Source organism: Microbispora amethystogenes, from assembly GCF_016863015.1.
Taxonomy (GTDB): Bacteria; Actinomycetota; Actinomycetes; order Streptosporangiales; family Streptosporangiaceae; genus Microbispora; species Microbispora amethystogenes.
Map to the genome: position 1 here is coordinate 54,972 of NZ_BOOB01000013.1, position 111,749 is coordinate 166,720.

The 111,749-nt window shown below is 70.6% G+C and carries 110 protein-coding genes and 1 tRNA gene (2 of these 111 cut by a window edge); 65 read left to right on the top strand and 46 right to left on the bottom strand.

Going from position 1 to position 111,749, the window contains the following annotated elements:
* Both Mam01_RS08935 and Mam01_RS08940 read right to left on the bottom strand, forming a co-directional pair.
* A protein-coding gene (locus tag Mam01_RS08935) for a nucleoside deaminase (RefSeq protein ID WP_204284910.1) crosses the window boundary here: on the bottom strand, positions 1–119 show its beginning. The gene continues 307 nt to the left of window position 1, outside the view; the window shows 119 of its 426 coding nt (coding positions 1–119); it begins with the start codon at positions 117–119; its stop codon lies off the left edge, out of view.
* On the bottom strand, positions 116–967 hold the full coding sequence (locus Mam01_RS08940) for an LLM class flavin-dependent oxidoreductase (protein ID WP_204284911.1): 852 nt from the start codon (positions 965–967) through the stop codon (positions 116–118). The genes Mam01_RS08935 and Mam01_RS08940 overlap by 4 nt, the downstream gene beginning before the upstream one ends.
* Positions 968–1,059: 92 nt before the next feature.
* On the opposite strand from Mam01_RS08940, the gene Mam01_RS08945 reads away from it, so the two are divergent.
* Entirely contained in the window at positions 1,060–1,506 is a 447-nt protein-coding gene (locus Mam01_RS08945) for an Lrp/AsnC family transcriptional regulator (RefSeq protein ID WP_204284912.1), read from the top strand.
* Between the two features lie 120 nt (positions 1,507–1,626).
* Here Mam01_RS08945 and Mam01_RS08950 read toward each other — a convergent pair whose 3' ends face one another.
* Together Mam01_RS08950 and Mam01_RS08955 are read right to left on the bottom strand one after the other, a co-directional pair.
* On the bottom strand, positions 1,627–2,175 hold the full coding sequence (locus Mam01_RS08950) for a dihydrofolate reductase family protein (RefSeq protein ID WP_204284913.1): 549 nt from the start codon (positions 2,173–2,175) through the stop codon (positions 1,627–1,629).
* Positions 2,176–2,265: 90 nt separating this feature from the next.
* Complete coding sequence (locus Mam01_RS08955; RefSeq protein ID WP_204284914.1) at positions 2,266–2,967, bottom strand: helix-turn-helix domain-containing protein; 702 nt, start codon at positions 2,965–2,967, stop codon at positions 2,266–2,268.
* A 335-nt stretch (positions 2,968–3,302) separates the two neighbouring features.
* Between Mam01_RS08955 and Mam01_RS08960 the strand changes: the two genes are divergently transcribed.
* Together Mam01_RS08960 and Mam01_RS37265 are read left to right on the top strand one after the other, a co-directional pair.
* The gene (locus Mam01_RS08960) at positions 3,303–5,087 is read left to right on the top strand and encodes a glycoside hydrolase family 27 protein (protein WP_204284915.1); all 1,785 of its coding nucleotides are present in this window, start codon (positions 3,303–3,305) and stop codon (positions 5,085–5,087) included.
* 304 nt (positions 5,088–5,391) lie between these two features.
* On the top strand, positions 5,392–5,517 hold the full coding sequence (locus tag Mam01_RS37265; protein WP_275408928.1) for a hypothetical protein: 126 nt from the start codon (positions 5,392–5,394) through the stop codon (positions 5,515–5,517).
* Between the two features lie 21 nt (positions 5,518–5,538).
* Here the strand turns inward: Mam01_RS37265 and Mam01_RS08965 are convergent, their stop codons facing one another.
* Positions 5,539–6,768, bottom strand: coding sequence for a cytochrome P450 family protein (locus Mam01_RS08965; protein ID WP_204284916.1), 1,230 nt, complete (start codon positions 6,766–6,768; stop codon positions 5,539–5,541).
* A 174-nt stretch (positions 6,769–6,942) separates the two neighbouring features.
* Here Mam01_RS08965 and Mam01_RS08970 point away from each other — a divergent pair, with 174 nt between their 5' ends.
* From Mam01_RS08970 to Mam01_RS08980, 3 genes are all read left to right on the top strand, one after another.
* Positions 6,943–7,782, top strand: coding sequence for an SMP-30/gluconolactonase/LRE family protein (locus Mam01_RS08970; RefSeq protein ID WP_204284917.1), 840 nt, complete (start codon positions 6,943–6,945; stop codon positions 7,780–7,782).
* Positions 7,783–7,920: 138 nt separating this feature from the next.
* Positions 7,921–8,832: a helix-turn-helix domain-containing protein gene (locus Mam01_RS08975; RefSeq protein ID WP_204284918.1), complete on the top strand. Its 912-nt coding sequence runs from the start codon at positions 7,921–7,923 to the stop codon at positions 8,830–8,832.
* A gap of 106 nt (positions 8,833–8,938) precedes the next feature.
* The gene (locus Mam01_RS08980; RefSeq protein WP_204284919.1) at positions 8,939–9,469 is read left to right on the top strand and encodes a ricin-type beta-trefoil lectin domain protein; all 531 of its coding nucleotides are present in this window, start codon (positions 8,939–8,941) and stop codon (positions 9,467–9,469) included.
* A 152-nt stretch (positions 9,470–9,621) separates the two neighbouring features.
* Here the strand turns inward: Mam01_RS08980 and Mam01_RS08985 are convergent, their stop codons facing one another.
* Positions 9,622–10,449, bottom strand: a complete 828-nt coding sequence (locus Mam01_RS08985; protein ID WP_204284920.1) for a helix-turn-helix domain-containing protein — start codon at positions 10,447–10,449, stop codon at positions 9,622–9,624.
* On the opposite strand from Mam01_RS08985, the gene Mam01_RS08990 reads away from it, so the two are divergent.
* Positions 10,448–10,990 carry a TIGR03086 family metal-binding protein gene (locus Mam01_RS08990; RefSeq protein ID WP_204284921.1) on the top strand — a complete coding sequence of 181 codons (543 nt, stop codon included), beginning with the start codon at positions 10,448–10,450 and terminating at the stop codon, positions 10,988–10,990. The two genes, Mam01_RS08985 and Mam01_RS08990, sit on opposite strands and share 2 nt — an antisense overlap.
* A gap of 30 nt (positions 10,991–11,020) precedes the next feature.
* Here the strand turns inward: Mam01_RS08990 and Mam01_RS08995 are convergent, their stop codons facing one another.
* The 3 genes from Mam01_RS08995 to Mam01_RS09005 form a co-directional block, all read right to left on the bottom strand.
* Positions 11,021–11,863, bottom strand: coding sequence for a carbohydrate ABC transporter permease (locus Mam01_RS08995; protein ID WP_239101156.1), 843 nt, complete (start codon positions 11,861–11,863; stop codon positions 11,021–11,023).
* A gap of 10 nt (positions 11,864–11,873) precedes the next feature.
* Entirely contained in the window at positions 11,874–12,830 is a 957-nt protein-coding gene (locus Mam01_RS09000; protein ID WP_204284922.1) for a carbohydrate ABC transporter permease, read from the bottom strand.
* A gap of 73 nt (positions 12,831–12,903) precedes the next feature.
* Positions 12,904–14,181: an ABC transporter substrate-binding protein gene (locus tag Mam01_RS09005; RefSeq protein WP_204284923.1), complete on the bottom strand. Its 1,278-nt coding sequence runs from the start codon at positions 14,179–14,181 to the stop codon at positions 12,904–12,906.
* Between the two features lie 802 nt (positions 14,182–14,983).
* Here Mam01_RS09005 and Mam01_RS09010 point away from each other — a divergent pair.
* Positions 14,984–15,397, top strand: a complete 414-nt coding sequence (locus Mam01_RS09010) for a hypothetical protein (protein WP_204284924.1) — start codon at positions 14,984–14,986, stop codon at positions 15,395–15,397.
* 213 nt (positions 15,398–15,610) lie between these two features.
* Here the strand turns inward: Mam01_RS09010 and Mam01_RS09015 are convergent, their stop codons facing one another.
* Positions 15,611–15,916: a hypothetical protein gene (locus tag Mam01_RS09015; protein ID WP_204284925.1), complete on the bottom strand. Its 306-nt coding sequence runs from the start codon at positions 15,914–15,916 to the stop codon at positions 15,611–15,613.
* Between the two features lie 428 nt (positions 15,917–16,344).
* On the opposite strand from Mam01_RS09015, the gene Mam01_RS09020 reads away from it, so the two are divergent.
* Positions 16,345–16,773, top strand: a complete 429-nt coding sequence (locus tag Mam01_RS09020; RefSeq protein ID WP_204284926.1) for a hypothetical protein — start codon at positions 16,345–16,347, stop codon at positions 16,771–16,773.
* A gap of 111 nt (positions 16,774–16,884) precedes the next feature.
* Here the strand turns inward: Mam01_RS09020 and Mam01_RS09025 are convergent, their stop codons facing one another.
* On the bottom strand, positions 16,885–17,379 hold the full coding sequence (locus Mam01_RS09025) for a hypothetical protein (protein ID WP_204284927.1): 495 nt from the start codon (positions 17,377–17,379) through the stop codon (positions 16,885–16,887).
* A gap of 95 nt (positions 17,380–17,474) precedes the next feature.
* A complete protein-coding gene (locus tag Mam01_RS09030; RefSeq protein WP_204284928.1) occupies positions 17,475–18,731 on the bottom strand; it encodes an MFS transporter in 1,257 nt (418 codons plus the stop codon).
* An 84-nt stretch (positions 18,732–18,815) separates the two neighbouring features.
* Between Mam01_RS09030 and Mam01_RS09035 the strand changes: the two genes are divergently transcribed.
* Positions 18,816–19,454 (top strand): FadR/GntR family transcriptional regulator, encoded by a 639-nt coding sequence (locus Mam01_RS09035; protein ID WP_275408930.1) that lies wholly within the window; start codon positions 18,816–18,818, stop codon positions 19,452–19,454.
* A 637-nt stretch (positions 19,455–20,091) separates the two neighbouring features.
* Positions 20,092–20,451, top strand: coding sequence for an Arc family DNA-binding protein (locus Mam01_RS09040; RefSeq protein WP_204284930.1), 360 nt, complete (start codon positions 20,092–20,094; stop codon positions 20,449–20,451).
* 646 nt (positions 20,452–21,097) lie between these two features.
* Here Mam01_RS09040 and Mam01_RS09045 read toward each other — a convergent pair.
* Positions 21,098–21,856 carry a hypothetical protein gene (locus tag Mam01_RS09045; protein WP_204284931.1) on the bottom strand — a complete coding sequence of 253 codons (759 nt, stop codon included), beginning with the start codon at positions 21,854–21,856 and terminating at the stop codon, positions 21,098–21,100.
* Positions 21,857–22,251: 395 nt separating this feature from the next.
* Between Mam01_RS09045 and Mam01_RS09050 the strand changes: the two genes are divergently transcribed.
* The 5 genes from Mam01_RS09050 to Mam01_RS09070 all read left to right on the top strand — a co-directional run bounded on the left by Mam01_RS09050 (position 22,252) and on the right by Mam01_RS09070 (position 26,317).
* On the top strand, positions 22,252–22,488 hold the full coding sequence (locus Mam01_RS09050; protein ID WP_204284932.1) for a hypothetical protein: 237 nt from the start codon (positions 22,252–22,254) through the stop codon (positions 22,486–22,488).
* Positions 22,485–22,907, top strand: a complete 423-nt coding sequence (locus Mam01_RS09055) for a type II toxin-antitoxin system VapC family toxin (protein WP_204284933.1) — start codon at positions 22,485–22,487, stop codon at positions 22,905–22,907. Before Mam01_RS09050 ends, Mam01_RS09055 begins: the two co-directional genes overlap by 4 nt.
* 123 nt (positions 22,908–23,030) lie before the next feature.
* Positions 23,031–23,555 carry a hypothetical protein gene (locus Mam01_RS09060; RefSeq protein ID WP_204284934.1) on the top strand — a complete coding sequence of 175 codons (525 nt, stop codon included), beginning with the start codon at positions 23,031–23,033 and terminating at the stop codon, positions 23,553–23,555.
* A 326-nt stretch (positions 23,556–23,881) separates the two neighbouring features.
* Positions 23,882–24,424, top strand: coding sequence for a hypothetical protein (locus Mam01_RS09065; RefSeq protein WP_204284935.1), 543 nt, complete (start codon positions 23,882–23,884; stop codon positions 24,422–24,424).
* Positions 24,425–25,297: 873 nt separating this feature from the next.
* Positions 25,298–26,317, top strand: a complete 1,020-nt coding sequence (locus Mam01_RS09070) for a cellulose binding domain-containing protein (RefSeq protein ID WP_204284936.1) — start codon at positions 25,298–25,300, stop codon at positions 26,315–26,317.
* Between the two features lie 317 nt (positions 26,318–26,634).
* Here the strand turns inward: Mam01_RS09070 and Mam01_RS09075 are convergent, their stop codons facing one another.
* The 3 genes from Mam01_RS09075 to Mam01_RS09085 all read right to left on the bottom strand — a co-directional run bounded on the left by Mam01_RS09075 (position 26,635) and on the right by Mam01_RS09085 (position 30,738).
* Complete coding sequence (locus Mam01_RS09075) at positions 26,635–27,003, bottom strand: DUF5615 family PIN-like protein (RefSeq protein WP_204284937.1); 369 nt, start codon at positions 27,001–27,003, stop codon at positions 26,635–26,637.
* A complete protein-coding gene (locus Mam01_RS09080; protein ID WP_169983933.1) occupies positions 27,000–27,230 on the bottom strand; it encodes a DUF433 domain-containing protein in 231 nt (76 codons plus the stop codon). Before Mam01_RS09080 ends, Mam01_RS09075 begins: the two co-directional genes overlap by 4 nt.
* Before the next feature lie 751 nt (positions 27,231–27,981).
* Positions 27,982–30,738: a tetratricopeptide repeat protein gene (locus Mam01_RS09085; RefSeq protein WP_204284938.1), complete on the bottom strand. Its 2,757-nt coding sequence runs from the start codon at positions 30,736–30,738 to the stop codon at positions 27,982–27,984.
* 412 nt (positions 30,739–31,150) lie between these two features.
* On the opposite strand from Mam01_RS09085, the gene Mam01_RS09090 reads away from it, so the two are divergent.
* The 5 genes from Mam01_RS09090 to Mam01_RS09110 all read left to right on the top strand — a co-directional run bounded on the left by Mam01_RS09090 (position 31,151) and on the right by Mam01_RS09110 (position 34,602).
* Complete coding sequence (locus Mam01_RS09090) at positions 31,151–31,993, top strand: helix-turn-helix domain-containing protein (RefSeq protein WP_204284939.1); 843 nt, start codon at positions 31,151–31,153, stop codon at positions 31,991–31,993.
* 97 nt (positions 31,994–32,090) lie between these two features.
* Complete coding sequence (locus Mam01_RS09095; protein WP_204284940.1) at positions 32,091–32,504, top strand: ATP-binding protein; 414 nt, start codon at positions 32,091–32,093, stop codon at positions 32,502–32,504.
* The gene (locus tag Mam01_RS09100; protein WP_204284941.1) at positions 32,504–32,779 is read left to right on the top strand and encodes a hypothetical protein; all 276 of its coding nucleotides are present in this window, start codon (positions 32,504–32,506) and stop codon (positions 32,777–32,779) included. The genes Mam01_RS09095 and Mam01_RS09100 overlap by 1 nt, the downstream gene beginning before the upstream one ends.
* 146 nt (positions 32,780–32,925) lie before the next feature.
* The gene (locus tag Mam01_RS09105; RefSeq protein ID WP_239101157.1) at positions 32,926–33,765 is read left to right on the top strand and encodes a sigma factor-like helix-turn-helix DNA-binding protein; all 840 of its coding nucleotides are present in this window, start codon (positions 32,926–32,928) and stop codon (positions 33,763–33,765) included.
* Between the two features lie 18 nt (positions 33,766–33,783).
* Positions 33,784–34,602, top strand: a complete 819-nt coding sequence (locus tag Mam01_RS09110) for a protein phosphatase 2C domain-containing protein (protein ID WP_204284942.1) — start codon at positions 33,784–33,786, stop codon at positions 34,600–34,602.
* Here the strand turns inward: Mam01_RS09110 and Mam01_RS09115 are convergent.
* A complete protein-coding gene (locus Mam01_RS09115) occupies positions 34,587–34,817 on the bottom strand; it encodes a hypothetical protein (protein ID WP_204284943.1) in 231 nt (76 codons plus the stop codon). The two genes, Mam01_RS09110 and Mam01_RS09115, sit on opposite strands and share 16 nt — an antisense overlap.
* Positions 34,818–34,994: 177 nt before the next feature.
* Here Mam01_RS09115 and Mam01_RS09120 point away from each other — a divergent pair, with 177 nt between their 5' ends.
* From Mam01_RS09120 to Mam01_RS09155, 8 genes are all read left to right on the top strand, one after another.
* A complete protein-coding gene (locus Mam01_RS09120; protein WP_204284944.1) occupies positions 34,995–35,408 on the top strand; it encodes a plasmid replication, integration and excision activator in 414 nt (137 codons plus the stop codon).
* Entirely contained in the window at positions 35,408–35,677 is a 270-nt protein-coding gene (locus tag Mam01_RS09125; RefSeq protein WP_204284945.1) for a hypothetical protein, read from the top strand. The genes Mam01_RS09120 and Mam01_RS09125 overlap by 1 nt, the downstream gene beginning before the upstream one ends.
* A complete protein-coding gene (locus Mam01_RS09130) occupies positions 35,677–36,006 on the top strand; it encodes a hypothetical protein (protein WP_204284946.1) in 330 nt (109 codons plus the stop codon). Before Mam01_RS09125 ends, Mam01_RS09130 begins: the two co-directional genes overlap by 1 nt.
* An 87-nt stretch (positions 36,007–36,093) precedes the next feature.
* Positions 36,094–37,521, top strand: coding sequence for an FtsK/SpoIIIE domain-containing protein (locus Mam01_RS09135; protein WP_204284947.1), 1,428 nt, complete (start codon positions 36,094–36,096; stop codon positions 37,519–37,521).
* A complete protein-coding gene (locus Mam01_RS09140) occupies positions 37,518–37,673 on the top strand; it encodes a hypothetical protein (RefSeq protein ID WP_204284948.1) in 156 nt (51 codons plus the stop codon). The genes Mam01_RS09135 and Mam01_RS09140 overlap by 4 nt, the downstream gene beginning before the upstream one ends.
* 89 nt (positions 37,674–37,762) lie before the next feature.
* The gene (locus tag Mam01_RS09145; RefSeq protein WP_204285038.1) at positions 37,763–39,337 is read left to right on the top strand and encodes a replication initiator; all 1,575 of its coding nucleotides are present in this window, start codon (positions 37,763–37,765) and stop codon (positions 39,335–39,337) included.
* Positions 39,334–39,579: a helix-turn-helix domain-containing protein gene (locus tag Mam01_RS09150; RefSeq protein WP_204284949.1), complete on the top strand. Its 246-nt coding sequence runs from the start codon at positions 39,334–39,336 to the stop codon at positions 39,577–39,579. The genes Mam01_RS09145 and Mam01_RS09150 overlap by 4 nt, the downstream gene beginning before the upstream one ends.
* Positions 39,579–40,739 carry a tyrosine-type recombinase/integrase gene (locus Mam01_RS09155; protein ID WP_204284950.1) on the top strand — a complete coding sequence of 387 codons (1,161 nt, stop codon included), beginning with the start codon at positions 39,579–39,581 and terminating at the stop codon, positions 40,737–40,739. The genes Mam01_RS09150 and Mam01_RS09155 overlap by 1 nt, the downstream gene beginning before the upstream one ends.
* Positions 40,740–40,798: 59 nt before the next feature.
* Here the strand turns inward: Mam01_RS09155 and Mam01_RS09160 are convergent.
* The 6 genes from Mam01_RS09160 to Mam01_RS09180 form a co-directional block, all read right to left on the bottom strand.
* Positions 40,799–40,871: transfer RNA gene (locus tag Mam01_RS09160), tRNA-Ala, on the bottom strand.
* A 128-nt stretch (positions 40,872–40,999) separates the two neighbouring features.
* Positions 41,000–41,716 (bottom strand): HAD-IA family hydrolase, encoded by a 717-nt coding sequence (locus Mam01_RS09165; RefSeq protein WP_239101158.1) that lies wholly within the window; start codon positions 41,714–41,716, stop codon positions 41,000–41,002.
* A gap of 39 nt (positions 41,717–41,755) precedes the next feature.
* Entirely contained in the window at positions 41,756–41,875 is a 120-nt protein-coding gene (locus Mam01_RS36490; RefSeq protein WP_208802288.1) for a DLW-39 family protein, read from the bottom strand.
* A gap of 305 nt (positions 41,876–42,180) precedes the next feature.
* Positions 42,181–42,576, bottom strand: coding sequence for an ATP-binding protein (locus Mam01_RS09170; RefSeq protein ID WP_204284952.1), 396 nt, complete (start codon positions 42,574–42,576; stop codon positions 42,181–42,183).
* 136 nt (positions 42,577–42,712) lie between these two features.
* Positions 42,713–43,618 carry a Sco1979 family transcriptional regulator gene (locus Mam01_RS09175; RefSeq protein WP_150933687.1) on the bottom strand — a complete coding sequence of 302 codons (906 nt, stop codon included), beginning with the start codon at positions 43,616–43,618 and terminating at the stop codon, positions 42,713–42,715.
* Between the two features lie 77 nt (positions 43,619–43,695).
* Positions 43,696–43,935, bottom strand: a complete 240-nt coding sequence (locus Mam01_RS09180; RefSeq protein WP_150933686.1) for a DUF397 domain-containing protein — start codon at positions 43,933–43,935, stop codon at positions 43,696–43,698.
* Between the two features lie 296 nt (positions 43,936–44,231).
* Here Mam01_RS09180 and Mam01_RS09185 point away from each other — a divergent pair, with 296 nt between their 5' ends.
* The 3 genes from Mam01_RS09185 to Mam01_RS09195 all read left to right on the top strand — a co-directional run bounded on the left by Mam01_RS09185 (position 44,232) and on the right by Mam01_RS09195 (position 46,087).
* Entirely contained in the window at positions 44,232–44,639 is a 408-nt protein-coding gene (locus Mam01_RS09185; RefSeq protein WP_239101159.1) for an ATP-binding protein, read from the top strand.
* A gap of 105 nt (positions 44,640–44,744) precedes the next feature.
* Positions 44,745–45,566, top strand: coding sequence for an SAM-dependent methyltransferase (locus tag Mam01_RS09190; protein ID WP_204284954.1), 822 nt, complete (start codon positions 44,745–44,747; stop codon positions 45,564–45,566).
* A 206-nt stretch (positions 45,567–45,772) separates the two neighbouring features.
* Positions 45,773–46,087: an STAS domain-containing protein gene (locus Mam01_RS09195; protein ID WP_507762924.1), complete on the top strand. Its 315-nt coding sequence runs from the start codon at positions 45,773–45,775 to the stop codon at positions 46,085–46,087.
* Positions 46,088–46,119: 32 nt separating this feature from the next.
* On the opposite strand, the gene Mam01_RS09200 is transcribed toward Mam01_RS09195, so the two are convergent.
* Genes Mam01_RS09200 through Mam01_RS09210 form a run of 3 tightly spaced genes read right to left on the bottom strand, consistent with a single transcriptional unit; the run spans position 46,120 to position 48,379 of the window.
* Positions 46,120–47,061: an SRPBCC family protein gene (locus Mam01_RS09200; RefSeq protein ID WP_239101160.1), complete on the bottom strand. Its 942-nt coding sequence runs from the start codon at positions 47,059–47,061 to the stop codon at positions 46,120–46,122.
* Entirely contained in the window at positions 47,058–47,387 is a 330-nt protein-coding gene (locus Mam01_RS09205; RefSeq protein ID WP_204284956.1) for an ArsR/SmtB family transcription factor, read from the bottom strand. The genes Mam01_RS09200 and Mam01_RS09205 overlap by 4 nt, the downstream gene beginning before the upstream one ends.
* A 50-nt stretch (positions 47,388–47,437) precedes the next feature.
* A complete protein-coding gene (locus Mam01_RS09210; protein ID WP_204284957.1) occupies positions 47,438–48,379 on the bottom strand; it encodes an aldo/keto reductase in 942 nt (313 codons plus the stop codon).
* 108 nt (positions 48,380–48,487) lie between these two features.
* Here Mam01_RS09210 and Mam01_RS09215 point away from each other — a divergent pair, with 108 nt between their 5' ends.
* From Mam01_RS09215 to Mam01_RS09240, 6 genes are all read left to right on the top strand, one after another.
* The gene (locus tag Mam01_RS09215; RefSeq protein WP_204284958.1) at positions 48,488–49,813 is read left to right on the top strand and encodes an NUDIX domain-containing protein; all 1,326 of its coding nucleotides are present in this window, start codon (positions 48,488–48,490) and stop codon (positions 49,811–49,813) included.
* A 119-nt stretch (positions 49,814–49,932) separates the two neighbouring features.
* The gene (locus Mam01_RS09220; protein ID WP_204284959.1) at positions 49,933–50,370 is read left to right on the top strand and encodes a CBS domain-containing protein; all 438 of its coding nucleotides are present in this window, start codon (positions 49,933–49,935) and stop codon (positions 50,368–50,370) included.
* Positions 50,367–51,653 carry an ArsB/NhaD family transporter gene (locus Mam01_RS09225; RefSeq protein WP_204284960.1) on the top strand — a complete coding sequence of 429 codons (1,287 nt, stop codon included), beginning with the start codon at positions 50,367–50,369 and terminating at the stop codon, positions 51,651–51,653. Before Mam01_RS09220 ends, Mam01_RS09225 begins: the two co-directional genes overlap by 4 nt.
* Positions 51,654–51,926: 273 nt before the next feature.
* The gene (locus Mam01_RS09230; RefSeq protein WP_204284961.1) at positions 51,927–52,991 is read left to right on the top strand and encodes a PASTA domain-containing protein; all 1,065 of its coding nucleotides are present in this window, start codon (positions 51,927–51,929) and stop codon (positions 52,989–52,991) included.
* Positions 52,988–53,587: a hypothetical protein gene (locus tag Mam01_RS09235; RefSeq protein WP_204284962.1), complete on the top strand. Its 600-nt coding sequence runs from the start codon at positions 52,988–52,990 to the stop codon at positions 53,585–53,587. Before Mam01_RS09230 ends, Mam01_RS09235 begins: the two co-directional genes overlap by 4 nt.
* 130 nt (positions 53,588–53,717) lie before the next feature.
* The gene (locus tag Mam01_RS09240) at positions 53,718–55,145 is read left to right on the top strand and encodes an alkaline phosphatase PhoX (RefSeq protein ID WP_239101161.1); all 1,428 of its coding nucleotides are present in this window, start codon (positions 53,718–53,720) and stop codon (positions 55,143–55,145) included.
* A 106-nt stretch (positions 55,146–55,251) separates the two neighbouring features.
* Here Mam01_RS09240 and crcB (Mam01_RS09245) read toward each other — a convergent pair whose 3' ends face one another.
* From crcB (Mam01_RS09245) to crcB (Mam01_RS09255), 3 genes are read right to left on the bottom strand one after another with little or no spacing between them, the layout of a single operon-like run.
* Complete coding sequence (gene crcB / locus Mam01_RS09245) at positions 55,252–55,623, bottom strand: fluoride efflux transporter CrcB (RefSeq protein WP_150933677.1); 372 nt, start codon at positions 55,621–55,623, stop codon at positions 55,252–55,254.
* Complete coding sequence (locus Mam01_RS09250) at positions 55,620–55,961, bottom strand: DUF190 domain-containing protein (protein WP_150933676.1); 342 nt, start codon at positions 55,959–55,961, stop codon at positions 55,620–55,622. Before Mam01_RS09250 ends, crcB (Mam01_RS09245) begins: the two co-directional genes overlap by 4 nt.
* On the bottom strand, positions 55,958–56,485 hold the full coding sequence (gene crcB, locus Mam01_RS09255) for a fluoride efflux transporter CrcB (RefSeq protein WP_239101162.1): 528 nt from the start codon (positions 56,483–56,485) through the stop codon (positions 55,958–55,960). The genes Mam01_RS09250 and crcB (Mam01_RS09255) overlap by 4 nt, the downstream gene beginning before the upstream one ends.
* A gap of 470 nt (positions 56,486–56,955) precedes the next feature.
* Here crcB (Mam01_RS09255) and Mam01_RS09260 point away from each other — a divergent pair, with 470 nt between their 5' ends.
* From Mam01_RS09260 to Mam01_RS09285, 6 genes are all read left to right on the top strand, one after another.
* A complete protein-coding gene (locus Mam01_RS09260) occupies positions 56,956–58,125 on the top strand; it encodes an ATP-grasp domain-containing protein (protein WP_204284963.1) in 1,170 nt (389 codons plus the stop codon).
* A gap of 38 nt (positions 58,126–58,163) precedes the next feature.
* A complete protein-coding gene (locus Mam01_RS09265; RefSeq protein ID WP_204284964.1) occupies positions 58,164–59,987 on the top strand; it encodes an AfsR/SARP family transcriptional regulator in 1,824 nt (607 codons plus the stop codon).
* A 124-nt stretch (positions 59,988–60,111) separates the two neighbouring features.
* A complete protein-coding gene (locus Mam01_RS09270; RefSeq protein WP_191910116.1) occupies positions 60,112–60,324 on the top strand; it encodes an aroma-sacti cluster domain-containing protein in 213 nt (70 codons plus the stop codon).
* Positions 60,321–63,410 (top strand): AAA family ATPase, encoded by a 3,090-nt coding sequence (locus tag Mam01_RS09275; RefSeq protein ID WP_204284965.1) that lies wholly within the window; start codon positions 60,321–60,323, stop codon positions 63,408–63,410. The genes Mam01_RS09270 and Mam01_RS09275 overlap by 4 nt, the downstream gene beginning before the upstream one ends.
* The gene (locus Mam01_RS09280) at positions 63,407–64,294 is read left to right on the top strand and encodes a S8 family peptidase (RefSeq protein WP_239101163.1); all 888 of its coding nucleotides are present in this window, start codon (positions 63,407–63,409) and stop codon (positions 64,292–64,294) included. The genes Mam01_RS09275 and Mam01_RS09280 overlap by 4 nt, the downstream gene beginning before the upstream one ends.
* Positions 64,281–64,907, top strand: coding sequence for a GAF domain-containing protein (locus Mam01_RS09285; RefSeq protein ID WP_204284966.1), 627 nt, complete (start codon positions 64,281–64,283; stop codon positions 64,905–64,907). Before Mam01_RS09280 ends, Mam01_RS09285 begins: the two co-directional genes overlap by 14 nt.
* A gap of 105 nt (positions 64,908–65,012) precedes the next feature.
* On the opposite strand, the gene Mam01_RS09290 is transcribed toward Mam01_RS09285, so the two are convergent.
* Positions 65,013–65,669, bottom strand: coding sequence for a TetR/AcrR family transcriptional regulator (locus Mam01_RS09290; protein WP_204284967.1), 657 nt, complete (start codon positions 65,667–65,669; stop codon positions 65,013–65,015).
* 58 nt (positions 65,670–65,727) lie between these two features.
* On the opposite strand from Mam01_RS09290, the gene Mam01_RS09295 reads away from it, so the two are divergent.
* The 3 genes from Mam01_RS09295 to Mam01_RS09305 all read left to right on the top strand — a co-directional run bounded on the left by Mam01_RS09295 (position 65,728) and on the right by Mam01_RS09305 (position 67,536).
* Entirely contained in the window at positions 65,728–66,558 is an 831-nt protein-coding gene (locus Mam01_RS09295) for an SDR family NAD(P)-dependent oxidoreductase (protein WP_204284968.1), read from the top strand.
* A gap of 116 nt (positions 66,559–66,674) precedes the next feature.
* The gene (locus Mam01_RS09300) at positions 66,675–66,998 is read left to right on the top strand and encodes a nuclear transport factor 2 family protein (RefSeq protein ID WP_204284969.1); all 324 of its coding nucleotides are present in this window, start codon (positions 66,675–66,677) and stop codon (positions 66,996–66,998) included.
* 253 nt (positions 66,999–67,251) lie between these two features.
* On the top strand, positions 67,252–67,536 hold the full coding sequence (locus tag Mam01_RS09305) for a DUF1540 domain-containing protein (RefSeq protein ID WP_150933667.1): 285 nt from the start codon (positions 67,252–67,254) through the stop codon (positions 67,534–67,536).
* 41 nt (positions 67,537–67,577) lie between these two features.
* On the opposite strand, the gene Mam01_RS09310 is transcribed toward Mam01_RS09305, so the two are convergent.
* From Mam01_RS09310 to Mam01_RS09330, 5 genes are all read right to left on the bottom strand, one after another.
* Positions 67,578–69,458, bottom strand: coding sequence for an IucA/IucC family protein (locus Mam01_RS09310; protein ID WP_204284970.1), 1,881 nt, complete (start codon positions 69,456–69,458; stop codon positions 67,578–67,580).
* Complete coding sequence (locus Mam01_RS09315) at positions 69,455–70,057, bottom strand: GNAT family N-acetyltransferase (protein WP_204284971.1); 603 nt, start codon at positions 70,055–70,057, stop codon at positions 69,455–69,457. Before Mam01_RS09315 ends, Mam01_RS09310 begins: the two co-directional genes overlap by 4 nt.
* A complete protein-coding gene (locus Mam01_RS09320; RefSeq protein ID WP_204284972.1) occupies positions 70,054–71,349 on the bottom strand; it encodes a lysine N(6)-hydroxylase/L-ornithine N(5)-oxygenase family protein in 1,296 nt (431 codons plus the stop codon). The genes Mam01_RS09315 and Mam01_RS09320 overlap by 4 nt, the downstream gene beginning before the upstream one ends.
* The gene (locus Mam01_RS09325; protein ID WP_204284973.1) at positions 71,336–72,835 is read right to left on the bottom strand and encodes a pyridoxal phosphate-dependent decarboxylase family protein; all 1,500 of its coding nucleotides are present in this window, start codon (positions 72,833–72,835) and stop codon (positions 71,336–71,338) included. Before Mam01_RS09325 ends, Mam01_RS09320 begins: the two co-directional genes overlap by 14 nt.
* An 83-nt stretch (positions 72,836–72,918) precedes the next feature.
* On the bottom strand, positions 72,919–73,965 hold the full coding sequence (locus tag Mam01_RS09330) for an ABC transporter substrate-binding protein (protein ID WP_239101164.1): 1,047 nt from the start codon (positions 73,963–73,965) through the stop codon (positions 72,919–72,921).
* 120 nt (positions 73,966–74,085) lie between these two features.
* Between Mam01_RS09330 and Mam01_RS09335 the strand changes: the two genes are divergently transcribed.
* The 8 genes from Mam01_RS09335 to Mam01_RS09370 all read left to right on the top strand — a co-directional run bounded on the left by Mam01_RS09335 (position 74,086) and on the right by Mam01_RS09370 (position 83,147).
* Positions 74,086–75,138, top strand: coding sequence for a FecCD family ABC transporter permease (locus tag Mam01_RS09335; RefSeq protein ID WP_239101165.1), 1,053 nt, complete (start codon positions 74,086–74,088; stop codon positions 75,136–75,138).
* A 13-nt stretch (positions 75,139–75,151) separates the two neighbouring features.
* Positions 75,152–76,288, top strand: coding sequence for a FecCD family ABC transporter permease (locus Mam01_RS09340; protein WP_239101166.1), 1,137 nt, complete (start codon positions 75,152–75,154; stop codon positions 76,286–76,288).
* Between the two features lie 128 nt (positions 76,289–76,416).
* Positions 76,417–77,232, top strand: coding sequence for an ABC transporter ATP-binding protein (locus Mam01_RS09345; RefSeq protein ID WP_204285045.1), 816 nt, complete (start codon positions 76,417–76,419; stop codon positions 77,230–77,232).
* Entirely contained in the window at positions 77,229–79,940 is a 2,712-nt protein-coding gene (locus tag Mam01_RS09350) for a penicillin acylase family protein (protein WP_204284975.1), read from the top strand. Before Mam01_RS09345 ends, Mam01_RS09350 begins: the two co-directional genes overlap by 4 nt.
* Positions 79,930–80,502 (top strand): GNAT family N-acetyltransferase, encoded by a 573-nt coding sequence (locus Mam01_RS09355; RefSeq protein ID WP_204284976.1) that lies wholly within the window; start codon positions 79,930–79,932, stop codon positions 80,500–80,502. Before Mam01_RS09350 ends, Mam01_RS09355 begins: the two co-directional genes overlap by 11 nt.
* 17 nt (positions 80,503–80,519) lie before the next feature.
* Complete coding sequence (locus Mam01_RS09360; protein WP_204284977.1) at positions 80,520–81,410, top strand: (2Fe-2S)-binding protein; 891 nt, start codon at positions 80,520–80,522, stop codon at positions 81,408–81,410.
* Between the two features lie 112 nt (positions 81,411–81,522).
* Positions 81,523–81,870, top strand: a complete 348-nt coding sequence (locus Mam01_RS09365; protein WP_204284978.1) for a YciI family protein — start codon at positions 81,523–81,525, stop codon at positions 81,868–81,870.
* A gap of 32 nt (positions 81,871–81,902) precedes the next feature.
* Positions 81,903–83,147 carry an RNA polymerase sigma factor gene (locus tag Mam01_RS09370; RefSeq protein WP_204284979.1) on the top strand — a complete coding sequence of 415 codons (1,245 nt, stop codon included), beginning with the start codon at positions 81,903–81,905 and terminating at the stop codon, positions 83,145–83,147.
* 52 nt (positions 83,148–83,199) lie between these two features.
* Here the strand turns inward: Mam01_RS09370 and Mam01_RS09375 are convergent, their stop codons facing one another.
* Positions 83,200–83,802, bottom strand: coding sequence for a dihydrofolate reductase family protein (locus Mam01_RS09375; protein ID WP_204284980.1), 603 nt, complete (start codon positions 83,800–83,802; stop codon positions 83,200–83,202).
* Positions 83,803–84,197: 395 nt separating this feature from the next.
* Here Mam01_RS09375 and Mam01_RS09380 point away from each other — a divergent pair, with 395 nt between their 5' ends.
* A complete protein-coding gene (locus Mam01_RS09380) occupies positions 84,198–85,478 on the top strand; it encodes an RICIN domain-containing protein (RefSeq protein WP_204284981.1) in 1,281 nt (426 codons plus the stop codon).
* A 153-nt stretch (positions 85,479–85,631) separates the two neighbouring features.
* Positions 85,632–86,417, top strand: a complete 786-nt coding sequence (locus tag Mam01_RS09385) for an ArsR/SmtB family transcription factor (protein WP_204284982.1) — start codon at positions 85,632–85,634, stop codon at positions 86,415–86,417.
* Between the two features lie 34 nt (positions 86,418–86,451).
* On the opposite strand, the gene Mam01_RS09390 is transcribed toward Mam01_RS09385, so the two are convergent.
* The 4 genes from Mam01_RS09390 to Mam01_RS09405 form a co-directional block, all read right to left on the bottom strand.
* Positions 86,452–87,516, bottom strand: a complete 1,065-nt coding sequence (locus Mam01_RS09390; RefSeq protein ID WP_204284983.1) for a glucose 1-dehydrogenase — start codon at positions 87,514–87,516, stop codon at positions 86,452–86,454.
* Positions 87,516–89,312: a glycoside hydrolase family 15 protein gene (locus Mam01_RS09395; RefSeq protein ID WP_204284984.1), complete on the bottom strand. Its 1,797-nt coding sequence runs from the start codon at positions 89,310–89,312 to the stop codon at positions 87,516–87,518. The genes Mam01_RS09390 and Mam01_RS09395 overlap by 1 nt, the downstream gene beginning before the upstream one ends.
* 161 nt (positions 89,313–89,473) lie before the next feature.
* Positions 89,474–90,037 carry a dihydrofolate reductase family protein gene (locus Mam01_RS09400; RefSeq protein WP_204284985.1) on the bottom strand — a complete coding sequence of 188 codons (564 nt, stop codon included), beginning with the start codon at positions 90,035–90,037 and terminating at the stop codon, positions 89,474–89,476.
* Positions 90,038–90,087: 50 nt separating this feature from the next.
* Positions 90,088–90,675 carry an NADPH-dependent FMN reductase gene (locus tag Mam01_RS09405; protein WP_204284986.1) on the bottom strand — a complete coding sequence of 196 codons (588 nt, stop codon included), beginning with the start codon at positions 90,673–90,675 and terminating at the stop codon, positions 90,088–90,090.
* A gap of 109 nt (positions 90,676–90,784) precedes the next feature.
* Here Mam01_RS09405 and Mam01_RS09410 point away from each other — a divergent pair, with 109 nt between their 5' ends.
* The 7 genes from Mam01_RS09410 (at position 90,785) to Mam01_RS09440 (ending at position 102,431) form a co-directional block, all read left to right on the top strand.
* Positions 90,785–94,225 (top strand): ATP-binding protein, encoded by a 3,441-nt coding sequence (locus Mam01_RS09410; RefSeq protein WP_204284987.1) that lies wholly within the window; start codon positions 90,785–90,787, stop codon positions 94,223–94,225.
* A 210-nt stretch (positions 94,226–94,435) separates the two neighbouring features.
* Positions 94,436–94,525, top strand: a complete 90-nt coding sequence (locus Mam01_RS09415; protein WP_204284988.1) for a potassium-transporting ATPase subunit F — start codon at positions 94,436–94,438, stop codon at positions 94,523–94,525.
* A complete protein-coding gene (kdpA, locus tag Mam01_RS09420) occupies positions 94,525–96,225 on the top strand; it encodes a potassium-transporting ATPase subunit KdpA (RefSeq protein WP_204284989.1) in 1,701 nt (566 codons plus the stop codon). The genes Mam01_RS09415 and kdpA overlap by 1 nt, the downstream gene beginning before the upstream one ends.
* Positions 96,222–98,345 (top strand): potassium-transporting ATPase subunit KdpB, encoded by a 2,124-nt coding sequence (gene kdpB, locus Mam01_RS09425; RefSeq protein ID WP_204284990.1) that lies wholly within the window; start codon positions 96,222–96,224, stop codon positions 98,343–98,345. The genes kdpA and kdpB overlap by 4 nt, the downstream gene beginning before the upstream one ends.
* A gap of 1 nt (position 98,346) precedes the next feature.
* Positions 98,347–99,198 carry a potassium-transporting ATPase subunit C gene (locus Mam01_RS09430; RefSeq protein WP_204284991.1) on the top strand — a complete coding sequence of 284 codons (852 nt, stop codon included), beginning with the start codon at positions 98,347–98,349 and terminating at the stop codon, positions 99,196–99,198.
* 9 nt (positions 99,199–99,207) lie between these two features.
* Entirely contained in the window at positions 99,208–101,766 is a 2,559-nt protein-coding gene (locus tag Mam01_RS09435) for a DUF4118 domain-containing protein (RefSeq protein WP_204284992.1), read from the top strand.
* Complete coding sequence (locus Mam01_RS09440; protein WP_204284993.1) at positions 101,763–102,431, top strand: response regulator; 669 nt, start codon at positions 101,763–101,765, stop codon at positions 102,429–102,431. The genes Mam01_RS09435 and Mam01_RS09440 overlap by 4 nt, the downstream gene beginning before the upstream one ends.
* Positions 102,432–102,439: 8 nt before the next feature.
* Here Mam01_RS09440 and Mam01_RS09445 read toward each other — a convergent pair whose 3' ends face one another.
* Positions 102,440–103,054: a TetR/AcrR family transcriptional regulator gene (locus Mam01_RS09445; protein WP_204284994.1), complete on the bottom strand. Its 615-nt coding sequence runs from the start codon at positions 103,052–103,054 to the stop codon at positions 102,440–102,442.
* Positions 103,055–103,138: 84 nt separating this feature from the next.
* Here Mam01_RS09445 and Mam01_RS09450 point away from each other — a divergent pair, with 84 nt between their 5' ends.
* Complete coding sequence (locus Mam01_RS09450) at positions 103,139–104,080, top strand: alpha/beta fold hydrolase (RefSeq protein ID WP_204284995.1); 942 nt, start codon at positions 103,139–103,141, stop codon at positions 104,078–104,080.
* A gap of 29 nt (positions 104,081–104,109) precedes the next feature.
* Here the strand turns inward: Mam01_RS09450 and Mam01_RS09455 are convergent, their stop codons facing one another.
* The 5 genes from Mam01_RS09455 to Mam01_RS09475 all read right to left on the bottom strand — a co-directional run.
* The gene (locus Mam01_RS09455) at positions 104,110–104,271 is read right to left on the bottom strand and encodes a hypothetical protein (protein WP_204284996.1); all 162 of its coding nucleotides are present in this window, start codon (positions 104,269–104,271) and stop codon (positions 104,110–104,112) included.
* Positions 104,272–104,407: 136 nt separating this feature from the next.
* Positions 104,408–105,154 carry an ABC transporter ATP-binding protein gene (locus Mam01_RS09460; protein ID WP_239101167.1) on the bottom strand — a complete coding sequence of 249 codons (747 nt, stop codon included), beginning with the start codon at positions 105,152–105,154 and terminating at the stop codon, positions 104,408–104,410.
* Entirely contained in the window at positions 105,151–106,104 is a 954-nt protein-coding gene (locus Mam01_RS09465) for an ABC transporter ATP-binding protein (RefSeq protein WP_204284998.1), read from the bottom strand. The genes Mam01_RS09460 and Mam01_RS09465 overlap by 4 nt, the downstream gene beginning before the upstream one ends.
* Positions 106,105–106,132: 28 nt before the next feature.
* Complete coding sequence (locus Mam01_RS09470) at positions 106,133–108,907, bottom strand: FtsX-like permease family protein (RefSeq protein ID WP_204284999.1); 2,775 nt, start codon at positions 108,905–108,907, stop codon at positions 106,133–106,135.
* On the bottom strand, positions 108,904–111,749 hold the 3' portion of the coding sequence (locus Mam01_RS09475; RefSeq protein ID WP_204285000.1) for an FtsX-like permease family protein. Its footprint extends 460 nt past the window's final position; the window shows 2,846 of its 3,306 coding nt (coding positions 461–3,306); its start codon lies beyond the right edge, outside the window; its stop codon occupies positions 108,904–108,906. The genes Mam01_RS09470 and Mam01_RS09475 overlap by 4 nt, the downstream gene beginning before the upstream one ends.

Below are 111,749 nucleotides of genomic sequence, written 5' to 3' on the forward strand. Positions count from 1 at the left end.
GCGAGGACGCCGCCGTCCGGGCCCACGAGCAGCGAGCCGAACGGCGGGTTCCCATCCTCCCGGGCCGCCGCGGCCAACTCGATCGCCCTGCGGAGGAGGTTTTCTTCGTCCGGTGTCACGGGTGCTCCGTTCTCGTACGGGCGGCGGCCACCGTCGCGAGCATGCGCCAAGCCGCCTCCGGATGGTTTGTCTCATCGGGGTCCCCGCGGAAGGGATCGAGCAGGACAGTCTCGGCGCCGAGGAGGCGCAGCCGTTCCAGGTCGTCGAGGACCTGGCCGACGGTACCCTCGCCGGCCCGGCGTTCCGCGCCCGTCACGGGGGTGTCGGTGAGCCGCAGCAGGATGCGCGGGGCGAACGCGGGGGCGGGACGCCCCAGGCCCGCCGCGATGGCGGCCAGCCGGTCCATCCGCTCGTCCAGCCACGGGAGGGTGAAGCGCAGCGGGTGCCACGCGTCGCCGAGGAGCACCGCCCTGCGGAGGGCGGCGTCGCTGCCGCCGCCGATCCAGATCGGGATGTGCCCGGCCCGGTAGTCCTCCTCGTTCCGCCACGCCCGGCGGATCACCCGCAGGTGCTCGTCGGTCAGCGCGCCGCGCCGCTCGTACGGCACGCCGAGCGCCTCGAACTCCTGCCGCGCCCAGCCCACGCCCACCCCGAGGGTCAGGCGGCCTCCGCTGAGCTGCTGGAGGTTGGCCGCAATCCGGGCCGTGAGCAGCGGGTGCCGGTAGGGCACGATGAGCACGGTGGTGCCGAGCCCGATCCTCGTGGTGATCCCGGCCAGCCAGGACAGCGTGGTGAACGGCTCGTAGAACGGCGCCGGATACTGCCCGGCGACATCGGGGGTCACGACGACGTGATCGGAGACCATGAGCAGGTCGAACCCGAGATCCTCCGCCGTCTCCGCCCAGCCGCGCAGCACGTCCGGCCGGGTGCCCGGCCCGAAGTTCGGGACGTTGACACCTAGTTTCACCGGTCCAGGCTATTGTGCGGCCACGCCATCGGGAAGGAAGAATTCCCTGCTTGACGGTGGTTCCGCCGTGGATTCCCCGGTAGATTCGGCGAATGGCCGAGAGTCTTGACTCGACGGACTGGTCCATCCTCGCCGAGCTGCAACGCGACGGCCGCGTACCGCTCACCGAGCTGGCCCGGCGGGTGAGCCTGAGCGCCTCCGCGACGACCGAGCGTGTGCGCCGGCTGGAGGCGGTCGGCGTCATCAGGGGTTACCGTGCCGTCGTCGATCTGGGAAAGGCCGGATACGCCGTGCTCGCCGTGGTGCGGCTCAAGTATCCGGGCAGCAGGCACGAGCCGCTGCACCGGCTGCTGGGCGAGCGCATGGAGATCCTGGAGTGCCTGCGCACCACCGGCGATGACTGCTACACGCTCAAGGTCGCGGCCACCTCCATGGCCCACCTGGAGAAGGTCGTGGACGAGCTGGCGCGGTTCGGCAGCACCACCACCAACATCGTCTACAGCGAGACGCTCCAGTACCGCGGCCCGCACGCCACCTGAAAACGGCACAGCGGCGGGCGAGTCCGGCGCGACGGACACCCCGGGCCGTCTGCGGCGCGCCGCCCTGATCAAAAGATCCGCTCCACGGCGGCGCGTGCGGCGGGCACCGGTGGGCGCCGGTCAGCCGGCGTCGGGGACGAAGGACAGGTGCAGCACCCCGGTCTTGAACGTCTCGGACCTGACCAGCTTCAGCTTGTGCGTCGGGCTGTCCTCGAACAGCCGCCGGCCGCGGCCGACGACGATCGGGTGGACGAGCAGGTTCAACTCGTCGAGCAGCCCCTCGGCCAGCAGCCATCGCACGGTCGTCGCGCTGCCGGACATCTGGATGTCGCCTTCGGTGATCTGTTCCTTGAGTTCGCGCAGCCTGCCCGCGACGTCACCGGAGACGAGGGTGGTGTTGGACCAGTCGGCCCTCTCCAGAGTGTTCGACACGACCCACTTGCGGGCGTTGTTGAAAGCCGCCGCCACCTCGGGGTCCTGGTCGGTCGTCGTCCAGTAGGCGGACCACTCGTCGTACAGCGTGCGGCCCATCAGGAAGCCCGCGGCGTTCTGCATGCCCGCCTGGACGACGGCGCCCATCTCGTCGCTCCAGTACGGGAAGTGCCACTGGTCCGGCGACTCGACCACGCCGTCCAGCGAGATGAAGAAACTCGAAACGATCTTCGCCATTGCTCCGTTCCCCTTTTACTCGGCGGCACCCGGTTCGTGCCGCTCGCCGTATCGACGGCGGCGAAGGGAAGACTAGGAGGACGGCGGCGCTCAGGTCTTGTACAGAAGCGACACCGGATCCGCCGGATCCCGCTCGCTCAACCGCGTGGCGGTCTGCCCGACGTAACGGGCCAGCGACCTCGCCAGATGCGGCTGGTCGAAGTAACCGAGCCGGTGGACCACCTCGACGGCGGACACGCCGTCCCGGATCAGCACGGCCGCCCGCCGGGCACGGTCGATCTGCCGGACGGCGCCGCGGGTGAGGCCGGTCGCCGCGAGGAAGCGCCGCTGGAGGGTGCGCTCCGACAGGTCCGGGGACGCGCCGTCGAGCACCGCGGCGACGACCGGGTCACGGACCAGGACGTCCTCGCGCACCATGCGGCGGACGAACATCTCGGCGTTGTCGTAGCTCGGAAGACACCAGGCGGACCCCTTGAGGTGGAACGTCCTGCGAGTCGCGTCGGGTATCTCCGCCATGGCGTCGACGAGGCGGTTCGCCGGAAGATGCGGCATCGAGGTGCCGAGCGCGAAGACGATCCCGAAGAACGTCGCGTCCTCGGGCACGGAGGCCTGTGCCGCCCTCGTCTCCGGGCCCTGGACGGACACGCTGACCTGCCCGCGGTGTTCCCAGAAGACCAGATCCCAGTTCGCCGTCGCCACGGACGTCATCCGGCTGACGTCCTGGCTGGTGCTCCGCCACACCCGCTCGATGTACGGCGAGTCGGACGGCCGGCTCTCGATCTCCAGAGCCATCCTGCCTGACCCCCTTGTCCTGTCGGTGGCCGTGCCCGGGAGCGTACCGCAGATGAACGTTTCACCCCCGGCGGGACGGCGGGGACGCCGCAGCAGGGAGCCGGGCGGGGCGGGTGGCCGGAGACTTGACGGTGCCCGAGATGTTGTATTCGCTCCCCTTCGGCGCCACCACCACCTGCCTCTCCACGGGGAGGGTGCCGACACTGCGGGAATGTTAACGCTAACAGCAGGCCGTGCTCCAGCTCGGCCGGTCACCCGCGCAGTGCGTGGAACGCCGCGCTTTCTCCACTCGGTGAACCCCACCGACACGAGCACCTCAGAGACGAGGAGGCACGATGCGACTACGCGGACCCGTACGGCGACGCCGTTCCGACGACGCCGGGAGTGGCCATCCGGCCCCGGCGCCATCTCTCACCCGGCCCCTGTCGCGACTGTTCGTCGCCGTACAGGTCGTGGTCCTCGCCCTGGCGTCGGTGGCGTGGGCCGTCCCGGCCGGCGCGGCGCGAACGGTCGCCATGCCGGCCGCGGCCGTCGCGGCCGTGGCGACGCCTCCCATGGGCTGGGCCTCCTGGAACACCTTCGCCGCCCAGATCAACTACAACGTGATCAAGAACCAGGTGGACGCGATCGTGTCCTCGGGGATGAAGGACGCCGGCTACGAATACGTCAACATCGACGAGGGCTGGTGGCAGGGCACGCGGGACTCCTCCGGCAACATCACGGTCGACACCGCCGAATGGCCCGGCGGGATGAAGGCCATCGCCGACTACATCCACAGCAAGGGCCTCAAGGCGGGCATCTACACCGACGCCGGACGCAACGGCTGCGGCTACTACTACCCGACCGGCCGGCCGGCCGCCCCGAACAGCGGCAGCGAGGGCCACTACGACCAGGACTTCCTGCAGTTCTCCCGCTGGGGCTTCGACTTCGTGAAGGTCGACTGGTGCGGCGGCCAGGCCGAGGGGCTCAACGCCCGCACCGCCTACCAGGCGATCAGCGCCGCGATCGACCGCGCCACCGCGCAGACCGGACGGCCGATGGTGCTGTCGGTCTGCAACTGGGGCGCCCAGAGCCCGTGGGACTGGGCGCCGGCCATCTCCACCATGTGGCGCACCAGCGGGGACATCATCTACTGGGGCGAGAACGCCTCGATGGACCGGGTGCTGGCCAACTTCGACTCCGCCCAGCACCCGAACGCGCAGACCCCCGGCCACTACAACGACCCCGACATGCTCGTCGTCGGCATGAACGGCTTCTCCGCCGCGCAGAACCGTACGCACATGGGCCTGTGGGCGATCTCCGGGGCGCCGTTGCTGGCCGGGAACAACATCGCCACGATGAGCGCGGAGACCCGGGCGATCCTGACCAACCGGGAGGTGCTGGCGGTCGACCAGGACCCGCTCGGACGGCAGGGCGTGAAGGTCGCCGAGGACCAGACCGGACGCCAGGTCTACAGCAAGGTGCTCTCCGGCACCGGCCGCCGGGCCGTGCTCCTGCTCAACCGGACCACCTCGTCCGCGTCGATGACCGTCCGCTGGTCGGACCTCGGCCTGAGCGGGGCGGCCACCGTACGGAACCTGTGGACGGGGACCGACGCCGGGACCTTCACCAACAGCTACGCCACCACCGTGCCGGCCCGCGAGGCGGTCCTGCTCACCGTCACCGGGACCACCGCCTCACCCACGGCGACGCCCACGACCACCCCCACATCCACTCCCACTGCCACTCCTCCGGCCACGGGCTCGATCAGAGGGGTCGCCTCGGGCCGGTGCCTCGACGTCAACGGCGCCTCCCAGTCCAACGGCGCGACGGTGCTGATCTGGGACTGCAACGGCCAGAACAACCAGAAGTGGGCCACGACCAGCGCCGGTGAGCTGCGCGTCTACGGCAACAAGTGCCTGGACGTCAACAACGCCGGCACCGCCGACGGCACCTCGGTGATCATCTGGGACTGCAACGGGCAGAACAACCAGAAGTGGCGCTTCAACTCCGACGGCACGATCACGGCGGTCGGCGCGAACAAGTGCCTGGACGTGTCCGGTAGCGGCACCGCCAACGGCACGAAGGTGCAGATCTGGTCGTGCAACGGCCAGAACAACCAGAAGTGGACCCGCGTCTGAGCGACGCAGCCGACGCGCCCGTACGCCTTCGCCGGAGACGACCACGTCCCGGTGAGGGCGTACGGGGGCCCGCGGCCCGCTCCGTGAGAGCGGCGCGGGTCATCGCCGTCGACCTTCCCGGCATCGGCGGGTCCACCGGAGCCGTCCCCGGCGGCTCCAAGCGCCTGATCGCGGCGGCCGTCCACGATCTGGTCGGGGCGCTCGGGCTCACCGGCCTCACGCTGGTGCGGGGCCCGTCGACACGCCCCTGCTCTACGTACGCGGCGACGGCGAGGGCGGCGACATCACCGCGTACGCGGCGGGGTTGCGGGAGGCCGGCGTCCGGAATCTCACGACCGCCCTGATCCCCGGCGCCGGCCATTTCGCACAGGAGGAGGCGCCCGGCGACGTGTGGGACCTCATCCACTCCTTCGCCGCCGCCACGACGTGACCGCACGTCTCCTCCGCCGTGCTACCCGGCGGCGCTCAGCCGTACGGGGAGCTCCTTGTGCCCGTTGCTGATGAGGGTGGGCAGCGGCCGCAACTCGGCGGCGGGCACCGCGAGTGACATCTCGGGGAAACGCTCGAAGAGCTGCCGCAGGGCTTCCGCGACCTCGAGGCGGGCCAGGGGAGCGCCCAGGCAGAAGTGCACGCCGTAGCCGAAGGCCAGGTGGTCCTTGACCCGGCGGGTGACGTCGAAGGCGTCCGCGTCCGGCCCGTGCCACTCCGGGTGCCGGTTGGCGGCCCCGTACGCCGCGAGGATCGGCTCTCCCGCGGAGATGACCTGGCCGTCCGGCAGCGGGAGGTCGGTGACGGCGAAGCGCATCGGGAGGTACTTGACGGCGGGCTCGTGGCGAAGGGTCTCCTCCACCACGTCCTCCCAGGAGGCCTCGCCGGTCCGGACGAGACGAAGCTGGTCAGGTGACGTCAGCATCGCGAAGACGGCCTGGTCGATGACGTTGACGGTCGTCTCGTACCCCGCGTTGATCATCAGGCCCAGCGTGTCGCGCAACTCCTGGCCGGTGAAGCCGGCGCCGCCCGACTCCTCGTCACGTGCGGCGATGAGGAAGGAGGTCAGGTCGTCGCCGGGGTCGGCGCGCCTGGTCGCGATCAACTGGTCGATGTGCTCGTAGAGACGCACGACGTTGGCCTGGGCCTGCTCGGGGGTGAGCGTGCTGTCGAAGACACCGTCGACGATCTGCCGGAACCCGTCGCGCTGGTCTTCCGGCACGCCCATCAGGTGGCCGATCACCGCGATGGGCAGCGGGAGGGCCAGCCGCTCCCGCAGGTCCACCACCTGCCCGGCGGGCAGCGCGGCGAGGTCGTCGACCAGCCCGGTGACGATGGACCGGACGATCGGGCTCAGCTCGGCGATGCGGCGTGCGCTGAACGCGGGCGAGATCATCCTGCGTAACCTGCGGTGATCCGCGCCGTACGCGGTGAACATGTTCTCCACCAGGATCCACAGGGCGAGCGGCCATGTGCCGGCCGTCTCCTGGAAGGCCGGGTAGTGCGCGCGGCCGTCCTTGGAGACATCGGGGCTGGTGAGAAGAGTCCGGAGAACGGTGGGGTCGGTGACCGCCCAGGCGCGCAGGCCGAGGATGTCCACCGGAGTGGCCGGGCCGCGAGCCCGCAGGGCCCGGTATTCGGCGTGCCGGTCGGCGCCGGCGGGATCGATGACGAACGGGAGGAGCTCGGGCATGTGACTTCTCCTTGTCGCTCTGTGGATACATCTTCGACCGAGCATCCCGGCGATGTGTGACATCCGCGGGTAGCGGTCGCTCCCTACTCGGAGCCGGCGTGTCCGGAAACTGTCGTAGGGGTTGCGTACTGTCGTCTCCCAGTGGCGGAGTGGCCGTCGCGGAGGGAGGCGTCGATGCCGGAACTGCGTACGTGGCTGACGGGTCTCGGGCTGGTCGAGTCGCCCCGTTGGCACGACGGCCGCCTCTACTTCTCCGACTGGACCGCCGGTGAGGTGATCGCGCTCGACCTGGACGGCACGCACGAAGTGGTGGCCCGGGTGCACTCGCTCCCGCTCTGCACGGACTGGCGCGCGGGCGGACGGATGGTGATCCTCGACTCCGCGCGGGGGCTGCTGCTGCGACGGGAACCCGACGGCTCCCTGGTGACCGAGACGGACCTCACCGGTCTCGGCCGCGGCTGGAACGAGATCGTCGTCGACGGCCGCGGCAACACCTATGTCAACCGGATCGGCTTCGACATGGCCGGCGGCGGGGAGTTCGCCCCGGGATCCGTCGTACACGTCGGCCCGGACGGCTCGGCCCGCCAGGTGGCCGGCGACATCGCCTTCCCCAACGGCATGGCCGTGACGCGGGACGACTCGACGCTGATCGTCGCCGACTCGTACGGCAACCGGCTCACCGCCTTCGACATCGAGCCCGACGGCGGCCTGGCGGGCCGCCGGGTCTGGGCCGACACCGGCGAGGACCACCCCGACGGCATCTGCGTCGACGCCGAGGGCGCCGTCTGGTACGCCGACGTCGGCAACAGGCGCTGCGTCCGGATCCGGGAGGGCGGAGAGGTCCTGCAGGCCGTCGACGTCGACCGGGGATGCTTCGCCTGCACACTCGGCGGCGCCGACGGAAGGACCCTGTTCATCCTGGCGGCCGAATGGCGCATGCCGGAGATGGTGCCACCCGGAACCGGCCAGGTGCTCTCAACCCAGGTCGAAGTCCCCGGCGCAGCCTGGCGATGAACACCCTCGGCAGCGCATGGTGCTCCCTTGAGGAAAGAGGCCATGCGACTCGCCGCGGTAGAGCGCAGATCACTTGGGCGCGGCGAAGACGACCTTCAGCTTGAGTCTCGAGTGGCTCGAAGGTGCAGGCTCGTCCTTGTGAGTGACGGAACGGAGCTGTACACGGTAGGCCAAATCGCTCGGCGTACCGGTCTATCGGTGCACACCATCCGATTCTGGTCCGACTGCGGCCTGATAGCGCCCACCGATCGCTCCGCCGGCGGGTACCGCCTCTACTCCGCCACCGCCATGGGGCTATTCGACCTGGTCCGCACCCTTCGCGAACTCGGTATCGGGCTGGAGGACGTCCGGAAGATCCTCGCGCAACAGGCCACGGTGGCCGAGGTGGCCGAGGTGCACGCCCGAGCGCTGGACGCGGAGATCAGGGCCCTGAAGCTTCGCCGCGCCGTACTCCGCACGATCGCCGTGCGTGGCGGCACGACCGAGGAGACGATGATGACGCACAAACTCGCCCAGCTGTCCGCCGCGCAACGGCGGCAGGTCATCGACGAGTTCATCGAGAACACGTTCTCGGGGATCACGCTCGACGACGACGCCAAGGTGGTCGCGGACTGGATGCGGGAGCTGCCCGACGAGCTGCCGGACGATCCGACGCCAGGTCAGGTCGACGCCTGGATCGAGCTGGCCGACCTGGTCGCCGGCGAGGACTTCCGGCAGCGGCTCCGGCGGATCGCACTGACCGATGCCTCACCGGTGGTATCGCGTTACAGCCACGAGCTCCGGTCGCCGGCCCTTGAACACGCCGGCCTGGCGGTAGCCGAATCGATCGCGCCGGATTCGGCCGAAGGCCGGTCGGTTCTCCATCGCATCGTCGAACCCGACATGCCGGCCGGTGAACGCGGCGAACTGGTTCGGTGGCTGGAGACCGTCGCCGACGCCCAGGTCGAGCGCTATTGGCAGCTATTAGCCGTACTCAACGGCCATGAGCCCTCTCCGTCGGCCATGCCTGCTTTCACCTGGCTGATCTCCGCTCTGCGCGCTCACGGCTGAGCCGCCCGCCCACGCCGCGGAAGACACGCGCGCTATGTAATTGATCAATTACGGTGAGTAGTGGGATGGTGCTTGCGACCCGATCAACCCTCTCAGGGAGACACCCATGCTCGCTCGCCGTCTGCTGGCCGTCGCCGTCATCTCCACCGCGGTGGGCGCGGTCACCACCCTGCCCGCCATGGCCTCTGACCATCCGCACGACGGCCGCACGGCCCGGGTCGGCACCCCGGCGTGCGTCGACGTCAGCAACAACCGTGGCAACGGTACGCAGATGTACCTCTGGCAGTGTCAGGACAACAACTCCAACCAGAAGTTCGTCTTCCAGGACGGCCTCATCAAGGTGGAGGACACCATCGGCACGGGGCGGGAGATGTGCCTCGACGCCTCCAACAACCGCGCCAACGGAACCCGGGTGTACCAGTGGCAGTGCCTGGGGAACGCCAACCAGCTCTGGGTCGTCCAGAAGGGCCTGATCATCCTCAAGTCCACCCTCAACTCGGGCAACCGCATCTGCCTGGACGTCACCAACGGCCGCGCCAACGGCGCGCCGGTCTACCTGTGGCAGTGCGTGCCCAACGCCAACCAGACGTTCGTGATCGACAACGGCCAGATCGCGGTCAAGGACACCCTCCTCTGAGCGCGAAGTCCCGGACCGCCGATTGTGACGATCCCGGGTGCCCTCCTGCCCACAGCAGGGCCTGAGCAGCGTGGCAGCAGTGTGGCGGCGCGCGGCGCCGCCACACTGTCCGCTCCCGCGCGAATCGGAGCGCCCCGCCGGGACCGCAGGGATCAGGCCTGGCTTCTGAGCCGGGCGTAGGCCGCGGGAGGCATGCCGACAGCGGCGGTGAAGTCCCGGGTCAGGTGAGCCTGATCGGTGTAGCCGAGCTCGGCGGCCAGCGTGGCGAGGTCGAGGCCCTCGTAGACACGCTCCGCGGCCTCGTGGAGCCGGAATCGGCGGATCACCCACTTGGGGCCGATGCCGACATAGTCCCGGAACAGCCTCTGCAGCGAGCGCACCGATCGCCCCGATCTGGCGGCCAACTCGTCGACCCTGGTCACGGACACGTCGTTCTCCACCATCGCCACCAGTGCCGCCGCCTCCTCCGACAGCGGATCCCTGTTCGGTCCCAGACTCAGGAGAAACGCCTCGGCGAGCGCGATGGCGGCCTGGGCGTCAGGCTCGGCCAGGACCTGCTCGACCAGAGTCGCGCCGGCCGCGCCGTACATCTCGCCGATCTCCACGAACCGGCCGGTCAGCTGGGACACCGAACCACCGAGGAACGGCCGGAAGCCACCCGGGCGGAAGCGCGTGCCGAGCACACGGCCGCTGCCCCGCATCGTGTAGGAGAACCCGCCTCTGATCACTCCCGCGACCCGGCGGAAGTTCTGGGCGATCGTCATGTTCACCGTGGGGTGCGAGACGATGCGCTGCTCGTACGGCTCGGCGAGGTCGGTCCACGTCACGACCCAGAAGTGGTCCACATACGGCGCGATCCCGGGCGATGGCGACTGCCGGACGAAGTCGAAGGCGTCGAGCCCCGCGTACGGGTCGACCCAGCCGCGCTGTCGCGTTTCTACAAGCCGCCCTGCGGGCAGGCGGGGCAGGGTGGTCGCCATGGAAGACATGATGCCGCTGATGGCGCGGGCCACCGAACGGACCGCGGAGCTGGTGCGCGCGGTGCGGCAGGACCAGCTCGGGTTGCCCACGCCCTGCGCGGAGTTCGACGTCAAGGGCCTGATCACGCACCTCGAGTGGGTGGCCGCGTTGTTCGAGTCGCTAGGTCATAGCGGGCCGAGAGTGGAGCAGGGGCCCTACGCGGGCGACTTCCCCGAGAGGGCGAAGGCCACGCTGGCCGCCTGGTCGCGGCCCGAAGCGTGGGAGGGAACCAGCCCCGCCATGGGCCTGCCGATGACCACCCTGGGCCACATGTACCTCGTCGACATGGTCGTGCACGGCTGGGACCTGGCCAGAGCGATCGACCGGGAGTACGAGCCGGACCCCGAAGCCGTATCGCGGGCGCTGCACTTCACTGACCGGATGGCGGAGATGGGCAGGCAACGCGGTGCCTTCGGGCCGCCGGTGCCCGTGCCGGACGACGCCCCGCCGTTCGACCGCCTGCTCGGAGTCATCGGCCGGGATCCGGCCTGGACTGCGTGAGCCGCCGGAGCCCGGTGAGCGGCGGCGTCCTCAGCCCTTGAAGGCGCCGTCCATGATCCCGGCCACCATGCGCCGCCCGACGAAGACGAACAGGACGAGCAGCGGGAGGGTGACGAGGAAGGAGCCGGACATGGCGAGCCCGAGGTCGATGTTGAAGCTGTTCTGCAGCGCCTTGATCGCGATCTGAACGGTGTACATCTCCGGCGACTTCAGCACCACGAACGGCCACAGGAAGTCGTTCCACGCGGTGACGAAGCCCAGCAGGCCGAGCACGAAGGCGGCGGGACGTACTAGCGGGAACGCGACGCGCCAGAAGATCTGCCAGGTCGACGCCCCGTCGATCCGAGCCGCCTGGAGGATCTCGTCGCTGATGGCGGACGATATGTGCTGGCGCATCCAGAAGATGCCGAAGGCGTTGGCCAGACCGGGGACGATCAGCGCCTGGAGCGTGTCCACCCAGCCCAGCAACGATGTGATCATGTACTGGGGGACGATGGCGAGTTGGGTCGGCACGGTCATCGTCAGGACGACGAGCAGGAACAACGCGTCGCGGCCACGGAAACGCAGTTTGGCGAACGCGAAGCCCGCCAGCGCGCACAGCACCGCCTGGCCCACGCCGATCGTCCCGGCCACGACCAGGCTGTTGACGATCGACCGGACGAACGGCACGGTCGAGAACACCAGACCGGCGAGATGGAAGAAGTTGCCGCCCGGCACGATCTCGGGCGGCAGCGTCGTCGCCGTCGCCGTGTCGGTGGTGGCGACGATGAACATCCAGTACAGAGGGAACAGGCAGGCGAAGGCGGCGAGCGCGAGCAGCGCGTAGGTCCACCATCGGACCCGATCGCCGGAGCGTGGTCTCGTCATGCTCATGATCGCCCCCTCAGCCCTTGACCGGGCGGATCCGGGTGGACAGGAAGTAGTTGAGGCCGGCGAGCCCGACGACCATCACGAAGAGCGCTACGCCGATCGCCGCGGCGTAACCGAACTTGAACTGGATGAACCCCTGCTCGAACAGGAAGAGGGTGAGCGTCTGGCACTGACGGATCGGCCCGCAGGTGTTGGCCGCGCCGCGGTTCACGAGCAGGGCCTCGGTGAAGATCTGCAACCCGCCGATCGTCGAGGTCACGATCGTGAACACGATGACCGGCCGCAACGCGGGGAGGGAGATGTGCAGGAACTGCCGCACATCTCCGGCCCCGTCGACGGCGGCCGCCTCGTAGATCGCCCGGGGAACGGCCTGCAGGGAAGCCAGGTAGAGGAGCGTCGTGTAGCCGAACCACCGCCAGGTCACCATGACCGCGATCAGCACATGGCTGCCCGCCACCGACTGGGTGAAGTCGATGTGCTCGACGCCCACCAGGCCGAGCAACCAGTTCAGCAGCCCGTAGTCGCGGTCGAACATCTGGACGAACACGATGGCCGTGGCGGCCACCGAGGTGATGTACGGCACGAGCATCGTCATGCGGAAGAACACCGCGAGGCGCAACCGCGCGTGGTTGAGCAGGTGCGCGAGCAGCAGCGCGACCAGCAACTGCGGCACGGTGGACAGCAGCCAGATGCTCACGGTGTTGCGGGCCGCGTTCCAGAACCGCACGTCCCCGAGCAGCCGGTCGAAGTTGTCCAGGCCGACGAACACGTGCTCGCCGATCGGGTTCCAGTCGAACAACGCCACGTAGAAGGTGAACAGCAGCGGGATGAGGCCGAACACCGCGAAGAGCAGGAAGAACGGGGCGATGTAGGCGTAGGGGGCGATGATCTCGGTGAAACCGCGCCGCGCCGCCTCCACCGGCGGGGCGGGGGGCAGGCCCGCCTTGGTGGGGGTGATGCTCGTCGTCACGGTCTGCTCGCTTCCCCGCCGCCGGCGCCGTACCGTGAGGACGGCCCGCGCCGGCGGCGCTCGTGAAGGGTCCCTAGCCGCCGATCGCGTTCTTGATGTTGGTCACCGCCGCGTCCCACGCCTTCGCGGGATCACCCTTGCCCTGCTCGACGTTGGTGATGGCGTTCGTGAACTCCACACCGATCGTGGTGCTGTCCGGCCCGATGAGGAACGGCTTCAGGCCGAGCAGAGAGTCGGTGTAGATCGTGCCGATCGGCGCGCCGGAGAAGAACTCGTCCTTGGCGGAGGTGAGCTTCGGGTCCTTGTAGACCGACGGGGTCGCGGGCAGCGACCTGGCCTTCGAGAAGTGGTCGAGCTGGCCCTGCGGCGACTGTGTGGCGGCGATGTAGTCCCAGGCGGCCTTCGGGTTCTTGGCGCCCTTGGGGATGGCGAGGAAGCTGCCGCCCCAGTTGCCCGAGCCGCCGGGGATGGTGGCGATGTCCCACTCGCCCTTGGTGTCGGGGGCGTTGTCGCGAATGGAGCCGAGCATCCAGACCGGTGCGGCGATGACGGCGAAGTCCCCCTTCTTCATCGCGGCGCTCCAGCCCTCGGTGAAGGTGCTCTGCTTGGCGGTGATCCCGGCGGCCACGGCCTTGAGTGCCAGGTCGAAGGCGGACTTGACCTGAGGGCTCCGTTCGTACACCAGATTGCCTGCGGGGTCGTAGTACTTCTCCTGCCCCTGGTTGACCACCTGCGAGTAGACGCTCCCGCCGGCGTTGTCGACGAACGCCTTGCCGGTCGCCGCCGTGTATTTCTTGCCGGTCTCGATGAAGGCGTCCCAGGTGGGCCAGAGCTTGCTGACCTCCTCGCGGTCCGTCGGCAGCCCGGCCTTCTTGAACAGGTCGGCGCGGTAGGCGATGGCCATGCCGCCGACGTCGGTCGGGATGCCGATGATCGAACCGTCCTTGGCCGTGGGCTGGCTGATCACCCAGTCGAGGTAGTCACCCTTGATCTTGTCGGCGCCCATCGTGCGCAGGTCGACGAAGTTCTGCGGCTGCTGGACGAACTTGGGCAGGTCGTCGCCCTGGATCAGCACCAGGTCGGGCACCTTGCCGCCGGCCAGCGCCGTCGTGAGCGCCTGCGCCGTCTCCTGCGCGTTCCCCACCTCGGTCAGCTTGATCTGGATGTCCGGCCTCTTCGCCTTGTACTCGGCGGCGGACCCCTTCGCGTCGATCCCGGTGAACGACCAGAACTCGAACGACGATCCGTCCGAACCGCCGGAGGAAGTCCCGGGCGACGAGCTTGAGCACGCTGCCATGCTGAGGGCCGCGGTGGCGGCGAACACGACCGCTGAGACCTTGCGGAACTTCACGGCGACCTCTTTTCGCTTGCTGTGGTCAGGGATGTGATGTGCGGCCCGGCACGAGGGGATGAACCGCCTCGCCGGGCACCCCTCACGTTTCGGTCCCGGTGCTTTCCCGAAACACAGGACGGCGACGGTGCCGTGCTGCTCCAGCTCCGGACCGCGAGCGCCGGACAGGTTCGGCACCGTCATGCCGACCTGGTGTTTCCTCTGCAGAGCCTTCTGACCTCACTCGTTGGCGGCCTGAAACTTTCGGCGACGCTACGTCGATCGTTTCTCCGGGACAGTAGGCCCCTGCCAACCTGACCGTCAATATTCTGACGGTCAGATGTCTGAAAGTATCGGCCTGTCTGTTTTATGTTTCGGTGACGCATCCCAGCGAGGTGCCGCCGCCGCTGTACGCGCATGGTCCGCCCTCGGGGGAGTCACGGCGGCGCTGGGCCGGTCCATCGGTTCGCCGGCGGACCCGTCGCCCACTGTGATCATCAGCCGTCTCCGGCGCCGGAGTCGACCATGCCTGGGTGGAATGAAACTCTCACCCGCCACACCGGTATTACGGCTCTACAGGACTGATCGCCGACCTGGTGGCATGCCCGGCCCACCCTCACGAGAGCCGCAATGGCAACAGGTTAACGCCGGGCCGAATCAGTGGCTCTCAATCGTCTGTCTGGACGCCTGGAGGCCCCGACAATAACGTCCAGTGTGCTCCGCCGACATCATGAAGAGGGTGAAGTTGGAAGTGACACGTTCCAAAGCACGTAATGCGGTCAGCTCTTTCGCCGTCGTCATCGCAACGCTCATGGCGATCCTGATGCCAGTCACTCCCGCGCACGCCACCTACGGCCCAGACCAGACCGTATACCTCGCGGTGACCTCAAATGCCGGCCCCTCGATCATGCTCGCCCAGGTGACCGGCACGCTGGCCTTCGACAGCGGAAACACGAAGTTCAAGTACTCCCTCCGGCTGTGCTGGGGAAGCGGGTCCTACCCCCAGCCGAACTTCTACATCGCCGTCAACGGCAGTACCTACCTCTATCCGTCCCAGACAGGCACGGCGACCGCTCCCTCCGGCTGCCAGCTGTACCTGTTCCTCTACGACGGTGAATACACCCACTCCACCACCCTCGCGAACGTCACCTTGTACGTGACGGGCGGCTGGTTCTATCCCGGCAACACCTACAACAGCCGCACCAAGTCAGTGACCTACGACAACCCCTACAACTGAGCCGTCCGGAAAGCCGCGGGCACACCGCCACTCCGCGTACGCGACTGGGACACAACCCCGTCCGCGCACACGGTCCTGCACCCTGATGGCTTGCCGGACCTGTTTCGCGTAGATGCCGTGGCCGTCCTCCCTACCGCGGAACGGCCTCCGCCGCGGGCAGCCGGGCTATCCTGCCCCGGCGGCCCCGGCGGAGGCCGATCTGCTGAAACTTGATCAGTCGACGCACATCGCCTCGTGGGTGGACCGGTAGGCCCACGTGCCGCCACCCGGGGAGATATAGATCGAATACGTGTGATACCTCCCAGCGTCGCAGTCGTGGCCGACCGCGAGGACGGCCTGCCGGGCCCGCTGTTCGGCGGATGCGATCCCGGCTGCTTGGGTGTTGCCTGCTCCGTCGGCGGTGGCGCTGCGGGGAGTGTCATAGCCGTCGGCGTGCGCGGCCACGGACGTGGTTGCCAGGCCGACCGCCACCACCGCTGAGACGAGGCCGAACCGGCGGAGCCGAGTTGCTTTTCGCATGCTTCTCCTTACGAGGGACGGGCATTTGCTCGATCGACATACATTTATCGCAGATTGATATAGCGGCGATATTGACCTCATGGTCACAAAAATCTGGCGGTCGTTGTCCTTGGTGGAGCATATGGTCAAGGACATTCCGGGAATCGAAGAACAGCTTCGGACCCGTACACGGCCCATGACAGTACAAGCCTTTTCCAAATTGAAATTTCAGTACGGCGATTGGCCACGATGAGGCGATCGTGAGGGCGGCTGGGGTGCAGCACGCGCCGTGCCGCCTTCGCCCCGAGGCCCGGAGACACCGCCGAGCACTCCTTGACTTGGACATGCGTAGGGGTTTGCCCGGGCTTGTCGAAGCATCGCAACCGAGTCAGAATCAGTTCAGCCTTCAACTACTTGGTCGAAGGGTCACTGCACGGATGAGGAGAGGCATGAAACGCACGATCTCCGCTCTCGCCGTCACCACCGCCGTCCTCGACGCCACGCTCACCGGCATCAGCCCCGCGTCCGCCTCCGCAATCGACTGCTCCACAGGCGGCTACACCTGGGTCCGGAACAGCTACGTCCCCACCAACGACCAGCGGCTTGGGGTGGATGGTCGTAGCTACAATCTCTCCGGTTCGACGGCATACACGTACGAGGTCTGCCTCGACATCCCGGACACTGAGACGTTCACGATCGAGGTGCGGGTCTATCACCCCGGCGGGCCCACGGACGTGTTCGTGGACGACCGGCCCGGGGACAAGATCTTCCGCTACTCGCCCGGCGCCAACGTTTTCTGGCAGGTCTACGGCACCATGACCGGACCCGGCAGCACCTACCTTTACTACACCTGGTACGAGAAGCAGATCCCGGCCTGACGTGAAACGGGCCGGCCGCCTCGCCCGGCGAAGCGGCCGGCCCCACCCGCTCAAGCGCCCCACGATGACATGCCTCGGTTCCGTGGAGCCGGCCTGGTCGGGCCGTCATGCTCAGCGATGCCCGCCGTACAAGGAGACTCGTTCATCCTTTTCGTAAGCGATCTCTTCTCTCAAGAACAACTCGCGGTGCCACGGCCCGTGGGCGATGTTGACGGTCCATTGCTCGTAGTACCACTCGGTGCTGTAGCCGCTGAAACGGAAGTTGGCCCGGTAACGGGCATTCTCTCCGAATTGAAGAAGGAACACCTGGCCGGGGAAGCGGTTGGTCGGGTATGCGGCGAGCGTTGGAGTTCGCACCACTTCAACCGCTGCCCCGGACAACCTGAACCGCAGTCCACTGAGCTGCGCTGGAAGGGTGTGGCTGCTGACGGCACTGCTCGGCGCGTATCCGGTCTGTTCCTCGGCAAGGACATCGTGGATGACGAGCGGCGCGTCGGGGATTGGCGGCAACTCGAACGCCGCGGGAATCTCGCGCCGACGCGTAGCCTCCGCGGCGCCGCGCGCCTGCTTGGCCCACCGGATCACGACCCGCTGCACGATCACCATGCCGTCCTCCTCCCGCTGATGGCCCGACGGTCAGCCCGCCGCCTGAGTGGCGTGTGGTGGCTGACACGAGTTCGGCTCTGTTCGACACATGACTCTTATCGTCGCGACTGCTGGTCAGCGTCGCGCTTCACCGGCTGCGGCGCAGAGTCCTCCACGAAGCGAGGACGGCAGGCGAACCAGCCGGCGATCACCCCTGGGATGGCGGTGGCAGCGAGCACCAGGAGCGAGATCGACCATGATCCGGTCGCCTCGCGCAGAAGGCCCAAACCGATCGGGCCGAAGCACGCCAGCCCGTAGCCGATGCCTTGCACGAAGCCCGACACGGCAGAGGCTGTCTGCGGGCTCCTGGTTCGACGGTTGATGAGTGTCATGCAGAGCGGGAAGGTGCTCACCCCGATGCCCAGCGCGCACATCCAGATCAGCGTGCCGTCGAGCGGGGACAGGAGCAGGCCCAGGTATCCCGCTACCAGGGAGATCGCGCACCCGACGACCACGACGAACGGGTTCGTCATGCGCGTGGCCAGGTGGGGAACCACCAAGGCCGCGAGCATGCCCCATGCCGAGTAGAGCGCGACCATGGAGCCGCCCAGGGCCGCGCTGCCTCCTGCGTCGGTGAGCACTGCCGGGACCCAGGTGATGATCCCGTAGTTGGACAGCGAGATCATCGCGAAGAGGATCACCAGGCCCCAGACGGTTGACGACCGGCTGATCCTCGGTCTCGCCTCGGTCGCCGTCACGGCCGCGGGCGCGTGGTGATCGGCAGGCAGCCTGACCGCCAGCACGAGCCAGACCACAGCAGCCACGGCAGCCGGTCCCGCCCAGATACCCACCGAGAACCGCCACGTCGCCGCTTCTGCTACCGGGACCGCGAGGAGCGGTGCGATGAACTGGCCCGCCTGCATGAGGATCAGGTAAAGCGAGGTCCCCAGGGCCAGCCGATCGGCGAACCAGGCCTTCACCAACGGAACGATCACGACGTTCGCGGCGCCGATTCCGGCCAGGGCCAGCACGGTCGAAAGCACCAGCAACGAGGGCGCTGGGGAGAAGGCGCGCATCAGGAGCGACAGAGCCGTCAGACCCAGCGCCACAGTGGCCGTGCGCTCAAGTCCGAACTTCCTCGTCACCGCTGGGGCCAGAAACCCGAAGATGCCGAAGGACACCGCCGGCACAGTGCCGAGCAGGCCGGACAGCGTCACCCCGAAGCCGAGATCGGATCCGATGATCTCCAGGAGAGGAGTGAACCCCGTCACGGCCGTTCGCAGGTTGACCGCTGTCAGGGCGATGGCGATCCAGGCCCACAAGGTCAGGCGCCCACGGTTCAACGGAACACCCGATGAGGAGAGCGATGCCACGTTATACTCCATTGTAATGTTAACAGATGATGGGATTATGGGATGAGTTCCAAAGAGTCTGGCATGCGACAGCCCATGCGTCGAGTGGGACTCATCGACCAGGCCGCCGAGCGCTTCCGCGAGGAGGTGGTCTCTGGACGCTGGCCGGTCGGTGAGCAGATACCGACCGAGGCCGCACTGGTGTCGGAGTTCGGGATCGGTCGGAACACGGTGCGCGAGGCGCTGCAGTCGCTGGTGCACGCAGGTCTGCTGCGCCGTGAGCAGGGCCGCGGCACCTTCGTCATCTCCAGCTCCGAGCTGACCGGCACTCTTGAACGTCAGCTCGCCGGTGGCACTCGTCGCCACTACCTGGAATTACGCCGCGCCCTTGACAGCGCTGCAGCGTCACTGGCCGCATTGAACCGCTCAGATGCCGACGTCGAGCTGCTGCGCGAGCTGCGCGACCGTCGAGAAGCGAGCTGGTCGACCGATGATCTCGACCTACGAGCGAGCGCGGACCTCGCCCTGCACCGCGCGATCGTGGCAGCGACGCACAACCCTCTCTACGTCAAGCTCTACTCCAGCATGCTCGACATCTTCGCTGCCCACATGCGCGACGAGAAGAGCGAGGACGAGGACGCGGCACACCGCCACCACCACGAGCTGGTCGAGGCGATCGCGGACGGGGACGCCGACCGTGCTGCCACGAAGGTGGCTTCCATCTTCGAACCCTTCATGCACTGAACCACGCAATCGCCTCCCCGCTCGGGCGAGGCGTCTCTGCCGATGCCCCGCAACGCGAAGCGCTGCCGGTCGATGATCGTGCCCGCGTAGCCGAGGTGGTCGGGCTTGTGCGCCGTGCCCTTGCACCGCCCAGGGGCTATCCCCGGCTTGACGCCCTTGGGCTGCACGCCGTACCGCAGCCAGTTCGGGCAGGTCGGCGAGCGCGGCTCGAACCGCAGCGCCTCCAGCAGTCGGCGCTGCCGACGATCACGCCCGCACCTGCCCCCGAACCTATGCCGGCCCGGCCCGTCTCCTGGTCCGCCCCCGTCCTCCTCGTAGCGCCGAGACCCAGGACGCAACCCGCTCCAACGGTCGGCTCGCTGTAGACCGGAACCCCCTACAGAGGTTGTGTCCGACATAATATGGGCATGAAAAAGTTGCGCTTCTACCGGTCGGCGCGAAAGCACCGCATCGGACGGCGCATGCCTTGTATGTCGTCCGATCTGGGCCACCAGCAATCGTGCCGGCCACCGACAGATCGATGGGTCTGGGTCGGGCCTGATGATCGGGGCGTTGAGCTGGAGGTGATCGGCATCCTCACCGACAAAGCTCTCGTGATCACCCACGTGATGCCGACCGCGCTACGGAGAAGGACGCCATGACTGAGCACCAGGCAGCCTGGCCACCCGAAGACATCGAACTGGCCCTGGACCACGACTCCGATATCGACAGCGACTCCGAAGAGATCCACGACGCCAAAGGCAACCTCATCACCGACGAGTACGTACGGGACGCGATCAGCGACGTTCATCGCGCGATCGACGAGGGCCGCGTATCCGTGCCTACCGGTCGCCCGGGGCGCCCATCGCTTACGGGCGAGAGCAAGCATTCCCCGAGGGTCTCCTTCAGAGTCCCTGAGGAGTTGCGTGAACGCGCGAAGGCCCGCGCCGAGCAAGAAGGGAAGAGTGTGTCAGCGCTGGCGCGGGAAGCCTTTGAGCAATTCCTTAGGGCGGGGTGAGCACCCGCGACGAGCGACGGCACCAGGTTGCCAAGCAGCTCGACAGCCTCGCGAGAGGACAACTCGGGAGTGGTCAGGCAGGCAGGAGCGCGAAGGCCGATCAGCGATCAAAGCCCAGGTGGGGAAAAGGATTCCTGACCTGGGCTTCTGATTGGGTGGAGCCTAGGGGATTCGAACCCCTGACTTCCTGCTTGCAAATCGGCCTGATCACCAGGGACAACGGCCCCGACCTGGGCGAGGAGCCGCCCCCTGGTGACCGCCCTTGATGGCCCGCTAATGGCCCGGCGATCACATTATCCACCTGCCCAGACAGGGGCCGGCGCGGCCCGGCCTCCTGGTCTGCCCCGTCCTCCTCGTAGCTGCCGACCTCCAGGACGTGACCGCCGTGTCAAGGGTCAGCGAAGCTGATCGCGAAGCGACGCCGCAGGCGCCCTTGACTCGGCGGTCACGCCGAGACACTCAGACAGCGAGGAGGACGAAGGGCCATCGGATTAGAAGTGGATCGCCCTTTCGTGGACCAAGGACGCGCTGACCTGCGTATGATCGCTCGGTCCCTCTCAGCCGCGGCAAGGCCATTCCGCGCATTTTCCGGATCTTGTTCTGCATGACGACCAGGATGGGTGACCGATTTGTGGTGGGCGTTGACTTAGTAGCGGTGGCCAGGCCAGTGGGGGTCCTCCCAGCGGGCGGGGCCGGCAAGGCTGAGCAGTCGTATCCGGTGGAGCAGCTCTACGGGAGCGTTCCCGGCGTGGAGCCGGGCGGGGGCGTGACGAATCAGCCAGGCCGTCAGCTCGGTACGGATCTCTTCCTCGTTGTCCCAGCTTCTCCAGGGGAGCTGGTCTCCCAGCAAGTCGTATTCCCAGTGCACGACCGCTTCGGTCAGGTGCTGGTCGGCCACGCCGCACGTCTGTGCCTCCCAGACGTGCAGCCATGGGCTGAGCGTCGCGGAGGCTTCGGCACACAGAGCGAGGACTTCGTGCGCGGGCACAGCAGGATCCGCGTCGATGAGGGTGGAGGCCCACCAGCCGTTCAGGAATTCCCGTACCGCTGCGGCCTGCTCGGCAGGCCACTGCTGCCACTGGCCGAGAGCGAATGCACGTCCGACCTCCTCCATGCCGAAGAGAGGTTCGACGAGGCCGCTGACCAGGGCCCTCGACAACTGGGGCAGAATGCGGCGCAACACCGATGCATGGTCATTCCAGTCGGTAGCCTGCCACGTGCGGCGCAGCAGATCGAGGTCCAGCTCCGCGTCTGGCAGCTTCAACTGCGCGAGCTCTTCTGCGCTGCCCCAGTGGCACTCACAGTTGTGCTCGTCAGGATGGGCGGTCATGCCCTGGAAGGTGACGGCCATGCGGTTCAACGCGGCGTCGAGACGGAACAGTGCAGCCGTCTGGTTGAGGTTCATCGGGGGGCGTTCACCTTCGAGGACTCCGGAAGGTTGTGCCATCCGAAGGTTGCCACCTTAGCGAAATCCGTCTCCCCTGGTCGGGTGACGGAGATGGAAGCTTGGGAATTGCATGGATCACGGCCGTTAGGGGCGCTGACCTGCGAGTGGTGCCGGTCATGAGTGACCGTGATTGTCCCCTCATTACCCTGCCTAATGGCCCGCTAATGGCACGACGATCACGCTCGCGGGCTGCCGACGTAGTGACCTGCGCCGACCCGGCCCGTCCAAAATGTAAGCGGGTCGCCGACAAGCTGTGGCGCAGCCGTACCGTGGGTGGCTGAGCCGGCGAAGATCGCTGCGGACATGGCTGCACGGTGCGGAAACGATCAAATTCGACACGTACACTCGGAGACATGACGGCCCCACTGGAAGAGTACGAAGATCTTCACCGGCTGATCGACCAGCTCCGGCCGGATCAGGTGCGTGAGGAGCGTGCGCGACTCCTTCAACTGGTTCACTCACGTGCGGAAGAGCCGGAACTCGGCCCTGATGGTCTACCCACGCTCTTCGGAGCCTTCCGCGCCGGCAGGGGCGACGCATCCGAGCAGGTGGAAGAGATCCTCGCCGACAGCTACGGGCGCGAGGCGTGATCGTCGTCGACACCGGGCCGATCGTGGCCGCTACTTTCCAGGACGACAAGAACCACGAACGCTGCATACAGGAGTTCATCCGGATCCGGAACGCCAACCGGCCACTGCTCGTCTCCAGCTTCGTCGCCGGTGAGAGCTGCTACATGCTCGGCAAGCTCGGGGGTGCCAAGGCAGAGGCCGCCTTCCTCCGGCTACTTGAGTCCGGCTGGTTTCAACTCGTCGATCTGACCGAGTCCGACCTTTCAAGAATCGCAGTCCTCATCGAGCGCTACCACGATCTTCCGTTGGGTGCCGCCGACGCCTCAGTAGTTGCCGTGGCCGAGCGTATGCGGGTCACTGAAGTGATGACCGTGGACGTCCGCGACTTCTCCGTGGTCCGCCCCGTACACGTGCCCGCGTTCACCTTGCTTCCCAGGTAGGACCAACTCGGAACATCTATCGCGAGATAGGCCACACCGCGATCAGGAAGACGGTCATTGAAATGAGTGGAGCCTAAAGGATTCGAACCCCTGACTTCCTGCTTGCAAAGACGGATACCGATCTTGCTCGACCTGCTCGGAATTCCGGGCTACCGGCCAGTGTGGCTGAGCAGACGCAAAGAGATCATGACCGCTCACGGGCTGAAACTGGCCCACCTTGCCAGCCGGCGGCTGACCCGCGCGCTGGTCGTATGGGATCTTGACGAGGACAAGTGGTTCGCCGACTGCCCGGTCCTCCTGGACTTCGAGGGCGAACAAATCGAGATCACCCATTGGAAGTTCGACGAGGTCTCCATCACCTGGAACACCATCGATCCGGCACGCGCGCTGGACTGGCCGGACTTCCGCCTGGCATGGCGAGATGACATACCGGATGAACTCACTGCACTGATCGGGCAGCCATGTTCGGCAGTGGAACTGCTGATGTGGAGAGACAGGGATCTCGTGGAGGGGACGATCGTGTCTCTGGGGTTCGGCTTCTCGAACGGCCAGGTGACGATCTACAACGCGCTTGATGAGAACGGCATGGAGTTCGCCCCGCCTGGCGACCGTCACACGCGATACAGGCTCGAAACATCTAATCCGTAGGCTCCAAACGATCTTCGTGGACGTTCGCAGGCGTTCGCCACCTCGACCATCGGTATCCTTCCCGTTCATCTCCGTTCGCCACAGTCCAAGATCGTCCGTCCGGGCGGCTCCCAAGGTGGCTCCCAGAAGCCCGACAGCTCGCCTGATTGCCGCCCGGTGCGGCGGCATGCTTGATCACAGGCTCCTCGTGTGCCACAGCAACCGACAACCTTCCGGTGCCAGTCCCCTGCACGACCCTGCCACGGTTGCAAGGCAACATGATCACGGTCCACGGCAACAATGCCAGCTTCGCTTAACGTGCGTATATGCGGCGCTTATGCGGGATCGTGCTGGTCATCATCGGGATCATGAGCGTTACGAGTTGCTCGCCTCCCATAGCGGGGGTCACCGGAGTCAGCGTCGACGCAGAGGGGCATCCGATCATCGTCCTGGCATGGTGCGGGGGAGCGACTCCTGAGGGTGTGGACATCTCTCACTACGAGGACACCTCAGGCCCGTGGGAGACCATGCCCGGCCCTTCCTCAGCAGCAACGGTCGTGGACGATGTGGACTTCATTGCCCCCTCCCTGGACGGGCAGAGCGCGTCTGTCCGGCTGGACGCTCCGGATGATGGCTGGACGGTAGAGCCGAGACCGTTCGTGCTGCGCCCAGGTGTGCTCTATCACGCGTTCGGCTACCAGGGGCGCGGCAATAACCAAGTCAACACCAACCACGTCAGCTTCTCCGCCGACAGCGTGGCAGAACTCAAGCCGGGGTCGGTGCTGGTCCAGCGGTACGACGAGAGACAGTCACCGCCCGATTGGGGCGACGTCACGATTACGCGGGAAGAGTTCGACCGCCAAGGCCAGGATCCGGCCAACTGTCAATGATCATTCGTCCACCCGAAGTAGAGCGCCTATCGCTTCATGGCTCTGTAGCGCTTGAGGAGGGCCGTGATTTGTCGTGCCGCGCCGCCGCCTTGACAGCCTCGCGAGAGGTAGGGAAAGGGATTCCTGACCTGGGCTTCTGAGTGGGTGGAGCCTAGGGGATTCGAACCCCTGACTTCCTGCTTGCAAATCGGGCTGGTCACCAGCGAAAACGGCCGCGACCTGGGTGAGAAAGCGTCCGCGAGTGACCGTGAGTACCCCCTGTTGACCGCCCTTAATGGCCCGCCAATGGCCCGGCGATCATGCCCGCGACCTGCCCGGACTGGGGCTGGCGCGGCCCGCCTCCTGGTCCGCTCCCGTCCTCCTCGTAGCTGCCGACCCCCGGGACGGGAACGCCGTGTCAAGGGTCAGCGAAGCTGATCGCGAAGCGACGCCGTAGGCGCCCTTGACTCGACGGGCACGTTTTCATTGTCTCGATGCCGAGCATCACGATACGCTTTTCCCCGGCCACGTACGGCGAGAACCGAACTCAGCGATCGTGAGGGCTTAACTGGGCGACCGATCCTGGTGAGCGCGGGGGCCGGCGCATGCCCCGGAACCCCCAGGGCCCGCTTACCCTCGACCGGGATCGGGATTTCGCCACCCCGGTGGATGCGCCGCCCGCAGACCGGTGTCGTGCGAGTCAGGCGGCACGGGCGGGCCCCGCCGATCGGTGCCGTCCGGGTCCGGCGGGCTGAAAGTTGCATCCGCGACCTGCATCTTCGCGACCCGCCCGGTCGGTTGTCGACAGGCCGCGACACTCACTTCTACCGTCTGTGTAGCGCGTCGATCGGTATGCAGGCCACCGCCCCGCCTCCTGGCCGCCAGGGAGTCACCATGCAACGGCGAGTCATCTCCATCGTTCTCGCGGCCCTCGCCACACTGGCCGGGCTCGGGGCGACCACGCCCGCGTTCTCGGCGACGACTCCGGCGAGGATCGTGCCGCTCGCCGACACCACCCCGCCGACGGTTCCCACCGGGCTGAGCAGCACGGTCGGATGCAATCCCCTGTCGGTGACGCTGAACTGGACCGCCTCCACCGACAACGTGGGGGTCACCGGCTACGACGTCTACGGCGCGCCCTACAGCGGCGGCACGTTCGTCCCGGTCGGGACGACCTCGGCGACCTCGTACACCCAGCCCATCATGGGGCTGTACCTTTACGAGGTGCGGGCACGCGACGCGGCCGGCAACACCTCCGCCTTCACCGAGCCGGTTCGGGTCGTGCTGCCCCCCTGCCCGACGATGACGCCGGAGCCGCAGCCGCCCACGACGCCAGGTACGCCGACCGCGACCATCACCTGCGGCTCGGTGACGCTGAACTGGACCGCCTCCACCGACAACGTGGGCGTCATCGGATACGAGATCTGGCGTGCGCCCGGCGCCACCGGCGGCACGTTCGCCCTGGTCGGCACCACGACGACCACGTCGTTCACCCAGTCCGGTGTGGGGGTCTACCGCTTCCAGGTGCGGGCGCGTGACGCGACGGGCAACTACTCCGCCTTCACCTCACCGGTCACCGTCTACGTCCCGGCCTGCCCGACCAGGGGCTGTACGGCCGTTTACAGCCCGGCCGGCGACTGGCCCGGCGCGTTCCAGGGGAAGGTGGTCGTGACCAACACCGGCACCACCGCGACCACCGGTTGGACGGTCACCCTCACCTTCCCCGGCGGCCAGCAGATCACCCGAGTCTGGAACGCCAGCCTGGATGACTTCGCCAATCCGTACACGATCACGAACGCGAGCTACAACGGAGCGCTGGCGCCCGGCGCCTCCACCACCTTCGGCTTCCAGGCCACCACCAGCGGCACCGACAACACCCCCATCACCGCCTGCATCCGCACCCCTTCCAGCTAGTGCGCTGTCCGGCGAAGGTTCACCGGCTCCGGCGCCGTAACAGGCGCCGGCGTTTTGGCTGGTGGAGCCTAGGGGATTCGAACCCCTGACTTCCTGCTTGCAAATCGGCCTGATCTCCAGGGACAACGCCCTCGACCTGGGCGAGAGGCAGTCCGCGAGTGACCGCGAGTACCCCCTGTTGACCGCCCTCAATGGCACGCTAATGGCACGACGATCATGTTCTTGGGGCTGCCGTCGCCTGCCACGTGCGCGTGTCTCACTTGATCCACACCACCTGGCCCGCCTGCCTGTATCCCGTGAGCCCTTCAACGGTGCGCTCAACGGAGAGGCAGCGCCCGTACACGGATGCCTGTCGCGGTGAACGTCGCAATCGCTCCCGCTCGCAAGTGTGGTTCGAGGACATCGAGGTGCCCCAGGATGACGTTCGCCATGTCAGGTGGCCGAAGTTCCACGATCTCTCGCACAAGGACAACCGAGGGCTCCTTTGCGCGGGCGTAAGCCAGGAGGGCGCCGAAGTCGGTGTCAGCGGAGATGATGACCCGTGCGTCCGCTGCGGCAAGGGCCATGATCGTCGAATCTGGTGCGCTCGTCGCTTTGAGGTCACGGACGTGCACCGCGTCATGGCCGGCTTTGGCCAACAGCTCAGCGACGCGAGGGGAGAGGTTCTCGTCAACCAGAAAGTTCACGCCGTCTCGCGGAGCCGGTAGTAGTGGACGTTTGTGGAGGCAGCAGCGTACTCGAGAGCCTGCTTGATATCCGCACGTTCCAGGTCTGGGTAGTCCGACACGATGTCATCGAAGGACCATCCAGCGGCAACGAGTCGCACCACCGTCTCGACAGTGATGCGAAGCCCTCTGATTGTCGGTCTGCCTTCGAGCTTGTCCGGCTCAGCAGTGATGCGATCGAAGTCCATGGTGTCTCCCCTCATCTCCGATAGTGCCAGGCAGAGCGCGGATCGGCGACCGAGAAGCTCCAGCCTCGGTCCACATGCCCGAGTCTCACCTCTGGCGTACCCAGGACACAGGCGACGTGATCACATGTGCTCCACGAACGTCCACCAGCATGCGGTGGACGAGTGGCGGCATCAGGTGGCCAAGCAGCTCGGCAGCCTCGCGCGACGACGATCAAGATCGGGCACGCAATGGGCACGGAGAGCAGGATGGCCGATCAACGATCTAAGCCCAGGCGGGGAGAACGGCCCCTGGCCTGGGCTTTTGAGTGAGTGGAGCCTAGGGGATTCGAACCCCTGACTTCCTGCTTGCAAATCGGCCTGATCTCCAGGGAAAACGGCCTCGACCTGGGCGAGAGGCAGCCCGCGAGTGACCGTGAGTGCCCCCTGTTGACCGCCCTTAATGGCCCGCTAATGGCCCGGCGATCACGCTCGCGACGTGCCCAGACCGGTGCCGGCGCAGCCCCCCCTCCTGGTCTGCCCCCGTCCTCCTCGTAGCTGCCGACCCCTAGGACGGGACCGCCGTGTCAAGGGTCAGCGAAGCTGATCGCGAAGCGACGCCGCAGGCGCCCTTGACTCGGCGGGCACGGACGGGACACTCGGACAGCGAGGAGGACAAAGGAAGCTGATTGCAAGCCACGCCGCAGGCGTTCTTGCGGCGGTGGGAACGACCTGGCAATTGAGTAAAAGGGAAGGCCTAGGGAGTTCACGAGGCTTAGGAAGTCGAGCCGAACAGTTTTTGCAAGGCTTGCGACGCGCGCATCCCTGCATCAGAGTGGCCCGAGTTGATCGCCTGCTGATAAGCCAGCTTGGCCCCGTCAATGTCCCCTAGCTCAGATAGCAAATTTCCGAGGTTGATCATTGCCATTGCCGAGTAATCGACAGCACCTGAATCAATAACTCTCCGGTAGGCTTCTATTGCCTCAGCCATACTACCCTCGTCGCGAAGCATGTTGCCCATATTGAATAGGGCTGCTATTGCCATATCCCCGCCATAATCGATCACTTCTTGCCAAATCTTTATAGCTTCACCAAATTCTCCCTCCTTGCGGAGCACATTTCCAAGACTAATTAGAGCCGCAGCTCTGGTTGCAGTGTGACCGTCGGCGGCTGCCCGGTAAGCAGCCTTAGCATTTTCCGTGTCACCTCGGTCTTGTAGTAGATTGCCAAGATTCAGTAGAGCCGCGGGCCTGCTTTCATCATGACCGGATTCGATAACCCTCCGAAGCGACGTCTCAGCCTCGGACGCGTCGCCTTGTTCAATCAGCATGGCACCCAGATTGACTAGCGCCGCTGACGAGTATTCTGCATGTCCAGACTCGATGGCTTCTTGGAAGGCCGCCTTAGCCTCGCCGAGCTTGCCCTGCTCACGGAAGAGACTCCCTAAATTTACTGCTGCTTTCGGTGCATACTCAGCATGTCCAGAGCTCATGAGCCTTTTGTAAGCGGCTTCGGCCCCTTCAACATCCCCCTCGCCATTGAGCATATTGGCTAAGTTGTACATGGCTGCGTACGCATACTCCGGGTGATCAGACGCAATGGCTTTCTGATAAGCCGCCTTGGAAGCAGTCACCTCACCCTGCTCGTGCAGGAGGTAGCCCAAATTCACTGCCGCTATCGCCGCATATTCGGTGTGCCCAGAGTCGACTAGGTGTTGGTAGGCCGATTTGGCTCCTCGAACATCGCCCTGGTCTTTCATTAGCTTCCCTAGAGAGAACCTTGCCGACAACTCATGCTCGGCATGCCCTAGCTCAATAGCTTGCAAGTATGCAGCCTTAGCTCCCTCTACGTCTCCCTCTTCGTTAAGAATCTTCCCTAGACCGACCAGCGCCCCGGGCGCGTGAACCCCATGGTTCGATTTAATCGCTTCTCTAAAGGCGACTGAAGCAGCGGCCGTATCCCCCTGTTGTCGAAGTAGCTCCCCGAGAAAGTATGCGGCAGCAGGCGTATATTCAGGATGGTGCGCATGTATCACTTCCCGATAGAGCGCCTTAGCTCTTTCTATGTCTCCCCGCCGAAAGAGTAGGGAGCCCAGTGCAAATGCCGCTCCGGCAAAGTATTCTGGGTGCTGGGAGGCAACAAGGGTCTCGAAGGCTGCCTCAGCCTCCTGCAGGTCTCGCTTTTTAAAGAGGGTGAAAGCCAGAATAAACGCCGCTGCTGCAGCTTGATCCGAATCCGCTGCTCTTGCCGCTATGCGTGCCGCAGTAGCAGCTAGATCCAACTGATCCCGCGTATGTGCAGCAATAGAAACGGCTAATGCCTCGGATGGAGTAATAAGCTCCAGGAGTTCGGGCCATAACTCATTCGGGATGGGTCGCGCTGCATGATCGGGCATGCTGCCCTCGTCTGCCGCGACCACATAGTCTAGAGCAACCCAACCAGCATTTCGGACCGAACTGTCCGTATTGGCAAATGTGGCCCTACTCAGGAGGGCCACTTGAGAAGCTATGGGGACCGCAGCCCACTTGTGCAAACCGGAGCGGTAGGCGGCGGTGGTCGCCGGCATACCAGCACGAATCAACGGTAGATAGAGAGCGAATAGTTGACGCAGCTCGGAGTCGGAAATAGGCCGATGCAGACCAGCGCGCCTCCAATCTACTGCCGCTTGCACCAAGGCGTATCCCGCTGGGTTAGTATCTTGACCGGCCCGGTACTTAGCTAGTAGCTCAGGGCCACCGACCAGAGTTTCAGCGATGCTTCCGCGGAATGACTCCTTGGGATATAGTCGGATCGCTTCTTGGTATTCCGTTTCATTTGGAGGCCGGAAAAGCAGCTCATGATTGTGAGCGCTTTCTAGAGCGATGCGTGCGATACGAGTAACTTCGCCGTCAGATGCCATTACCTGACTGCGACGGCTGGCAGTCATAGTTCCAACCAGCACGGCACGACCCCTCACACCACTTAGCACAGCGGAGGGGAGCGCTTCTAGGTCTACAGCCGTTAGATCATCCAGGAACACTAATCCCGGTGTCTCCGAGGAGAAAGGAAGACCGATCTGCACCAGTTCTGCTAGAGCTCTACCGTCAATGGGCACTAGTACTTCGGTGTCTGGTGGCAAGCTTGCGCGTAGCGCCTCAACTAGGGTACGTGATTTGCCCGCCTTCGTAGCTCCCCATACGACGACGAACGGATAGGGTGGCTGGTCAGATGCGCGCAAGGCATCGCGGATTTGCTCATCGTCAAGAGTGCGTGCAATGTACGGCGCGCTCTTGTTGCGAGAGTAGCGCGTCGGCGTTGCTCCCAGTTGCTCATCACTCAACTCGCTCAACCGTGGCAGACGGTGTGAGCTACCCTCAGCCAGTAGCTCGTCTACTCGCCGATACTGCTTCTCGAGGTCCTCAGTCAGCCGGCGCTGTTGCTCGATACGGTATCCAATCACTGGCAGCACGATGGAGATCGCCAGGAATACCAAGACGCCCAGGATCGATAAGGTGATTATTGAGTCGCGTTGGCCAGGTAGCTGCATTAGCATGGTTACCAGGGTGATCAACGCGGCATTGGCGGCAGTTGCTCCAGCGATCCAGCCCGCCAGATGGCGGTGCGCCACCAGCGATAACGAACGTATCAGCAAGAGCTGCGGGGTCGTGTTCGTCTTTCCTGACATCCAGCTTGGCCTTCCTGCTTCACTAGCCCTTGTCATTATGGGCCGTCGGCCACTTCAATGGCGTAGCGTCACGAAGCCTGGTCGAAGGACCTATGGACTCAGCGGCCCGAGCCGCTGGCGGCCGGGACCGGCCTCCAGGCCGCATGCCCGGCCGCCGAGCGGGGGCGTAGAGCCGCGAGGCGGCGCGTAGCGCCGCCGCCTTGATCCCTATGAGCACAATTCAGCAGCCTTCCGACTGACCCGGGGCCATCTGGTCGGGTGCCGGTGGTAGAACGCCAGCATGGAGGAGCGGCGGGATCGGTTGCGGGAGCTGGGAGATCTGCTGCGGCGGCTGCGCAAGGATGCGGGACTGACCGGTAGGGACTTGGCGCAGCGGGCCGGGGTGGCGCAGCCCACGATCTCGCGCATGGAGACGGGGCGACTACTGCCGACACCGGAGACGGTTGAGCGGGTGACTGCGGCTCTTCACCTCGACCAGGACGCGCGGCGGGAGTTGGACACGCTGCTCGTGCGGCTGCGTGACGAGGTGTCGCGGCTCAAAGGTGGGTTGGCTGGCCGTGAGGCGGCGAATGCTGCGCGGGTGCGCTCGTCGAAGTGGATGGCGGTCTTCTCGTCGGCAATGATCCCGGCACTGTTGCAGACGGCGGAGTATGCGCGGCTGGCGGTGGCGATCGGCCGGGATGTCGATGAGGACGATGCCGCCAAGGCCGCAGCCGTACGGGTTGATTCTCAAGCAGTGCTGTTCGAGGAGGGCCGGCGGTTCGCGTTCGTGCTGACAGAGGGCGCTGTGCGTACCTGGCCCGGTTCTCCGTCGCTGATGCTGGCGCAGCTCGACCGGTTAGCCCAGGTGTCCACACTGCCGCATGTCCGGCTCGGGGTCGTGCCATGGAAGGTAGAGGCACCGGCCTTCCCGTTGCACGGGTTCACCGTCTTCGACGGGTCCGTGAGCGTGGTCGAGAGCTTGACTGGTGATCTCACGTTGACCGAGGCGGCCGAGGTCGGCGCCCATGAAGAGATGCTCGAGGCGTTCGCGGATGCGGCCGTGTACGGGGATGAGCTGCGGACGCTGCTGGGCGAGATCGCGGCGGACTTCCGGGAGCTGGCGAACCAGCTCGGTAACTGACGCATTTATGCGTCGTATTCCTTGAGGTACTTCTAGCGTTGGTCATACGCTCCTGCTCGTAGGCATGTCTAGCCCCCTATACGACGGAGCGTGTCCCATGCCCGCATGGCGCCTGTCCCGGCACTTCCTCGGCCGTCCCGCCTCGGTCACCGAAGCCCGCCGCTTCATCACCACTACCCTCGGCACCTGGCCCGTCATCGAGTCGGCCGAACTCATCGTGAGCGAACTGGCGACCAACGCCGTCCGCCACACCGCATCCGCCCGGTTCGGCGGCAAGTTCACCGTCAGCATCCAGGCCGAACCCGATCAGGTCTGGCTCGGCGTCGTCGACGAAGGCGGCCCCGAAGTTCCCCGGCTGGTGCGCCCCGGCGACGACGAAGGCGGCCGCGGCCTGCTGCTCGTCGCCAACCTGGCCGACAACTGGGGCGTGTACGGCAACCACACCGGCCGTACCGTCTGGGCCCTGCTCAAAGTCGACCCCATCGCCGCCGCGCAGGCGGCCTGCCGGTGATGAGCTGCCTAAGCCCGCACGTCCCCGACCGCCGGCAGCCCGGGTGCACAAAGCTGGCGTGGTTCGACCCCTGGGGCGGAGCGCGGGTGCGGGTCCTCGCCTGGACCTGCGACTGCCTCGCCATCGTCTACGAGCTGTGCCAGGCGGGCGGGCAAGGGTTCATCCGGCGCACCCTCCAGAACGAGGACGCACCCGAGATCCGCGAGACCCACCGCTGGCCCATCCCACAGGCCCGTGACGTCTGGGCCGCCCTGCTGACGGGGAGGGCACGGTGAGCCCGCGCGGTGTCCCCAACCGGCGCTCGGCGATCCGGGCCGTGGACCCAACAACCGGCAAACCCGCCAAAACCGTACTGTCAAGAGGGATAGACGACATTTCGTCTAGGGCCCTAGACTCGGATGCGCGCCACCGAGGAGGAACCGTGCCACCGAGTGACCTGGACAAGATCGCCGCGATCGACGATCCCTATCTGCTGCTCCGGGTCGCCACTGAACGACTCAACGCCGCCCAGCAAGAGGTCACCGAATTGGCCCGGCTCCGCCGCCGCGTAATCCAGGAACTCCACGCCCAAGGCATGTCGTATGCGCAGATCGCCGAGAAGGCCGGCCTGTCGCGCGGGCGTATCCACCAGATCCGTCACACCGGCCCTGCTCCCGAGGGCGCCTTCCTGGGCACAGGTGTGATCACGGTAGCCACGCCTCTCAAGCAAGAGGCCGACAACGCCCGCCCGGTGGTCGCGATGGAAGACGTCGCCGCCTCCAAGCGACTGGAGGACCTGGCGCGCGGCTTCGGCCTCACCGTCGAGTTGGAACATGTCCCCCTGACCGGCCAGATCGATCTCAACCGGCCGGGGCTGATCGTGATCTGTGGCCCGCGGCTGTCGCCGATCATGGGCGCGCTGTACGAGTCCGATCCCGTTCTGGAGTGGGTGAAGGACGGCGCGTGGACACTGCGCGACAGCCGTACGGGCAACGTCTACCGGTCGGGCTCCGACTCGACCCCGTCCCGGCCAGTCGACTACGCCTATCTCGGTCGCCTCCCCCGGCCGGACGGGCAGGGCAACGTCCTGGTGTTCACCGGCATCCACCCGCAAGGCACCCTCGGCGTCGTCCATCTGATCAGTACCGAGATCAACACTTTGTGGGGGCAAGTGGCCGATCGCCGGTTCTCCTGTGTCGTCGGCGTTGAATACGACCCCCGCACCGGGGAACCGGTGAGAGCGGAACTGGCAAGCCCGCTGTATCGGCACGACGAGGACTGAACGACAGGAGGACCCACCGTGCGCGTCGCCCTCGCCACCGAACCCGCCACCCCCGGCCGCGAGAACGAAGACTTCGTCGCCGCGACACCCGACGCGGTGGTCCTCCTCGACGGTTCGGGCACCCCGGCGGGGTCGGAGTCGGGGTGCACACATGGCGTGGCCTGGTACGCGCGCACGCTCGGTTCGACCCTCCTCGCCTCGATGGCCCAAAGCGCCGGCTCGTTGAGCGAACTGCTCGCCGAGGGCATCAAGGCCACGACATCCCTGCACGACTTCACCTGCGACGTCAGCCATCCCGGGTCCCCCTCGGCGACCGTGGTCATGCTGCGCCGCAGCGGCGACGTCCTCGACTGGCTCGTCCTGGCCGACTCCGTGCTCATCCTCGACACCGGCCAGCCAGAACCGACCGTGATCACAGATGACCGCGAAGCCCAGGTCGGCGCCCCCTACCGGGAACGGATGGACTCCCTCGACTCCACCAGCCCCGAACACGTCGCCGCACACCGCGAGTACGTCGAGACCCTGCGCAACCACCGCAACCGCGACGGCGGCTTCTGGGTCGCCTCCGTCGATCCCCTCGCCGCCGAACACGCTCTCACCGGCAGCGTGCCGGTTCACCAGGTTCGGGCAATGGCGCTCCTCAGCGATGGCGCGTCCCGCCTCGTCGACCGCTTCCGCCTCGCCACCTGGCGCGACCTCCTCGACCTCCTCGACAAGGCCGGACCTGACGAGCTGATCCGCCAGGTCCGGGCCGCCGAGCAGTCCGACCCACACGGGCAACGCTGGCCGCGAGGCAAGACCTACGACGATGCGGCCGTCGCCTACTGCCGTCCTTGAGAGAACTTGCTCACGGCGTCGTCGATGATCCCGTGTAGAGCTCTCGCGCATGCCGAGACCCTGCCGTTGGGCGGGTAGTAGACGCTCGCGACGGGCGGCTGATCACAGTAATCCTTGCCGTGCTGGCTACAACACTCCTCGGTGGCCGCCACGCTGCTGGGGTCGTGAAAGGCCGGGTTGAACGGCATCACGATCCGGATCTCCATCGGTTCCATTCGGCGAAGCGTAGAAGCACGGCCGCTGTCCGTCGAGACTCTTCCGGTCGGAAACGTCGACCCCCCTAGACAGGAATAGAAGAGGCGCGCTATCGTCTTCCGCATAGCCCCCTAGACAGTTCCTAAGGGCAAAACGGCCGTCGCTGTCTAGGGGGGTCGACAAGGAGGTGGTGAACGATGGCACTGCAAGGACCCATCCCGATCAGCTTCGAGCTGCTGTTCCCGCACGGCTGCTACGTCGTGGGCGAGGTGAGCGCGGCGAAGGACTTCGACGCCAAGCGGGACACCCAGGCCAAGGACAAGCTGACGGGCCTGCCGGTGTGGCAGGTGCCGGTGATGGACGCCGACCCCTCGCTCAAGGCCGCGCAGAAGACGGTGACCGTGAAGATCCTCGCCGAGGTTCAGCCGGTCGTCCCGCCGTCGCTGCCCGGGGTGCCGCTGGCCCCGGCCGAGTTCGATGGGCTGGAGGTCAAGCCGTATGTGCATCAGGCGACGGGGCGGCTGGCCTACTCGATCTCGGCACGGGTGATGCGGGCTCCCCGCACGGGCACCGCCGGCAAGACCGGCAACACTGCGAAGGACGCGGCGTGATGGGGCGGCGCACCGTGCGGCCCTCGGCCGTGATCAGCCTCAACACCGGGGGCGGGGCCTCGGCCAAGACTCTGCCGTACCCGGTCCGTACCCCAGTGCTGGCGCTGGACTTCGGCGCGACCTCGGTCCTGCTGACCACCTCTGACAGCGACCAGGTGAGCCCGGCCGATGTCGAGTTCGCGCGGCAACTCGCCCGTGAGGCGGCCTCGTTCGCCCGGTCGGTCGAGCGGCGATTTCACGGCCTGGCCAACGGTCGCGGGGTGGCCTGATGGCACACAGTCCCTACACCCACGTGTCGATGTCGATCGACCCCGGACGCCGTCCCCGTATCGGCGTCTCGTTCTACACACCGGTCCTGCGGGCGGGCGCTCGGGTGCTGGAGTCCGGGCGGCCGTTCCTGTCGCTGGAGTCCGACGAGGCGAACGTGACGGTCTCGACCACCGGGGCCGGACCGGTCACCGCCGAGGACGTGGAGGTCGCGCGGCAGTTCTTCACCGCCGCCGCGCGGTACCTGGCCGACTGCGAGCGCATGCACGCCGACCAGTCGGCCGACTCCGACCAGATCACCCCGTCCGTCGCAGGCGAGACGGCGGCCTGAGATGCAAGCGGGGCCGCAGGAAGCGGCAACTTCCGGCGGCCCCTCAACTCTCCCTGACTGCGAAATCACGAGAGGACACGAAGTCTAATGTTCCGAAAACTGCCTGGCGACGAGGCGCGTAACCTCGTCTCCACCACCCCGGACACGGCCGTGGTCTTCCGCCCGGCCGTCGTCAAGACTCCCGCCATCGTCACCCTCGTGATCTGGCTGTCCCGACTGTTCGCGGGCCTGGTCCGCCTGGTCGTGCGGCATCCGGTCGCGGTCGCCGTACCGGTCGGCCTCGGCGTCGTCTGGGCCCTGTACGGCTGGCGCCAAGCTCTGGTCCTGGCCGGTTTCCTGCCCTCGGCCGGGCTGTCGTGGGCGCTGCTGGATCGGGCATCGTTCCTGCGCCTGGTCGGCTGGCGGCTGCTGGCCTTCTGGCGCCGGGTGTGGATCTACCGGCGGCACCGGCAACCCGTGATGATCGTGTCCGGGCTCGGCCGTCACCTCCAAGGCCGCGACTACCTGCCCCGCCTGATCCGGGTCGAGTGCGACGGCTGGGCCGACCGCGTCACCGTGCGCATGCTGTCCGGGCAGGCCGTCAAGGACTGGGCCGACCGCACCGACCACCTCGCCCACGGCTTCGGCGCCCCCTCCTGCCGCGTCGCCGTCGCCAAGGCCGGGCGGCTCGTGCTCACCTTCCCCCGGCGTGACCCGCTCACCGAACCCCTGCCCGCCGTACCCATCCCAGATACAGCAGATGTCGGGCCGGTGGAGATCGGCCAGTGCGAAGACGGCACGCCCTACCGGCTCAAGGTCCACGGCACGCACGTCCTGATCGCGGGCGCGACCGGGGCCGGTAAGGGCTCGTGGCTGTGGTCGACCATCCGCGGCCTGCTTCCCGCGATGCGGGCGGGCCTGGTGCAGGTCTGGGCGCTCGACCCCAAGCGGATGGAACTGTCCTTCGGGCGGGCGCTGTTCGGCGCGAGATATGCCGCTGATCCGAAAGAGTGCGCCGACCTGCTCGATGACGCCGTGAGCGTGATGCAGGAGCGTGCCGACCGGTTCGCCGGCCTCCAGCGCTCCCACACACCAACTGTCGCGGACCCGTTCGTCCTGGTGCTCGTCGACGAGGTGGCCTTCCTCACCGCCTACCAGTCCGACAAGCAACTCCGCCAGCGCATCACGGCGTCCCTCGCGACGCTCACCACGCAGGGCCGGGCGGTCGGGGTCGGGGTCATGGCCGCGCTCCAGGACCCCCGCAAGGAGGTCATGAACATCCGCAACCTGTTCCCCGACAAGATCGCCCTCCGGCTGGACGAGTCGGAACAGGTGGACATGGTGCTCGGCGATGGGGCGCGGGACCGGGGCGCACTGGCTGACCACATCTCACCGGTTCCCGAACGCGGCGCGGGAGTCGGCTACGTCCGCCTGGAAACCTCCCCCGACCCCGTGCGAGTCCGGGCCGCCTACGTCTCCGACGTCGACATTCGGCAGATGGTCGCCGAGTACAGCGGTCGAAGCGAGGCCGCATGAACGGCGTGGCGCACTTCCTCGACGGGCTGCGCTGCTCGGTCTGCGGCGCGTTCAACGCCCTGTGGCTCGACCCCGTCCGCGGCCTGGTCGAGTGCAACGAATGCGGCCAGACCGCCCTCACCATCCCCGAGCCCGGAAGGGAGGACAGTTGACCGACCTCACCGACGCCCACCAGGCCGTGGGAGACCAGCTGATCTCCCCCGCTCGGGCCAACGACCGGTATACACCTCGGGCCGTCCGGATGGCTCAACCGCTGGCGCGGGACGTGGTCGAAGAGATCGCCAAGCAGTACGGCGTCTGCATCCGCCCGGTCCCGCTCAGGCGGCAGGACATCCTCACCGGACAGGTTGAGGTCATCGACGTCCCCTGCGGGGCCACGCTGGAGAGCAAGTGCCCGCCGTGTGCCAAGCGCAACCGGCAGCTTCGGCGGGCGCAGTGCCGGGAGGGCTGGCACCTCGACCACGAGCCCGTGAACCTGCCTGATGACGCCGATGAGTATCAGCGTCACCTGGTGGAGCTGCGGGCCGACGTCCAAGCCTGGCGAGACGAGACCGAAAAGGCCGGCGGGGACACCACCGACCTGGCTGCCGCGATCGTGGAGCTGGACGAGGAGATCAACGCCGCCGGGATGCGGGGCAACGTCCTCGGCCGTACCGGTGGGAAGCGGTCGCGTTCGACGAAGCGGCGGCAGGATGCCCCGGACCTGCCCAAGCGGCAGATGACCAAGAGCACGCTCGGGCGGACCTTCACCGGCTCCGAAGGGAAGGTCTATCGGCCGTCGATGTTCGTCACGCTCACCCTGCCGTCCTACGGGCGGGTGATGGAGGGGGCGCCGCTCAACCCTGACGCCTACGACTACGGCCGGGCGGCCCGGGACGCGCTGCACTTCTCCAAGCTCGTCGACCGCTTCGTGCAGAACCTCCGCCGGGTCGCGGGGTACGACGTGCAGTACTTCGCCACCGTCGAGCCACAAAAGCGGCTCGCCCCCCACCTGCACATGGCGATCCGCGGCACCCTCCCGCGCGCGGAACTGCGGCAGATCATCGCGGCCACCTACCACCAGGTGTGGTGGCCCTCAACCGACGACGTCCGTTTCGAGGGCGAGCACCTGCCGGTCTGGGAGGACGGGACCGGCTACCTCGACCCCGGCACGGGGGAAGTACTGCCGACCTGGGAACAGGCCCTCGACCGGCTCGACGCCGACGAGGACGCCGAGCCCCTGCACGTGCTCCGCTTCGGTGACCAGATGGACGTCAAAGGCGTGCTCGCCGGGACCCCGGACGCCGACCAGCTCATCGGGTACCTGTCCAAGTACCTCACCAAGAGCCTCGGCGACGCCCTCGGCACCGACGACCCACGCCGCAAGACGCACGCCGAACGGCTGCTGGAGGCCCTGCGATTCGAGCCCTGCTCGCCGACCTGCCCCAACTGGCTGCGGTACGGGGTGCAGCCCAAAGGCGCCAAGCCCGGAATGGCTCCCGGCCGGTGCAAGGGCAAAGCACACAAGCCCGATCACCTCGGCTACGCGGGCCGCCGCGTCCTCGTCTCGCGGAAGTGGTCCAACAAGACCCTGACGGAGCACAAGCAGGACCGGCGCACCTGGGTCCTGGAAGCCCTCGGCGTCGAAGACGAACCGGTCGACCCCCACCGCTACATCTGGCGACCGGTCAAGCCCGGTGACCCCGAACTCGCCGCGATCGGCGTGCGACTCCTGCGCTCGGTCCACGAACGCCAGCGCTGGCGCAACCACCTCGATCGGCTCCAAGCCGAGGCAGACGGACGAATTCTTTCGGCAACTGAAGGGAGGGCAGCATGACGAAACCGATTTCGCCGACCACGCCACTCCCGCCAGAGGCCCAAGGTCGACTCCTCCGCGTCGAAGAGGTGGCTGAACGGCTGAACACCTCCGTTCGCTTTCCTCGTCGGCTGATCGCCGAACGCCGTATCTTCTTCGTCCGCGTCGGCCGGGGTGTTCGCATTCCCGAAGCCGCACTCGAAGCGTTCATCGCGGCCGGACTCGTCGAGCCGATGAAGGCCCCGAAGGGACGGGCGGCCTGATGGCGAACAGAGACGGTCACCGGCGTTTCGGCAATATCCGCAAGCGGGAGTCCGGCCGCTACCAGATTCGCTATCCCGGCCCCGATGGGCGGATGCATAGCGGCCCCACGACCTACGCCACGCGGACCGAAGCGGATCGTGCGCTGACCCTGATCGAAGCGCAGATGATTTCAGGGGAGTGGACGGACCCCGATCGCGGGAAAGTCCTGCTCGGCGACTACGCCCGTACGTGGATCAAGGAGCGGCCTGGCCTGCGGCCCAAGACAATCGAGCTGTATACCTGGCTGCTCGACCGGCACATCGTCCCCGGCCTGGGCGGCGTCGCCGTGGGCAAGCTGACGACGCAGATGATCCGGTCGTGGCGGGCGAAACTCATCGACAACGGCGTCTCGGTGTCCACCGCGGCCAAGGCGTACCGCCTGCTGCGGGCCGTGCTGATGACGGCCGTTGAAGAGGACAAGCTACTCAGCCGGAACCCGTGCCGGATCAAGGGCGCGGACAACGAGCAGACGCCGGAGCGGCCCATTCTCACCGTTGCCCAGGTCTTCGAGCTGGCCGACAAGATGGCCGACCGGCGCTTCCGCGCGTTGATCCTGCTGACCACGTTCGCCAGCCTGCGATGGGGTGAGGTCATCGCGCTACGGCGGTCGGACATCGACCTCAAGGCGCGGACAGTACGCGTACGGGAACAGCTCATCGAACTGGACGGCGGAGACATGGTGCTCGCACCGCCCAAGTCGCGTGCCAGCAAGCGCACCGTCAGCATCCCCTCGGCGATCGTCCCCGCGCTGACCGAGCACCTGGCCGAGTTCGTCGACCAGGCCGACGACGCTTTCGTCTTTCTCGGCAAGCGGAGCGGCTACCTGCGCGGCGGTAACTTCCGGCGGGAGGCCAAGTGGGCGGAAGCGCTCAAGGAGATGGGCGTCAAGGAACTGCACTTCCACGACCTTCGGCACACCGGCAACACGCTCGCCGCGCAGTCGGGCGCGAGCCTCGCCGACCTCAAGGCGCGGATGGGTCACGACAGCGACCGCGCGGCGCTGATCTACCAGCACGCCACGCGCGACGCCGACCAGAGGATCGCCGACGCACTGAGCGCCCGTGTCGAAGCCGACCGCAAGGCGGCCAGCGGCAAGAAGGAGAGCAGTGCTGAGGGCTAATGGCCCGTTAATGGCCCGGACACCGCTTCCCAAGATCGGGGAGGCGGTGTTTTTCGAGGTGGAGCCTAGGGGATTCGAACCCCTGACTTCCTGCTTGCAAAGCAGGCGCTCTGCCAGCTGAGCTAAGGCCCCTGGGCGGGCGCGAATCGCGAAGACAGGCAGATCTTCGAGCCCTCCGGTGCGTACACCGTAGCAACAGCGTGTGTGCGAGCGCCACTCGGCAACGCACGGGAGGCAGCTACGGGGAGCGGCCCCGCGGGTCAGGAGGCGGAGGTGACCACCGAGGGGGCGCCGACCTCGTTGGGCAGGACGAGGCCGGCGAAGTCGGCGACGGAGTCGAGGATGTGGGTGGCGCCGCCGCCGAGCAGGCGCTCCCTGCTGTGGACGCCGGTGAGCACCCCGGCGACGATGGAGGCGCCCGCGCGCCGGCCGCAGAGCATGTCGCTCTCGGAGTCGCCCGCCACGGCCACCTGCCGTACGTCGTCGACGCCGGAGCGCAGGACGGCGGTGAGCACCATGTCCGGGTACGGACGGCCACGTCCGGCGTCCTCCGGGCACAGCGCGAGGTCCAGCATGTCGACCCAGCTGAGGGAGCTCAGCACCCGCCCCAGGGTGGCCCGGCTGAAGCCGGTGATCAGGGCGATCTTCACGCCGGCGTCGCGCAGCCTCTCGATCGCCTCGATGGTGCCGGGGATCGGGACCAGGCCTGCCCGCTCGATGGCTCCTTCGTACGAGCGCTCGAAGGTGAGGTTGGCGGCCTGCGCCTGGGCCTCGTTGCCGGGAAAGATGCCGCGGAAGACCTCGATCTTCGGGCATCCCCGGGACCTGTGCACATGCACCATCGCGCGGGCATAGGCGCTGGTCCCGGGGACGATGCCCTGCGTGGCGATCGCCTCGGCGAACGCCCGTTCCACCATGTCGGTGTCACCGATCGTGGTCCCGGCCAGGTCCAGACAGGCCAGCTTCACGGGAGTCATTCCCGCACCTCTGCCACGATCAAGCACCATCCCTGGTGGTCAGTTCTCGCTGCCGGTCGCCTCGGTCCACAGATCGAGCTCGGCCCGGTCGGCCTGCACCTTGCGCCAGACAAGGAGCCCGCCGACGGCGACCAGAGCGAGAACAAGCAGCTTCTTCACGGTGTGACCCCACTTCTCGACGGTCTCACCTGCCGGGTGAGACAACGCCCGGTTCTACGGTTCCCTGCAGCCTAGCAAGGCTTCGGCGTCCGACTCGGATTGCCCGCAATTTCGGTGAACCTGAATACTGGTTTCGGATTTCCTGCCGAGCCTGTCGCACGATCGTCACGGCAGGACGACGAGATCAGAACTGCCCAGCTCTCACGGGCGCTAACCCTGACGACCGGGGCTACGGGCTGGCGGAGGACGCGTGGTTTCGGACAGGCGGGAGGCGCTCCGCTCTCAGCGGAAGCCACTCAAACCGCTCAGGGAAGGGCGACGCAGAGACGGATCGTCGTTCCGTCGATCCCGGTGCGAACGGCGAGGTCGGCCAGGCGGTTCATCAGCCACAGCCCCCGTCCGCCGAAGTCGAACCTCGTCGCGGGCTCCTCACGCTCCAGGACCTCGGCCGGGATTCCGGGTCCCTTGTCCGTGATCTCGCACACGAGGGAGCCCGCCTCGCTCCACATGGCGATGCCGCGCGGCGGTGAGCCGTAACGGACGGCGTTGGCGACGGCCTCGTGCACGGCGAGGACGAAGTCCTCCAGCACGATGCCGTCCAAGCCGGCCTCCTGCGCGGACACCATGACCAGATGCCGCACCCGGGTGACCGAACTACGGTCGAACTCCAGGCTGAGCAGGCTGCCCGCCACGGTTCTCACCACCCTTCTGCTTCCCCCGCGCTACTACACCACTTACCGCCCATACGGACCTGACACGTATTTTCGGGTACGGCTTGCGCCACCGTTCCAGCGGGCCGTGGGCAGCGGAGGTCGCGCACGTGACGCTAGCGCATCGTCACAGCTCCGTCAGGTGCTGGTTCAGGATCCGCTTGGTGTCGGCAAGCGGTCTGGCCTGGATGCACAGGCGTTCCATGACCGCGAGATAGCGGTCGATGTCTTCGTGCTTCTCCAGGTAGATGGCGCTTGTCAGTTGTTCGAGATAGACGACGTCGGGCAGGCCGACCCCCGCGAAGCGCAGGATGCTGAACGGCCCGCCGGCGGCCGCGTGCCCTCCGGCGCTGAACGGGATGACCTGGAGCGTCACCCGGGGCAGGTTGACCATCTCGATGAGGTGCTCGATCTGGGCCCGCATCACCTCGGGGCCGCCGACCGGGCGGCGCAGCACGGCCTCGTCGATCACCGCCCACAGGTGCGGGGCGTCCGGCCGGGCTAGCAGTTGCTGGCGGTCCATCCGCAGCCGTACGCGGCGCTCGACCTCCTCCGGCTGGGCGTCCGGGTGCCCGAGCCGCACCACCGCCGCGGCGTACTCGGGGGTCTGCAGCAGCCCGGGGACGAACTGCACCTCGTAACAGCGGATGGTGCTCGCGGCCTGCTCCAGGCCGACGTACGCCTCGAACCAGGAGGGCAGGACGTCGTCGTACTTGTGCCACCAGCCCGGCGCGTTGGCCTGGGCGACGAGGGACAGCAACGCCTCTCGCTCCGCCTCGTCGCTGACGCCGTACAGGGTGAGGAGGTCGGCGACGTCGCGGCGGCGGAAACCGACGCGCCCGAGCTCCATCCGGCTGATCTTCGAGTGCGAGGCGCGGATGGCGTGCCCGGCCTCCTCCAGCCGGATGTGCTTGCTTTCGCGCAGGCGGCGTAACTGAGTGCCGAGGAGAAGACGCAGAACGGTGGGACTACGGCGTGACTGTGACGCCAAGTCAGGGAGTTGAGGCACACCCTCTGCAGGGGCCGCAGTCATATGAGGTCCTTTGAGGTGCACCGATGTTTACGCCCTGTTAACGATACTCTCCCCGCCGTCGCGCGCAAGCGTTGTGATCAGGTCTGTAGCAGATCGTCGAATTCGCCCTCTTTGACAGAGCGGACGAAAGCGGCCATGTCCTGGACGGGAAGGATGAGCGCGGGGCCGGACGGGTGCCGGGAGTTACGCAGCGCCACCCGGCCGTCGGGGAGGACGGCGACCTCGACGCAGTTTCCGCTCGGATTGCTGTGCCGGCTCTTGCGCCAGCCCACCCGGCCCAGATGAGATGAGGACATCCCGTTGTAGATCACGGACATGTGGGGCCTCGTTTCGGATTCCCCCGCCCATGCAAGGACTTTCAAGCGCTTGCACGTGCATCTGTACTTGCACAGGAGCACCAATGGGAGCAGTATGACTTACTGAGTCATCCCGCCACACGGTCGACATCAACCTCATAAGGCTCTCAATGACTGGTTATCGGACAGACCGCGCTTCACTCGCAGAAGCCGATAGCGGTGCCCGTGATCCCTGGCTGGGCACGCTTGAGCAGGTCTTTCCGGATGGTGTGCGGTGGCCGTGGACCAACGGGACCGAGCCCGACGGCGCACCCCAGGTGGCGGTGCACGAATTCCACCGCGAGAGTCTCGCCGCGCGCACCGCGCGGCATTTCACCGCGGGCGTGCTGCGCACCTGGTCGATGGACGACGTCTCCGACGACGCCGCGCTCGCGGTCTGCGAACTGGTCACGAACGCCCTGCGGCACGGCCTGCGCCACCAGGCGATCCACCCTGTCCCGGTACGACTGCTGATGTTCCGCTCGACCCGGGCGTTGCTGTGCATGGTCACCGACCCCAGCAGTGCCGCCCCGGTGCTGCGTGAGCCCGACTACGTGTCGGAGACGGGACGCGGCCTCCAGGTCGTCGCGGGGGTCAGCCGCATGTGGGGCTGGGCGCCCCTGCGTCCCATGGGCAAGGCGGTGTGGGCCGGCTTCACGGCCGAGTGCTCCGGCTCGCTGCGCTGACCCACCCGGGCCTCCCCGCCCCCTGTCAGGTACCCGCTCGGCTCTTCCCCTCTCTTCCGCCCGATTTTCCCCGGTAGTATCGCGGTCTGGGCTGAACGGAGGATCATGCCGGGTTTCCCCCCGGTCGAGCCAGTGGGTTTCGACCCGTCCATCCCGAACGAGGCCCGGGTCTACGACTACTGGCTCGGCGGGAAGAACAACTTCGCCGCGGACCGCGAAGCCGCGGAGATGGCGCTGCAGATCGCGCCCGAGCTGCCGATGATGTGCCGCGAGGGACGCAAGTTCATGCGCAGGACCGTACGGTTCCTGGCCGAGGCCGGAATACGGCAGTTCGTCGACATCGGGTGCGGCCTGCCGACCCAGGGCAACGTCCACGAGATCGCGCAGCGGTACGCCCCCGACGCCCGGGTGGTGTACGTGGACTACGACCCCGTTGTGGTGAACCACGGGCAGGCGCTGGTCGAGGACGACGAGCGCGTGGTGGTGATCCACGGCGACGTGCGCGACCCCGACGGGCTGTTCGCGCACCCGCGGCTGCGCGGGCTCGTGGATCTCGGCGAGCCCATGGCCGTCCTGCTCGTCGGCCTCCTCTCCACCATCAACGACGACGATCTGACGCTCGCCATCACCCGGCGGTTACGCCAAGTGATCACCCCCGGCAGCTACATCGTCATCAGCCACGCGGTCTCCGACATCCGGCCGGAGGTGACGGACAAGCTGTCCCTCCTGTTCGCCAACGAGTGGGCCGCCAAGGACGACGGCCGCATGCGCCTGCCCACACGGGCGGAAATTCCTCGGCTGTTCGGAGACCTTGAGCTGGTGGAACCCGGCCTCGTCCTGCTGCCGGACTGGCGCCCTGAGCCGGGCAGGCTGCGGCCGCCGAAGAACACGGTGTGGTCGGTCGGCGGCGTCGGCCGCAAGCGCTGACGCCCCACCGCTTGTTAGATCTTCGTTGAATATTAACGAGGCTAACCATTGACAGAAGTAGCGTCGGACGACGACGCTCAGTGAATAATCCAGCTTCCCTAGGGAGGTGGGACAGCGACGATCATCGTCATGTCCTGCTCCACGACCGCCCGTCCGTACGCGGCGAGCGGTGGATCGACCACCGGCGTTCCCAGCCGGTGCACCTCGTGACCTCCGCCGCGGATCAGTGCGGAGTTCTCTACACAGACACCTATCTCAGCGTCAGGTGGTCCCCCGCGGACTCGTCGGTGATCATCGATGGCGAGGTCGACGTCTCCAACAGCGAGGCCCTGGCGAGCGCGCTCGCCGCGGCGAGGAAGGCGCGCGGCGAGATCGTCATCGACACGGGCGACCTGCGGTTCATCGACCTCGCGGGGCTGCGGGCCCTGCTGGCTCCCGCCTCCTTCGTCACGCACGACGACGTACGGCTGCGGAACGTGCCGCCGTACCTGCTCCGTCTGCTGAGGATGCTCGACTACTGACGACGCGCGGCGCCTGACGTCCACTCCGGGGCTCAGCCGACGAGGTCGCGCGCCAGCGTCTCTATCCGGTCCCGCCATGCCTCCAGCACGGCCTCCAGCACGGAGCCACGGCCGGTCGCGCCGGTGTCCGTGACGACCAGCCGCGCGCCGTGCCCGGTGCCCCGGGACAGCTCCCAGCGCACCCGTCGTCCATCCCCTTCCGCGGCGTGGCCGAGTCCGCCCGGTCCCGCGTCCGGCCGCGCCGGTGCGACCGTGAACTCCACGTACGCCGGCGCCTCCGCGCCGGGCGCGCCCGGCGTACGGACGGCCGTGACGGTCCCCTCGCCGAGGCGGTCCGGCACCGGGGCGCCGATCGTCGCCTCGGCGGCCCCCGCGACTTTCCAGACCTCCTCGACCGGCCGCGTGAGCTGCCGCTCGAACCGCACCCGCCGGCCGCCCGTCCCGTCGGCTCGCCCGTCCGCTTCCTCGGCCACCCCCTCAGTGAGCCCGAGCGCCTCCACGTACGCCTGATGGAGCTCCGGGAAGTTCCCCTCCGGCCACTCGGGTGCCCGTCCGGCGACGACCGCCTCCAGGGCGTCGAGGCACACCTGCCATCCGGAGGCGTAGCTCGCGGCGGCCGGGCGGTCGTCGAAGACCTGCGTGAAGACGAGCAGGCAGCCTCCGTTTTCCTCGGGCGACAGCTCGAACCGCAGCAGGTTGTCGCCCTCGCGCGGCGCCTCCGGCGTGGAGCGCTGGACGAAGGCGAACACGCGGGGCGGGTCCAGCTCGGTGATCTCCGCGTCCAGCGTCATGCCGCCGCCGAATCTGATCTTCCCGCCCACCCGCAGGTCCATCTCGTCGACCGTGAACGGGAACCACCGGCCGAGCCGCTCCGGCTCGGTGATCGCCCGCCAGACCTTCTCCCTCGGGTGGGACAGCCTGCGCTCCATCCGCAGCACCGGCCGTCCGTCGAGCTCGTCGAGCGTCGCTTTCACTTCGTCTCCTCCGGGTCGTCGTCGGGCGCCTCGTCCAGGTGTCTCTCCAGCGCGTCGAAGCTCGCCGACCACAGCCTCCGGTACGGCGCGAGCCACGCGTCGATCTCGGCGAGCGGCTCGGGGCGGAGCTCGTACCACCGGCGCTGGGCGTCCCTGCGCACGCGGACCAGCCCGGCCTCACGCAGCACCTTGAGGTGCTTGGAGGTGCCGGGCTGGGTCAGGCCGAGCCGCTCGGTGAGCTCCCCGACGAGACGGGGGCGTTCGAGCAGCAGGTCGAGGATCCGCCGCCGCACGGGTTCGGCGAGCACGTCGAAAGTCGCTGGCACGCCCCGAACATACCCGCCCAGCTATATTCCCGCAAGGTTATGTAACGACCTCACGCCACTGAGAGGATCTCGTCGAGCTCCTTCAGCGCCGTCTCGTCCGGCCGCCATCCGGCCGCCGCCGCGTTGGCCTCGACCTGCTCCGGCCGGGTCGCGCCCGCGATCACCGACGACACGGCGGGCCGCGCGAGCAGCCCCCCGATCGCCACGTCGAGCAGGGTCACGCCCTGCCGCCCGGCGAACTCCCGCAACCGATCCACCATGTCGAACCGCTCATCGGTCAGATACTGCGGGCGCCCGGCGAGGCGGCTGCCCTCCGGCGGCTGCTCCCCCCGCCGATACTTGCCCGTCAGCAGGCCGTTGGCGAGCGGGAAGTACGGCAGCAGGCCGATGCCGTGATGGGCCAGCGCCGGGACGAGCTCCTGCTCCACCCGGCGGTCCAGCAGGCTGTACTCGTTCTGGGCGCTGACGAAGCGCTCCAGGCCCCCGGTGCGGGCGATCCAGTCGGCGTCGGTGACCTGCCAGGCCGCGAAGTTGGACGAGCCGAGATAGCGGACCTTCCCCTCCCGCACCAGGTCCGTCAGCACCGACAGGGTCTCCTCGACCGGTGTGGACGGGTCCGGGAAGTGCAATTGGTAGAGGTCGATCCAGTCGGTCCTGAGCCGCCGCAGCGACCGTTCGACCGCCAGGCGGACGTAGCGCCGCGAGGCCCGCGCGCCCCAGTCGGGCCCGTTGGCGCCCTGGACGTCCCCGCCGAACTTGGTCGCGAGGACGACCTGGTCGCGCCGCCCCTTCAGCACCTCGCCGAGCAGGGCCTCCGACTCGCCGTAGATGTCGGCCGTGTCGATCAGCGTGACGCCGGCGTCGAGCGCCGCGCCGACCACGGCCCGCGTGGCGTCGAGGTCGATCCTGCGGCCGAAGTTGTTGCCGCCGAGGCCGACGGCCGAGACGACGAGCCCCGAGTCCCCCAGCCGCCGATAGGTCATCTCCGTCATCGTTCCCTCACAGTCGTCGGCAGCGGAAGCATCACCTCACCGTATTCGGGGCCGTCAGAGAGGCCGTCCGGGGGGCGGGCGGCGGACGCCCGCGAGAGGATGCCGGGCATGACCACCGTGCGGCACGCTGTCCGGGCCATCCTCTTCGACGGCGACGACGTCGTCCTCTTCCGCCGGGTGCGCCCCGAGCGCGAGCCGTACTGGGTCACGCCTGGAGGCGGGGTCGAGCCGGGCGACGCCTCCCTGGAGGCGGCGCTGCGCCGCGAGCTCGACGAGGAGCTCGGCGCCACGGCGGGACCGGCGCTGCACGTGTTCACCCTCGCCGAGCCGGGCCGCCTGAGCACGGTCTTCGCCTGCCGGCTCGTCTCGCTCGACCTGTCGCGCCGCAGCGGCCCGGAGTTCCTCGAACCGGACATCGGCCTGCACCAGGTCCGGCGGGTCCGCCCCGCGGACGTGCGCACGCTGAACGTGGTGCCGCCGGAGCTGGGGGAGTTCATCTCGGCGAGCGCCGCCACGCTGCCCGCGCTGCTCGACGCCGCGACGTACGCCCCGGGGCGGTACCGGCCGGTCGTGGACGTGCACCTGCTGGTGACGGACGGCGACAGGGTGCTGCTCGGCCGCCGTCACGGCACCGGGTACGCCGACGGGGAGTGGCAGATCATGCCGTCCGGGCACCTGGAGGAGGGGGAGACCGCCGTGGACGCCACGGTCCGCGAGGCGCGCGAGGAGCTGGGCATCGACCCGTACGGCTGCGAGGTGGTCCACGTGATGCACCATCGCAACCCGGGCGGCACGGCCCGGGTCGGGCTGTTCCTCGTGCCCGGGGGATACACCGGCACACCGGTCAACGCCGAGCCGCACAAGTGCGCGGAGCTGGGCTGGTTCCCGATGGACCGGCTGCCCGAGCGGACGGTGCCGTACGCGCGGGCCGGCGTCGAGGCCGTGCGCAGCGCGCTCGCCCACGGCGGGACGGCCGCCCGCTCGAACGGGTCCGGCCCGCCGGTCTTCTCCCTGCACGGGTGGGAGAGGCCGGGCGCGGCGGAGGCGGCGGCCGAGGCGGCGCGGTCCGGGTTCGAGGAGGTCACGGTCTGTCTCGTCGGCTGGCTCGACGGCACGCCGCTCGTGCGGTCCGACGAGGAGACCGACCGCCTGCCGGCGACGGTCGTACGGCCGGGGGAGGACGTCGAGGCGGCGCTGGCGCGGATCGGGGCGGACGGGGTGGCCGGGGTTGCCGGGGAGACGTGGTTCGCGGGCGCGGACGACTACGTCTCGCCGGACGGGCGCCCGGGGCGGCGGCTGGCCTTCGCCGCCCGCCTGACCACCGCGCCCGACGGCCTGGTGCCGCTGCCGGCGGGCTCGCTCGGCCGTCTCCCGTACGCCGAGGGGGCGTTCGTCCGCTCTTCGGGACTTCTGTCCGGCGTGCCCGACCGATAGCCTGGTCCGGGGCGTGCCGGGAAGTCTGGTCGGCGAAGGGGTCTCCCATACCCGGGAGGCCGGACCGCCGACCGGAAGGCAGACGTGAGCACAGCCGTACGTCGTGGGCAGGTGAGATCATGCGCGCCCGGGATCTCCTAGTGCCGTTCCCCACGGTGGGGCTCGACTCCCCCGTGGCCGAGGCCGCGCGTCTCATGGCCGAACGCGAACTGCCGGGGCTGATCGTGCTGGACGAGCGCGGCACGCCGGTGTCGATCCTGCCCGGCACGCAGGTGCTGCGCCTGGCCGTGCCCCGCTACTGCCAGGACGACCCCGCGCTGGCCCGGGTGATCGACGAGGCGCACGCCGACGCGTTCGTACGCGCGCTGGGCGACCGCACGGTCCGTCAGGCGCTGCCGGAGCGCCCGCGCGAACTCCCGGTCACCGACCCGGACGCCACCCTCCTGGAGATCGGCGCGCTGATGGCCCGCACCCGCAGTCCCCTGGTCGCGGTGCTGGACGGCGGCCGCCTGCTGGGCGCGGTCACGCTCTCCGCGCTGCTCAAGCGGCTCGCATGACGGTGACCGCCTGGGTGGCGACGATCGTCTTCGCCGCCACGTACGTCCTCATCGCGACTGAGAAGATCCACCGGGTCAAGGCCGCCCTCGGCGGCGCCGCGATCATGCTGCTGGTCCACGCGACGGCGGCCGGCTCCGCGTTCTTCTCGCAGGAGTCGGGCGTGGACTGGAACGTCGTCTTCCTGCTGCTCGGCATGATGGTCATCGTCGGCGTGCTGCGGCAGACCGGCGTGTTCGAATATCTGGCGATCTGGGCCGCCAAACGCGCCCGGGGACGGCCGTTCCGGCTCATGGTGCTGCTCCTGGTGATCACGGCCCTCGCGTCGGCGCTGCTGGACAACGTCACGACCGTGCTGCTGATCGCGCCGGTGACGTTCCTCGTCTGCGAGCGCCTCGCCCTGCCGGTCGCGCCGTTCCTGATCGCCGAGGCGATGGCGTCCAACATCGGCGGCACCGCGACGCTCGTCGGCGACCCGCCGAACATCATCATCGCCTCCCGCGCCGGGCTGACCTTCAACGACTTCCTCGTCCACCTGGCGCCGCTGGTGATCGTGCTGACGGCGGTGTTCATCGGGCTGTGCCGGGTGCTGTTCCGCAGCGCCTTCCGGTACGACCCGGAACGGGCGGCCGAGATCATGCAACTCGACGAGAAGGCGGCCATCGAGGACCGGGTCATGCTCGTGCAGAGCCTGTCCGTGCTCGGGGTGGTCATCGCCGCGTTCGTGCTGCACCCGGTGCTGCACTACGAGCCGTCCGTCGTGGCGCTGCTCGGCGCGGGGCTGCTCGTGCTGGTCACCAAGATCACCACGGACGAGGCCCTGCGCGAGGTGGAGTGGCCGACGCTGGTGTTCTTCGCCGGGCTGTTCGTGATGGTCGGGGCGCTCGTCGAGACCGGCGTGATCGCCCAGGTGTCGCAGGCGGCGGCGGAGGCGACGGCCGGGCGGCCGGGCGTGACGGCCATGGTCCTGCTCTGGGCCTCGGCCGGGCTGTCGGCGATCGTGGACAACATCCCCTACGTCGCCACGATGAGCCCGATCGTGGCCGATCTCGCCCAGCACGTGCCCGGCGACCACAACGTCCTGTGGTGGGCCCTCGCGCTGGGCGCGGACCTCGGCGGGAACGCCACCGCCGTCGGCGCCTCCGCCAACGTCGTCATCCTCGGCATCGCCGAGCGCAACGGCGCGCGCATCAGCTTCTGGGAGTTCACCAAGTACGGCCTGGTGGTCACCGTCGTCACCGTGGCCCTGGCCACGCCGTACCTCTGGCTGCGCTACCTGCTCTGAGCCCGGCTCAGCGGAGCCGGCCTGCGGAAAGGCCATAAGGCAGCGTGTGCGTTTCGGCCTGATTGCAGAAAACCCGTCCCCGGTCCGCTCACCGGACCGGGGAATTGCGCTCGGGAATATGAGTAGGGGGATACTCAGGCGAGCCGACCGCGATTCGTCATAACGCTTCTTCGAGAAGCCCGTCATTCGGGAAGCCCGCCCCCGTTGCCTTCCGACAACCCCGGGCGACCCGGACCCGTTCCTCTCGCACACCCCCGACTCGTTCCGGAGACGATGATGCCGGTACGCCTGATCGTGGCCCTCGCCGTCGCCGCCGCCACGTTCTGGGCCACGCCGGCGCAGGCCGCGAGCTGCCCGCCCCCGCCGGACGTGACCGGTCAGACGTACGAGCAGGCGTACGCGACGCTCAACGGCCGTTTCGGCTATGCGGTCGTGACCGTGCCCGATCCCGTGCCTCCCGGGACGAGCTACGTGAGCAGCGCGGAGACGCTGTCGTGCATCGAATTCAAAATCACGAGGGTCCGGGTTCATCTGGAAGGACAGGTGCCCGACCTGACCGGGATGACGCTGACCGCGGCCACCGCCGAAGCGGAGAGTGCCGGGTTCGGCGTGACCACCCGGCAGCCGGAGGCCACCGGCGAGTGGAAGGTCGCCGAGCAGACTCCCGCGCCCGGCGGGCGGCTCGCCTACGGGCAGGCCGTCGACCTGCTCCTCGACGGCTCGACCGAGGTGCCCTACGTCATCGGCCGTACGGTCGCGGAGGCGCGGCAGATGGCGGCGGACCGGGGGCTGACGCTCAGAGGGACGGACGACGCGCGCGACGACCAGATCGTCGAGGACCAGAGCCCTCCCGGCGGAGACGAGCTGACCATCGGCGACGCCATCGACGTCGTCCTGAGCGACGTGTCCCCCGTGAGCCCGTCCGTGAGCCCACCGGTAAGCCCAGCTGTGAGTCCACCGGCGAGCCCGGACGACAGTCCCGCACCGAGTCCCCCGGAGTCGCCAGGGTCGGAGGAGTCGCCCGGGGCGAGCCCCGAGGTGGTGCCGACGGTCGGGCTCTCCGGCGAGGAGACGGGCTCCGACTTCGGTGTGCCACCGGGGCTCGCCGTCGTCGTGGTCGCCGCCGCGCTCCTTGGTCTCGTCGTATGGCTGGCCCGGGGCGGCCGGCGCGCGCCTGACCGGGACCACGACCGTCGCCGGGAGGTGCGTCTCATCTCCCGCGCCGACCCGTCCCCGAACGTGCGGATCCACGAGAGCCGCGATCCCGGCCCGGCGGCCGTACGCCTCCACGCTGTCGCGGACCCGGGCCGGCAGGAGATCCGGGAGGGCTTGTCATGAACCTGACCGTCAACCCGAATCCGGGCACGGCCGCCCTCGCGCTCTATGACGGCGCGCGCGGCGCGGTGGTGGCGGCGGCGAGCGTCGTCAGTGACCCCCAGGTGATGCGCACGATCTGCCGCGACGCCCCGGACATCGCCGGGCAACTCGTCGCTCAGCTGCCCGAGGCCGGTGCCCGCTTGCTCCACGGCATCACTCTCGGGAGGGTCCTGGCGGCCGGGTGGCAGAAGTCCCGCGAGCTGCGGGCCGCCGCAGTGCGCAGTCACGAGGACGGCAGCCGGGGGAAGAGCGCGCAGGTCCGCCTGGCCGCGCACTCGATCACCTCGGAGCACCGCCCGTACGTCGAGGTCTACTCCGGCGAGCGCAAGGTGCTCACGATCACGTTCTCCGTCGACCTGACGTTCACGATCGGGCTGCTGTACGCGGGAATCCGCGACGGGCGGCTGGTGACCCTCCATCCCGGCGGGGACTGCGAGGTCGCGGTGAGCTGGGGGATGGAGGGATTCAAGATCGGCGAGAGGACGATGCCGATCCGCATCCCAGCCGTTGCCGTTCCCCTCGGCGCCGGAATCCCGCTGGCCCGGCCACCCTTCTGACCACGTCTCCGGCCGGCCCCCGGTCGCGATCGTCAGGCACTGCTCACCCGTGCGTACCGATGACGAAAGGAAACGTTCAGCCTGACGGAATTTGATCGCATCGCCTGCTGTATGCACGAAAGGTACGTCTGTGAGCTCCTCCCTTTCCCGCCGCGATCTCATGCGTTCGGCCGCCGCCGGCGGCCTCGGCATCGCCGTCGCGGGCAGCATCGAGGCCATCGCCGGTCCCGCGGCCGCCCAGGCCGCCCAGGCCGGGGTCGGCAAGACGACCGGGTACGGCCCCGTCGTTCCCGACCCCGCCGGTCTGCTCGCCCTGCCGAAGGGCTTCTCGTACAAGATCGTCGCCCAGGCCGGGACGACGAAGCTGGAGTCGGGCGAGCCGACTCCGAGCGACGCCGACGGCACCGGGTGCTTCGCCGGTCGCGACGGCTGGGTCCTGGTGAACAACCACGAGATCAACGGCAGCGAGCCGTACGGCGTGCCCGCCCTGCCCGGCCTGACCTACGACCCCGGCGCCAAGGGCGGCACCACGAACATCGAGGTGGACCGGAACGGCAACCGGGTCCGCGAGTACGTCAGCGTCGCGGGCACGCACAACAACTGCGCGGGCGGCATCACGCCGTGGAACACCTGGCTGACCTGTGAGGAGACCGAGCAGCGGGCCGGGGGCGTGTACCAGAAGGACCACGGCTACGTCTTCGAGGTGGACCCGTTCGACCGGGCGGCCAACCGCGACCCGGTCCCGCTGAAGTTCCTCGGCCGCTACTCGCACGAGGCCGTCGCGGTCAACCCCCGCAACTCGGAGATCTACCTGACCGAGGACGCGAGCGGCCCGAACGGGCTCTACTTCCGGTGGGTCCCGCCGAAGCACTTCCACGCCCGCAAGGGCGCGCTGCGCGCGCTCGCGCTCGGCCCCGGCGGCGACACCGCGGGGAAGCTGCAGGCCATGCGGTGCCGCAAGGGCAGCAAGCACATCGCCGACCTGTCCGAGGCGACCCAGCCGGGCACCCGCTACAAGGTCGAGTGGGTCGACGTGCCGGACCGGGACGCCAAGACCACCTCGGTGCGCAAGCAGTTCACCGACGACCAGGTCACCCGCAGCCGCAAGCTGGAGGGCGCCTGGTGGGGTGACGGCGGCGCGTACTTCGTCGCCAGCTACGCCCGGCACGACGACGGCAGCAAGAACGAGCACGACGGCCAGGTCTGGTTCTACGACCCAGAGTCGGAGACCGTCACGCTCAAGACGATCTTCGGTGTGAACCCCGACCCGGAGCAGGACACCCACTACGACGGGCCGGACAACATCACCGTCTCGCCGTACGGCGGGGTCATCCTGGCCGAGGACGGCGAGGGCCTGTCGCACCTGGTCGGCGTGACCGACAAGGGCACCCCCTACCCGATGGCCCGCAACGAGCTCAACGACAGCGAGTTCACCGGCCCGACGTTCAGCGCGGACGGGCGCATCCTGTTCGCCAACATCCAGACCCCTGGCTACGTCTTCGCGATCACCGGTCCCTGGACCCAGAAGCACGACGGACCCGGCCACGGGCACCACTGACCTGCCTGATGCGCTCCACCCCACCCTCGGGTGGGGTGGACGTGTCTCCGGGGCTGTTCTCCGGGCTCATTTCCGGGGCTCACCGGGCGGGGCCGAGCGGGACGGCTCAGGCGAGCAGATGGGCGAGGCCGAGCCCGGCGGCGGCGGCGAGGACGCCGAGGAGCAGGCTGCCCAGCGCGTTGAGTGCGGCCTGCGCGGCCGAGCCCTCCTCCAGCAGGCGCACGGTCTCGAAGCCGAACGTGCTGAACGTCGTGAGCGCCCCGCAGACACCGGTGCCGAGCAGGGCGACCGCGGGATCGGGCAGGCCGAGGCCGTCCCGCGCGCCGAGCAGCAGCCCGAGCACGAGCGACCCCACCAGGTTCACCGTCAGCGTCCCCCAGGGGAAGACGCTGTCGTGCAGGCGCTGCACCAGCCGGTCGGTCAGATAGCGGGCGGGGGCGCCGATCGCGCCGCCGAGGAAGACGAGCAGCAGGGTCACCGCTCCGTACGCCCCACGTAGCGGTAGACCTCCACGGGATCGACGATCACGAGGCCCTCGGTGACCAGTTCGTCCAGCTCCGTCATGAACGCGGCGATCCGCTCCGGGGCGTCCACGACGACGACGGCGACGGGCAGGTCCTCGCTGAGCGACAGCAGGCGGCTGGTGTGGATGAGCGAGGAGGCGCCGAAGCCCTCGATGCCGCGGAACACGCTCGCGCCGGCGAGCCCTCTCTTGTGCGCCCGGTGCACGATCTCGCTGTACAGCGGCCGATGACGATACTGGTCGGTCTCGCCGACGAAGATCGTCAGGCGTTGCGCCGGGCCGTGCAGCCTCATTGCCTCGTCTCCTTGCCGTGCCGTACGGGGAGGCCGGCCACGGCGCGGGCCAGGGCGGCCCCGCACCAGACCGCGGCCAGACCGGCGACCAGGCTGCCCGCCGCGTACGCGACGGCCGTCGTCCACCCGCCGGCTGACATCCTTCCCACGCTCTCGTTGGTGAAGGTGGAGAACGTGGTGAACCCGCCGAGGAAACCGACCCCGAGGAACGGCCGCACGTAGCGGCGCGGGGGCCAGACGGACAGCACGAAGACCATCAGCGCCCCCAGCGCGAGGCAGCCGGTGACGTTGACGAGGAACGTCGCCAAGGGAAACCCGGAGGGCGGCGCGGGCAGGGCCCGGCCGGCCAGGTAGCGGGCCACGCTGCCGGCCCCGCCGCCGAGCGCGATCATCGCGAGCACGTCCCAGCCACGGCGGTGCGCGGGGGCCGCCAGGCGGAAGACGTCCCGATCGCGCCGGAGGTCGACGTCGGGGTCGATCGGCAGGCCGGCCTCTTCCCGATCGCCGCGTACGCGCCGGCTCACGCCGTCCTCCTCGTCCCGGTCACCCGGCCTTCGCACCGGGTTCGTCACCCCGCCCGTTCGTGGATCCCGCGCGCCGGTCGCGAGGGGCGACGAAGGGGGCCGGTCCGCACGAGTGGATCCCAGTGTACGCACCGGGCCGGAACGGCCACCGGCCGCCGTGCCGCCGGATCAGCGGGCCATGTCCCTAAACAGGAATTTCTCCAGACCACAAATATCATGTTACGGAGAGCCCGTGAGCGGGACATCCGAAAGCCGTCGCTTTCCGGAAGCCGACACCGTCTGACCTGGATAAACAAAGAAATCCGACATACAGCAATTACTTAAACAATCGGCCATATATGGTTCTATTGACATTAAACCGCGGCCCCCGTTGACTGGTTGAGTGTGGGCGGGACAGCGAGAACGAGGCCGGTGGAGGCGCCACCGGGGGGATCTTACGGATCCGGGCCGCGCACGACTGCGGTCCCGCCTTGCTGAGCGCCGCCGGAGACGCCGGCCCACCCGGCCCGGGCCGATCGTACGACCCTCCCCTCACCGTCGACCTGCGCGGAACGCCGGGATCGGTGTCGTGGCGGACAGCGGACAGCGAACTGCGCATCGAGCCGGGCACCGGGCCGGACGCGGGGGTCCTGCCCTGCGTCGTGCTGGCCGACCGCGCGGGCTGCGCCGAGTTCGCCGTCCTGCAGGACACCCTGCACCGCCTCGGCGTGCCGAGCGTGCGCGTCGACGCCGAGACCATCGCCTCGCTGCGGCTGTCCACCACGGTCACCGGTGACACGGGCGGGATGAGCGGAGTGCTCGACCTCGACGGCCGCCGCATCATGCCGACCGTCGTGTGGGCGCGCCACTTCTCGCCCCGGGCCATGCCCGCGACGGCGGACGCCGTGGAGACCCTGCTGCGGGCCGAGTCATGGCACGCGCTGGTCCGCCAGCTCTGCTCGCTGGCCCCGGCGAGCCTGCCGGGCAACCGGCCCGGCCGCCTGGAACAGCTCGCCGGTGCGGCGAGGGCCGGGGTCCGCGTCCCCCGTACGGTCGTCACCACCAGCCCGGCGGAGGCGGCGGCCCGCCTGCCGGGGTCCAGGGTGGTCGTCAAGGTCGTCGAGGAGCACTTCGTCGAGACCGAGCCCGGGCTCCTGACCGGGGTCCTCCCCGAGATCGCGGCCCGCGAGGAGGTGCTGCGCCGGCCCGCCCTCGACTACCCCGTCATCGTGCAGGAGCACGTCGAGCACGACGCCGAGCTGCGGGTCTACCACGTCGCCGGCGGCCTGCACGCGTACGCCGTCGGCAAGCGCTCCCCCGACTCGCCGTGGCGCGAGGAGGGCGAAGTGACGGTCACCCCGGTCGCCGTGCCGCCCGCGGCCGCCGACGCCGTACGGCGGCTCGCGGCCCTGTGGGGGATGACGTACGGCGCCTTCGACCTGCTGCTGAGGAAGGACGAGGTGGTGTTCCTCGAAGTGAACCCGGACGGCGACTGGCGCTGGTTCGAGGCGAAGGCCGGGGGACACGCGGTCTCCACGGCCGTCGCGCTCGCGGCACGAACGCTCCATCTGGCGGCCCTGGGCAACGCCGTGCCCCCGGCTCCGCTCGACCTCGTCGACTTCCTCCTCCTGGGCGCCCGGAGAGCCGGTTCCGTCCGGTGACCGGGACCGCCGCGGAGACCCGGACCAAGGACTGCACCATGGGTGACGCGATCTCACCGCGACTGCACTGCTCGATTCTCGGTCCGCTGGAGGTCCGCGTGGAGGACCACAGGGCGGTCATCGGCGCTCCGAAACAACGGCTGCTCCTGGCGATACTGCTGTGCCACGCGAACGCGGTCATCCCGTCCGAGCAGCTGATCGACTCGCTGTGGGGCGAGACGCCGCCGCGTACGGCCCGCAAGAACCTGCAGGTCTACGTGTCCGCGCTACGCAAGATCGTGGGCGACCGGATCAGCTTCCAGGGGTGGGGCTACCGGATGCGCGCCGACCGCGAGGAGCTCGACCTGCTGCGGTTCCTGGAACTGAGCAGGTCGGGCCGCTCCGCCGTCCGGAGCGGCGACCTCCCCGTCGCCGCGTCGCAACTGGGCGACGCCGTCAGCATGTGGCACGAACGACCGCTTGTGGAGTTCCGCCATGTCCCGCTCGTGGCCGCCGAGGTGGGCCGCTTCACCGAGCTCTTCCTGTCGGTCTACGAGGACTGGGTGGAGCTGGAGATCGAACTGGGCCGCCACGTCGAGACTCTGGGCTCCCTCGACGTCGTCGCCGCGCGGTTCCCCGCCCGCGAGCGCATCGCCGCGGCGAGGATGACGGCGCTGTCGCGGTGCGGGCGGACCGCCGAGGCGCTGTCGCATTTCGAGGGCCTGCGGCGGCACCTCGCCGCCGAGATGGGCATCGATCCCAGCCCGCTGATCAGGCAGCTCTACCAGACCATCCTCCGTTGTGACGGGCCCCCCACGCGGAACCCGGGCCCGGCCGCCGCCCGCCCCCGGTCCGTACGGGCCCTGGCGAACCGGCTCCCCCGCGACGTCGACGACTTCGCCGGCCGGGAGGCGGAGGTGCGGCGCGTTCTCGAGGATCCCGCCCCCGTCACGGTGATCACAGGCGGGCTGGGCGCCGGCAAGACCGCCCTCGCCGTACACGTCGCGCACCTGCTCGCCTCCCGCTATCCGGACGGCGCGGTGGTGATCCCGCTGCGGCGCCACGGCGTCCCCCAGCCGGCCGCCGGCGTCCAGCGGGAGATCCTGGAGAGCGTGGGGCTGGATGTCGCCGGAGTGCGCGAGGACGACGCGCTGGCGTCCGTCTGGCGGTCGTGGCTCGCCGACCGGAAGGTCCTGCTGGTCCTCGACGACGCGCCCGACGAGGAGAGCGTCCGCACGCTGCTTCCCGGCACCACGTCGAGCAGGGTCCTGGTGACGAGCCGGAGCAGGCTCAGCGGGCTGGACTCGGTGGCCCGGATCGGGCTCGGAGACCTGTCCACGAGCGAGGGTGTCGAGTTCCTGAGCCGGATGATCGGCCGTGACCGGGTGGCCGGCGACCTGCCCGCCGTCCTGCGGATCTTCCGGAGATACGGCCTGTCGCCGCTGGTCCTGCGCCTGCTCGGGGCCCGGCTCGCCGGGCTGTGGCACCTGCCGCTCGGTCCGCTGGCCGAGCGGCTGGACCGGACCGAGAACGTGCTGGACGAGTTCGCCGCGGGAGACGTGTCGCTGCGCCGCCGGTTCGAGGAGTCCTACGCCCACCCGTCGTGGCCGCACCGCGCCGCGTTCCTCGCCCTGGGCGCGCTCGGCGGCCCGGTCTTCGGGCACGAAGAGCTCGTCGAGGCCCTGGACGGCACCGGCGAGCCGGGCGAGCGGGTCGTCGAGTCGCTCCTGGAGGCGGGCGTCCTGTCGATCTCGCAGACCCCGGCCGACGCGGAGGTGGCCGCCCACTCCCTGTCGTACGCGATGTCACCCCTCGCCCACCGGTTCGCGGCCGAACTGCACGCCGGCCCGCACGCCGCACCGCACGGAAACCGGGAGCGCTGAGCCCGCGTACGCGGTCAGTATGGCGGCGGCATGGCGTCGCCATACTGGCGCTGAACCACGCGTCCCTACCGTTGGCGGCGTACCACAGTGGCCGCGAGGCCAGGCACGACCAGGAGGTGGGCCGTTGAACAGCCACGACGTTCAGACCGGGCCGGCGCCGTTCGACCCGCTGACGGCCCTGCGCGAGGCGGGCCACCCCGTGGACATGCTCAACGAGCGGCAGCGGCAGGTGTTCGCCGAGCTGAGCAGGCCGGAGGTCGAGCTGCTCAACTCGATCAAGACCCGCCTGGACGAGGCGGCCGGCGAGGTCGAGGGCCAGGAGCTCAAATTAGTGTGAACGCCGGGGCAGCCCGCCCTGCGCGCCGGAACGTCGTGGTCGTCTTCATCGACCTGGTGGGCTCGACGGAGCTGGCCGAACGGCTCGACCCGGAGCTCCTCCGGGACGTCCTCGACCGGTACTACCAGGCGTGCACCTCCGGGATCAGCGAGCACGGCGGCGTCGTGGAGAAGTACATCGGGGACGCGATCATGGCGGTCTTCGGCATCCCCGCCAGCCGTGAGGACGACGCGCTCCGGGCGGTCCGCGCCGCCCACGCGGCGTTGGAGGGGGTGCGGGAGCTGAGCGACGGCCTCGCTCCCACGCACGGCATCCGGCTCGACGTGCACTGCGGCGTCAGCGCCGGGCAGGCGGTGGTCATCGCCACTCCCGGAGCCGACCTGCGCGTCATCGGCGACACCGTCAACACGGCCGCCCGCCTGCAGTCCGCCGCGGGCGTCGGCGAGATCCTCGTCGGGGACGAGGTCGCGCGTCTGGTCCGCGCCCAGGCGCGGCTGGAGCCCGTGCCTCCGCTCACACTGAAGGGCAAGAGCAACCCCGTGCGGGCCTGGCGGGTGACCTCGCTGGAGCCGGACGCCGGGGACGCCGACGCCCAGGTCCCGCTCATCGGCCGCGCCGCGGAGACCGCGCGGCTCCGGACGGCGTACCGCGAGGCGGTGCGGGACCACCGGTGCCGGGTGGTGACCGTGCTCGGCGTGCCGGGCATCGGCAAGTCCCGGCTCGTGCGCGACTTCGTCCACGAACTGCCCACCGGGGTCACCGTGCTCGCCGGGAGGTGCCGCTCGTACGGCGCCGGGATCACCTACCGGCCCATCGCGGAGATGGTCGAGTCCCTCGGTGACGACTGGCCGGACACGCTGGAGGAGGCGAGCGGCGCCGCCCTGCGCGGCCTGGTGACCGGGCACGCCGCACGCGCTCCGCGTACGGGAGAGGACGCGGGAGTCGAGGAGATCGCGCGGGCGGTGTGCGCGCTGTTCGAGGCGCTGGCCCGGCGCGAGCCGCTGGTGGTGGTCTGGGAGGACCTGCACTGGGCCGAGCCGACCCTACTCGACCTGATCGACGACCTCACGACGTGGCTGGTCGACGTGCCGGTCCTGGTCGTACGGGTGGCCCGTCCCGAGTTGCTGGAGGCGCGGCCCTCCTGGGGGATCGACGTCGGCCGCGCCGTCGCGTTCGAGCTCGGGGCGCTGGACGCGGCGCGGATGGAGCGGCTGGTCGCCGAACTCGCCGCGCTCCGGTCGCCGGACGACGAGGTGGTCGCCCACGCCGTGGTCGCGAGCCCGGCCCTGTGCCGGCGGGTCGCGGAGAGCTCCGACGGCAACCCGCTGTTCGCCGAACTGCTGCTGGAGACGCTGGCCGAGGAGGGGGAGGACGCCCCGCTTCCGCGCACCATCCAGGCGCTGCTCGGCGCGCGGCTCGACCTGCTCGACGACGGTGAGCGCGACGTGCTCGAACGGGCCGCGGCGATCGGTCACGTCTTCACCCTCGACCAGCTCGGCGTCCTCTGCGCGGCCCAGCCGGAGGCCCGGTTCGACGTCGACGAGACTGTCGGGCTCCTGATCCGCAAACGCCTGGTCCGGCGCGGGGAGGCGGCGGGGTCGTTCCATTTCACCCAGACGCTGACCCGCGACACGGTCTACGCCATGACCCGCAAGGACCTGCGGGCCACCTGGCATCTGGCCCTCGCCGACCGGATCTCCGAGCAGATCTCCGGCCGGCTCTCCGGGCCCGCGGAGTCCTCCGTCTGGTCCTCGTCCGGGGAGGAGTCGTCGCACGGCGACCTGACCCACCACCTGGAGACCGCCTGCCTGCTGAAACGCGAGGTGCGGCCGGACGACCCGCTGCTGCCGGCGCTGACCGAGCGGGCCGCCCGCGCACTCGTCGGCGAGGGCACCCGGGCCCTGCACCGCAAGGACCTGCCCGCGGCCATCGCCCTGCTGGAGCGTGGGCGCGACCTGCTGCCGGCCGGGCATCCCGACCACCGGCCGCTCGCCGTACGCATCTGCGACGCCGGGCTGGCCCGCGGCGAGTCCGACCGGCCGTACGCCGCGCTGGAGGTGGCCGAGCGGATGCTGCCGGGCGACCCGCGCACCCGGCTCACCTGCGCCGTCCAGCGCGAGACGCTGGCGCTGCGCTTCGGCACCCGGCCGGCCTCGGCCGGGCCGTTCCGGGACCTGCTGGCGGCCGACCCGGGCGACGACCTCGGCTGGTGCCGGTTCCACCACCTGGAGGCGCTGCTGCGCATCGGCGAGGGCCGCTTCGGGGCGGCCGAGGACGCGCTGCGCGACGCCCTGGCCCGGGCCCGCTCCCTCGGCGACAGGTACGAGGAGAACCGACTGCTCAGCGGGTTGTGCGAGCTGGCGCAGTGGTCCCCGACGCCGCTGGCGGAGGGGTTGTCCCTGTGCGCGGGCCTGTCGGCCAGGTTCGGCGCCGACCGGGCGATGCTCCTGCCCGTCCTGGTCACCGAGGCGCGGCTGCTCGCGCTGGCCGGTGACGTCGCCGAGGCCTGGGCCGTCCTCCACGCCGCCGACCGGCACGCCCGGGACCTCCATCTGGACCTTGCGGCGGCCGCGGTGCTCCAGGTGCGCGGGCTGGTGGAGTCGCTCGTCGACCGGCACGCCGCGGCCGAGGCGCTGTTCCGCCAGGCGGCGGCGGACCTCCACCGGGTGGGGCAGTCCGAGCCGGCCCGGACGCTGGAGCTGTACGCCGCGCGCGAGCTGATCCGGCGGGGACGTCACGCCGAGGCCGCGGGAGAGCTCGCCCGGCTGCGCGCGACGGGCGCACGGTTGCAGGCCCGCGGTGAGCTGACCCTACTCACGCTGAGCGCCCTGGTCGCGTCCCTCGACGGCGACCACGGTGCGGCGGGCGCGCTCGCCGCCCGCGCGGAGGAGCTGCTCGCCCGGACCGACGACCCCTGCCTGTGCGGCGACGTGCTGGCCGACCTGGCCCGCGTCCACCACGCGGCCGGGCGCACCGGCCCGGCGGCCGAGGCCGCGGCCCGCGCGCTGCGTGGATACGCCGCCAAGGGAGCGGAGCTGCCCGCCCGGCGGGTACGCCGGTGGATCGAGGAGGAGAGGCTACCGTGACACAGCCCCCCTGGCGCCGGGAGCGGCGTGAGCAGTTCCCCGGCGTGCCGGCCTGGAGCCTCGCGACCTCACGGCTGGCGCCGGAGGAGTTCGGCGTGAGCCGCCTGGAGGAGGTCACCAGGGAATGGGCGTGGGGCGACGACGGCACGGGCCCCGCCGACGGGGCGGGTGTGCGCGTCTGCGTGCTCGACACCGGGGTGGACGCCTCCCATCCGCTGGTCGGCGGCCTGGAGCGGTCGCTGGTGGTCGCCGAGGACGGCGGGGACCTGACCGTCGTCGACTGCGACCCGGCCGACCCGGTGGGGCACGGGACCGCGTGCGCCGGACTGATCCGCTCGATCGCCCCGGCCGTCTCGCTGACCTCGGTGCGGGTGCTGACCGACGGGCGCTCCGGCAGCGGCGCCGCCCTCCTGGCCGGTCTGCGCTGGGCCGTCGAGGAGGGGTTCGACCTCGTCAACCTCAGCCTGTCCACGACCAGGAGCCAGTTCCTGCCCGAGCTGCACGAGCTGGCCGACCGCGCGTACTTCCGGCGCTGCCTGCTCGTCGCCGCGGCGCACAACATGCCGGTGCTCAGCTTTCCCTGGACGTTCTCCTCGGTCATCTCCGTGGCCAGCCACGACGAACCCGACCCGATGACCTACTACTACAACCCCGCGCCGCCGGCCGAGTTCTACGCCCGGGGCGTGCGGGTCCGGGTGGCCTGGCGCGGCGGCAGGCAGATCCGCAGCACCGGGAACAGCTTCGCCGCGCCGCACATCACCGGGATGTGCGCGCTCGCCCTGAGCAGGCACCGGTGGATGACCCCCTTCCAGCTCAAGTCGGTGCTCTACCTGGCCGCCAGCAACGTCGTCGTATCCAAGGGAGACGCACATGTCCGTGCATGAACGGCGCTCCGACAGCGAGATCACCGAGCGCAGGCTGCTGCAGTCGACCGTCGAGGTCGCCCGGCACGTGTTCGCCTCCGCCGCGGCGTCGGTCTTCCTGGTGGACCAGGAGACCGGCGAACTGGTCTTCGAGGCCGTGTCGGGCGAGGGGGAGAAGCACCTCATCGGCACGCGCTTCCCGCCCGGCACCGGCATCGCGGGCTGGGTCGCGGCGAGCGGCCAGCCGATGATCGCCGACGAGGTGACCGCCGTGCCGCAGTTCGCCCACGACGCCGCCGAGTCCACGGGGTACGTCCCGCACAGCATCATGGCGGCGCCGGTCATCCGGGAGGAGAGCTGCATCGGCGTGCTGGAGGTGCTCGACAGGTCCTCCGACCTGCGGGGGGAGCTCGCCGACGTGGACCTCCTCGGGCTGCTCGCCGCCCAGGCGGCGTACGGCCTGGAGCTGCTGCTGCGGCTGCGGCGCTCCGAAGCGGCGGTCCCGGCCGCGGCCGGCGGGGACGACGTCCACCTCCTGCTGCAGCGGATCTCCGACCGGGTGCCCCGGGGCGCCGGGCCCGCCGACCCCACCGCCCTGAAGCTCCTCGCCGTCGCCGAGGAACTGCTCCACTAAGGCCTGTCTGACAATTCACACCAAGTAGCGCAGCGGCATATCCGGGCGGGGCCGCGCGTCCAGAGCGACGAGGTCGTGCGGCCTCTCTGAGGAACACCGCGTGCTCTAGCGGGCCAGGCGGTCCAGCAGCTCGCCGAGCAGCGCGCGTTCGCCAGGGGTGAGGTCGCCCGGGTCGTTGCCGACCAGCGCACGCAACGTCAGTGCGGCGCTCGCACGGGTCGCGGGGGCGTCGGCGGAGGGCGTGTGCAGGACTCCGGCCAGCGCGGCCTCGCGGACGCGTCCGGACAGCCTGAAGTCCGGCTCCGGTTGGCTGATCAAGGTGAGCGTGATGCCGACGTTGGCGGCAAGCACCTGTTCGGCGGCTTCGTCTGCTGGCACCTTGAGCAGGCCCTGGGCGGCGGCGGCGGTCAACCGCTCGCGCAACGCGGCGTGCGCGGGAGCGGTGACGGCGCAGGGCTTTCCCGGCTCGGCGCGGCCGTAAAGCAGCCCGTAGAACGACGGGTGCTCCAGCCCGAACCGCACGTGCCTGTCCCAGCCCTCGCGCAGGTCGTCCAGCGGGTCGCCAGAGCTCTCAACCGCCGTGTACTGGGTGAAGCCGTGGTTCAGCACGGCGTCGATGAGGCCCTGCTTACTACCGAAGTGGTGGTACAGCGTCGGGGCCTGCACCCCGGCGCGTTCGCACACCGCCCTCGTGGACACCGTGCCGCCGCCCTCCAGCAGCTCCGCCGCGGCGAGCAGGAGTCGATCCCGTGCATTCTGCATGGTTGCTATAGTAGCCTATATAGCGCTACATTGCTTGCTATAGCGATAGGAGAAGTCCATGAGGACTTGGTTCGTCACTGGCGGGACACCCGGAGGGTTCGGCCTGGTCTATGCCGAGGCTGCACTGAAACAGGGCGATCAGGTGGTGGTGACAGCACGTCGACCCTCTGAACTGCAGGAATGGGCTGAACCGCACCGCGGCCGTGTGCTGGTTCTCCAGCTCGATGTCACCGATGCCGAGCAGGTGCGTGCGGCGGTCAAGACGGCAGAGGAGCGGTTTGGCGGGATCGACGTGCTCGTCAACAACGCGGGCCGTGGCTGGTTCGGCACGGTCGAGGGGGCCCCCGACGAGACGATCCGCCGCACGTTCGACCTCAACCTGTTCGCCGTGGTCGAGGTGATACGCGCGGTCCTGCCAGGTATGCGGGCCCGCGGCGACGGCTGGATCGTGAACATGTCGTCGGTGGCAGGCCTCGTCGGCACACAGGGGTTCGGCTACTACTCAGCGGCGAAGTTCGCGCTCGAAGGACTGTCGGAGACACTGCGCCATGAAGTTGAGCCGTTCGGTGTGCGCGTACTCGTCGTAGAGCCGGGAGCGTTCCGCACCAAGGCTTACGCCGGCTTCCAGAACGAGCCCGTCAACGAGACCGTCGACGCCTACGTGCCGCTGGTCGAGGGCGTCAAGGCGGCGTTCGTGGAACATAACGGCAAGCAAGAGGGTGACCCTGAACGCGGAGTGCAGGCCGTGATCAGCGCGATGAACGCACCCGTTCCGCCGCAACGGATCGTGCTCGGCAACTCTGGCTACGACGTCGTTGTTGCGATGCACGAGAACGCACTCGCGGAGCTGCGCGCGAACGAAAAGCTCTCGCGCGGTGCGGACTTCTAAGCCTGTTGCCAGAACGTGAGGAGCCTCGTCGGGGTGGTTTGAGTTACCACACACAACCGACCCGACGAAGCCTTCATCAGCATGCGCCCCGCGCCCGAGAAGACCGGAGAGCAGAAATGGACGACATCACCCTTCCCAAGGCTGTCGAGAACTTCATCGCGGCCACCAACGCGCACGACGCGAACGCGCTGGCCCCGGTCTTCGGCGACGGGGCCACCGTGCGCGATGACGGGACGACCTACGCCGGCGAGGCCGAGATCCGCGAGTGGATCCAGGGGCACCTGATCAACCCCAAGATCGTGATCACGCCGACCTCGTTCGCGGGCGACCGTCTGGTGGCCTCCGGGGACGGTGAGTTCCCCGGCGGGCCTCTGTCCTTCGCGTTCGTGTTCGGCATCAAGGACGACCAGGTCACCGACCTCGCGATCGACCCCCTCTGACTCATCACCGGCCGGGGCGGCGGCGTGCTGATGCGCGCGGGCGATGGTGGAATCGACGCTGACGTCTCAGGTGATGCGCCCGGCCGCGTCCGCCTGGGCTTGCAACGCGGTCAGGATCTGCTGCAGCGCTGCTCCCCTGGCGCCGGCCCCTGGCGGGACTTGGCGGAGTCTAGTGGCGCCGGGGAGATTGCCGACCTGGTAAACAGCGGTATGAGCCGGGCGAAAGCCGTGACTGCCAGGGGGGACGCCGCTCATGGAGATGCCCGTTGTCAACCGTTGCGAGGCCACCTCGTGCGCGTACAACCGTGACCGCAGGTGCCACGCGACCGCCATCACGGTCGGCGACCTGTCTCACGCGCACTGCGACACCTTCTTCACCACCGGAGGGCCGGGCGGCGATCAGCAGACCATGGGACGCGTGGGCGCGTGCAAGATGTTCGACTGCCGGCACAACGTGGCTCTGGAGTGCCAGGCGCCCGGCATCGACATCGGCCCCGTGCAGGACGAGGCCGACTGCATGACGTACGCGCCCGCCTGAGCGGCCCGTCGCTCAGGCAGGCGGCGTTCAGCGGGCGGCGCTCAGGCTGGCGGTGCGAACCGGGCGATCGGGTTGACCAGGTCGCCGGCCGTCTGGAGGGCGGCCGACGGGTCGGCCAGGTCCACCATCTGCCGGTTGTCGCGCAGTTGCAGGCGGTTGAGGCACGAGAGCGCGAACGTCTCCGCGAACAGGTCGTAACGGCGGAAGCGCTCGGCGAGGTGGGGCGCCGACCGCCGGTAGTCCGCCGCGCATTCGGCGACCGTCCGCCAGAACGCCTCCTCGCCGAGCACGCCGCCCGTGGCCAGGATCGCGTTGAGGAAGCGCAGGAAGCAGTCGAACACGTCGGTGAAGATCGACAGAAGGCGCATCTCCTCGGGCACATCGGCGCGGATCCGCCGCACGCCGGGTGGCAGGTCCGTGTCCGGGTCCATCACCACGATCTCCTCGGCGATGTCCTTGAAGATCACCCGCTCCACCGCGCCGCCGTCGAGCACCAGGATCACGTTCTCGCCGTGCGGCATGAACGCCAGGCCGTACGCGTAGAAGGCGTGCAGCAGCGGGGTGAGATAGGCGTCGAGGTAGCGCCGCAGCCACACCTCGGGCGGCAGGCCCGACCGCTCGATCAGCGCCGCCGCGAACGACCGGCCCGCCTCGTCGGTGTGCAGGAGGGAGGCCATGGTGGCGAGGCGCCTGCCCGGTTCGAGGCCCGCGACCGGGCTCTCCCGCCACAGCGCCGCGAGCATCTTCCGGTATGGCGAGTGAGGGCGGGTGGCCGACTCGTACAGGCGGTCGCGGTAGCCGGCGGCGGCCCGCTCGCGGATGATCGTCAGGCGCGTCACGCGGAAGACGTCGTCGTCCCGCAGCAGTCCGGCGAGCCAGTCGTTGATCGCCGGGGTGGCCTCCATGTACGCCGCGGACAGGCCGCGCATGAAGCCCATGTTGAGCACCGACAGCGCGGTCTTCACGTAGTGCTTCGACGGCGCGCCGGCGTTGAAGAACGTGCGCACCGACTGCTGGGGGAGGTAGTCGTCGTCGCCGGGGCCCAGGCAGACCAGGCGCCGCGTGGCGACCGCCGCGGCGAAGGTGACCGACAGTTTGTTCCACCACTGCCAGGGATGCACCGGAAGCAGCACGTAGTCGGCCATGTCCAGGCCGAGGCCGGCCAGCGTGCCCGCGAAGCGGGCGAGGGTCTCCTCGCCGAGTTCGTCACGTGTCAGCCGGTCGTAGTCGATGTCGCCGGAGCAGGAGAACACGCAGTGGTCGCGGTGGGCGGCCAGCCAGATCAGGCGTACGGGGGCGGCGGCCTCGGGGGCATACCGGTGGTGGTCGTCGACGCCGTAACCGATCCGGCCGCTGTTGGCCACGAAGCACGGGTGTCCCTCGGTCATCGCGGCCTCGATCTCCTGGAAGCCGGCCTTCGCCAGTTCGTCCGCGCCGGCCGTGCGCCTGGTCAGCTTGTACGCGAGGCTCGCCAGGGTGGAGGAGATCTCCTCCAGGTAGACGGGGAGGATCTCGTCGCTCAGCCCGAGGGAGCCGCGCGTCTCCACGACCAGATCCAGTGCGTCGAGGGGCAGGGACTCGGGCGGCTCGGTCTCGCCCGTCGTGCGGCGCCGGGTGATCTCGCCGATGTGCCAGTGGTCGAGCGACAGCACCGTGGCGGTGAAGCGGTACTCCACCGCGCCGTCGTCGGACCGCACGGCGTACCGGCCGTCGCCGAGCGGGCGCGGGACGAGCAGCCGCTCGTGGGCGAACTCGGCGAGCGCCTTGCGCACCAGCCGCCGATTGGCCTTCTCCCAGGTCGCCGGGCTGAGATGGGCGACCGCCGCGACGGGATCGACGGCAGGGTCGACGGCGAGCTCCCCTGCGAGGTTTCCGGTGGGGGTTCCGGCCCGATCGGCGGCACGGTTTCCAGGGCCGGTCACGGGTGCTCCCCTCGGACGCCGGCCGCGACGGCTGCGGCGCTCGCGGTGGCGAGGTGGAACCGCTCGCGGGTGCACACGCTCAGCAGGGCCTCCTTCTCCGGTTTGGCGATCACGCCGACGACCTCGAAACCGACGGCCGCGTTCAGCGCGTGGACGGCGGTGTTGCGCACGTCGGGCTCGACGACCACCCGCCGCACCGCCGGGTCGGCGAACAGCGTCTCCATCACTGTCGTGATCACGGCCCGGGAGAAGCCGTGCACCGGGCTCCCGGTGGGCGCGCAGAGGAAGTGCATGCCCACGTCGCCGTCCCGCGCGTCGTACAGGCCCGCGAGCTCGACGCGGGCGGGGTCGTACCGCTCGGCCAGGAAGGCCGGACGCCCGTCGACCAGCCCGAGATAGGCGTCGCGGTGCGGGTGGGCCACGATCCGGCGGTACTCCTCGGCGACCCCGGCGACGTCGGCGTCCCCCATCATCCAGAACACCGCCTTGGGGTGGGTCACCCAGGCGTGCACGATCTCCGCGTCGGCGTCGGGGTCGAGCCGGCGCACGGCCAGTTTGCCGACCCCGTCGTGGACGCGGCGGAAGACGATCCCGCTCACGCGACCACCCCTTCGGGGGCGCCGAACTCCTGGAAGGCGATCGCCTTCTCGATGGGGTAGTGCTCGCGGCCGAGGATCTGGGCGATGATCCACGAGTTGCGGTACGGGCCCATGCCCAGGTCGGGCGAGGTGACGCTGTGGGCGTGGGTCGCGCCGTTCTGCACGAAGATCCCCCGGCCGGTGACGTCGACGCTGTAGTTCCTGGCCACGTCGAACCGGCCGCGCCGGTCCCACCGGATGCGGTCCCGTACGGGATCGAGGAAGGCGGGCGGCTCGTAGCGGTAGCCGGTCGCCAGCACGAGCCCCTGGGTCACGAGCGTGAAGTCGCGCTCCTGCTCCAGGTGGCGCAGGCCGAGCGTGTACTCGCCCCGGGCCGCGTCGTGGGCCGCCTCGCGCAGTTCGGTGCAGGTCAGCAGCCGCGACGGGACCGGGCCGCCGGCGGTCTTGGCGTACAGCAGGTCGTAGATCTCGTTGATCAGCGCCGCGTCGATGCCCTTGTGCAGGCACTTCTGCTCGGCTTCGAGGCGGTATCGGGTGTCCTCCGGCAGCGCGTGGAAGTAGTCCACGTAGTCCGGGGAGGTCATCTCCAGAGTCAGCTTGGTGTATTCCAGCGGGAAGAACCGGGGTGACCGGGTCACCCAGTTCAGCCGGTAGCCGTGGGTGTCGATGCCGGCCAGCAGGTCGCGGTAGATCTCGGCGGCGCTCTGCCCGCTGCCGACGACCGTGATGCTCTCCTTGGTCAGCAGGTCGTCCTTGCGGGCGAGGTAGTCGCTGTTGTGGACGACGCCGCCGCCGAGGCCGCGGCACGGCTCGGGCACGTACGGCGGGGTGCCGGTGCCGAGCACGAGGTGCGGGGCGCGGTGCTCGGTCCGCTCGCCCGCGTCCGTCAGCGCGTGGACGACGTAACACCCGTCCGCCTCGTCGTACGTCACGGAGGTGACCCGGTGGCCGAAGCGGACGCTCCGCAGCCGCCCGGCGGCCCACCTGCAGTACGCGTCGTACTCCGCGCGAAGCTGGTAGAAGTTCTCCCGGATGTAGAAGGGATAGAGCCTGCCGGTCTCCTTGAGGTAGTTGAGGAAGGAGTACGGCGAGGTCGGGTCGGCCAGCGTGACGAGGTCGGCGATGAACGGCGTCTGCAGCGTGACCGAGTCGAGCATCATCCCCGGATGCCAGGCGAAGCCGGGCCTCGCCTCCAGGAACAGCCCGTCGAGCCCGGCCACCGGCTCGGCCAGGCAGGCGAGGCCCAGGTTGAACGGCCCCAGCCCGATCGCGACGAAGTCATGAGTGGACATGCGTCACCTCCGGGTGGCCGGCGAGCGGGGCGAGGTCGTCCACGTGGCGCTGGGCGTGCCCGGCGAGAAGATCGAGGACGTACGCGATGTCGTCCCGCGTGGTCTCCGGGTTGAGCAGGGTGAGCTTGAGGTGATGGCGGCCGTCCACGGTCGTGCCCGCGACGACGGCCTCGCCCGAGGCGGCCAGCGCCTCCCGGGCGTACAGGTTGGCGTCGTCGGCCAGTTCGCGGCCCGGGCCCTCCGGCGGCAGGTAGCGGAAGACCAGCGTGCTGAGCGGCGGCCGCGTGACGACCTCGAAGCGCGGGTCCGCGGCGAGCATCGCGTGCGCCTCGGCCGCGAGGTCCACCACCTGGTCGAACAACTCGCCGACCGCGTCCGCGCCCATCACGCGCAGGGTCAGCCAGAGCTTCAGCGCGTCGAAGCGGCGGGTGGTCTGCAGGCTCTTGTCCACCTGGTTGGGGATCCCCCTCTCGGCCATCCGCAGCGGGTTGAGGTAGTCGGCGTGATGGGCCGCGTGCCGCAGCGCCGCGCCGTCCCGCACCAGCAGGGCGCTGGAGCTGACCGGCTGGAAGAAGGACTTGTGGAAGTCGACGGTGACCGAGTCGGCCCGCTCGATCCCGTCGAGCAGGTGCCGGCGCCTGCGGGAGACCAGCAGCCCGCAGCCGTAGGCCGCGTCCACGTGCAGCCACACCCCGGCCGCCGCGCACAGCCGGGCGATCTCCGGCAGCGGGTCGATCGAGCCGAAGTCGGTGGTGCCCGCGGTGGCGGCGACGGCCATGACCGTCAGCCCGGCGCGGCGGCAGCGGTCGAGCTCGCGGGCGAGCCCGTCGAGCCGCATGCGCCGCTCCGCGTCGGTCTCCACGGCGACGACCGCCTCCGGCCCGAGGCCGAGCAGGGCCGCCGCCTTGCGCACGCTGAAGTGGCCCGCCTCGGACGTGATCACGCGCAGCCGGGACAGCGGCGTCCCGGTGGCGCGGGCCTCCTCGCGGGCGAGGAACAGCGCCTGGAGGTTCGACTGGGTGCCGCCGCTGGTGAAGACGCCGTCGGCGGCGGGACCGAAGCCGATCCGGCCGGCCGTCCACTCGACCAGGCGGCGCTCGATGAGCGTGCCGCCCGCGCTCTGGTCCCAGGTGTCGAGCGAGGAGTTGACGGCCGACAGGACCACCTCGCCCAGCAGCGCGGGGATCACCACCGGGCAGTTGAGGTGGGCCAGATAGCGGGGGTGGTGGAAGTAGACGGCGTCGCGGAGATAGACCCCTTCGAGCTCGTCGAGCGCGGCGGCGTGGTCGTGCAACGGCCGTTCGAGGTCGATCGCGGCGATCTCCGGGGCGAGCCGTGCCGGGGCGGCGCCGCTGAACGGCCGGTCGGTCCGCCCGACGCGGCCGGCCACGCGGGCGCTCCCGGCGGCCACCGCACGCCGGTATCCCTCCACGGTGTGGTCGTTGAACAGGTACGACCGCGCGTCTCCGGCGCGGGGATGGGTCATGGTCATCCTCAGTTCGTTAGGCTAGGCAAACCTAAGTCGGCACAGGGCGGACGGAGGCCCGGGTGATTTCCTGCGGGTGCGGGTCAGCCGAGCTTCTTGGCGTTCCGGATCGCCGTCGCCAGGTTCTCCAGGATCGGCGCGGCGCCCGCGTACGAGAAGCGGGGCACCGGGTCCCAGGCGGCGACCTGACCGGCCTTGACCGCCGGCAGCTTGGGCCAGGCGGGCTTGGCCTCGAGGTCCTTGGGCTGCAGCGCGGTGGGCCGGTTGTCGAGCAGGATCAGGTCGGCGTCGTACTTGCCGGCGTTCTCCCAGCTGAGGTTCTCGTAGTAGCCGCCGTCACCGGGCTTGTCGGGCTGGACGACGTCGACCCCCAGCTCGGCGAAGTACATGAGATCGGTGTTGACCTTGGGATTGGAGACGTACAGCACGTCGGGGCTGCCGGAGGCGGCCATCACTTTGATCCCGGGGTTCTCGGCGACCGCCTTGCGCACACTCTCGGCGGCGGCCTCGAACCTCGCCTTCGCCTGGGCGATCTCGGGAGACTTCAGGTCGGCGCCGAGGGTCTCGGCGAGGGCGGCGTAGCGCTCGATCGTCTCGGTCATCGGCACCCGGGCGGCGCTGACGGCGACCGTGGGGGCGAGCTTGACGATCTTGTCCTTGCTCTCGTCCGGCACGTACCAGAGCGCGCCGGGGTCGTACATGTGGGTGACGAGCAGGTCGGGGCGCAGTGCGGCGTACTTCTCGATGTTGAACTCGCCCCAGACGTTGCCGAGGATCGTCACCTTGTCCACGTCGAGGTTGCCCGCCTGCGGCTCGGGCGAGCCGTCGGCACGCTTGGTCTCGCCGAACACGCCGACGAGCCTGTCCTGCAACCCGTAGTCGGCGAGGGCCGCCGCCGTGCCGGTGAACGCCACAACCCGCGCCGGGACCCCCGCCGCCGTGGCCGTCTCCTTCCTGTCGTCGGTGAAGGACCACGCCCCGGCGCTCCCACTCGCGACGGCGGCGCTCTGACCTGCGGCGGAGGGGGTGGAGCCGCCCGATCCGCAGGCGGCCAGGGCCAGCGTGAGAGCGGCGGCTCCGCCCGCGGCGAAGAGCCCGCGACGGGACATGGTGGTGTTCAGGTTTCGCACGGTTTGTCTTTCTCTTGCATGCTCATGCCCTTGGGGCGGATCGATTGTTAGGTTACCCTTACCTAAGTTCTTGTCCAGAGGGGCGATCGGAATTCGTCCCCCGCCCCGATGGAGCCGGCCGTGGTCGTCACCGAGTCGTCGCAGCTCAGCGGGCCCGTACGGGCACCGCGAAAACATCCGCCGAAGGCCCGGCCGGCGGCGGCGCTGCTCGGCACGGTGTTCGGGCCGGTGCTCGCGCTGCTCGCCGTCCTCGTGCTGAGCCTCGGGCTCGGCGCCCGGCCGATGTCCCCCGCCGAGGTCTGGCAGGGGCTCGTGGACACCGGGTCCAGCGCGTACACGGTGGTGCACGAGATGCGGCTGCCCCGCACCCTGCTCGGGCTGCTCGCGGGCGCGGCGCTGGGAGTGGCGGGCGGGGTCATGCAGGCGCTGACCCGCAACCCGCTCGCCGACCCCGGCCTGCTGGGGATCAACGCCGGTGCCTCCGCGGCGGTGGCGACGGCCGCCGGGCTGCTGGGGGTGGCGACGTTCCAGGGCTACGTCTGGTTCGCGCTGGCCGGAGCCGCGGCCGTGTCCGTGCTCGTGTACGGCGTGGGCGGCGGGCGGGCGGCCACCCCGGCGCGGCTGGCGCTCGCCGGAGCCGCGATCAACGCCGCGCTCTACTCGTACGTGAACGGGACGATGCTGCTCGACGCGGCCTCGCTGGAGACCATGCGCTTCTGGACGGTCGGCTCGCTGGCGAGCGCGCAGAGCGGGACGGTGGCCATGGTCGCGCCGTTCGTCGCGGCGGGGCTGCTGCTGGCCCTGGCCCTGGCCCGGCCGCTCAACGCGCTCGCCCTCGGCGACGACTCCGCCCGGTCGCTCGGCGCGCGTCCCGCCCTGATCCGTACGGCCGCCATCGTGGCCGTGACGCTGCTGTGCGGGGCGGCGACGGCGGCCTGCGGGCCGATCGTCTTCGTCGGGCTGATGGTGCCGCACCTCGTCAAGGCGCTGACCGGCCCCGACCTGCGGCGGCTGCTGCCCTGCTGCGCGGTGCTCGCGCCCGCGCTGCTGCTCGGCGCGGACGTGCTCGGGCGGATCGTGGCCCGGCCCGGCGAGTTGCAGGCGGGCATCGTCACGGCGGTGCTCGGCGGCCCGCTCTTCCTCTACTTCGTGCGAAGGAAGGTGCGGGCGTGAACCCGGAACCCGCGTGCCTGCGCTCGGCGTGTGGCCGCTCGGCCTGCTCGCGTTCGGTGCGCCTGCGTTCGGCGTTCGGGCCTGCGGCGCGGGAGAGGTGCGGCCGGTGAGCGTGGTCCGCACCGCCGCCGGGCGGCCCGTGGTGGCCGGGATCGTCGCCGTACGCCCCCGGGCCGTGGCCGTGGGGATCGGCTGCCTGTTGCTGGCCCTCGCCTTCGGCGTACTCACGGTCGGTAGCGGCGATTATCCGATGAGCCCGGCCGACGTGCTGCGCACCCTCGCGGGCGGCGGCGGCCCCGCCGAGGACTTCGTCGTACGCGAACTCCGGTTGCCCCGGGTGGTGACCGCGCTGGTCGTGGGCGCGGCCCTCGCGTTGGCCGGCGCGATCTTCCAGTCCCTCGTGCGCAATCCGCTGGGCAGCCCCGACCTGCTCGGCTTCACCCAGGGCGCGGCGACGGGCGCGCTCCTGGTGGTGGTCGCGGGCGGCGGCAGCGCGGCCCTCGCGGGCGGCGCGGTGCTCGGCGGCGTCGTCACCGGAGTGGTGATCTACCTTCTGGCCTGGCGCGGAGGCCTGCACGGCCACCGCCTCGTGCTGGTGGGCATCGGCGCCACCGCGGTCCTCACGGGAGTCAACGGCTACCTGCTGACCCGCGGGCGGCTGATGGAGGCGGCCCGCGCCATGCTGTGGCTCACCGGCAGCCTGGACGGCCGAGGCTGGGAGGACGCCCTCCCCCTGCTCGCCGCGACGGCGGTGCTGGTCCCGGTGGTGCTGCTCGGCTGCGCGCGGCCCCTGGCGATCACCGAGATGGGCGACGACCTCGCCCGCGGCCTCGGTGTGCGGGTGCAGGGGCTGCGGCTGGTCCTGACGGCGGCGGCCGTGCTGCTCGCCTCCCTCGCGGCGGCCGCCGCCGGGCCGGTGTCGTTCGTGGCGCTGACCGCGCCGCATCTGGCCCGGCGGATGACCCGGACCCCCGGGCCCAACCTGCTCACCGCGGCCTGCGTGGGGGCCGCGCTGCTGACCGGCGCCGACCTCGCGGCACAGCGGCTGTTCGGGGACCACCAGTTGCCGGTGGGAGTGGTGACGGGAGTGCTCGGCGGCGGCTACCTCGTCTGGCTGCTCGCCGCCCAGCGGAAGGCGGGCCGGATTTGACCAGGACGAACGCGTACGGACACCTCGCGCAGGGCGACCGCGCGTACGGAAACGGAGTGGCAGGCGTGGTGACAGCCGGTGTGGCAGACGGTTTGGCGGACGGCTCGGCGGGCGGTGAAGTGGGGGACGTGCGGGGCGACGGGCCTCGGTTGCGCGGTGACGCGCTGACCCTCGCGTACGACGGGCGGGTCGTCGCGGAGGGGCTGGACGTCTCCATCCCGGACCGGTCCTTTACCGTCGTCGTCGGGCCCAACGCCTGCGGCAAGTCCACCCTGCTTCGGGCGCTGGCGCGCACGCTCAGGCCGTCCGCCGGAGCGGTGCTGCTCGACGGACGGGACGTCACCTCGCTGCCGGCCAGGAAGGTCGCGCGTACCCTCGGCCTGCTGCCGCAGTCGTCGGTCGCGCCGGACGGGATCACGGTCGCCGAGCTGGTCGGCCGCGGCCGGTATCCCCACCAGCGGCTGCTGCGCCAGTGGTCGGCGGACGACGAGCGGGTCGTGGGGGAGTCGATGGCGGCCACCGGGGTCGCCGACCTCGCCGGGCGGCTGGTCGACGAGTTGTCCGGCGGCCAGCGCCAGCGGGTGTGGATCGCGATGGCGCTGGCGCAGGAGACGCCGCTGCTGCTGCTGGACGAGCCGACGACCTACCTCGACATCGCCCACCAGATCGAGATCCTCGACCTGTGCGCCCGGCTGCACGAGGAGCGGGGTCGCACGCTCGTGGCCGTGCTCCACGACCTCAACCACGCCGCGCGCTACGCCACCCACCTGATCGCGATGCGCGCCGGGCGCGTCGTGGCCTCCGGCGCTCCCGCCGAGGTGATGACCGCCGGCCTGGTGGAGGAGGTCTTCGGCCTCCCCTGCCGGGTGATCGACGACCCGGAGACCGGCACGCCGCTGGTCGTCCCCGCCGCCCGCCGCCGTACGGGAGAGAAGGCGTCATGAGCGTCCGGGTCTACCGAGATCGGTGGGGCATCCCCCACCTGCGGGCGGGCGACGCCCGCGAACTGGCCTACGCCCAGGGGTTCGTCACGGCGGTGGACCGGGCGTGGCAGATCGAGGTCGAGCGGCTCCGCGCGGCCGGTGCCTCGGCCGCCGTCCTCGGCGCGGACGCCGTTCCCTGGGACCGGTTCGTACGGCAGGTCAGGCTGGACGACACGGCCAGGCGCTGCCTGGCGGCGCTCGACGCGGACACCGCGGCCTGGGTGGGCGCGTACGTGGACGGCGTCAACGCGGGCCTGCCCGAGGGAGCCCGCCGCGCTCCGGAGTTCCGAGCAGTCGGGCAGGTGGCAAGACAGGCGGCGGACGCGACAGGACACGACACGGCCGGGAACAGCGCAGGCGGGAACAGCGCAGGCGGGAACAGCACAGGCGGGAACAGCACAGGCGGGAACAGCACAGGCGGGAACAGCACGGCCGGGGGCGGCGACGCGACAGGCGACGGCGACGCGGCGGGGAGCGGCGACGCGGCGGTGCTCGCGCCGGGCCGGTGGGAGGCGTGGACGCCGCTGGCGGTCTGGCTGTCGCACCACGTCCTGTTCGCGCACGTCCCGGCGAAACTGTGGCGTGAGGCGGTCACCGCCCGGCTCGGCCCGGAGGCCGTCGCGTTGTTCGCCACCGACGGGCCGGGCACCTCCGGAAGCAACGGCTGGCTGGTCCCTGGCGACCGCTCACGCACGGGAGCGCCGATCATCGCCGGAGACCCGCACAGGCCCATCGAGGACCCCGGCTTCTACCAGCAGGTTCGCCTGGCCTGTCCGGAGTTCGACGTGGCCGGGCTGGCCGTGCCGGGAGTGCCGGGCGTCGCCCACTTCGGGCACGCCGGGCCGGTCGCCTGGGCGATCACCAACGCCATGGCCGACTACCAGGACCTCTTCCGCGAACGCCTCCGGCGCCGGGACGGCCGCGTCGAGGCGCTCGGCCCGGCGGGCTGGCGGCCGGCCACCGCCCACACCGAGGTCATCGAGGTCGCCGGAGGCGAACCGGTCGAGGTGGAGGTGATCGAGACCGAACGCGGCCCGGTCGTCATGAGCGAGCCACCCCGGCCGTACGAGCCCGCTCGGCACGAGACGACGGGACACCCTCCCCACGACCGGGACGCCGGGCAGGAAGGCGGGCCGGATGCCGGGCGCGAAGACGGCCCGGGCATCGGGCAGGACACCGAGCGCGAGGGCGGGCCGGATGCCGGAGACGCGGGCGAGTGGGAAGACGCCCGAAATGCTGGGCTGGACCCCGGGCGGGGAGGCGGCCCGGACGCCGAGTGGGAGGGGGTCAGCCTGCGGTATCCGCCGCGGGTGTTCCACGACCTGGGGTTCGCGGCGATTCCCGCCCTGCTGCGGGCCAGCACCGTGGCCGACGTGGACCGGGCGTTCGACCGGTGGGTGGAGCCCGTCAACGTCGTGCTCGCCGCGGACACCGGCGGCGGCCTGCTGCACCGCGTCGCCGGACTGGTGCCCGTACGCCACCCGGGCAACTCGCTGCGGGTCGTGCCCGCCTGGGAGCCCGGCCACGAGTGGAGCGGCGAGCACGCACCGATGCCCCGCCGGGAGGTCAGGGGGATCACGGTGATGGCCAACGAACGAGGCCTCTCGGCTCCGCTCGGCGTCGAGTTCGCCCCGCCGTACCGGGCCGACCGGATCAGGACGCTGCTGGAAGCCGCCCCCGTCTGGTCCGCTGGGGACATGGCGGCGGTCCACACCGACACGCTCCTGCCCGGCGCGAAACCGCTGCTGGGGCTGCTGGCGCGGCTGACCGGGCTCACCCCCGGCGCCGTACGCCTCCGGGACCGGCTGACCGGCTGGGACCGGCGCATGGACGCCGGCAGCGCCGACGCCGCGGCGTACGCGGCCGTGCGGGCGGAGGTGGTGCGGCGCCTGGCGGCCCATCCCGCGCTCGCGCCGCTGGCCGATCTGTCCCACCCGCTCCAGCCCGACCAGGCACCCAGCCCGAATCCGCGCACGCCCGTGGAGACGCGTCCCGGGCAGACCGGCGCCGCGAAGGCCCGTCCCGTGCCGGGCGGTGCCGGGCAGGAGAGACCCGCGGAGGCTCGTCCCGTGCAGGCTGGCACCGGTGATCGGGAGGCGCCGGAGGGAGGTGTCGCGTGTCCGGAGGTGTTCCGGCCGTGGCTGACGGCGGCTCCCCGGATCGCGCACGCCCTGGAGACCCTGCTGACGACCGACCGGCTCCCCGGCCTCGGCGGCGACGATCTGGCCGAGGTGGCGCGGGCCGCGCTGGAGGACGTGGTGGCCGGTGGCGAGACCGGCGTCCGGTGGGGCGACCTGCACCGGCTCGTCCCCTGGCGGGCGCTGCCCTCCCCAGAGGACACTCCGCAGGCGGCCACCCCATCGGGGGACACTCCTCCGGGGCCGCAGGACGACCCGCAGGCGGAGCCGGGGCTGTCGGGTGACCACGGCTGTGTGTTGTGTACGTCCAGCGTGCCGGGGGTCACCCATCACTGCGCCCGCGGCCCGGCCGCCCGCTACGTCTGGGACCTCGCGCGGCGCGACGCAAGTCTCTGGGTCGTCCCTTTCGGCGCGAGCGGCGTGCCGGGCGACCCCCACCACCGTGACCAGCAGCCGCTGTGGGTGCGCGGCGAACTCGTGCCCCTGGTCACCGACTGGGCCCTGCTGACGGAGGAACGACATGACCTCTGAGACGTCCGCCCGGCGTGCGGCCGTGTACGAGCAGGTGGTGGCCGGGTTAGGCACCGTCCGCATCGTCCCGGTGGACCCGGCGGCCGACGCCGCATTGATCCACTCGTGGGTCACCCAGGAGCGGGCCCGGTTCTGGGGCATGCTCGACGCGAGCCCCGAGCGGGTCCTGGAGATCTACGACTACCTGGACGGGCTGACCACCCACCACGCCTACCTGGTCCACCGCGACGACCGGCCGGTGGCGCTCTTCCAGACCTACGCGCCGGAGGCGGACCCCGTCGGGGAGTGCTACGACGTCCGGCCGGGCGACTTCGGCGTCCACCTGCTGCTCGGCCCGGCGGCGGCCGGGGAGGGCGAGCGCGGCTTCACCGCCGCGCTGCTCTCCGCGCTCCTGGCGTACGCGTTCTCCGATCCCGCCCACACCCGGATCGTCGCCGAGCCGGACGCCCGCAACGAGAAGGTGATCGGCCGCATGCTGCGGACCGGCTTCACGCTCGGGCCCGAGATCGACCTGCCGGACAAGCGCGCCCGGCTGCTCTTCCTGACCCGAGACGACCGCTGAGAACCAAGGAGTACGGAGTGCTGCTCGACGCCCTTTCCCGGCATCTGGAAGGCCTCGCGGCCGAGCGCGGCGGCGTGCTGGGAGTGCTGCCCGGGCTGGTCGCCGACGACTCCCCCGGCTGGATCCCCGCCGCCGACCTGCTGCGGGAGCCGTACGAAGGACTGCTCGCGCTGGTGGACGAGACGGCGGCGCGCTGGAACGCGCCGCGTCACGTGGCGGCGGCGCTGCTGTGGAAGACCTACGGCTACTGGCACACGATGCCGATGGTCCTCGGCTGGGCCCTCCATCGTCGGGTGCCGCTGATGCGGCTGGAGGACACGCTGGTCAGGCCGTCGGCGGCGGGGGTCACGGTGGCGGCGTCCCGGCTGACCGTGGCCGTGCTCCCCGGCGACCCGGCCGCCGGAGCCACCACCGGGACCAGCACCGGAACCAGCACCGGAACCACCGCCGAGACCCCCGTTGAGACCATCGTCGGGACCAGCGTTGAGACCAGCGTCGGGGCCAGTGCCACGGCCGTCACCACGGCCGTCGGCGGAACCACCGCCGGAACCATGGTCGAAACTGTCCCGGAACCGTTCGGCACGGTCGTCGTCCCGGACCTGGCGGCGGCCATCAGGGCGGCGATCCTCGACGGGCAACGTCCGTTCGTCCGGGCGCTGAGCGCGGTGGCGCGGGTGGGCGAGCGCACCCTGTGGGGATCGACGGCGGAGGCGGTCGCCCACCCCCTGCTCGCGCTCGGGCCGTACGCCGAGGCCGCCCGGTTGCTGGAGGAGATCGGACCGCCGGTGGCCGGGCTGCTCGCGCCCGACGGCGACGGTTACCGCCGCCGCACCTGCTGCCTGTGGATCACGCTGCCGGACGCCGAACCCTGCTCCTCCTGCTGCGTTCCGGCGGCGCGCATACCCTGATTCGGACCGAAACAAAAATTTCCGGCGATCGTGTCCATCCGGCGGGGTCCCATCCGTAGAGGTGGTGTGCGGCGACGCCCGCACGCGACTCCACAGGAGAGGAAGGCTCGGCATGAAATACATGCTCCTGATCAACAGCAGCCCCGAAGGCCCCGCCGCGGAGGCCGACTGCGCCTCGTTCGACGACTGGATGGCCTACGACAAGATGGTGCGGGAGTCCGGCATCCACGTGTCGGGGCACTCCCTCGCCGACCTGACCACCGCGACGACCGTACGAGTCGCCCCGGATGGGCAGCGGACCATCACCACGGACGGGCCGTTCGCCGAGACCCGTGAGGTGCTCGGCGGCTACTACGTGCTCGACGTGCCCGACCTCGACGCCGCCCTCGACTGGGCCGCCCGCTGCCCCGGGTCGCGCGGCGGCGGGTCGGTCGTGGTGCGGCCGGTGGCCGAGTTCTGACATCTGACGATCCGACGGTCCGAGAGCCGGCGATGGCGGACGGCCGGGCGGTGACGGCGGTGGAGGCCGTGTTCCGGGAGGAACGCGGCCGGCTGCTGGCCGCGCTGGTGCGCCGCTTCGGCGACCTCGATCTCGCCGAGGAGGTCACCGCCGAGGCGATCGAGGCGGCCCTGGTGCACTGGCCGGTGAACGGCGTGCCGCCGAACCCGGGGGCGTGGCTCGCGACCACCGCGCGCCGCAAGGCGGTCGACCGCCTGCGGCGCGACACGGCCTACGCCGCCCGGCTGGCCATCCTGCAGGTGGAGGCGGAGCGGGCCGCGCCGCCCGCTCCGGAGACCGGCGACGGTGACGACCTGCCCGACGAACGGCTCCTGCTGTTCTTCACCTGCGGCCACCCGGCCCTGCCCGCCGAGGACCGCGTCGCGCTGAGCCTGCGGTGCCTCGCCGGGCTGACCACTCCCGAGGTGGCCCGGGCCTTCCTCGTCCCGACGGCCACGATGGCGAAGCGGATCGTCCGGGCGAAGAAGAAGATCCGCGAGGCCCGGATCCCGTTCCGCGTGCCGGGCCCGGACGAACGGCCGGAGCGGCTGGCGGGGGTGCTCCAGGTCGTCTACTCGATCTTCACCGAGGGGTACGTCGCGAGTTCGGGGTCCGACCTGCAGCGTCCCGACCTCGCCGAGGAGGCGATCCGCCTGGCGCGCATCCTGCGCCGGCTGTTGCCGGCCGAACGGGAGGTCTGCGGCCTGCTGGCGCTGATGCTGCTGGTCCACGCCCGCCGCGACGCCCGGACCGCTCCCGGCGGCGGGCTGGTGCTCCTCGCCGACCAGGACCGCGGCCGCTGGGACCGTACGATGATCGAGGAAGGGCTGGCCCTGGTGCCCGTGGCGCTGACCGGCGGCCCGGTGGGACCGTACGGCGTGCAGGCCGCGATCGCCGCCCTGCACGACGAGGCGGCGGACGTCACCACGACCGACTGGCCGCAGATCGTGGCCCTCTACGACGTCCTGTTCTCCCTGACCCCGTCGCCGATCGTGGCGCTGAACCGCGCGGTCGCGGTCGCCATGCGCGACGGGCCGCAGGCCGGGCTGGCGCTCCTGGAGCAGCTCGCGGACGAGCCCCAGCTGCGGGACCACCACCCCTTCCACGTGGCGTGCGCCGACCTGCTGTCCCGGCTGGGCCGGGACGCCGAGGCGGCCGCGGCGTACCGTCGGGCCCTCGACCTCGCCGGCACCGAACCCGAACGCGCTCACCTGCGCCGGAAGCTGGCCCCGGAATAAGCCCTGGGAATGAGCCCCGGAATGAGCCCTGAGATGAGCCCGGCCGTCCTGATCAGCCCGCGGCCTTCGCCTCGGCGGCACGACGCGCGGCGGCGGGGTCGGGAAGGCCTTCGCCGGTCGGCTCGTAGGTGAGCAGGACCACCCCGGACGAGAACGGCCTCGATTCGGCGAGCCGGAGAGTGGCGGGCTCGCCGCCCTGGTCGAACAGCCGGGCTCCCCGACCGGCGACGACGGGATAGACCGCGAGGCGCATCTCGTCGAGCAGGTTCTCGTCGAGCAGCCAGCGCACCAGCGCCGCGCTGCCGAAAACAAGGATGTCGCCGTCCACCTCGCCCTTCAGCGCCTTGACACGGTCGGCCGCGTCCGCGCCGATGATCGTGGTGTTGTTCCAGGCGGCCTCGGTCAGTGTGGTCGACACGACGTACTTCGGCAGCGTGTTCATCGCGTCCGCGTAACCGACCTCGTCGGTCATCGACGGCCAGGAGGCCGCGAAGCCCTCGTAGGTGACCCGGCCGAGCAACAGCGCCCTCGCGGCACGGATCTGGTCGAGACCCGCCTGCATGGAGTCTTCGCTCACGAAGCCGAAGGCCCACTCGTGCGGGTTCTCGATGACACCGTCGAGGGTGGTGAAGACGGACAGAACTATGCGTCCCATGGTGCGGTTCCTTCAGGTGGAGTGGTACCGGTGGCGGTCGCCGGCGGATGGCCGGCCCCGCGCCGCATGCCGGGCGCCGGTGGGCGGCGACGTCACGGTGACGTCCGCCGTCGTGACCAGCCCCCGTGGTGTCGGTCACGTGCACCGGCGCTCCAGCATGAACGGACTGGTGGTGCGACGGCCACCGTCGCCCGGGCGCACCCGCGCCGTCCACCCGTTCCGGTGTCCGGGACTGTCCGGGACGCCCCGCTTCTCACGTCTCCGCAGGTGGCGGCCGTGGCGCGGAGAGGGGCCCGTTCCGACGGGCGGCGGGCGGGTATCAGGACCGCGCGATCCACCTCCGGCGGGTGCATAGGCTCCGTCGGGAGCGAATGATCCACGGGGATGGGACAAGCGTGAGCGACACCCGGCCACAGCCGCAGACCGCCGCCACACCCGCCGAGTTCGTCGCCCAGATGCGGCGGTTGCGGGCATGGAGCGCGTGCAGTTACCGAGATCTCGAACGCCGCGCCGCGGCCGCGGGGGACGTCCTGCCCCGCGCCACCCTCTCCGGCGCGCTCAACCGCGCGGATCTGCCGCGGGAGGATCTGCTGGCCGCGTTCGTGCGGGCCTGCGGGGCGGACGAGGACACCGTCGCCGACTGGGTGGACGCCCGGCGTCGCCTGGCCGCCGCCGCGGAGACGCACATCTCCGGCCTGGCGCCCGTGCCCCCGCCTCCTGTCCCGCCGACTGCGCTGCCGCCGGGCGACCGCGTACGACAGGACGACGACCAGGTACGGCAGGACGGCGAGCGCTCCGGCGACGGAGCGGGCCCGCACGTGGGTCCGGGCGGCGAAGCAGGCCCGCGTGTGGATTCGAGCGCGCCCGACGGGCGGCTCACCCGCCGGCGGCGGTTGGCAGGCGTGGGGGGCGTCAGCCTGCTCTGCCTGCTCGGCGCCTGGCAGCTCGGTCACATCTCCGCCCGTGACACCGAATCCCGGGCCTCGGCGCAGTTCTCGTCCGATCCGGCGGCCCGCAAGACGGCGGCCTCGGAGGAGCAGGCTGACACGACGAATGGCAGCACGACGCACAGCGGCGGAGCACAGAGCATCTCGGAAGCACTGGGCGGATCGGCAACACCGGGCAGTTCAACGACACAGAGCGGTTCGGGGACACAGGGCGGGTCGGGAACACAGGGCGGGTCGGCAAAGGGCGGCGTCGGGTCCTCCTCGGCCGGGCCGGCGTCGTCACGCACGTGGGTCCGGGTGCGCCCGGCCGGCGACCCATCGTTGTGTCTCACGGCGGGACGTGCCCGCGACATCGCCTACGCCCCCGAGATCGCGGCTCTGCGCCCCTGCGCAGAGGCGACGCCGCTCCGGACCTTCCTCACTCCGGCCGGTGCGGGGCTGCTCCACCTGCAGTGGGATCACCCCGACCCGGCGAAGGGCGTCGGCTGCCTGACCGTGGTCCCGGCGGGCCCGGCGGCGGGCATGCTGGAGCCGTGGAGCGACTGCACCGGCGCCCGCGCCAACCAGCGCTTCCGGCTCGAACCCATCGGGGCCGCCTACCGCATCCGTCCGGCGTCCAGCGGCCGGTGCGTCGCCCTCAAGGGCGGTGACAGCGAGCCGGGGGCCGAGGCCATCGAGCGGCCCTGCTCCTCCGCGAACGACCAGCTCTTCCTCATCGGACCGGAGTAATCCCCGTAGTCCCCGCTGCGCGCCCGGCTCTCGTGTCGGCCCACGACAGCGGCACGTATTGACAGGCAGCCATCCGGCTGCCTAAGTTGAAGGCATCAAAGGCAGCCGAAAGGCTGCATATCGACAGACGGCAACCCGGATACGAGGGCGGGCATGGACGAGGTGTTCAAGGCGCTGGCCGATCCGAGCCGGCGCGCGCTGCTCGACTCGCTCAACGCCCGCAACGGGCAGACGCTGCGCGAGCTGTGCGCCGGGCTCGACATGGCCCGGCAGTCCGTCAGCAAGCACCTCGCGGTGCTCGAGGAGGCCGGGCTCGTCACCACCGTGCGGCGGGGCCGGGAGAAGCTGCACTACCTCAACGCCGCGCCCGTGCACGAGATCGCCCACCGGTGGATCAGCCGGTACGACCGGGCCAGGGTCCAAGCCCTGGCCGACCTGAAACTCGCTCTGGAGGAGACCGCGATGGACGCGCCGACCTTCGTCTACACCACCTACATCCGCACCACCCCGCAGAAGCTCTGGCAGGCGCTGACCGAGCCCGCCTTCACCCGCCGCTACTGGGCCACGGAGTTCACCACGGACTGGTCCCCCCGCTCGCCGATGACCTGGGACAACCACGGCGTGCTGATCAGCGACCCGGAGCAGGTCGTGCTGGAGGCCGAACCCTACAGCCGGCTCTCCTACACCTGGCACACCGTCACCCCGGAGCTCGCCAAGCGTTTCGGCTGGGACGAGGAGACGCTCGCCCGGCTGTCCGGCGAGGCCCGCTCGAAGGTCACCTTCACGATCGAGGAGGCCGAGCAGGCCGTGAAGCTCACCGTCGTGCACGACGGCTTCGAGGCCGGATCGAGCATGGCCGAGATGGTCAGCCACGGCTGGCCGAGCGTGGTGTCGAGCCTGAAGTCGCTGCTGGAGACCGGCGAACCGCTGCCGGCCTGACGCGTGACCTCCCCGATCAGGCCCGGCTCCCCGATCAGGCCCGGACGGTGTCGTCCAGGGTGATGACGACCTTGACGTCCTCGGGTTCCGCGGTGAACGCGTCGGCGAACGACTCCAGCGGCACCCGGCGGGTGATCAGCCGGTTCAGCCAGGCGTGGTCGGCCTGCGCGAGGGCGTCGGCCGCGGCGGCGTAGTGCCGGAGGTTGGCGTTCACCGATCCGATGAGGACGTCGTTCTCCAGCACGATGTCGCGGTTGAGGCTTCCGGCATCGATCGTGAGCCGGCGCCCGGCCGAGGAGACCCCGGTGAGGCAGACGATGCCGTACGGCGCGGTGTTGAAGGCCACCCCGAAGATCACCGGGCCGGCGCCGGTGGCCTCGATGACGACGTCGGGCCGGATCTTCGCGGCGACCTCGCCCGCGTCGCCGGCGTGGTAGACGGCGCCGAGGTCGCGCACCAGTTCCGGTTTCGGGCCGTCGGTGACCCGGTCGAGGACGTGCACCTCCAGGCCGCGCCCCACGCCGAGCAGCGCGGCCAGCAGGCCGATCGGCCCGGCGCCGGTGACCAGCGCCGTCTTCGGCTCGAACCAGGCCCGGGCGCCGACCTTCTCGACCTCGTCCCAGGCCTTGACGACGACGCTGGTGGGTTCGAGCAGCATCCCGACGTCCGCCAGCGCGGGGTCCAGCTTCACCGCGTAGCCGGGCTCGACCACCCAGGCCTGGCTCGCGTACCCGTCCAGGTCCTTGATGCCGCGCTCGGTGTAGCGGCCGTTGCGGCACATGTCGAACTGCCCGTGCGCGCACGCGCCGCACGGCACCGGGTCGGGCCGCCGGACCACGCCGACCACCAGGTCGCCCGGGGCGAAGCCGCTGCCCTCGGGCGCCCGCCGCACCCGGCCCAGCGACTCGTGGCCGATGACCAGCCGCTCGCGGCCGGGCGGGGCCGAGCCGTAGTCGCCCGCGGCGATCTCCTTGTCCGTGCCGCACACTCCGACGGCGAGACCGTCGACGAGCAGGTCGCCGTCTCCCGGCTCCGGGTCGGGGACGTCGGCGACCGCGAGGGAGTCCTTCCGCAGCGGGACGACGGTGAGAGCGCGCATCAGCGCCCACCTCCAGCATGCTCGGCCGGGTCCGTCCCGGACAGGTGACGGGCCGCGTTGACCAGTCCGACGTGGCTGAACGCCTGCGGGGTGTTGCCGAGCTGCCGCCGGGCGACGGGGTCGTACTCCTCGCTGAGCAGACCGAGGTCGTTGCGCAGCTCCAGCAGCCGTTCGAACAGCTCGTACGCCTCGCGCCGGCGGCCGATGCCGTACAGGGCGTCGGCGAGCCAGAACGTGCAGGTGACGAACGCGCCCTCCGCGCCGGGCAGGCCGTCGACGCCGCCGTCGGCCCCGGTCCGGTAACGCAGCAGGAAGCCGTCGGAGCACAGCTCACGTTGGACCGCTTCCACGGTACCCCGCACGCGCGGGTCGTCCCAGGGCAGGAACCCCGCCCGGGGGATCAGCAGCAGGGCGGCGTCGAGGCCCTTCGACCCGTAGAACTGGGTGAAGGTGTTGCGCCCGGAGTCGTAGCCGCGGTCGCACACCTCGGCGTGGATCTTGTCGCGGGTGGCCCGCCACCGGTCAACCGGCCCCTCCAGGCCGAACCGCTCGACGGCCCGCACGGCGCGGTCCATGCCCGCCCAGGCCATGACCTTGGAGTGCACGAAGTGGCGGCGGTCGCCGCGCACCTCCCACAGCCCGTTGTCCGGGTCGTCCCAGTGGCCCTCCAGGAAGTCCAGCAGCGCGCGTTGCAGGTCCCAGGCCTCGTCCTCGGACTCGATGCCGGCCAGGCGGGTCAGGTGCAGCCCGTCGAGGACCTCGCCCCACACGTCGAGCTGGAACTGGCCGGACGCCGCGTTGCCCACGCGGACCGGAGCCGACCCCTCGTAGCCGGCCAGCCAGTCGACCGTGTATTCGGGCAGGCGGCGGGTGCCGTCGATGCCGTACATGATCTGCAGGTCGGCCGGGTCTCCGGCGGCGGCGCGCAGCAGCCACTCGCGCCACGCCTTGGCCTCCGCGACGAAGCCGGTGCCGAGGAGGGCCTGCAGCGTGAACGTCGCGTCACGCAGCCAGCAGAACCGGTAGTCCCAGTTGCGCGGGCCGCCGAGCTGTTCCGGCAGCGAGGTGGTGACCGCGGCGACGATGCCGCCGGTCGGCTTGTAGGTCAGGGCCTTGAGGACGACCAGCGAGCGGCGCACCGCGTCCTCCCACCGGCCCTCGTAGCGGAAGCCGCGCAGCCACGACGTCCAGAACGCCTCGGTGTCGGCGAGGGCCCGTTCGGCGTCCACCGCCTTCGGTTTGCGCTCGTGCGAGCGCCGGTAGGTCAGCACGAACGGCACCCGCTGCCCGGCGGCGACGGTGAAGTCGGCGTAGGTCGTCATGTCCTCGCCGCGCAGCGGCACCGGAGTGTTCAGCCAGGCGGCGTCCGGCCCGGCGACCGCGACCAGTTCGCCGTCCCGGTTCCGCACCCAGGGCACGACGTGGCCGTAGTCGAACCGCAGCCGGAGCGCCATCCGCATCGGCACCCGTCCGCTCAGGCCCTCGACCACGCGGACGACGTCGGCCGCCTCGCCGCGCGGCGGCATCGCGTCGATCACCCGTACGGAGCCCTCGGGGGTGTCCCACTCCGTTTCGAGCACGAGGGAGTCGCCCCGGTAGCGGCGGCGCGTGCACAGCCCGCCGGCGGCGGGGGCAACCCGCCAGAAGCCCGCCCGCTCGTCGCCGAGCAGGGCCGCGAAGCACGCCGGGGCGTCGAACCGGGGCAGGCACAGCCAGTCGACCGACCCGTCCCGGCCCACCAGCGCCGCCGTCTGCAGGTCGCCGATCAGCCCGTAGTCCTCGATCCGCAACGCCACCGCGCGCCCCCACAGCCGTCCACCACTCCTGCACCGCGCGCCTACCCTGGCAAAGGGAACGTATGCCCAGTGCAAAAAGCGTTGGCGGCGGAGTGGTGCCGGACGGGCAGGAGCCCCCGTTACCCGCTCCTGCCCGTCCTGCCTGTGGACCCGCCGGGCCGTCAGGCGCGCCTGGGCTCCAGACGGAGGGCGGTGACGCCGCACTCGAACGGCGTCGCGGAGACGAGGCGGAACCGCTTCTTGTCGCCGCCGCCGGGGAACACCGGCAGGCCCGCGCCGATCGCGCTCGGGTTGACGAACAGGTTGAGCTCGTCGATCAGGTCGGCGGCGATCAGGCTCGTCACCAGCGTGCTGCCGCCGTACGTGATCAGGTCGCCGCCCGGCTCGGCCTTGAGCTTGCCGATGGTCTCGGCGAGGTCGCCGCCGGCCACGACGGCGTTGTCCCAGGGCGATTCGGCGAGACCGTTGGAGATGACGGTCTTGGGCGTGTTGTTCATGAAGTCGATCGCCTCCTGCGACTCCCCCTCGGGACCGGCCGCCCAGGCCGGGATGAACCCCTCGGCGAGCCGACGGCCGAGGACGATGTGGTCGACGTTCTCCATGAGCCCGGTGATGTAGGCGGCGAGGTCGTCGGTCCAGGGGAAGGTCATCCAGTCCATCTCGCCCTGCGGGCCGCCCATGTAGCCGTCGACGGTGGTCTGGACCTGAAGCTTGAGCTTGCGCATGATGTGTTCCTTCTTCGTGAGCTTCGTGAGCTTCGTGAGTGAGTGAGAGGTCAGGCGACGTAAGGGGTCCTGGCGCGGGCCGCGCTGAGCGCGGCGGCCCACCAGGCGAGCTGGTCGAGCATCGTGGTGACACTGGTGTTGCAGGCGGCGCCGTCCTTCGGCCAGCTTCCGTCCGCGGCGAACAGGTCCCAGTAGCACGGAAGGCTGATGGTGCCCTGGAGCGTCACCGCGTGCAGTTCGGCGAAGATCTGCCGCAACTGCGCGACGGCGTGCAGGCCGCCGGACTCCCGGCCGTAGGAGATGAAGGCGACCGGCTTGGCGTGCCACTCCCGGTAGTACCAGTCGATCGCGGTCTTCAGCGACGCGGGGAAGCTCTGGTTGTACTCCGGGGTGACGATGGCGAAGGCGTCGGCGGCGGCGAGGCGCGCGCCCAGCTCCGCCACCTGCGGCGGGACGAGGTCGTCGTGGTCGCCGAGGGTCTCCGGGACCCGGGTCTCCGCGAGATCGATCAGGTCGATCTCGAAGTCGCCGCGCCGGCGTGCCCGGGTGGTGAACCACCGGGCCACCGTCGGGCCGAACCTGCCGCTCCTGGTGCTGCCGATGATGACCGCCAGCACTGGTCTCGTGGTGTCCGGCATCCTCGGCCTCCTTCCTGCCTCGCCGTCCGGCTGATGTCCCCGACTCTCGCAGGGAGCGTTTACGGTTCGTTTACGGTGTCCTCTCGCCCCGGGCGTTAGGGTGCGCACCATGCGGTTTGGGGTCCTGGGTCCGCTCGCGGTGTGGACGGCGGGGGGCGAGCCGGTCGCGGTGCCCGGTGCGAAGGTGCGCGCCCTGCTCGCCGTGCTGCTGCTCAACGACGGGCGGCCGGTCCCCGCCGACCGGCTGATCGACGACCTGTGGGGGGACGACCCGCCGCGGCGCAATCCCCTCGGCGCGCTGTCGGCCAAGGTCTCCCAGCTGCGCAGGGCGCTGGAGGACGCACAGCCGGGGGCACGTGAGCTCGTCGTCTCCCGCCCGCCGGCCTACCGGCTGCTCCTGGACGACGAGGCGGTGGACGTCCGGCGCTTCCACACGCTCACCACCCGGGCGCGGCAGGCCGGCGACCCAAGAGCCGGGGCGGCCCTGTTCGCCGAGGCGCTCGCCCTGTGGCGGGGCCCGGCGTTCGCCGACTTCGCCGACGAGCCGTTCGCCCAGCCGGTGATCGCCAGGCTGGCCGAGCAGCGGCTGACCACGCTGGAGGACGCGGCCGAGGCCCGGCTGGCGCTCGGCGAGCACGCGGTGCTGGCCGCCGAGCTCGGCGACCTGGTCGCCGCACATCCGCTGCGCGAACGGCTGCGGGCGGCGTACATGCGGGCGCTGTACGGCGCCGGGCGCCAGAGCGAGGCGCTGGAGAGCTACGAGGAGCTGCGCCGCCTGCTCGGCGACGAGCTGGGGCTGGACCCCGGCCCCGAACTCGCCGCGCTGCAGCGGGCGATCCTCACCCAGGACCTCCAGGCCCCGCCCGCACCCGACCGGCGACCCCGCTCGAACCTGCCCGCCCCGCACACCGAGCTGATCGGGCGGGAGAGCGCGGTCGCCGAGATCGGCGCGCTGCTGCGGGAGGAGCGGCTGGTGACGCTGACCGGCCCGGGTGGCGTGGGGAAGACCCGGCTCGCGACCGAGGTCGCCGACGGCCGGCGGGACCTGCCCGACGGTGTGTGGCTCGTCGAGCTCGCCGGCGTGCGGACCGGCGTGCGCACCGGGGTGGGGAACGGCGTACGGGCCGGAGCGGTGGCCGACGCGGTCACCGCGGCGCTCGACATCAGGGAGGGCGACCGCGCGGACCTGTCCGCGGCGCTGCGGTCGAGAGATCTCCTGCTCGTCCTGGACAACTGCGAACACGTGATCGACGAGGTGGCGGCCCTGGCGGAGCGCCTGCTGCGGACCTCTCCCGGCCTGCGGATCCTCGCCACCAGCCGGGAACCCCTCGCCCTGGCAGGGGAGGTCGTCTGGGACGTGCCGCCGCTCGACGTGCCGGGACGCGACGCCGAGCCGGGCGCGCTGGCGGAGTCCAGCGCCGTGCGGCTGTTCGTCGCGCGTACGGCCGCCGCCGTCCGGGGCTTCACGCTCGACGACGGCAACGCCGCGGCCGTCGGCCTGCTGTGCCGCCGCCTGGACGGCATCCCGCTCGCTTTGGAGCTGGCCGCGACGCGGATCCGCGCGCTGGGCGTGCAGGGAGTGGTGGACCGGCTGGACGACAGGTTCCGCCTGCTGGCCACCGGCCACCGCGGCGCCCCGCCCCGGCAGCGGACGCTCATGGCGATGATCGACTGGAGCTGGGAGCTGCTGACCGTTCCCGAGCGGACGGTGCTGCGCAGGCTGGCCGTACACGCCGACGGATGCACGGTGGAGGCCGCCGAGTCGGTGTGCGGCGGGGACGACCTCGACGTGCTCACCCTGCTCGTACGGCTGGTCGACCGCTCGCTGGTCGTGATGCTGCCGACGCCGGAGGGGCCGCGTTACCGGTTGCTGGAGTCGGTGGCCGCCTACTGCGCCGACCGTCTGGCGGAGGCCGGGGAACGGGAGTGGATCCGGCGGCGGCACCGGGACCACTACCTCGCCCTCGCGGAGCGGGCCGCGCCCCTCCTGCGGGGCCCCGAGCAGCGCCACACGCTGCGGCTCCTCGACGCCGAGGCCGCCAATCTGCGCGCCGCGCTGGACCACTGCCTGGCGGACTCCGACGCCGCCGCCGCGCTGCGGCTGACCGGCGCGCTCGCCTGGCACTGGTTCCTGCGCGGCCGGCTGACCGAGGCCCGGCGCTCCCTCCAGGCCGCCTTGTCGCTCGCCGAAGACGGCACGGCGGCCGGCACGGGGCACGGCACGGCGGACGGCGCGAAGGACGGCGGGGAGGACGGCGGGGAGGACGTCGCGGGTCTCGCCGACGAGGCCCGGATCTGGCTGGCCGGATTCGCGGCCCTCCAGGGCGACGCCGTCGGCCACACGGCAGATCACGCCGCGGAACTCGCGGCCGGCCAGGCCGCTGGGCACTCCGCGAGTGACACGGCAGATCACACCGCGGGCCACGCCGCAGATCAGGTGGCCGGGCACTCCGCCGGTCAGGCCGCCGGCCATCCGTCGGGCATCGCCGATCAGGTGGCGGTCGCGGAGCGTCTGGACGCCGGCCGGGGCAGGGCCGGGTGGTTCCTCGCCCACGCCTCGCTCGGCTACCTGGACCTCGCCGACAGCGAGAAGCTGCTGGCCCGCGCCCTCGACGCCGCCGCGGCCGAGGGCGACCGGTGGGCCGAGGCCGCCGCCCTGATGACCCGTGCCCATCTCGCCCATGTACGCGGCGACCTGGCGGGGCTGGAACGCGACGCGACCCGCGGCGCCCGGATTTTCGCCGAGATCGGCGACCGCTGGGGCCGGATGGGCGCCACGGGCTGGCTCGCCGCCCTGGCCGAGGCCACCGGCGACCACGCGCACGCCACCCGCCTGCACCGGGAGGCCCTCGGCATGGCCGAGGATCTCGGGCTGTGGCCGGAGGTCGCGACCAGGCTGTGCTGGCTCGGCTGGATCCACACCCAGCTGGGCGACCACGCGGCGGCGCTCGACGACGGCGCGAGGGCGCTGCGCCTGGCCGGCGAGCAGGGATACCGCACCGGCGAGATCTTCGCCGGGACGGTGATCGCCTACGCCTCCCGCCGCGGCGGCGACCTCGACACGGCCGAGACGCACCTGCGGCGGCTGCTGGAGGCCGCGCCGTACCCGCCGCCGAACGAGGACGACCCGCCGTCCGTACACGTCCCGATGCTCCTGGTCGAGCTGGGGTTCGCCGCGGAACTACGCGGCGACGCGGACACGGCGCTGCGCCTGCACCTGGAGGCGTTCGACCTCGCGGCGCGGCTCGACGCGCCGCGCGACCAGGTGGGCGCGCTGGAGGGGCTGGCCGGAGCGCTGGCCCTGACCGGCGACCACGCCGCCGCGGCCGAGGTGTTCGGCGCCGCCGAAGCGGCCCGCGACGCGAGCCGGCTGCCCCCCGCTCCGGCCGAACGGGCCGACCTCGACCGCGTCGCCGCCGCCTGCCGGGCCGCCCTCGGCGAGGAGTCGTTCGCCGCCGCCCGCGCCCGCGGCGCCCTCCTCGGCCCCGAGGCGGCACGCGCCCGGCACGGCCGGGACCACCCGGATCGCGCGATCCAGCGATCTTCGTAGCGGCGACGTCAATAATCCCGCCATAGGCGTATAGAAAGCGTCAACGGGCGCGGAAACCGCATATTTCTCGTGATTCGCTGACTGGGAATCGCCCACTTGAGGGCGGCACAGTGCGAATCAAGGAGTGGGGATGACCGACGTCGTCTTCGCCGCCCTGACGATCGCGAGCTTCGCGATCCTGGGCCTGGTCGTGAGCGCGGTGGAGCGGTTGTGAGCGCCGCCAACGCCGCCGGGCTGGCCGTGGTCTCCGTCCTGGTGATCTTCATGGTCGTGGCCCTGCTGTTCCCGGAGCGGTTCTGATGACCCCTTCGGCAAATTCCGCCGTCGGCGCCGTCCTGGTCACCGGGACCGTCTTCCTCGCCCTGGCGCTCTGCTACCGGCCGCTCGGCGACCACATGTTCCGGGTCTACACCGGTGCCCGGCACTGGCGGGTCGAGCGGGTGGTCTACCGGCTGGTGGGCGTGGACGCCGACGCCGAGCAGCGGTGGCCGGCGTACGCCCGCGCGCTGCTCGCGTTCTCGATCGTCTCCGTGCTCGCCCTCTACGCCCTGCAACGGCTGCAGGACCACCTGTTCCTCAGCCTCGGGATGCCCGCCGTACCCCCGGACCTGGCATGGAACACCGCGGTCGCGTTCGTCACCAACACCGACTGGCAGGCGTACTCGGGCGAGTCGGCCATGGGGCACGTCGTGCAGACCGCGGGCCTCGCCGTGCAGAACTTCGTGTCCGCGGCGGCGGGCCTCTCCGTGGCGGTCGCGCTGGTGCGCGGGTTCGCCCGCGCGAGGAGCGACACGCTCGGCAACTTCTGGGTCGACCTGGTGCGCGGCACGATCCGGATCCTGCTGCCGATCGCGTTCGCCGCCGCGATCCTGCTGGTGGCCGGGGGAGCGCTGCAGAGCTTCGGCGGCCATCACGGCTGGACCACCCTCGCGGGCGGCGGGCAGACCCTCACCCCGGCCGGCGCGGCGAGCCAGGAGGCGATCAAGGATCTGGGCACCAACGGCGGCGGCGTCTTCAACGCCAACTCCGCCCATCCCTGGGAGAACCCCACCGCCTGGACGAACCTGCTCCAGATCTTCCTGCTCCTGGTGATCGCGACGTCCCTGCCCCGGACCTTCGGGCGGATGGTCGGCGACAACCGGCAGGGCTACGTCATCGTCTCGGTGATGGCGTTTCTCGCCCTGATCAGCATCGGCGTGACCCAGACGGCCGAACTGCACGCGGCCGGCACCGTACCCCAGGCCACGGCGGGTGCGGCGCCGCAGTGGAGCGGCCTGGCGGCGGAGGGCCGCGAGGCCCGGTTCGGCGTGCCCGACTCCGCGCTGTTCGCGAGCGCGGCGACCCTGACCTCCACCGGCTCGGTCGACTCCGCCCACGACTCCTACACGGCGTTCGGCGGCGGCATGCTGATCTTCAACATGCTGCTCGGAGAGGTCGCGCCCGGCGGCGCCGGCTCCGGTCTGTACGGGATCCTCGTCCTCGCGGTGATCACCGTCTTCGTGGCCGGTCTGATGGTCGGCCGCACCCCCGAATACCTGGGCAAGAAGATCGGCTCCCGGGAGATCAAACTGGCCTCGCTGTACTTCCTGGCGACCCCCGCCCTGGTGCTGCTGGGCACGGCGGTCGCGATGGGCACGACAGCGGGCCGTGCGGGCATCGGGAACGGAGGCGCCCATGGCCTCTCGGAGGTCCTCTACGCCTTCGCCTCCGCGGGCAACAACAACGGCTCGGCCTTCTCCGGGCTGTCGGCGAACACGCCCTTCTACAACACGGCCCTCGGCCTGTGCATGCTGTTCGGCCGGTTCCTGCCCATGGTGCTGGTCCTGGCGCTGGCGGGCTCCCTGGCCCGGCAGGCTCCGGTCCCCGTCTCGGCGGGCACGCTGCCGACCCACCGCCCGCAGTTCGCCGGCCTGCTCGCCGGGGTGACGATCGTCCTCGTCGCCCTCACCTTCCTCCCCGCGCTCGCGCTCGGGCCGCTCGCGGAAGGACTGTCCCGATGAGCCGGAGGGCTGTCCCGATGAGCCGGAGGACCGTTCGGGGTGCCGGCGGGGGAACGGCCGGTCTCCGGCAGGCGGCCCGCGCGCTGCCCGGGGCGGTGCGGAAGCTGAACCCCGCCGTCATGTGGCGCAACCCGGTCATGTTCATCGTCGAGATCGGCGCGCTCTTCACCACCGTCCTCGCCGCCGCGACCCCGTCCTTCTTCGCCTGGGCGATCACCGGATGGCTGTGGCTGACCGTGCTGTTCGCCAACCTGGCCGAGGCGGTGGCGGAGGGCCGCGGCAGGGCGCAGGCGGCGGCGCTGCGCGCGGCGAGACGCGACACGGTCGCCCGCCGCCTCGTCGACCCGGCCGTCCACGCCAAGTGGGAGGAGATCGGCGCGCCCGACCTGCGCCAGGGCGACCACGTGATCGTCGAGGCCGGCGAGACCATCCCCGGCGACGGCGACGTGGTCGAGGGCATCGCCTCGGTGGACGAGTCGGCCATCACCGGGGAGTCGGCGCCGGTCATCCGCGAGTCCGGCGGCGACCGCTCCGCCGTCACCGGCGGCACCCGGGTCCTGTCGGACCGGATCGTCGTACGGATCACCCAGCGGCCGGGCGAGAGCTTCCTCGACCGGATGATCGCCCTGGTCGAGGGGGCCGACCGCAGGAAGACGCCCAACGAGATCGCCCTCAACATCCTGCTGGCCGCACTGACGATCATCTTCCTGGTCGCCACCGCGACCATGCAGCCGCTGGCCGTCTTCTCGCGCTCGGTCAACCCCGGCGTGGCCGACTCCATCGCCCTCACCTCCGACGGGGTCACCGGCGTCGTGCTGGCGGCGCTGGTCGTCTGCCTCATCCCCACCACGATCGGCGCGCTGCTGTCGGCCATCGGCATCGCCGGGATGGACCGCCTGGTCCAGCGCAACGTGCTCGCCATGTCGGGCCGGGCGGTCGAGGCCGCGGGCGACGTGTCCACGCTCCTGCTCGACAAGACCGGCACGATCACCCTGGGCAACCGGCAGGCGGCGGCGTTCCTGCCCGTGCCGGGTGTGCCCGTGCTGGAGCTGGCCAGGGCGGCGCAGCTGTCGAGTCTCACCGACGCGACCCCCGAGGGCCGTTCCATCGTGGTCTACGCCAAGAACGCGTACGGGCTGCGCGAGCGGGAGCCGGGCGAGCTCGCCCACGCCGGGTGGGTCCCCTTCACGGCGCAGACCCGCATGTCCGGGGTGGACATGGACGGCCGGCGGATCCGCAAGGGCGCCGCCACCGCGGTCATGAAGTGGGTGCGCGACAACGGCGGCCATCCGACCGTCGACGCGGGTCACCTGGTCGACGGCATCTCCGCCTCCGGCGGCACCCCGCTGGTGGTGGGCGAGGTGAGCGGCGGCGCGGCCCGGGTGCTCGGGGTCATCCACCTCAAGGACGTGGTCAAGGAGGGGATGCGCGAGCGGTTCGACGCGATGCGCCGGATGGGCATCAGGACCGTCATGATCACGGGGGACAACGCGCTGACCGCCAGGGCCATCGCGGAGGAGGCCGGGGTCGACGACTTCCTCGCCGAGGCCACCCCCGAGGACAAGCTCGCCCTGATCAGGCGGGAGCAGGAGGGCGGCCGGCTGGTCGCGATGACGGGCGACGGCACCAACGACGCGCCCGCGCTGGCGCAGTCGGACGTCGGCGTCGCCATGAACACCGGCACCAGCGCCGCCAAGGAGGCCGGCAACATGGTCGACCTCGACTCCAACCCGACCAAGCTCATCGAGATCGTGGAGATCGGCAAGCAGTTGCTGATCACTCGCGGCGCGCTGACCACGTTCTCGATCGCCAACGACGTCGCGAAGTATTTCGCGATCATCCCGGCGATGTTCGCCGCGGTCTATCCGGGCCTGGACGCGCTCAACGTCATGCGCCTGGCCAGTCCGCAGTCGGCCATCCTGTCCGCGGTCGTCTTCAACGCCCTGGTGATCGTGGCGCTGATCCCGCTGGCCCTCAAGGGCGTGCGCTACCGGCCGAGCAGCGCCTCGACCCTGCTGCGGCGCAACCTGTGCGTGTACGGCCTGGGCGGGATCGTGGTCCCCTTCGCCGGCATCAAGCTGATCGACCTCGTCGTCCGCCTCCTTCCGGGGATGTCCTGAAATGAAACACCTGCCCAGTTCGATCCGCCGGCACCTGGCCGCCGTCCGCGCGGTGCTGGTGCTCACCGTGGTGACGGGGGTCGTCTACCCACTGGCCGTCACCGGGGTCGCCCAGGTCCTGTTCCGGCACCAGGCGAACGGCAGCCTGGTCGAGCGGAACGGCAGGGTCGTCGGCAGTTCACTCGTCGGCCAGTCGTTCACCGACTCCTCCGGCGCCCCGATCCCCCGTTACTTCCAGAGCCGGCCGGCCGCGGCCGGGCACGCGTACGACACCACCGCCACCGGGGCGAGCAACCTCGGGCCGGAGGACGTCGTCGACACCCTCCCCGCGCCGGGCCGGACCGGCCGGCGGTCCCTGCTCACCCAGGTCTGCGCGCGCTCGCTGGCGGTGGGGCGGCTGGAGGGCGTCAGCGGCGCCCGCCCGTTCTGCGCCCCCGGCGGGGTCGGCGCCGTCCTCAGGGTCTTCCCCGCGGCCGGCGCCGCGACCAGGGCCGTCTCGGTCAACCAGGCCTGCCCGGCCACCCCGTTCGTCCCCCGCTACCAGGGCGTACGGGTCGAGTGCGCCCGGCCGGGCGAGGACTACTCCGCGGGCCGCACCGTGCCCGTCCGAGGCGCCGTCACCCGGGTCGCGGTCCCTCCTGACGCGGTCACCGCCGGCGCGTCGGGGCTCGACCCGCACATCTCCGTGGCGTACGCCGTGCTGCAGGCGCCCCGCGTCGCGAGGGCCCGCGGCCTCACAGTGGAGAGGGTGCTGGACCTCGTCCGGCGGCACACCGTGAGCCCCTGGCTCGGCTACGTGGGCCGCCCGGTCGTGAACGTGCTCGAACTCAACCTCGCCCTGGACGGGGAGTAGGAGGCCGCGGTGGCACGCGGGCGGCTGCGGATCTACCTGGGCGCGGCACCGGGAGTGGGCAAGACGTACGCCATGCTCGACGAGGGCCGCCGGGGCCTGGAGCGCGGCCGGGACGTCGTCGTCGGGCTCGTCGAGACGCACGACCGCCCCCGGACCGCCGCGCTGCTGGCCGGCATGGAGGTGATCCCCCGCAGGCAGGTGATCTATCGGGGGGCCGCCTTCGGCGAGCTGGACGTGAAGGCCGTCATCGCCCGCCACCCGAAGATCGCGCTGATCGACGAGCTGGCGCACACCAACGTGCCCGGCTCCGGGCACCCCAAGCGGTGGCAGGACATCGAGGAGATCCTCGACGCCGGCATCGACGTGATCTCCACCGTGAACATCCAGCACCTGGAGTCGGTCAACGACGTCGTGTTCCAGATCACCGGCATTCCGCAGCGCGAGACCGTGCCGGACGAGGTGGTGCGGCGGGCCGACCAGGTCGAGCTGGTCGACATGTCGCCCGAGGCGCTGCGCCGCCGCATGGCGCACGGGAACGTCTACCGGCCGGAGAAGATCGACGCGGCTCTGTCCAACTACTTCCGGGTGGGCAACCTCACCGCCCTGCGGGAGCTGGCGCTGCTGTGGGTCGCCGACAAGGTCGACGAGCAGCTCGACCGTTACCGCGCCGAGCACGGCATCGCGGGCACCTGGGAGGCGCGTGAGCGGGTGGTGGTGGCCCTCAGCGGCGGGCCCGAGGGAGACACCCTGCTCAGGCGGGCGGCCCGCATCGCCGACCGGACCAAGGGCGCCGACCTGCTGGCCGTACACGTGACCACCGGCGAGGGGCTGACCGGCGCGCACCCGGCGCACCTGGCCCGCCAGCGGGCGCTGGTGGAGAGCATGGGCGGCAGCTATCACCAGGTCGCCGGCGCCGACATCGCGCACGCGCTGCTCGACTTCGCCCGCGGGGTCAACGCCACCCAGCTGGTGCTCGGCGCGTCCCGGCGGGGCCGGCTGGCCCGGCTCCTCTCCCCGGGCGTCTCGGTGATCACCACCGCCGACTCCGGCTCGATCGACGTGCACATGGTCACGCACGAGGAGATGAGCAGGGGACGGCGCCGGGCGCCGCGGCGGGAGGCCGCCCTCACGCCGGGACGGCGGCTGGCCGGCTGGGTGCTCGCCGTCCTGGGGATGGGCGCGCTGACCGCCGTGCTGCTCCCGTTCCGCGACGAGCTGCGGCTGCCCAGCGAGATGCTGCTGTATCTGCTCATGGTCATCGCGGTCGCCCTGGCCGGGGGCCTGTGGCCGGCCCTCGCCGCCGCCGTCGGCGGGTTCCTGCTGCTCAACTGGTTCTTCACCGCGCCCACGCACACCTGGACGGTCTCCGACCCGGAGAACGTCTTCTCGCTGGTCGTCTTCGTGCTCGTCGCCGCCACGGTCAGCGCCGTCGTGGATCTGGCGGCCCGCCGTACCCGCGAGGCCGCGCGGGCGGGCGCGGACGCCGCGCTGCTGTCCACCCTGGCCGGGCACGTGCTCCGGGGCGACGCCGCGCTGCCGTCCCTGCTGGCCCGGCTGCGGGAGACGTTCGGCCTCGCCTCGGTCACGTTGCTCGAACGTGCCGGCACACCCGTCCCGGACGACCGGAGCGACCCGCGGGCGTGGCGGATCGCGGCCACCGCGGGCGGCACGCCCTGCACCAGCCCGGCCACGGCCGACACCGACGTCGTGATCGACGAGGAACTGACGCTCGCGGTGCGCGGACGGCTGCTGGACGCCGCCGACCGCCGGGTGCTGGAGGCGTTCGCCGCGGAGGCCGCCGTCGCGCTGCGCCAGCGGCGGCTGCGGGAGGAGGCCGACCAGGCCCGGCCGCTGGCCGAGGCCGACCGGATGCGTACGGCGCTGCTCGCCGCCGTCGGCCACGATCTGCGCACACCGCTGGCGTCGGCCAGGGCCGCGGTCGAGAGCCTGCGCACCACCGGCGTCGACTGGTCGCCCCAGGACCGGGAGGAGCTTCTCGCCACCGCCGACGAATCGCTGATCAAGCTGAACCGGCTGGTGGACAACCTGCTCGACATGAGCCGCCTGCAGGCGGGCGTGCTCGGGCTGGCGCGTCAGCCGGTCGCCCTGGAGGAGGTGGTGCCCAGGGCGATCGACGACCTCGGGCCGCCCGGCGACCGCGTCGACGCCGACGTCTCCGTCGAGCTTCCCGAGGTCGTCGCCGACGCCGCCCTGCTCGAACGCGTCCTGGTCAACCTGCTGTCGAACGCGGTCCGCTACAGTCCGCCCGAGGAGCGGGTCCTGGTCACCGCCAGCGCGTACGGCGACCACGTGGAGGTCCGGGTCGTCGACCGCGGCCCCGGCATCCCCCGCGAGGCCCACGACCGGGTCTTCCTGCCGTTCCAGCGGCTGGGCGACCGGGACAGCCACACCGGCGTCGGGCTGGGCCTGGCCCTGTCGCGCGGGCTGGCCGAGGCCATGGGTGGCACGCTGGTCCCGGAGGAGACGCCCGGGGGAGGCCTCACCATGATCCTCACCCTGCCCGTCTCCACACCGGTGCCCGCCGTACGTCCCAAGGAGCTTCCGTGATCCGCGTCCTGGTGGTCGACGACGAGCCGCAGATCCTCCGGGCGCTGCGGATCAACCTGGTCGCCCGCCACTACGAGGTGGCGACGGCCGCCGACGGCGGCACCGCCCTGCGCCAGGCCGCCGAGTTCAATCCCGATCTGGTGCTGCTCGATCTCGGCCTGCCCGACCTCGACGGCGTGGAGGTCATCCACGGCCTGCGCGGCTGGAGTGCCGTGCCGATCGTGGTGCTGTCCGGCCGGGCCGGAAACCAGGACAAGGTCGACGCGCTGGACGCCGGCGCCGACGACTACGTCACCAAGCCCTTCCACGTCGAGGAACTGCTGGCCCGCATCCGCGCCGTCACCCGCCGGACCTCCGTACCCGAGGCAGAAGCGGCGCGGATCACCGTCGGCGACCACATCGTCGACCTGGCCGCCAAGACGGTCTCGGGAGACGTGCGCCTCACCCCGACGGAGTGGCGCATCCTGCAGATCATGCTGCGCAACCCCGGCAAGCTGATCAGCCAGCGGCAGCTGCTGACCGAGGTGTGGGGCAGCACCCACGTCAGGGAGACCCACTATCTGCGGCAGTACCTGGCGCAGTTGCGCAAGAAGCTCGAACGCGACCCCGCCCGCCCGGTCCACCTCATCACCGAGCCCGGCATGGGCTACCGCTTCGCCCCCTGACCGTCACGTCACGCCGGTCGGCGTGCGAGGCCGAGATGGTCGAGGTGGTAGGAGATCGCGGTCGTCGCGTTCTCGGCGGTGCGTTGACCGAGCAGGACTCCGGTGCCGAGTCCCGCGGACAGGGCGAGCAGGATGGCGGCCTCGGTGCGGGGGTCGCGGTGCGGGGGCAGGGCTCCGTCGCGCTGGGCGCTGCGGAGCTGGTCGGCGAGGAAATGCTCCATGGCGTCGGGGGCGCGCAGGAAGGGCTGGGCCGCCAGTGCGGGGTCGGTGGCCGCCTGGACCGCGTAGGCGGTGTACACGAGGTGGAAGGTGCGGCTGTCCTGGTCGGTCGGGAGCGCCTCGGTCAGCACGGCCTCGATGATCGTCCGGGGGTCGTCGGGGGCGCCGGCGTCGCGTACCCGGGCCTGGATCCGTTCGCGCTGGCGCCCGGCCAGGTGGCCGAGCGCGGCGAGCAGGAGTTTCTCCTTGGTTTCGAAGTAGTACTGCACCAGGCGCAGGGAGACGTTCGCCTCGGCCGCGACCGACCGCATCGTGACCGCGTGCAGGCCCTGGCCGCCGGCGACGCGGAGCAGCGCCTCCAGGATCTGGGTGTGCCGTGTGTCGCGGTCGGCCAGTTTGGGCATCGCCTGTCCTCTGTGATCACGGAAAAGTTTGGTACATGTGTATTATCTCTTTGATACACCGGTATTAAAGATTCCGGAGGCGGCATGACCAGGACCACGGTGGGGCGGTTCACCGGCGAGGAGGCGAGGGAAGAGTTTCTGCGGGCGTACGAGCGGGCCATGGAGCTGTGGCCCCGGCCGCGCTGGGAAACCGATGTCGAGACCAGCTTCGGTGTCGTCCACGTGCACCGATATGGAACCGGCGAGGGCGATCCCGTCGTGCTGCTGCACGGCGCCGGCGCCAACGCCGCCACCTGGTACCCGCAGGTCGCCGCGCTGGGCGAGCGCCACCCGGTGATCGCGGTCGACACCATCGACGACCCCGGACGGAGTGTGCAGCACACGGTGGTGGCCGACTCGGCCGACAACGCCCGGTGGGTGAACGAGGTGCTGGCCGGGCTCGACCTGCGCCGCGTTCACCTGGTCGGGCTCTCCTATGGCGGCTGGCTGGCCCTCAACCAGGCCATCCACGGCCCCGAACGGCTCGCCTCCGTCATCCTGCTGGACCCGGGCGGCGTGAGCAGGGTGCCCGCGAAGTTCTTCCTCAACATGATCGCCGGAGCCCTGGCGATGCTCGCCCCGCGCCGGTTCCGCCCGCGGCTCGGACGGCTGCTGGCCAACGTCGCGCTCATGTCACCCCCCGAGCTGATGAAGCCGATCATGATGGGGTATCGCACGTTCGGACCCACCCGCCCGCCGGCCCGGCCGTTCACCGACGAGGAACTGCGCGCGGTGTCCGTACCCACATTCGCGCTGCTGGCCGGGCGGAGCGCACTGCTGGACGTCTCCGCCGCCCGGCGCAGGATCCAGAACCTCATCCCCGGCGTCGAGGTCGACGTCCTGCCCAAAGCCGGGCACGGACTCCCGCTGGAGGTCCCGGACCTGGTGAACCAGCTTATTCTCCGCTTCATCGACGCCCAGACTTCAGACACACAGACTCCGGACGCCCAGATTCCGGCGAACGAGCAGCACCAGGCCGATCTCTGAGAGCTGCCTCGTTCCTGAGACCTCCCGAGTCAGCCGGGGAGGCCGGGGAGGAACTGCGGCCCCTGGCCCCAGAACGAATGCCACAGCGCCGCCAGCAGCCAGAAGACGCCCAGGCCGATCGCGGCACCCAGCACGACGACGAGAACGATCAGTTTGAGCAACGCGTGGGTGGAGCGCCGGGAGACGGCCATGCGCTGATCTTCGATCGCGCCCGGGGACCGGTCAAGGGCGGGCCGGGGTCACTGGCCGTACGAGAATCGGAGGCGCGCGTTGATCAGGACGTTGAGCCGGGAGGCGGTTGCTTCCGCTCCCGCGAACCCGGCTCGATCACGCCGTGGGGGTTTCGGCGGCAGGAGAGCCGGCCTCGGTGAGGGTGCCGTCGTGGAGTTCGAGGACCCGGTCGGCGACGGCGATGAGGAGGGGGTCGTGGGTGGCGACCAGGGCGGTGACGCCCTCGCCGCGTACGACGGCGTGGAGCAGCTCCATGATCTGCCGCCCGGTCTGGGAGTCGAGCTGGCCGGTCGGCTCGTCGGCTATCAGCAACCGGGGCCGGTTGGCGAGGGCGCGGGCCACCGCCACCCGTTGCCGCTGGCCGCCGGACAGCTCGTACGGCCGCTGGTTCATGTGCTGGTCCAGCCCGACCATGGACAGCAGCACGCGGGTGCGTTCCTCCCGTTCGGCCGCGGGTGTGCGGAGCAGGCGCATCGGCACGCCGACGTTCTCCGCCGCCGACAGGACGGGGATCAGCCCGAACGACTGGAAGACGAACCCGATGACGTCGCGGCGCAGTTCCAGCAGTCCGGCCTCGGGCAACTCGCTGACGACGCGCCCCGCCACGGTCACCCGCCCCGTGTCGGGGCGGTCGAGCCCGCCGATCTGGTTCAGCAGGGTGGTCTTGCCGGATCCGGAGCGGCCGCGGACGGCGATCAGCTCGCCGGGGTAGGCCTCGAACGACACCTCGCGCAGGGCCACCACCTTCTTGGGCCCCGTCCGGTACGCCTTGCCGACTCGCTCCACGACGACGAGCGGCTCCCCCGGCCGGCCGGGGGCGACGGATGCGTCTCGATCGCTCACTTCGGCTCCTCCGGCTCTTCCGGCCGGGGTTTGTCCGGCCATACGCCGATGTGGTCGCGCTCGAGTTCGAGCCGCACCCGGCGCTCCATGTCGAGGGCGTTGATGAAGTCGCGGGGCAGTTGGAGGCGGCCCACCCGGTCGAGCACGGCGTACTCCTCGGCGATCACGTCGCCGCCCTCGGACGTCCGGCGGAGCGTCTCGCTGCTGGTGCGCCCGTCCCGGATGCCGACGGTCCGGTCCACCTGCTCCGACACCGTCGCGTCGTGCGTGACGATCACTGTCGTGACGCCGAGCTCGCGGTTGGCGCGGCGCAGCGCGGCGAACACCTGCTCGGAGTTCTCGCTGTCCAGTTCGCCGGTGGGTTCGTCGGCCAGGACGACCTGCGGGGAGTTGGCGAGGGCCACGGCGATGGCCACCCGCTGCTGCTCGCCGCCGGACATCTCGCCCGGCCGGCTGCCGGCGCGGTGCCCGACGCCGAGCAGGTCGAGCAGTTCACCCGACCGGACCGCGCGGGCTGTACAGGACCCCTGGCCGGCCAGGCGCATTGGCAGCCGGACGTTCTCGGCGGCGGTCAGATAGGGCAGTAGGTTGCGGGCCGTCTGCTGCCAGACGAACCCGACGACCTCGCGGCGGTAGCGCAGCCGGTCCTTGGCGGTCATGGCGAGCAGGTCGGTCCCGGCGACCCGCGCGACTCCCGCGGTGGGCACGTCCAGCCCGGACAGCACGTTCAGCAGGGTCGACTTGCCCGACCCCGAGGCGCCGACGACGGCGATCAGCTCGCCCCGGTCGACGAGCAGGTCGAGCCCCTGCAGCGCGACCACCTCGACGCCCTCGGTCTTGTAGATGCGCACGAGGTTGTCGCACAGGACGTGCGCGTGCTCCCCGAACGCCGGCCGTGCCTGCCCGGCCCGCGCCTCCAGCTGGGAGAGCGTCGGAGTGTTCAACTCCACCTCACTCACCTCGTCACCTCACTTCGCCTCATTCGCCCGAGCGCAGGACAGAGCCGGGGGGCCGGCGGCCGGTCAGGGTGTGGAGGAACGCGCCCGCCACGGCGACCGCGGCGAGGCCGGCGGCCAGCAGCACCGGCGTGGTCAGGTCGAGGTCGTACGCCCGTACGGCGAGGTCGCCCGCGTAGACGCCGAGATCGACGCCGGGCCCGAGGGCGGAGGGCAGGGCGAGGCCGAGGGCGAGACCCGCGCACGCGGTAAGCGCGATCATCGGGACGACCTCCAGCACGGTGAGGCCCGCCGCCCGGCGATCCGACAGACCGAGCGCGCGCAGGTAGGACAGCGCGCGTGCCCGGTCGGCGGCCCCGGCGACCAGTGCGATCACCACGGTGAGCAGCGCGTATACGGCCAAGGCAATGGTCACGATGCGGAAACCATCCTTGATCGTTTCGGCGAGAGGAGTCGCGGTGATCTTCCGGCGCGACCCCTCGACGGTGACCACCCGGACGTCCGGCAGGCCGCCCTCGGCGGCCCGCAGCCGGTCGCCGTCGAGGCCGTCGCCGCCGCTCCCCGATCCCCGGACGAGCAGCGTCGAGGTGTACGGGCGGGTGCCCGCCCGGGCGGAGGCGTCGTATGGCACGACGACCAGGTTGCTCGTGGCGGTGGTCAGTCCGGGGAGCCCGCCCGTGACGACACCCCGCTTGGTGATCCGCATGCGGACGCGCCAGCCGATCTCGAAGGTGCTCAGATGCGCCAGGTCGGGCGAGACCAGAGCGGGGATGCTCTGATCGGAAGCGGCCTGGGCCGGAGTGCCCTGGGCGGGGGTGGTCCGGACTGGAGTGCTCTGGGCGGCGGCGTCGTCCGGTGGCGGGCTCGGCACCTTCAGCGGGGACCCGGCGACGAGGCGGCGGTAGGCGTCGAGGTCCACCGCGACGACGGTCACGTTCCGCCCGCCGAGATCGAGCTGGGCCAGTCCCTTGTCGACCGGCACGACCGCCCGTACGCCCGGCGCCCGGCGGATCTTCTCGATCACCTCGGGCGGCAGCCCGGACTCGCGCTCCACCCTCGCGCCGGCCCCGGTCGCCTGCCACGCGGCGAGGCGCTGGGCGCCTTCCAGCGTGCCGCCGGCCACCGCGCCGTACACCGAGACGGCGAGCGCGGGCAGCAGGATCAGCACGGGCAGCGCGCCGACCTGCCCGGCGCGCGCCGCCAGGGCCAGCCCCACGAACGGCACGGCGCCCCGGGCCCGCGCCGCGAGCCGCGCGAACAGGCGCAGCGGGTACGGATAGCAGCGCAGCGTGACGAGCGCCGCGGCCACCGTGAGCATGACCGGGACGAGCATCAGGAACGGGTCGGCCCCCCGCGCCTCGACGCCGGTGGTGAGACCACGACTGCGCAGCAGGTACGCGCCCGCCAGCGCCAGGACGACGACCAGCAGCTCCAGCACGGTCCGCCGCGGCGAACGACGGCGGCCCGCCACGTCGTCCCGCCGGACCGGCAGCGGGGTGCGATGGGCGAGCGCGACGCGGGCCGCCGCGAAGCCCACCGTGGCGACGGCGAGGACCAGCGGTCCGGCGTACACGATCGGCGTGCCGGGCCCGGACATCGCGGGCAGCAGGAAGGAAAGGCCGTACCCGGCCAGAACGGCCGGGACGACGGCCAGTGCGGCCGTTCCGGCGCCCGCCGCGACGACCTGCCCGAGCGAGGCCCCGCGCGCCCGGGCGAGAGCCAGCGCGTCGCGCATCCGCTCGGTCAGGAGCTGGACGGCCAGCGCGATCACTCCTCCGGCCACCGCCACCAACCCGCCAAGGACCAGGAACATCAGCGCCCGGGCGGTCGCGAGCCGCGCCAGGAACCCGGTCAGCACCCGTCCGAGCGAGGTGTCCAGGACCTCCGCGAAACTCCCGCCCCCGAATTTGGCGGCCTCGACGCCCAGGACGCGCCGGTAGTCGGCCACCCCCTCGACCACGGACGCCGCGTCGCGTGCGGTGACGGCCGAGGGGTCCACAGCGATGCTCCAGACATAGACGAGGTCGCGTCCCTCGCCGGTCAGTTCGGTGAGGGAGGCCTCGCCGGTCAGAGCGGTGATGGTCAGCTCCTCGCTGTCGCCCCCCGCGACGGGCCGTGTCGTGACCTCGGCCATGTCGCGGTTGCGCCGCCAGAACCGGTCGCCTGGGGCGATCGGCTCGAACAGGCCGGTGACGCGGGCGAGCACGGGATGGCTGTGGCCCAGCACGAGAGTGGCGCCGAGGGGGATGTCCATCTTCTCCGCGGCGGCCCGGGGCAGGGCGATGTCGAATCGGCTGACGTCCAGCAGCTCCGAATGGCCCGGCACGCTCGCCACGGTGGCCGGAGGCCCCGGCGGCGACCCTTCCACGTAGCGGACGCGGCGCTCGGCGCCGGACACCCAGCCCAGGTTGACGTACTCGGCCGGTCGCCGCTTCTCCGGCCCCAGGAAGGCGGCCACGGGCGTGCCGAAGGTCTTGGCCGCGAACCGGCCGTCGTCGCCCCGGCGGGCGTCGAGGATCGGCGTGAGGGACGGCGGCACCAGCGCCCGCCACCGGCGGTCCTGCGTCCGGAACCCCTCCTCGCCGGTGATGTGCTCCCCGAGGACCGCCGGGCTCAGCGCGACGGTCAGGTCGGTCGCCTCGGCGGGGTCCTCGGCGAGCAGGGCGTGCGCGGCCCGGTCGTAGGCGGCCTCGAACCGCCGGGGCAGCCCGGCGACCAGCAGCGACGCGCTCAGCGCCAGCAGCGCGAGCACGGCCGCGGCGCCCTGGTGGACCCTGAGCGGAAGCAGCGGGTTCATCGGTCCTCCCCGGCGCGCAGCGCGCCACCGAGACCCCGGCGGCGCAGCGAGTGCGCCAGGCCCGCGACGATCGCGAACAGCAGCACGGCGACGACCACCGGCATCGCGACCGTCGCCACCCACGGGACCTGGAGCACCACCTCGGGGGTTACCGACGCCGCCTGGCCGGTCAGCACGAGATGCGGCACGACCAGTGCCGCGACCCCCAGTGCCAGCACGGTCCCGGCGGCGAGGGACAACCCGATCAGGAACGCCTGCTCCACCGCCAGCAGGGCGAAGACCTGCCGTCCGCTCACGCCGAGAGCGCGCAGGACCGCGAACTCCGCGGCGCGCTCCCGCGCCGCCACGGCCGCGTTGACCAGGAAGCCGAGCACCGCGAAGACCAGCGCGGCGGCGAAGCCCAGCACCAGCGCGCCCTGCAGTCCGCTCGCCAGCGGGTCGTCCCGCAGCCGCAGCGTCAGCGCGCCGAGATCGACGACGGTCTGTTCCCATTCCGGATGGCGGGCCAGCGCCGCCGCGGCCCCGGCCGTGTCGCCGCCCGCGGTGGACATCCACCACTCGGCGGGTACACGCGGCTCCCGCGCCCCGGCGAGGTCGGCGGCGAGCAGCGTGGGCAGGTCGGCGAGGACGACCGGCACACCGGCGGGCGTGCCGGGCATCGCCTCGACGACGCCGGCGACGGCCACCCGGAGCCGTTGCCCGTCCAGGGTCAGCAGGCCGGTACGGCCCTCGGCGAGCCTCTCCCTGGCCGCGACGTCCGCGGTGATCACCACCGGCAGCGGGCCGCCCGCCCGGCCGTCCAGCTGGGAGTCGGCCGAACCGCCCTCGGCGACCAGACTGACGTACTCGGGATCGGGGCCCTCGCCGGCGTTCCGGCCCTCGGGCGCGGGCAGGGTGAGGGTGAAGATCCCCGCGCCGGTCGTGACACCGGGAAGGCGGTCGCCGCGCACGCCGTCTCCCCACTGGGGTCCCCACCGCAGGCCCTCGGGCAGGGCGACCGAAGCGCCGGTGTCGGTCGTGATCGTCTCGACCGAAAGGCTCACCCCGCCCTCGGGGACGGGGACCGGCACCCGCACGACGAAGCCGCGGACGTCGAGCGGATAGCTCAGCCTGCCCGACCGCCCGGCCAGCGCGGCCAGGTCGACCGTGACCGGGTGCGCCTCGCCGTCGGCCACGAGCGGGCCGACGGTCACCTGCTGCCGCACTCCAAGGGAGTCCGCGACCACCATCCGGAGGTCCGGACCCGAGGAGTCCGATCGGCGCAGGCTCCCGGACGGCGCGCCAGGGCCGAGCCGTACGGAAAGGGTCAGTCTCTCCGGCGTGCCGGGCAGCGGGACGGCCGAGACCGCCGGCCGTCCCGCGGCCAGGCGGGCGACCAGCGTGCGCACCGGGCGGCTGCCCAGGTCGGGCCGGAGCATCAGCATCGGCCCGAGCTTGTCGGCGTCCGCCGCCAGCAGAGTGCCGTTGCCGCCCGAGAAGGCCATGGTGCCCCGATAAACCGGCGTGATCGCCGTCACGCCGGGCAGCCCCGCATAGACCGGCCCCCTGCCGAGCCGCCCCAGCTCACCCGACACCGGCGCGGCCGACACCCGCAGGTCGGCGCCCGCCTGGTGCCTGGCCTGGTCCACCTGCGACCCGCGCCAGGTCGCCGCCGTCGTCATCGACACCACGCCGATCGCCACCGCCATGGTGAGCAGCAGGGCGGGACCGGAGTACCGCTCCGGGCGGCGGCTCACCTGCCAGGCGCCCAGAGCCGGAGCCAGACCCGCCCTCCGCGAGGTGAACCGCTCGGCGACCCGCGAGACCCGCGGCACCAGCCGCAGGCCGAGCATGCCGCCGCACAGCAGCGCCAGGGCGGGCCCCGTCACGATCAACGGGTCGACGCCGAGCCCGCCGCCGGAGGTCGCGACCACCGGAGCGCCGTAACGCCGGAGCTGCCAGATCGCCAGCGCCGCCACCACCACCAGCGCCACGTCACCGCCCGCCCGTTGCAGCAGCCCCTGCCGGGCGCCCCGGCCGCGTTCCACCTGCTCCTCCACATACGTGCGCCGGGCGCCGCGCAGAGCGGGAAGCGCGAGCAGCACGGCGCACGCCAGCGCCACCGCGGCCGCCAGGCCGAACGTCGCGGCGCCGGGGCGCGCCACGACGCGGACCCCTGAGGCCCGGATCCACGGGATCGCGTCGACCAGGCCGAGCAGCGGCGGCGCCAGGATCGGGGCCAGCGCCGCGCACGGCGCCGCCACCAGCAGGGCCTCCCCGCCCGCCGACAGCGCCAGACGCACCCCGCCCGCCCCCCGCGAGCGCAGCAGCGCGACCTCCATACGCCGGTGGTCGGCCAGCAGCCGCGCGGTCAGGACCAGCGCGTACGCCGCGAGCAGCAGCAACTGCAGGACCGGGACGAGCATCGTGGACCGCGCGACCAGCGCCGCCCGGTCGAGCTGGGTGAGCATCCCGGGCAGGCGGGTCACGGTCTCGCACACCGGGCAGTCACGCTTCAGGTCCTCGCCCAGCCGGGCGACGGACGCGGCGAAGGGCCGCAGTCGCCGCGGGGTCAGCGCGCCGAGATCAGGCACGGCCGTCCAGGTCACGGCGACGCTCGTGCGGGCGGTGAACCTCGCGAGGAAGGTCTCCCCGGGCACCATGAGAGGGCCGTAGGTGGTGTAGTCGCCGTGCTGGACCCCCCGGCGCAGCAGCTCGTCGCCGTCCCACCGCCCCAAAGAGGAGTCGTCCAGCCGGAAGACGCCGGTCAACCGGGCGCGTACGGCCGCGTCGTCGAGCCGGCCCACCACGCGGAACTCGTCGCCCACGGCCAGGTTCATCGCCTGCGCGGCGGACTGGGAGG

Excerpts from the sequence above, each read along its gene's own strand:
- Mam01_RS09150 (WP_204284949.1), top strand. The coding sequence starts at position 39,334 with ATGACGAAACCGATTTCGCCGACCACGCCACTCCCGCCAGAGGCCCAA.
- Mam01_RS09050 (WP_204284932.1), top strand. The coding sequence starts at position 22,252 with ATGACGGCCCCACTGGAAGAGTACGAAGATCTTCACCGGCTGATCGAC.
- Mam01_RS09100 (WP_204284941.1), top strand. The coding sequence starts at position 32,504 with ATGAGCTGCCTAAGCCCGCACGTCCCCGACCGCCGGCAGCCCGGGTGC.
- Mam01_RS09020 (WP_204284926.1), top strand. The coding sequence starts at position 16,345 with ATGAAACGCACGATCTCCGCTCTCGCCGTCACCACCGCCGTCCTCGAC.
- Mam01_RS09115 (WP_204284943.1), bottom strand. The coding sequence starts at position 34,817 with ATGGAACCGATGGAGATCCGGATCGTGATGCCGTTCAACCCGGCCTTT.
- Mam01_RS09410 (WP_204284987.1), top strand. The coding sequence starts at position 90,785 with ATGCGGTTTGGGGTCCTGGGTCCGCTCGCGGTGTGGACGGCGGGGGGC.
- Mam01_RS09370 (WP_204284979.1), top strand. The coding sequence starts at position 81,903 with ATGGCGGACGGCCGGGCGGTGACGGCGGTGGAGGCCGTGTTCCGGGAG.
- Mam01_RS09120 (WP_204284944.1), top strand. The coding sequence starts at position 34,995 with ATGGCACTGCAAGGACCCATCCCGATCAGCTTCGAGCTGCTGTTCCCG.
- Mam01_RS09025 (WP_204284927.1), bottom strand. The coding sequence starts at position 17,379 with ATGGTGATCGTGCAGCGGGTCGTGATCCGGTGGGCCAAGCAGGCGCGC.
- Mam01_RS09010 (WP_204284924.1), top strand. The coding sequence starts at position 14,984 with ATGCCAGTCACTCCCGCGCACGCCACCTACGGCCCAGACCAGACCGTA.
- Mam01_RS09430 (WP_204284991.1), top strand. The coding sequence starts at position 98,347 with ATGAAACACCTGCCCAGTTCGATCCGCCGGCACCTGGCCGCCGTCCGC.
- Mam01_RS09470 (WP_204284999.1), bottom strand. The coding sequence starts at position 108,907 with ATGAACCCGCTGCTTCCGCTCAGGGTCCACCAGGGCGCCGCGGCCGTG.
- Mam01_RS08985 (WP_204284920.1), bottom strand. The coding sequence starts at position 10,449 with ATGGCGACCACCCTGCCCCGCCTGCCCGCAGGGCGGCTTGTAGAAACG.
- Mam01_RS09400 (WP_204284985.1), bottom strand. The coding sequence starts at position 90,037 with ATGCGCAAGCTCAAGCTTCAGGTCCAGACCACCGTCGACGGCTACATG.
- Mam01_RS08955 (WP_204284914.1), bottom strand. The coding sequence starts at position 2,967 with ATGGCTCTGGAGATCGAGAGCCGGCCGTCCGACTCGCCGTACATCGAG.
- Mam01_RS09250 (WP_150933676.1), bottom strand. The coding sequence starts at position 55,961 with ATGAGGCTGCACGGCCCGGCGCAACGCCTGACGATCTTCGTCGGCGAG.
- Mam01_RS09070 (WP_204284936.1), top strand. The coding sequence starts at position 25,298 with ATGCAACGGCGAGTCATCTCCATCGTTCTCGCGGCCCTCGCCACACTG.
- Mam01_RS08945 (WP_204284912.1), top strand. The coding sequence starts at position 1,060 with ATGGCCGAGAGTCTTGACTCGACGGACTGGTCCATCCTCGCCGAGCTG.
- Mam01_RS09140 (WP_204284948.1), top strand. The coding sequence starts at position 37,518 with ATGAACGGCGTGGCGCACTTCCTCGACGGGCTGCGCTGCTCGGTCTGC.
- Mam01_RS08995 (WP_239101156.1), bottom strand. The coding sequence starts at position 11,863 with ATGAGCATGACGAGACCACGCTCCGGCGATCGGGTCCGATGGTGGACC.
- Mam01_RS09450 (WP_204284995.1), top strand. The coding sequence starts at position 103,139 with ATGACCAGGACCACGGTGGGGCGGTTCACCGGCGAGGAGGCGAGGGAA.
- Mam01_RS09190 (WP_204284954.1), top strand. The coding sequence starts at position 44,745 with ATGCCGGGTTTCCCCCCGGTCGAGCCAGTGGGTTTCGACCCGTCCATC.
- Mam01_RS09130 (WP_204284946.1), top strand. The coding sequence starts at position 35,677 with ATGGCACACAGTCCCTACACCCACGTGTCGATGTCGATCGACCCCGGA.
- Mam01_RS09385 (WP_204284982.1), top strand. The coding sequence starts at position 85,632 with ATGGACGAGGTGTTCAAGGCGCTGGCCGATCCGAGCCGGCGCGCGCTG.
- Mam01_RS09215 (WP_204284958.1), top strand. The coding sequence starts at position 48,488 with ATGACCACCGTGCGGCACGCTGTCCGGGCCATCCTCTTCGACGGCGAC.
- Mam01_RS09225 (WP_204284960.1), top strand. The coding sequence starts at position 50,367 with ATGACGGTGACCGCCTGGGTGGCGACGATCGTCTTCGCCGCCACGTAC.
- Mam01_RS09445 (WP_204284994.1), bottom strand. The coding sequence starts at position 103,054 with ATGCCCAAACTGGCCGACCGCGACACACGGCACACCCAGATCCTGGAG.
- Mam01_RS08970 (WP_204284917.1), top strand. The coding sequence starts at position 6,943 with ATGCCGGAACTGCGTACGTGGCTGACGGGTCTCGGGCTGGTCGAGTCG.
- Mam01_RS09180 (WP_150933686.1), bottom strand. The coding sequence starts at position 43,935 with ATGTCCGTGATCTACAACGGGATGTCCTCATCTCATCTGGGCCGGGTG.
- Mam01_RS09040 (WP_204284930.1), top strand. The coding sequence starts at position 20,092 with ATGACTGAGCACCAGGCAGCCTGGCCACCCGAAGACATCGAACTGGCC.
- Mam01_RS09230 (WP_204284961.1), top strand. The coding sequence starts at position 51,927 with ATGATGCCGGTACGCCTGATCGTGGCCCTCGCCGTCGCCGCCGCCACG.
- Mam01_RS09455 (WP_204284996.1), bottom strand. The coding sequence starts at position 104,271 with ATGGCCGTCTCCCGGCGCTCCACCCACGCGTTGCTCAAACTGATCGTT.
- Mam01_RS08990 (WP_204284921.1), top strand. The coding sequence starts at position 10,448 with ATGGAAGACATGATGCCGCTGATGGCGCGGGCCACCGAACGGACCGCG.
- Mam01_RS09320 (WP_204284972.1), bottom strand. The coding sequence starts at position 71,349 with ATGTCCACTCATGACTTCGTCGCGATCGGGCTGGGGCCGTTCAACCTG.
- Mam01_RS09095 (WP_204284940.1), top strand. The coding sequence starts at position 32,091 with ATGCCCGCATGGCGCCTGTCCCGGCACTTCCTCGGCCGTCCCGCCTCG.
- Mam01_RS09090 (WP_204284939.1), top strand. The coding sequence starts at position 31,151 with ATGGAGGAGCGGCGGGATCGGTTGCGGGAGCTGGGAGATCTGCTGCGG.
- Mam01_RS09155 (WP_204284950.1), top strand. The coding sequence starts at position 39,579 with ATGGCGAACAGAGACGGTCACCGGCGTTTCGGCAATATCCGCAAGCGG.
- Mam01_RS09125 (WP_204284945.1), top strand. The coding sequence starts at position 35,408 with ATGGGGCGGCGCACCGTGCGGCCCTCGGCCGTGATCAGCCTCAACACC.
- Mam01_RS09165 (WP_239101158.1), bottom strand. The coding sequence starts at position 41,716 with ATGACTCCCGTGAAGCTGGCCTGTCTGGACCTGGCCGGGACCACGATC.
- Mam01_RS09145 (WP_204285038.1), top strand. The coding sequence starts at position 37,763 with ATGGCTCAACCGCTGGCGCGGGACGTGGTCGAAGAGATCGCCAAGCAG.
- Mam01_RS09375 (WP_204284980.1), bottom strand. The coding sequence starts at position 83,802 with ATGGGACGCATAGTTCTGTCCGTCTTCACCACCCTCGACGGTGTCATC.
- Mam01_RS09265 (WP_204284964.1), top strand. The coding sequence starts at position 58,164 with ATGGGTGACGCGATCTCACCGCGACTGCACTGCTCGATTCTCGGTCCG.
- Mam01_RS09285 (WP_204284966.1), top strand. The coding sequence starts at position 64,281 with ATGTCCGTGCATGAACGGCGCTCCGACAGCGAGATCACCGAGCGCAGG.
- Mam01_RS09300 (WP_204284969.1), top strand. The coding sequence starts at position 66,675 with ATGGACGACATCACCCTTCCCAAGGCTGTCGAGAACTTCATCGCGGCC.
- Mam01_RS09390 (WP_204284983.1), bottom strand. The coding sequence starts at position 87,516 with ATGCGCGCTCTCACCGTCGTCCCGCTGCGGAAGGACTCCCTCGCGGTC.
- Mam01_RS09045 (WP_204284931.1), bottom strand. The coding sequence starts at position 21,856 with ATGAACCTCAACCAGACGGCTGCACTGTTCCGTCTCGACGCCGCGTTG.
- Mam01_RS09355 (WP_204284976.1), top strand. The coding sequence starts at position 79,930 with ATGACCTCTGAGACGTCCGCCCGGCGTGCGGCCGTGTACGAGCAGGTG.
- Mam01_RS09015 (WP_204284925.1), bottom strand. The coding sequence starts at position 15,916 with ATGCGAAAAGCAACTCGGCTCCGCCGGTTCGGCCTCGTCTCAGCGGTG.
- Mam01_RS08980 (WP_204284919.1), top strand. The coding sequence starts at position 8,939 with ATGCTCGCTCGCCGTCTGCTGGCCGTCGCCGTCATCTCCACCGCGGTG.
- Mam01_RS09350 (WP_204284975.1), top strand. The coding sequence starts at position 77,229 with ATGAGCGTCCGGGTCTACCGAGATCGGTGGGGCATCCCCCACCTGCGG.
- Mam01_RS09295 (WP_204284968.1), top strand. The coding sequence starts at position 65,728 with ATGAGGACTTGGTTCGTCACTGGCGGGACACCCGGAGGGTTCGGCCTG.
- Mam01_RS09405 (WP_204284986.1), bottom strand. The coding sequence starts at position 90,675 with ATGCCGGACACCACGAGACCAGTGCTGGCGGTCATCATCGGCAGCACC.
- Mam01_RS09210 (WP_204284957.1), bottom strand. The coding sequence starts at position 48,379 with ATGACGGAGATGACCTATCGGCGGCTGGGGGACTCGGGGCTCGTCGTC.
- Mam01_RS09290 (WP_204284967.1), bottom strand. The coding sequence starts at position 65,669 with ATGCAGAATGCACGGGATCGACTCCTGCTCGCCGCGGCGGAGCTGCTG.
- Mam01_RS09085 (WP_204284938.1), bottom strand. The coding sequence starts at position 30,738 with ATGCTAATGCAGCTACCTGGCCAACGCGACTCAATAATCACCTTATCG.
- kdpA (WP_204284989.1), top strand. The coding sequence starts at position 94,525 with ATGACCCCTTCGGCAAATTCCGCCGTCGGCGCCGTCCTGGTCACCGGG.
- Mam01_RS08965 (WP_204284916.1), bottom strand. The coding sequence starts at position 6,768 with ATGCCCGAGCTCCTCCCGTTCGTCATCGATCCCGCCGGCGCCGACCGG.
- Mam01_RS09235 (WP_204284962.1), top strand. The coding sequence starts at position 52,988 with ATGAACCTGACCGTCAACCCGAATCCGGGCACGGCCGCCCTCGCGCTC.
- kdpB (WP_204284990.1), top strand. The coding sequence starts at position 96,222 with ATGAGCCGGAGGGCTGTCCCGATGAGCCGGAGGACCGTTCGGGGTGCC.
- Mam01_RS08950 (WP_204284913.1), bottom strand. The coding sequence starts at position 2,175 with ATGGCGAAGATCGTTTCGAGTTTCTTCATCTCGCTGGACGGCGTGGTC.
- Mam01_RS08960 (WP_204284915.1), top strand. The coding sequence starts at position 3,303 with ATGCGACTACGCGGACCCGTACGGCGACGCCGTTCCGACGACGCCGGG.
- Mam01_RS09175 (WP_150933687.1), bottom strand. The coding sequence starts at position 43,618 with ATGACTGCGGCCCCTGCAGAGGGTGTGCCTCAACTCCCTGACTTGGCG.
- Mam01_RS09135 (WP_204284947.1), top strand. The coding sequence starts at position 36,094 with ATGTTCCGAAAACTGCCTGGCGACGAGGCGCGTAACCTCGTCTCCACC.
- Mam01_RS09305 (WP_150933667.1), top strand. The coding sequence starts at position 67,252 with ATGGAGATGCCCGTTGTCAACCGTTGCGAGGCCACCTCGTGCGCGTAC.
- Mam01_RS09220 (WP_204284959.1), top strand. The coding sequence starts at position 49,933 with ATGCGCGCCCGGGATCTCCTAGTGCCGTTCCCCACGGTGGGGCTCGAC.
- Mam01_RS09080 (WP_169983933.1), bottom strand. The coding sequence starts at position 27,230 with ATGGACTTCGATCGCATCACTGCTGAGCCGGACAAGCTCGAAGGCAGA.
- Mam01_RS09365 (WP_204284978.1), top strand. The coding sequence starts at position 81,523 with ATGAAATACATGCTCCTGATCAACAGCAGCCCCGAAGGCCCCGCCGCG.
- Mam01_RS09325 (WP_204284973.1), bottom strand. The coding sequence starts at position 72,835 with ATGACCCATCCCCGCGCCGGAGACGCGCGGTCGTACCTGTTCAACGAC.